This window comes from Chryseobacterium taklimakanense (assembly GCF_900187185.1).
In the GTDB taxonomy this organism is placed as follows: domain Bacteria; phylum Bacteroidota; class Bacteroidia; order Flavobacteriales; family Weeksellaceae; genus Planobacterium; species Planobacterium taklimakanense.
This window is the reverse complement of record NZ_LT906465.1, coordinates 57,672-173,014: the sequence shown is the minus strand read 5'-3', so window position 1 is coordinate 173,014 and position 115,343 is coordinate 57,672. Positions and strand designations below refer to the sequence as shown.

The 115,343-nt window shown below is 37.7% G+C and carries 104 protein-coding genes and 1 pseudogene (2 of these 105 cut by a window edge); 23 read left to right on the top strand and 82 right to left on the bottom strand.

Going from position 1 to position 115,343, the window contains the following annotated elements:
• From CKV81_RS00805 to pdhA, 13 genes are all read right to left on the bottom strand, one after another.
• A protein-coding gene (locus CKV81_RS00805) for a nucleoside-diphosphate kinase (RefSeq protein WP_095069467.1) crosses the window boundary here: on the bottom strand, positions 1–204 show its start. The gene continues 213 nt to the left of window position 1, outside the view; the window shows 204 of its 417 coding nt (coding positions 1–204); it begins with the start codon at positions 202–204; its stop codon lies beyond the left edge, outside the window.
• 261 nt (positions 205–465) lie between these two features.
• Positions 466–1,410: a ribosome small subunit-dependent GTPase A gene (rsgA, locus tag CKV81_RS00800; RefSeq protein ID WP_095069465.1), complete on the bottom strand. Its 945-nt coding sequence runs from the start codon at positions 1,408–1,410 to the stop codon at positions 466–468.
• 85 nt (positions 1,411–1,495) lie between these two features.
• A complete protein-coding gene (locus CKV81_RS00795) occupies positions 1,496–2,575 on the bottom strand; it encodes a chorismate mutase (RefSeq protein ID WP_095069463.1) in 1,080 nt (359 codons plus the stop codon).
• Between the two features lie 80 nt (positions 2,576–2,655).
• A complete protein-coding gene (locus CKV81_RS00790) occupies positions 2,656–3,147 on the bottom strand; it encodes a hypothetical protein (protein WP_095069462.1) in 492 nt (163 codons plus the stop codon).
• 113 nt (positions 3,148–3,260) lie between these two features.
• Positions 3,261–4,346 (bottom strand): DNA polymerase III subunit gamma/tau, encoded by a 1,086-nt coding sequence (gene dnaX / locus CKV81_RS00785; RefSeq protein WP_095069461.1) that lies wholly within the window; start codon positions 4,344–4,346, stop codon positions 3,261–3,263.
• A gap of 95 nt (positions 4,347–4,441) precedes the next feature.
• A complete protein-coding gene (locus tag CKV81_RS00780) occupies positions 4,442–7,195 on the bottom strand; it encodes a sodium-translocating pyrophosphatase (RefSeq protein ID WP_095069459.1) in 2,754 nt (917 codons plus the stop codon).
• 154 nt (positions 7,196–7,349) lie between these two features.
• Positions 7,350–7,964, bottom strand: a complete 615-nt coding sequence (locus CKV81_RS00775; RefSeq protein WP_095069457.1) for an inorganic pyrophosphatase — start codon at positions 7,962–7,964, stop codon at positions 7,350–7,352.
• A gap of 15 nt (positions 7,965–7,979) precedes the next feature.
• Positions 7,980–8,492, bottom strand: a complete 513-nt coding sequence (locus CKV81_RS00770; RefSeq protein WP_095069455.1) for a DUF7935 family protein — start codon at positions 8,490–8,492, stop codon at positions 7,980–7,982.
• Positions 8,493–8,608: 116 nt separating this feature from the next.
• Complete coding sequence (locus CKV81_RS00765) at positions 8,609–9,523, bottom strand: hypothetical protein (RefSeq protein WP_095069453.1); 915 nt, start codon at positions 9,521–9,523, stop codon at positions 8,609–8,611.
• A complete protein-coding gene (gene radC / locus CKV81_RS00760) occupies positions 9,520–10,197 on the bottom strand; it encodes a RadC family protein (RefSeq protein ID WP_095069451.1) in 678 nt (225 codons plus the stop codon). The genes CKV81_RS00765 and radC overlap by 4 nt, the downstream gene beginning before the upstream one ends.
• Positions 10,198–10,218: 21 nt before the next feature.
• Positions 10,219–10,893, bottom strand: coding sequence for an ABC transporter ATP-binding protein (locus CKV81_RS00755; RefSeq protein ID WP_095069450.1), 675 nt, complete (start codon positions 10,891–10,893; stop codon positions 10,219–10,221).
• 113 nt (positions 10,894–11,006) lie between these two features.
• Positions 11,007–12,683: a pyruvate dehydrogenase complex dihydrolipoamide acetyltransferase gene (locus CKV81_RS00750; RefSeq protein ID WP_095069447.1), complete on the bottom strand. Its 1,677-nt coding sequence runs from the start codon at positions 12,681–12,683 to the stop codon at positions 11,007–11,009.
• Positions 12,684–12,763: 80 nt separating this feature from the next.
• Positions 12,764–13,765 carry a pyruvate dehydrogenase (acetyl-transferring) E1 component subunit alpha gene (gene pdhA, locus CKV81_RS00745; protein ID WP_095069445.1) on the bottom strand — a complete coding sequence of 334 codons (1,002 nt, stop codon included), beginning with the start codon at positions 13,763–13,765 and terminating at the stop codon, positions 12,764–12,766.
• A 119-nt stretch (positions 13,766–13,884) separates the two neighbouring features.
• On the opposite strand from pdhA, the gene CKV81_RS00740 reads away from it, so the two are divergent.
• From CKV81_RS00740 to infC, 5 genes are all read left to right on the top strand, one after another.
• Complete coding sequence (locus tag CKV81_RS00740) at positions 13,885–14,490, top strand: phosphatase PAP2 family protein (protein ID WP_095069443.1); 606 nt, start codon at positions 13,885–13,887, stop codon at positions 14,488–14,490.
• Positions 14,491–14,493: 3 nt separating this feature from the next.
• Positions 14,494–14,976 carry a BlaI/MecI/CopY family transcriptional regulator gene (locus CKV81_RS00735; RefSeq protein ID WP_095069441.1) on the top strand — a complete coding sequence of 161 codons (483 nt, stop codon included), beginning with the start codon at positions 14,494–14,496 and terminating at the stop codon, positions 14,974–14,976.
• Positions 14,977–15,009: 33 nt separating this feature from the next.
• Positions 15,010–16,770 (top strand): DUF4153 domain-containing protein, encoded by a 1,761-nt coding sequence (locus CKV81_RS00730; RefSeq protein WP_095069439.1) that lies wholly within the window; start codon positions 15,010–15,012, stop codon positions 16,768–16,770.
• Between the two features lie 70 nt (positions 16,771–16,840).
• On the top strand, positions 16,841–18,778 hold the full coding sequence (thrS, locus tag CKV81_RS00725; protein ID WP_095069437.1) for a threonine--tRNA ligase: 1,938 nt from the start codon (positions 16,841–16,843) through the stop codon (positions 18,776–18,778).
• Between the two features lie 175 nt (positions 18,779–18,953).
• Positions 18,954–19,475 (top strand): translation initiation factor IF-3, encoded by a 522-nt coding sequence (gene infC / locus CKV81_RS00720; protein WP_095069435.1) that lies wholly within the window; start codon positions 18,954–18,956, stop codon positions 19,473–19,475.
• 212 nt (positions 19,476–19,687) lie between these two features.
• Here infC and CKV81_RS00715 read toward each other — a convergent pair whose 3' ends face one another.
• Positions 19,688–20,221, bottom strand: a complete 534-nt coding sequence (locus tag CKV81_RS00715) for a hypothetical protein (RefSeq protein WP_095069433.1) — start codon at positions 20,219–20,221, stop codon at positions 19,688–19,690.
• Positions 20,222–20,258: 37 nt separating this feature from the next.
• A complete protein-coding gene (locus CKV81_RS00710) occupies positions 20,259–21,392 on the bottom strand; it encodes a zinc-dependent alcohol dehydrogenase (protein WP_258454415.1) in 1,134 nt (377 codons plus the stop codon).
• 409 nt (positions 21,393–21,801) lie between these two features.
• Between CKV81_RS00710 and rpmI the strand changes: the two genes are divergently transcribed.
• Both rpmI and rplT read left to right on the top strand, forming a co-directional pair.
• Positions 21,802–21,999, top strand: a complete 198-nt coding sequence (gene rpmI, locus CKV81_RS00705; RefSeq protein ID WP_031503941.1) for a 50S ribosomal protein L35 — start codon at positions 21,802–21,804, stop codon at positions 21,997–21,999.
• A gap of 122 nt (positions 22,000–22,121) precedes the next feature.
• Positions 22,122–22,466: a 50S ribosomal protein L20 gene (rplT, locus tag CKV81_RS00700; RefSeq protein WP_095069431.1), complete on the top strand. Its 345-nt coding sequence runs from the start codon at positions 22,122–22,124 to the stop codon at positions 22,464–22,466.
• Between the two features lie 53 nt (positions 22,467–22,519).
• Here the strand turns inward: rplT and CKV81_RS00695 are convergent, their stop codons facing one another.
• From CKV81_RS00695 to CKV81_RS00680, 4 genes are all read right to left on the bottom strand, one after another.
• Positions 22,520–23,614: a glycosyltransferase family 4 protein gene (locus tag CKV81_RS00695; protein ID WP_095069429.1), complete on the bottom strand. Its 1,095-nt coding sequence runs from the start codon at positions 23,612–23,614 to the stop codon at positions 22,520–22,522.
• Positions 23,611–24,576, bottom strand: coding sequence for a glycosyltransferase family 9 protein (locus tag CKV81_RS00690; protein WP_157727329.1), 966 nt, complete (start codon positions 24,574–24,576; stop codon positions 23,611–23,613). The genes CKV81_RS00695 and CKV81_RS00690 overlap by 4 nt, the downstream gene beginning before the upstream one ends.
• A gap of 37 nt (positions 24,577–24,613) precedes the next feature.
• Positions 24,614–25,426 carry a 2,3,4,5-tetrahydropyridine-2,6-dicarboxylate N-succinyltransferase gene (locus CKV81_RS00685; RefSeq protein ID WP_095069425.1) on the bottom strand — a complete coding sequence of 271 codons (813 nt, stop codon included), beginning with the start codon at positions 25,424–25,426 and terminating at the stop codon, positions 24,614–24,616.
• 230 nt (positions 25,427–25,656) lie between these two features.
• Positions 25,657–26,223 carry a C40 family peptidase gene (locus tag CKV81_RS00680; protein WP_095069423.1) on the bottom strand — a complete coding sequence of 189 codons (567 nt, stop codon included), beginning with the start codon at positions 26,221–26,223 and terminating at the stop codon, positions 25,657–25,659.
• A gap of 179 nt (positions 26,224–26,402) precedes the next feature.
• Here CKV81_RS00680 and CKV81_RS00675 point away from each other — a divergent pair, with 179 nt between their 5' ends.
• Entirely contained in the window at positions 26,403–27,050 is a 648-nt protein-coding gene (locus CKV81_RS00675) for a hypothetical protein (protein ID WP_095069421.1), read from the top strand.
• Positions 27,051–27,074: 24 nt separating this feature from the next.
• On the opposite strand, the gene CKV81_RS00670 is transcribed toward CKV81_RS00675, so the two are convergent.
• The 30 genes from CKV81_RS00670 to CKV81_RS00530 all read right to left on the bottom strand — a co-directional run bounded on the left by CKV81_RS00670 (position 27,075) and on the right by CKV81_RS00530 (position 54,987).
• On the bottom strand, positions 27,075–27,509 hold the full coding sequence (locus CKV81_RS00670; protein ID WP_095069419.1) for a cold shock domain-containing protein: 435 nt from the start codon (positions 27,507–27,509) through the stop codon (positions 27,075–27,077).
• A 550-nt stretch (positions 27,510–28,059) separates the two neighbouring features.
• Positions 28,060–28,578, bottom strand: coding sequence for a DUF4304 domain-containing protein (locus tag CKV81_RS00665; RefSeq protein WP_095069417.1), 519 nt, complete (start codon positions 28,576–28,578; stop codon positions 28,060–28,062).
• A gap of 210 nt (positions 28,579–28,788) precedes the next feature.
• Positions 28,789–29,649, bottom strand: a complete 861-nt coding sequence (locus tag CKV81_RS00660; RefSeq protein WP_095069415.1) for a hypothetical protein — start codon at positions 29,647–29,649, stop codon at positions 28,789–28,791.
• Positions 29,650–29,700: 51 nt separating this feature from the next.
• Complete coding sequence (locus CKV81_RS13520) at positions 29,701–30,219, bottom strand: transposase (RefSeq protein ID WP_258454413.1); 519 nt, start codon at positions 30,217–30,219, stop codon at positions 29,701–29,703.
• 11 nt (positions 30,220–30,230) lie between these two features.
• Positions 30,231–31,058: an IS110 family transposase gene (locus CKV81_RS13515; protein ID WP_239284508.1), complete on the bottom strand. Its 828-nt coding sequence runs from the start codon at positions 31,056–31,058 to the stop codon at positions 30,231–30,233.
• A gap of 519 nt (positions 31,059–31,577) precedes the next feature.
• Positions 31,578–32,096, bottom strand: a complete 519-nt coding sequence (locus CKV81_RS00650; RefSeq protein WP_095069413.1) for a DUF6705 family protein — start codon at positions 32,094–32,096, stop codon at positions 31,578–31,580.
• Positions 32,097–32,111: 15 nt separating this feature from the next.
• Positions 32,112–32,429, bottom strand: coding sequence for a hypothetical protein (locus CKV81_RS00645; RefSeq protein WP_095069411.1), 318 nt, complete (start codon positions 32,427–32,429; stop codon positions 32,112–32,114).
• 122 nt (positions 32,430–32,551) lie between these two features.
• Positions 32,552–32,962 carry a hypothetical protein gene (locus CKV81_RS00640; protein WP_095069409.1) on the bottom strand — a complete coding sequence of 137 codons (411 nt, stop codon included), beginning with the start codon at positions 32,960–32,962 and terminating at the stop codon, positions 32,552–32,554.
• A gap of 223 nt (positions 32,963–33,185) precedes the next feature.
• The gene (locus tag CKV81_RS00635) at positions 33,186–33,911 is read right to left on the bottom strand and encodes a hypothetical protein (RefSeq protein ID WP_095069407.1); all 726 of its coding nucleotides are present in this window, start codon (positions 33,909–33,911) and stop codon (positions 33,186–33,188) included.
• A gap of 224 nt (positions 33,912–34,135) precedes the next feature.
• Positions 34,136–34,585, bottom strand: coding sequence for a GyrI-like domain-containing protein (locus CKV81_RS00630; protein ID WP_095074107.1), 450 nt, complete (start codon positions 34,583–34,585; stop codon positions 34,136–34,138).
• Positions 34,586–34,766: 181 nt separating this feature from the next.
• Positions 34,767–35,780: an OmpA family protein gene (locus CKV81_RS00625; RefSeq protein WP_095069405.1), complete on the bottom strand. Its 1,014-nt coding sequence runs from the start codon at positions 35,778–35,780 to the stop codon at positions 34,767–34,769.
• Between the two features lie 249 nt (positions 35,781–36,029).
• Positions 36,030–36,668, bottom strand: a complete 639-nt coding sequence (locus CKV81_RS00620) for a hypothetical protein (protein WP_220096589.1) — start codon at positions 36,666–36,668, stop codon at positions 36,030–36,032.
• A gap of 706 nt (positions 36,669–37,374) precedes the next feature.
• Positions 37,375–38,220, bottom strand: coding sequence for a hypothetical protein (locus tag CKV81_RS00615; RefSeq protein WP_095069401.1), 846 nt, complete (start codon positions 38,218–38,220; stop codon positions 37,375–37,377).
• Between the two features lies 1 nt (position 38,221).
• Complete coding sequence (locus CKV81_RS00610) at positions 38,222–40,432, bottom strand: N-acetylmuramoyl-L-alanine amidase (protein WP_095069399.1); 2,211 nt, start codon at positions 40,430–40,432, stop codon at positions 38,222–38,224.
• Between the two features lie 12 nt (positions 40,433–40,444).
• Positions 40,445–40,651: a DUF4280 domain-containing protein gene (locus CKV81_RS00605; RefSeq protein ID WP_258454410.1), complete on the bottom strand. Its 207-nt coding sequence runs from the start codon at positions 40,649–40,651 to the stop codon at positions 40,445–40,447.
• 133 nt (positions 40,652–40,784) lie between these two features.
• A complete protein-coding gene (locus CKV81_RS00600) occupies positions 40,785–42,029 on the bottom strand; it encodes an SH3 domain-containing protein (protein WP_095069397.1) in 1,245 nt (414 codons plus the stop codon).
• Positions 42,022–43,833 carry a DUF5675 family protein gene (locus tag CKV81_RS13245; protein WP_157727328.1) on the bottom strand — a complete coding sequence of 604 codons (1,812 nt, stop codon included), beginning with the start codon at positions 43,831–43,833 and terminating at the stop codon, positions 42,022–42,024. The genes CKV81_RS00600 and CKV81_RS13245 overlap by 8 nt, the downstream gene beginning before the upstream one ends.
• Positions 43,834–43,932: 99 nt before the next feature.
• Entirely contained in the window at positions 43,933–44,457 is a 525-nt protein-coding gene (locus CKV81_RS00590) for a transposase (protein WP_198409825.1), read from the bottom strand.
• A gap of 275 nt (positions 44,458–44,732) precedes the next feature.
• The gene (locus tag CKV81_RS00585) at positions 44,733–45,332 is read right to left on the bottom strand and encodes a hypothetical protein (protein WP_095069395.1); all 600 of its coding nucleotides are present in this window, start codon (positions 45,330–45,332) and stop codon (positions 44,733–44,735) included.
• Between the two features lie 29 nt (positions 45,333–45,361).
• On the bottom strand, positions 45,362–46,006 hold the full coding sequence (locus CKV81_RS00580) for a hypothetical protein (protein WP_095069393.1): 645 nt from the start codon (positions 46,004–46,006) through the stop codon (positions 45,362–45,364).
• On the bottom strand, positions 46,003–48,369 hold the full coding sequence (locus CKV81_RS13430; protein ID WP_185116903.1) for a lysozyme family protein: 2,367 nt from the start codon (positions 48,367–48,369) through the stop codon (positions 46,003–46,005). The genes CKV81_RS00580 and CKV81_RS13430 overlap by 4 nt, the downstream gene beginning before the upstream one ends.
• A gap of 12 nt (positions 48,370–48,381) precedes the next feature.
• A complete protein-coding gene (locus CKV81_RS00570) occupies positions 48,382–48,864 on the bottom strand; it encodes a DUF4280 domain-containing protein (RefSeq protein WP_095069391.1) in 483 nt (160 codons plus the stop codon).
• Between the two features lie 480 nt (positions 48,865–49,344).
• Entirely contained in the window at positions 49,345–49,641 is a 297-nt protein-coding gene (locus tag CKV81_RS00565; protein ID WP_095069387.1) for a putative quinol monooxygenase, read from the bottom strand.
• A gap of 270 nt (positions 49,642–49,911) precedes the next feature.
• Positions 49,912–50,439: a hypothetical protein gene (locus CKV81_RS00560; protein WP_095069389.1), complete on the bottom strand. Its 528-nt coding sequence runs from the start codon at positions 50,437–50,439 to the stop codon at positions 49,912–49,914.
• A gap of 258 nt (positions 50,440–50,697) precedes the next feature.
• Positions 50,698–50,994 (bottom strand): putative quinol monooxygenase, encoded by a 297-nt coding sequence (locus CKV81_RS00555; RefSeq protein WP_095069387.1) that lies wholly within the window; start codon positions 50,992–50,994, stop codon positions 50,698–50,700.
• A 269-nt stretch (positions 50,995–51,263) separates the two neighbouring features.
• Positions 51,264–51,923, bottom strand: a complete 660-nt coding sequence (locus CKV81_RS00550) for a DUF6624 domain-containing protein (protein ID WP_095069385.1) — start codon at positions 51,921–51,923, stop codon at positions 51,264–51,266.
• 326 nt (positions 51,924–52,249) lie between these two features.
• Complete coding sequence (locus CKV81_RS00545; RefSeq protein WP_258454408.1) at positions 52,250–52,792, bottom strand: SRPBCC family protein; 543 nt, start codon at positions 52,790–52,792, stop codon at positions 52,250–52,252.
• Between the two features lie 10 nt (positions 52,793–52,802).
• Complete coding sequence (locus tag CKV81_RS00540; protein WP_258454407.1) at positions 52,803–53,222, bottom strand: YciI family protein; 420 nt, start codon at positions 53,220–53,222, stop codon at positions 52,803–52,805.
• Positions 53,223–53,232: 10 nt separating this feature from the next.
• Positions 53,233–53,817, bottom strand: coding sequence for a Crp/Fnr family transcriptional regulator (locus CKV81_RS00535; RefSeq protein WP_095069383.1), 585 nt, complete (start codon positions 53,815–53,817; stop codon positions 53,233–53,235).
• A gap of 168 nt (positions 53,818–53,985) precedes the next feature.
• Positions 53,986–54,987 carry an IS30 family transposase gene (locus CKV81_RS00530; protein WP_095069381.1) on the bottom strand — a complete coding sequence of 334 codons (1,002 nt, stop codon included), beginning with the start codon at positions 54,985–54,987 and terminating at the stop codon, positions 53,986–53,988.
• A 303-nt stretch (positions 54,988–55,290) separates the two neighbouring features.
• On the opposite strand from CKV81_RS00530, the gene CKV81_RS00525 reads away from it, so the two are divergent.
• On the top strand, positions 55,291–55,479 hold the full coding sequence (locus tag CKV81_RS00525) for a hypothetical protein (protein ID WP_095069378.1): 189 nt from the start codon (positions 55,291–55,293) through the stop codon (positions 55,477–55,479).
• Here CKV81_RS00525 and CKV81_RS00520 read toward each other — a convergent pair.
• Both CKV81_RS00520 and CKV81_RS00515 read right to left on the bottom strand, forming a co-directional pair.
• Positions 55,468–55,965 (bottom strand): hypothetical protein, encoded by a 498-nt coding sequence (locus tag CKV81_RS00520; protein ID WP_095069376.1) that lies wholly within the window; start codon positions 55,963–55,965, stop codon positions 55,468–55,470. The genes CKV81_RS00525 and CKV81_RS00520 overlap by 12 nt on opposite strands.
• Positions 55,966–56,083: 118 nt before the next feature.
• Positions 56,084–56,641 (bottom strand): thermonuclease family protein, encoded by a 558-nt coding sequence (locus CKV81_RS00515; protein ID WP_095069374.1) that lies wholly within the window; start codon positions 56,639–56,641, stop codon positions 56,084–56,086.
• Positions 56,642–56,749: 108 nt separating this feature from the next.
• Between CKV81_RS00515 and CKV81_RS00510 the strand changes: the two genes are divergently transcribed.
• The 4 genes from CKV81_RS00510 to CKV81_RS00495 all read left to right on the top strand — a co-directional run bounded on the left by CKV81_RS00510 (position 56,750) and on the right by CKV81_RS00495 (position 58,641).
• Complete coding sequence (locus CKV81_RS00510; protein ID WP_095069371.1) at positions 56,750–57,553, top strand: hypothetical protein; 804 nt, start codon at positions 56,750–56,752, stop codon at positions 57,551–57,553.
• Between the two features lie 79 nt (positions 57,554–57,632).
• The gene (locus tag CKV81_RS00505) at positions 57,633–58,085 is read left to right on the top strand and encodes a DUF5675 family protein (protein ID WP_095069368.1); all 453 of its coding nucleotides are present in this window, start codon (positions 57,633–57,635) and stop codon (positions 58,083–58,085) included.
• Positions 58,086–58,097: 12 nt separating this feature from the next.
• Positions 58,098–58,370 (top strand): hypothetical protein, encoded by a 273-nt coding sequence (locus CKV81_RS00500; RefSeq protein ID WP_095069366.1) that lies wholly within the window; start codon positions 58,098–58,100, stop codon positions 58,368–58,370.
• Positions 58,351–58,641, top strand: coding sequence for a hypothetical protein (locus tag CKV81_RS00495; protein WP_095069364.1), 291 nt, complete (start codon positions 58,351–58,353; stop codon positions 58,639–58,641). Before CKV81_RS00500 ends, CKV81_RS00495 begins: the two co-directional genes overlap by 20 nt.
• Before the next feature lie 374 nt (positions 58,642–59,015).
• On the opposite strand, the gene CKV81_RS00490 is transcribed toward CKV81_RS00495, so the two are convergent.
• Complete coding sequence (locus CKV81_RS00490) at positions 59,016–59,441, bottom strand: DUF6943 family protein (RefSeq protein WP_095069362.1); 426 nt, start codon at positions 59,439–59,441, stop codon at positions 59,016–59,018.
• Positions 59,442–59,980: 539 nt separating this feature from the next.
• Between CKV81_RS00490 and CKV81_RS00485 the strand changes: the two genes are divergently transcribed.
• Together CKV81_RS00485 and CKV81_RS00480 are read left to right on the top strand one after the other, a co-directional pair.
• Positions 59,981–60,241: a hypothetical protein gene (locus CKV81_RS00485; RefSeq protein ID WP_095069361.1), complete on the top strand. Its 261-nt coding sequence runs from the start codon at positions 59,981–59,983 to the stop codon at positions 60,239–60,241.
• 64 nt (positions 60,242–60,305) lie between these two features.
• Positions 60,306–61,367: pseudogene (locus CKV81_RS00480) on the top strand (IS3 family transposase); the annotation flags it as partial.
• Between the two features lie 593 nt (positions 61,368–61,960).
• On the opposite strand, the gene CKV81_RS00470 reads toward CKV81_RS00480, so the two are convergent.
• The 19 genes from CKV81_RS00470 to CKV81_RS00380 all read right to left on the bottom strand — a co-directional run bounded on the left by CKV81_RS00470 (position 61,961) and on the right by CKV81_RS00380 (position 92,561).
• Positions 61,961–62,236, bottom strand: coding sequence for a YopX family protein (locus tag CKV81_RS00470; protein WP_095069358.1), 276 nt, complete (start codon positions 62,234–62,236; stop codon positions 61,961–61,963).
• 407 nt (positions 62,237–62,643) lie between these two features.
• Positions 62,644–64,842: a DUF262 domain-containing protein gene (locus CKV81_RS00465; RefSeq protein WP_095069356.1), complete on the bottom strand. Its 2,199-nt coding sequence runs from the start codon at positions 64,840–64,842 to the stop codon at positions 62,644–62,646.
• A gap of 6 nt (positions 64,843–64,848) precedes the next feature.
• Positions 64,849–66,663: a DUF262 domain-containing protein gene (locus tag CKV81_RS00460; RefSeq protein ID WP_095069355.1), complete on the bottom strand. Its 1,815-nt coding sequence runs from the start codon at positions 66,661–66,663 to the stop codon at positions 64,849–64,851.
• Positions 66,664–66,764: 101 nt separating this feature from the next.
• Positions 66,765–67,697 carry a hypothetical protein gene (locus tag CKV81_RS00455; protein WP_095069351.1) on the bottom strand — a complete coding sequence of 311 codons (933 nt, stop codon included), beginning with the start codon at positions 67,695–67,697 and terminating at the stop codon, positions 66,765–66,767.
• A gap of 47 nt (positions 67,698–67,744) precedes the next feature.
• The gene (locus CKV81_RS00450) at positions 67,745–68,065 is read right to left on the bottom strand and encodes a hypothetical protein (RefSeq protein WP_095069347.1); all 321 of its coding nucleotides are present in this window, start codon (positions 68,063–68,065) and stop codon (positions 67,745–67,747) included.
• Between the two features lie 258 nt (positions 68,066–68,323).
• Positions 68,324–69,271: a hypothetical protein gene (locus CKV81_RS00445; RefSeq protein WP_095069343.1), complete on the bottom strand. Its 948-nt coding sequence runs from the start codon at positions 69,269–69,271 to the stop codon at positions 68,324–68,326.
• A gap of 2 nt (positions 69,272–69,273) precedes the next feature.
• Positions 69,274–70,992, bottom strand: coding sequence for a DUF3696 domain-containing protein (locus CKV81_RS00440; RefSeq protein WP_095069339.1), 1,719 nt, complete (start codon positions 70,990–70,992; stop codon positions 69,274–69,276).
• Positions 70,993–71,007: 15 nt separating this feature from the next.
• Complete coding sequence (locus tag CKV81_RS00435) at positions 71,008–73,206, bottom strand: nuclease-related domain-containing DEAD/DEAH box helicase (RefSeq protein WP_095069337.1); 2,199 nt, start codon at positions 73,204–73,206, stop codon at positions 71,008–71,010.
• A gap of 4 nt (positions 73,207–73,210) precedes the next feature.
• Positions 73,211–74,479, bottom strand: coding sequence for an exodeoxyribonuclease VII large subunit (locus tag CKV81_RS00430; RefSeq protein ID WP_095069335.1), 1,269 nt, complete (start codon positions 74,477–74,479; stop codon positions 73,211–73,213).
• A complete protein-coding gene (locus CKV81_RS00425) occupies positions 74,470–77,157 on the bottom strand; it encodes a DEAD/DEAH box helicase family protein (protein ID WP_095069333.1) in 2,688 nt (895 codons plus the stop codon). The genes CKV81_RS00430 and CKV81_RS00425 overlap by 10 nt, the downstream gene beginning before the upstream one ends.
• 23 nt (positions 77,158–77,180) lie before the next feature.
• Positions 77,181–79,877 carry a DEAD/DEAH box helicase gene (locus CKV81_RS00420; RefSeq protein ID WP_095069331.1) on the bottom strand — a complete coding sequence of 899 codons (2,697 nt, stop codon included), beginning with the start codon at positions 79,875–79,877 and terminating at the stop codon, positions 77,181–77,183.
• A gap of 125 nt (positions 79,878–80,002) precedes the next feature.
• On the bottom strand, positions 80,003–81,631 hold the full coding sequence (locus CKV81_RS00415) for a site-specific DNA-methyltransferase (RefSeq protein WP_095069329.1): 1,629 nt from the start codon (positions 81,629–81,631) through the stop codon (positions 80,003–80,005).
• A gap of 80 nt (positions 81,632–81,711) precedes the next feature.
• Entirely contained in the window at positions 81,712–82,461 is a 750-nt protein-coding gene (locus CKV81_RS00410) for a hypothetical protein (RefSeq protein ID WP_095069327.1), read from the bottom strand.
• Positions 82,462–82,638: 177 nt separating this feature from the next.
• Positions 82,639–84,264, bottom strand: a complete 1,626-nt coding sequence (locus tag CKV81_RS00405; protein ID WP_169842751.1) for an RNA-binding domain-containing protein — start codon at positions 84,262–84,264, stop codon at positions 82,639–82,641.
• 26 nt (positions 84,265–84,290) lie between these two features.
• Positions 84,291–87,188, bottom strand: a complete 2,898-nt coding sequence (locus CKV81_RS00400; protein WP_095069323.1) for an SNF2-related protein — start codon at positions 87,186–87,188, stop codon at positions 84,291–84,293.
• Between the two features lie 307 nt (positions 87,189–87,495).
• A complete protein-coding gene (locus CKV81_RS00395) occupies positions 87,496–89,643 on the bottom strand; it encodes a VapE domain-containing protein (protein WP_095069321.1) in 2,148 nt (715 codons plus the stop codon).
• Between the two features lie 94 nt (positions 89,644–89,737).
• Positions 89,738–90,019, bottom strand: coding sequence for a helix-turn-helix domain-containing protein (locus CKV81_RS00390; RefSeq protein ID WP_095069320.1), 282 nt, complete (start codon positions 90,017–90,019; stop codon positions 89,738–89,740).
• A 145-nt stretch (positions 90,020–90,164) separates the two neighbouring features.
• On the bottom strand, positions 90,165–91,058 hold the full coding sequence (locus CKV81_RS00385) for a hypothetical protein (RefSeq protein WP_095069317.1): 894 nt from the start codon (positions 91,056–91,058) through the stop codon (positions 90,165–90,167).
• A gap of 285 nt (positions 91,059–91,343) precedes the next feature.
• Positions 91,344–92,561 (bottom strand): site-specific integrase, encoded by a 1,218-nt coding sequence (locus CKV81_RS00380; protein ID WP_095069315.1) that lies wholly within the window; start codon positions 92,559–92,561, stop codon positions 91,344–91,346.
• Positions 92,562–92,995: 434 nt separating this feature from the next.
• On the opposite strand from CKV81_RS00380, the gene CKV81_RS00375 reads away from it, so the two are divergent.
• On the top strand, positions 92,996–94,066 hold the full coding sequence (locus CKV81_RS00375; RefSeq protein WP_095069313.1) for a tyrosine-type recombinase/integrase: 1,071 nt from the start codon (positions 92,996–92,998) through the stop codon (positions 94,064–94,066).
• A 30-nt stretch (positions 94,067–94,096) separates the two neighbouring features.
• Here the strand turns inward: CKV81_RS00375 and CKV81_RS00370 are convergent, their stop codons facing one another.
• The 4 genes from CKV81_RS00370 to CKV81_RS00350 all read right to left on the bottom strand — a co-directional run bounded on the left by CKV81_RS00370 (position 94,097) and on the right by CKV81_RS00350 (position 98,352).
• Complete coding sequence (locus CKV81_RS00370; RefSeq protein ID WP_095074099.1) at positions 94,097–94,567, bottom strand: GNAT family N-acetyltransferase; 471 nt, start codon at positions 94,565–94,567, stop codon at positions 94,097–94,099.
• Between the two features lie 684 nt (positions 94,568–95,251).
• A complete protein-coding gene (locus CKV81_RS00360; protein ID WP_095069311.1) occupies positions 95,252–95,494 on the bottom strand; it encodes a hypothetical protein in 243 nt (80 codons plus the stop codon).
• 108 nt (positions 95,495–95,602) lie between these two features.
• Positions 95,603–96,622, bottom strand: coding sequence for a WD40/YVTN/BNR-like repeat-containing protein (locus CKV81_RS00355; RefSeq protein WP_095069309.1), 1,020 nt, complete (start codon positions 96,620–96,622; stop codon positions 95,603–95,605).
• A gap of 71 nt (positions 96,623–96,693) precedes the next feature.
• Positions 96,694–98,352, bottom strand: coding sequence for an amino acid permease (locus CKV81_RS00350; RefSeq protein WP_095069308.1), 1,659 nt, complete (start codon positions 98,350–98,352; stop codon positions 96,694–96,696).
• 264 nt (positions 98,353–98,616) lie between these two features.
• On the opposite strand from CKV81_RS00350, the gene pnuC reads away from it, so the two are divergent.
• Positions 98,617–99,279, top strand: a complete 663-nt coding sequence (pnuC, locus tag CKV81_RS00345) for a nicotinamide riboside transporter PnuC (protein ID WP_095069306.1) — start codon at positions 98,617–98,619, stop codon at positions 99,277–99,279.
• Positions 99,280–99,353: 74 nt separating this feature from the next.
• Here pnuC and CKV81_RS00340 read toward each other — a convergent pair whose 3' ends face one another.
• Positions 99,354–99,827 carry a hypothetical protein gene (locus CKV81_RS00340; protein WP_095069304.1) on the bottom strand — a complete coding sequence of 158 codons (474 nt, stop codon included), beginning with the start codon at positions 99,825–99,827 and terminating at the stop codon, positions 99,354–99,356.
• A 210-nt stretch (positions 99,828–100,037) separates the two neighbouring features.
• Here CKV81_RS00340 and dapF point away from each other — a divergent pair, with 210 nt between their 5' ends.
• From dapF to CKV81_RS00325, 3 genes are all read left to right on the top strand, one after another.
• A complete protein-coding gene (gene dapF / locus CKV81_RS00335; RefSeq protein WP_169842750.1) occupies positions 100,038–100,850 on the top strand; it encodes a diaminopimelate epimerase in 813 nt (270 codons plus the stop codon).
• Positions 100,851–100,862: 12 nt separating this feature from the next.
• Positions 100,863–101,891, top strand: a complete 1,029-nt coding sequence (gene mltG, locus CKV81_RS00330; protein WP_095069302.1) for an endolytic transglycosylase MltG — start codon at positions 100,863–100,865, stop codon at positions 101,889–101,891.
• 167 nt (positions 101,892–102,058) lie between these two features.
• Entirely contained in the window at positions 102,059–104,623 is a 2,565-nt protein-coding gene (locus CKV81_RS00325; RefSeq protein ID WP_095069300.1) for a TonB-dependent receptor domain-containing protein, read from the top strand.
• A gap of 52 nt (positions 104,624–104,675) precedes the next feature.
• Here CKV81_RS00325 and galE read toward each other — a convergent pair whose 3' ends face one another.
• The 3 genes from galE to CKV81_RS00310 form a co-directional block, all read right to left on the bottom strand.
• Complete coding sequence (galE, locus tag CKV81_RS00320; RefSeq protein WP_095069298.1) at positions 104,676–105,692, bottom strand: UDP-glucose 4-epimerase GalE; 1,017 nt, start codon at positions 105,690–105,692, stop codon at positions 104,676–104,678.
• Between the two features lie 56 nt (positions 105,693–105,748).
• Positions 105,749–106,873, bottom strand: coding sequence for a DegT/DnrJ/EryC1/StrS family aminotransferase (locus tag CKV81_RS00315; RefSeq protein WP_095069296.1), 1,125 nt, complete (start codon positions 106,871–106,873; stop codon positions 105,749–105,751).
• Positions 106,874–106,942: 69 nt separating this feature from the next.
• Positions 106,943–109,486: a phosphoenolpyruvate carboxylase gene (locus tag CKV81_RS00310; RefSeq protein ID WP_095069294.1), complete on the bottom strand. Its 2,544-nt coding sequence runs from the start codon at positions 109,484–109,486 to the stop codon at positions 106,943–106,945.
• A gap of 114 nt (positions 109,487–109,600) precedes the next feature.
• Between CKV81_RS00310 and CKV81_RS00305 the strand changes: the two genes are divergently transcribed.
• Together CKV81_RS00305 and CKV81_RS00300 are read left to right on the top strand one after the other, a co-directional pair.
• Positions 109,601–110,764, top strand: a complete 1,164-nt coding sequence (locus CKV81_RS00305) for an iron-containing alcohol dehydrogenase (RefSeq protein ID WP_095069292.1) — start codon at positions 109,601–109,603, stop codon at positions 110,762–110,764.
• A gap of 73 nt (positions 110,765–110,837) precedes the next feature.
• Complete coding sequence (locus tag CKV81_RS00300) at positions 110,838–111,494, top strand: GDSL-type esterase/lipase family protein (protein WP_095069290.1); 657 nt, start codon at positions 110,838–110,840, stop codon at positions 111,492–111,494.
• Positions 111,495–111,550: 56 nt separating this feature from the next.
• Here CKV81_RS00300 and CKV81_RS00295 read toward each other — a convergent pair whose 3' ends face one another.
• The 3 genes from CKV81_RS00295 to CKV81_RS00285 form a co-directional block, all read right to left on the bottom strand.
• Positions 111,551–112,906, bottom strand: a complete 1,356-nt coding sequence (locus CKV81_RS00295; protein WP_095069287.1) for a DEAD/DEAH box helicase — start codon at positions 112,904–112,906, stop codon at positions 111,551–111,553.
• Between the two features lie 39 nt (positions 112,907–112,945).
• Positions 112,946–113,698 carry a polysaccharide deacetylase family protein gene (locus CKV81_RS00290; protein ID WP_095069283.1) on the bottom strand — a complete coding sequence of 251 codons (753 nt, stop codon included), beginning with the start codon at positions 113,696–113,698 and terminating at the stop codon, positions 112,946–112,948.
• A 75-nt stretch (positions 113,699–113,773) separates the two neighbouring features.
• Positions 113,774–114,736 (bottom strand): NAD-dependent epimerase/dehydratase family protein, encoded by a 963-nt coding sequence (locus CKV81_RS00285; RefSeq protein WP_095074095.1) that lies wholly within the window; start codon positions 114,734–114,736, stop codon positions 113,774–113,776.
• A 155-nt stretch (positions 114,737–114,891) separates the two neighbouring features.
• Here CKV81_RS00285 and ggt point away from each other — a divergent pair, with 155 nt between their 5' ends.
• On the top strand, positions 114,892–115,343 hold the start of the coding sequence (ggt, locus tag CKV81_RS00280) for a gamma-glutamyltransferase (protein ID WP_095069280.1). 1,240 nt of this gene lie beyond the right edge of the window; 452 of the gene's 1,692 nt are visible here — the first part of the coding sequence; its start codon is at positions 114,892–114,894; its stop codon lies off the right edge, out of view.

The following is a 115,343-nucleotide window of genomic DNA, read 5'->3' as shown; positions in this document are numbered from 1 at the left end:
GGAAGACATAAACTCAACCAGTTCCCCGTAAAATGGTCTTTCTGAGTGTACAGCGTAAAATTTCTGAGCATCAGCAACTGTAAGTTGGGTAAGTTTCATTGCTTTAATTCTGAAACCTGCCTCAGCAATTTTACCTAGAATTGCCCCAATATGACCATCTGCTACCGCATCCGGCTTAATCATCGTAAAAGTGATATTCGACATAAATATTTAATTTTGCGCCAAATTTACGAAATAGTTATTACATTTGCGGTGCAAAATTCATCTAACAAAATTTGCAGATATTTTTGGCACGAAGATTGTTTCAAATTGTGCAGATTCTCATGTTTAATTTGAGTTTTCATGGTTATTAGTTTTTACCCAGCTTCGGCTGGGTTTTTTGGTGTAATGAGATAAAAGGAACTGACTGGTTTTCAGAAACTACAGACAATAATGCGTTGTGAAATTTATTAAATTACAAAGAAATCAGGCAAAACGTGAATCAGAAGCCTGCGCTTCCGCCTCCTCCATGAGCTTCAGATAAGTAACATAGCGGGATTCTTCAATAGTCCCGGCCTCAAGCCCATCCAGAACAGCGCATTTTGGTTCGTTGATATGCATACAGTTGTGAAATCTGCAGTCTCTACCTGTCGCGAAAATTTCAGGGAAATAGTGCTGGATTTCTTCTTTCTCCACATCAATCATCGCAAACTCACGTACGCCCGGTGTATCGATCACTGCGCCACCGAAATCCCAGAAATACATCTGCGCAAATGTCGTGGTATGTTTTCCTTTGCGGTGCGTCTCTGAAATTTCTCCGGTTTTAAGGTTCAGATCCGGCTGCAGGGCATTGACCAATGTAGATTTTCCACTTCCGGAATGCCCGAAGAAAACCGACGTTTTATTTTGAATCCTTTCCTGAAGCACCGGAAGGTTAAATTTTGAATAGGAGGAAATTTCGAGAGTCTGGTAACCAATATTCTCATAAACAGACACTATGTCCTTTACAATATCAGTTTCTTCATCATCCAGCATATCCATTTTGTTGAAAAGAAGCAGCGGTGTGATATTATAAGCTTCGCAACACGCGAGAAAACGGTCGAGAAAACCCAGTGAGGTTTCAGGATGTTTTAAAGTAAAAATAAAACAGGCCAAATCAATATTGGATGCAATGATATGCGCTTCTTTGGAGAGATTTACCGATTTGCGGATCAGGTAATTTTTTCGTGGTTCAATCTTGGTAATCCACGCAATATCATCCTGTTCGAGCTGAAATTCTACCAGGTCGCCTACCGCAAGCGGGTTGGTGAGCCTACTTTTAACAAGCTTGAACTTTCCACGGATCCGGGCTTCAAATACGGTTTTGGTTTCAGTATCCATAACCTGGTACCAACTGCCGGTAGATTTGATGATGAGCCCCTTATATGCCATAAAAAATAAAAGGCTAAATTAATGAATTAATCTAACCTTTTGGATATTTAAAAATATCTTTTCCCGAACAGAAGGGAAAAAATACCTATTTATTGATCATTACGCTGTTCTGCACCTCAATCGATTCCTCGTGAATGGCTTTGAATACTTTTTCTATAAAATCTTTTGACATTCCCGTCTCATCAGCTTTCATTGCGGCATATTCCGTGATTACTTTCCAACGGTCCGGCTGAAAGATCGCGATATTGTTTTCCTTTTTAACTGTTCCGATTTTCTCAGAGATTTTCATACGGTCTGCCAAAAGCTGGATCAGCTGGAAATCGATATCAGAAATCAGCGTTCTGTGCTGGCCTAATTTGTCTTCGTATTCAGCATCATCGGCATTTCTGGTTTGAAGGTTGGCGATGAGTTCTGCCAGAATCTCGGGCGTTATCTGCTGTGCGGCATCACTCCAGGCCTCGTCCGGCGTGCAGTGCGTTTCGATCATCGCACCATGGTAACCCACGTTCAGCGCTTCCTGAGCAACGCTGGCGAGCCCGGTCCTGTTTCCGCAGATATGCGACGGATCCACAATCATCGGAATATTCGGAAACTGGTTTTTGAAATCAATGGCTATCTGCCAGTTGGGGATATTTCTGTATTTGGTTTTCTGATAACTCGAAAAGCCGCGGTGAATTGCTCCAATATTGGTAATTCCCTGTCCCAAAAGCCTTTCCATAGCGCCAATCCACAGCGCAAGATCCGGATTTACGGGATTTTTAACCAAGACCGTTTTTTCGGTTCCGCGAAGCGCCACTGCAATTTCCTGTACGGTAAACGGGTTTACCGTAGAACGCGCACCAATCCAGAGAATATCAACATCTGCTTCCAAAGCAGCGAAAACGTGGTTGGCGTTGGCAACTTCGGTAGCCGTCTTAAATCCGTATTCTTCTTTAACTTTTTTAAGCCAGTTGAGTCCAATCACACCAACCCCTTCAAAACCATTGGGTTTGGTTCTTGGTTTCCAGATTCCGGCACGGAATACAGGAACATCAGCGCCGGATTCTTTTATCCTGCGTGCTGTTTCCAACATTTGAGTTTCGCTTTCAGCACTGCAGGGGCCGGCAATTATAAGTGGTTTTGGATAATTATTAATCCAGTCGTTTTTTAAATCTTGTAGTTCCATCTTGGTTCATCTGCAAATTCCTTTCGGCATTCCGCAATTAAAAGGTTGTAATGAAAAATTTATACAAATAAAGAAAATAATTAGGAAAAATCAAACTTAAAAAGATCGTCCAAATCCCGAAGAACAGGATTTTTTTCCGCCATCTTTTCAAAAAGGCCACGTTTGGTAATGATTTCAACTTTAAGCGCCGTGTCCATTTTATATTCGACTTTTATCCTGTGGTGATTGGCTTTTCTTTTAAAGTGATTAAAGAAGTCGGCCTGAACCTTGTCGAATTCTGCTTTTGCCGTATCCGACGGATAATTCACACGGATCGTATCTTCATCAATCTTAGACATCCTGAAGCCGTTGATGGCACTGTAAACCAGAATATCATTTTTACGGATTTCCTCTAAAAACAAAGCCCATTCATTGCGCAGATCGGTTTCAGTGAAATGATTGGTCGGCAAATCTTCCTCCTTAGTTTCAGCGCTAACGGTCTCTTCGGCTTCTTCTTTTTTGTTTAAAGCCTCAGCAATGCTGAATTTTGAAGGTTTCCTGCCTTTGGCAATGGGCGCTGATGCCTTCTGCACCGGCGGCGGTTCTGGCTCTTCCTTTGCAGCAGGTTTTTCAGGTGATGGTTTTGGCTGATTTTTTTTGTTCTCAATTAAATCTTCCGCCGCCTGTTTAAGAAACGGTGCGAGAATCAGGAACTTTTTTTTTTAGAATCCAAACCCTTTACAGATAGGGATGAAAGCTGCATCAGGGCGATTTCGACCGTCAGCTTTGGATTTTTTGAATTTTTATAATTGATGTCGGCATGGTTGCAGATCTCGATCGCATCGATAAGTTCCTGTGGAGACCAGTTTTTGCTTTGTAGAGCAAATTTCTCCTTGGTTTTCTCACCCACCTCAATGAGGTTTAAAGTAGAAGGATTCTGCGCCATCATCAGGTCACGGAAATGGTTTCCCAAACCGGCTATGAAAATGTGGGGATCGAAACCTTTTTTTACAATCTCATTAAATGCAGAAAGCACACCCGGGATGTCATTCGCTTTCGCTAGATCTGCAATGTTGAGATACTGGTCGTAGTCCAGAATATTTAGAACTTCCGCTGCTTTGGCAAGGGTAATATTCTTTTGGGTAAAAGTCGTCAGCCTGTCGAAGATGGAAAGGGCATCCCGCAGGGCACCGTCGGCTTTTTGAGCAATCAGATAAAGCGCATCGTCTTCGTATTTAACGTCTTCCTTTTCAGCGATTTTCCTTAAATGATCCTGAATGTCTTCAATCGTGATTCTTTTAAAATCATAGATCTGGCAACGGGACAGAATGGTTGGGATGATCTTATGCTTCTCAGTTGTCGCAAGGATGAAAATGGCATGTGCCGGAGGTTCTTCCAAAGTTTTGAGAAACGCATTAAATGCGTTGGAAGAAAGCATATGCACCTCATCGATGATATAAACCTTGTACTGCCCGACCTGCGGTGCAAAACGCACCTGGTCGATCAGTTCACGGATGTCATCCACCGAGTTGTTGGATGCGGCATCCAGTTCGTAGATATTGTAGGCAAAACCGTCCTCGGAAACGGAACCGTCTTTCTCGTTAATTTTTCTGGCTAATATCCTTGCACAGGTTGTTTTTCCAACACCGCGGGGGCCGCAGAACAGTAAGGCCTGCGCCAGCTGGTTGTTTTCGATGGCATGTTCCAGGGTATCGGTTACGTGGGACTGGCCTACAACAGTATCAAACTCTTGCGGGCGGTATTTACGGGCAGATACGATGAAATTTTCCATTGCTCAAAAATAGAGAAATTCTTTCCAAAAAAAAAACTTTGCAGAAGTTTTAGAACTCCGGCAAAGCAAATTATTTCCATTGGAAAATGCAAAGATCACATTTCCAAAACTCTTACATCAATCCTTCTGTTGAGTGCTTTACACTCATCGGTATCATTTGTTTCACAAACCGGATAGCGCGAACCGTAGCCTTCTGCTTCAACCCTTTCCGGGGAAATCCCCATTTCAAGAAGTTTTATCTTAGCAGTTTTAGCCCTAAGTTCAGACAGTTTTTGGTTGGTGGCTTCGTTACCGGTATTATCGGTATAACCGCCCACTTTTACTTTCATATCAGGATAAGCCTTCATGATTTCCGCAAGATTCTGAAGATTGGCCTCCGATCCCGGTACGATATCTGCACTGCCGCTCGCAAAGAAAAGGTTTTCTACGGTGTACCAATCGCTTTCGTTCAGTACGGATTTATCCTGAATTTTGATTTTATTATAAAGGTCATTCATCTGGCTGTTGGTTCCCAAACCAATCACTTTTTTATTGCTCAGTTGGATTTCCTGAATGTCACCGGTATCATAAACAAATTCCCCATCCTCATTGATGCCTCCCCTCACTTCAGAAACTTTCATATTTCCTGCCAATGAATCTTTTTTTACACCCGGCAAAACCGTTGTTGCCGTATGATTTCCACCAGTGCGTGCGGTGGGCTTCTCAATTTGTTCCGCCCTGCCCTTTTCGATTTTGTCCTTATGCATTAAAGCTAAAGTTGGCGCAATCACCAGTGAAACAATACTCATCAGTTTGATAAGGATATTCATTGACGGCCCGGAAGTGTCTTTGAATGGGTCACCAACGGTATCTCCCGTTACAGATGCCTTATGCATTTCGGAACCTTTATAGTGGGTTTGTCCGTTTACTTCAACTCCTTTTTCGAATGATTTTTTAGCATTATCCCATGCACCACCGGCATTATTCTGGAACATTCCCATCAATACACCTGAAACGGTTGCGCCCGCAAGGAAACCGCCCAACACTTCGGGACCCCAGATAAAGCCCACCAAAATGGGTGTTACGATAGCAATAGACCCTGGTAAAAGCATTTTCTTAATGGAAGCATCTGTAGAGATCTCAACACATTTTTCATATTCAGGCTCTGCTTTTCCTTCAAGAATTCCCGGAATTTCTCGGAACTGCCTTCTGACTTCCTCCACCATTGCCATCGCAGCTTTACCTACCGCTGTGATTGCCAAAGATGAAAAGATAAACGGGATCATCGCACCTACAAAAAGCCCGGCAAGAACGTCTGCTTTATAAACATCAATCCCGTCGATACCCGCTATTCCTACATAAGCTGCAAACAAGGCCAAAGCCGTAAGCGCCGCAGAAGCAATTGCAAAACCCTTTCCGGTTGCTGCAGTAGTGTTTCCTACAGCATCCAGAATATCTGTTCTTTCACGAACATCTTTGGGCAGTTCACTCATTTCTGCAATACCGCCGGCATTATCTGCTATCGGTCCGAAAGCATCAATTGCAAGCTGCATTGCGGTGGTTGCCATCATGCCCGCTGCGGCTATTGCCACACCGTAAAGACCTGCGCACAGGTAGGAACCCCAGATGCCACCCGCTAAAACGATCGTCGGCAGAAGTGTAGATTCCATCCCGATGGATAAACCGCCAATAATGTTTGTAGCATGACCGGTACTGGACTGTTTTACAATACTTTTAACAGGCCTTTTGCCCATGGCTGTATAATATTCAGTAATGATACTCATCAGAGTACCAACAATCAATCCTACCATTATAGCCCCGAAAACACCTATTTTGGTGAAAACAAATCCTCGCAGTTCCATGGTGTCCGGAAGAAGGTAATTGGTAAGGAAGTAGGATGAAATAGCCACGAGGAGTATACTTCCCCAGTTTCCAAAATTCAGGGCGTTCTGTACTTTGTGTGTATCATTTTCAGCGTCATCGCCGATTCTTACGAAGAAAGTTCCGATGATGGAGAAGATGATTCCTAAACCGGCAATCAGCATCGGTAAAAGGATGGGCGCATAACCACCGAAAGCGTCATTTGACAATGTTTCACGGCCTAAAACCATAGTCGCCAAGACGGTAGCAACGTATGAACCAAAAAGATCCGCTCCCATACCGGCAACATCACCTACGTTATCACCCACGTTATCAGCAATCGTTGCTGGATTTCGCGGATCATCTTCCGGAATCCCTGCTTCTACTTTTCCTACAAGGTCGGCACCAACGTCGGCTGCTTTGGTATAAATACCCCCGCCCACTCTGGCGAACAGCGCAATGGATTCAGCACCGAGGGAAAATCCTGTAAGGATTTCAATCGCGCGCTCCATCTCTTCAGAATTTGTCTCCGCTCCCGGCGCAATAAGTTGTTTGATGATTAAATAAAGCGCACCAAGCCCCAAAACTGCCAGCCCGGCAACGCCCATTCCCATTACGGAACCACCGGTGAATGAAACTTTTAATGCTTTTGAAAGTGAGGTTTTTGCAGCCTCCGCCGTTCTCACGTTCGCTTTTGTGGCGATTTTCATTCCGATATAACCGGCTGTCGCGCTGAAAATAGCGCCGGCTATAAAAGCCAGACCGATACTCCAGTGTGATTTCTCATTACTGAAGCCCATCAAGGCCAGCAAAATCGCTACTATAACCACAAAATAAGCAAGAATCTTGTACTCGGCATGAAGAAAAGCCATCGCTCCGTCAGCAATATGGCCGCTGATCGAGCGCATTTTCTCATTTCCTGCATCCTGCTTACTAACCCAGGAGCTTTGAACGAACGTATAGACTAAGGCGATAAGTCCAAAGATTGGGATGAAGAAGAATAAATCCATAAATGTTGTTTTTTTAATTAATAGTTAAATATAATAAAAAACCATAATTACGAATAACAAACTCTTAAAAATTCATAATTCTGAATAAAAATTTAATTAAAAAAAAAGACGGGTAACGCATTACCTGTCTTTTAAATAATTTATTAAAACCTTTTTAGTATCCGCCAAATTTATTAGCGTAGTCTTTTTGCGAAGCTTCTATGACTTGTTTCGCGTGCTCTGCGCCGTATACTTCGTCGATCCTGCATTTGGCCGGTTCATCCGGAAGGTTCTTATAGGTAAGGAAGTAATGTTTGAGTCGTTTTACTTCAGCTTCAGGAAGTTCAGTAATATCACGAACGTGGCCGAACGCGTGGTCGCCCACCATTACTGCAACAATCTTGTCATCAGCTTCACCTTTATCAATCATTTTAAAACCACCGATTGGAATAGCTTCCATCAAAAGCCCTCCGGCGTGGATGTTGTGCGAACTTAAAACACAGATATCCAAAGGGTCGAGGTCACCCATTTTCACATCTTCAGAACCGCTTTCTATAGCGAGTTTCTTTACTTCGTCGTGGCAGTAGGTTCTTGGAATAAAACCATACAGAGCAGGAATGATGTTCGAGAACTGTTGCGGACGGTCTACTTTAAGATAGCCGCTAAGCTTGTCAATTTCATATTTAATGGTGTCGGAAGGCACGATTTCGATAAATACATTTACCACTTCCGGTGCATTCTTCCCTGCTGGTATCCCATGCCATGGATGGGCTTGAAAATTTGGTATCATTTGATTCGTTTATTTTTATTTACTAAGGATTAAATATTCGCGGCGAAGATTTTCGAGAGCCTGCGAAACATAGTCATCGCCATTCACATAATTCATCAGGAAAACGGTTTTGAACTCTTCAAGGTTACTGTCTGAACTCAGGTTTTCGTAAGTCTTATGCGCAAGCTGAATGATATTATTTTTGGCTGCGGTGATGTTCTGCCACGAGAGTTTCGAAATATAAAGTTGCTGCGAAGAATTATAATCATACTCTTCGGAAATGGATTTCTCAGTAAGGAAAATGAATTCGTGGGGTTTCAGGTTTTTATCAAATTTGTTGACCAAATTTGCAGGTTTCATCCTTTCCAGGAAAAGCGTCATGCGTTCATAGGCCTGCAAACGGTTTTCGCCACCTGATTTTACCGATAAAAGCTGTAATTCCTTTTCTTTCAAAGCAATATAACTGTACACAAACTGCCTGCATAAAACCAAAAAAGGAATGGCAATGATGAAGGCGGCTGCATAGGGCAAATACTGTGAAAAATCCATATTAAAATTCAGACTGCAAAATTAAATAAATAATTATGTTTTATGCGCTTTTAACCCAAGTTTATTTTTCAAGATGAAAAGGTGTTAACTATCAATATTTATTATTTTGGAGAAGATCAAAAAATACTTTTTCCTTTAAGAAGTAAATTAAAGGCGTTTTTTATAACATCTTTTTTTGAGTTCCTGATGCATTGATAGGTACGCTCGACCGGTCTGAACCCCTGAAAAAATTCTTTAATATTGGGTAAGTCACTGCCTTCGAAATCAAAAATTTTATGTTCGATACAGTTTTCAATGGCTTTATCGATTAAAACAGACGATCCGGCAAGTTTGACTGTTTCCGGTTTATTAAATGTTCCAAGCAGGACCGTTGCAGACGAATCTTCATACAGCGCTAACAGATTAATGATTTCATTTCTTAAAATAAAAGCTGAAAATCTCAGCAGACCGGCATCATAAAACCTTTTGAAGGTGTCAAGAAAAACTTTAAGATCTTTATTGTTCTGATGCCCAATCATATTTTTTTGGATGAAACCTGAAACTTCATCAAAATTTATATTTTTTAACTCAGAATCTGCCTTTACAGATTCATCCAACCGCAGTTTACGCTTCCTTTTTGGCGAATACTTCTGCCTTACATTCTCATAGCTGTCAGGATAAATAATAAAATTGGTTCGTTTTTCTAAGACTGATGAGAACTTATTTCTTTCATTAAAAGCATAATACCACACGAGAAAATTAGTCCGTAAAAAGTGTAGAAATTCATCATTGAGCTTACTATCATCCTTAAGAGAAAAAACACCCAACTGTTGGCAAAGCTTCGGATGGTGAACGACTTTTAAGCCATATTTTTTGGAATATGGCACCGGCATTACAGCATCGTAATCGCCGTAAACTAACAGGTCCCACTTTTTGGCAGCAGCAAGCTCCAGGAAAGTTTTTGAAGCCGAATATTTGAACTGTTCAGAAGTATCTAGGCAGCGTGTGTACTTCACAAAATCAATTTCGTGATATCGCAGATGTTTTATCATAACAGGCCTTCGTCAGCAAAACTGAAATACGATGTTTGGTTCAGAATCAAATGGTCGATGAGGATAATGTTCAAAATTTTACCCGCTTCCGAGACCTGTTTCGTAATACGCCGGTCATCCTCGCTGGGTTTTAGATTTCCTGAAGGATGGTTGTGTGCCAGAAAAATGCCCGTGGCAAAATGCTCCAGAGCGGTTTTGAAGAGCGTGCGCACATCGACCATTGAAGCGGTAATTCCGCCGGAAGTCATTTTTGAAAGATGCAGCACTTTATTACTCTGATTTACAAAAACCGCCCACACTTCCTCGGTCTGCAAATCTGAAAGATGGGGTTTGAAAATTTGAAAGGCCTCGGCTGAACTGCCAATCCGTTTTCTGTCGGGAACTTCCTGTGCGGCGCGCCGACGTCCGATTTCCAAAGCCGCGGCTATCGAGATGGCTTTTGCCTCACCAATCCCGCTGAACCTCATTAGATCCTTGATTGTGAGCTGGCTCAGATTATGCCAGTTGTGATCTACAGATTTTAAAATTCTGCGGCACAGATCTACTGCGCTTTCATCCCTGTTTCCACTGCCTATGATAATTGCCAAAAGCTCGGCATCAGAAAGTGAATTCCTGCCTTTCAGCAGAAATTTTTCTCTCGGGCGGTCGTCTTCAGCTAGGAATTTTATGGACATACGTGCGGGTGAGGTTTAAATTTAATACTTTGAAACAATCAGCCCGTCTTTCATCACGAGCTTGCGGTCTGTGATTTCCGCGAGGTTGGGGTTGTGCGTCACGATGACGAAAGTCTGGTTGTACTTGTCCCTGAGATCAAAAAATAACTTATGCAGGTCATCCGCATTCTTTGAATCCAGGTTTCCGGTAGGTTCATCCGCAAAAATAATCTTGGGTGAATTAATCAGAGCACGTGCTACGGCCGCCCTTTGCGCTTCCCCACCCGACATCTCGTTGGGCTTGTGGTGCAATCTTTCGGCAATATTGAGGTCTTCAAAAAGGCTGTAGGCTTTTTCAAGATATTCTTTTTCATTTTTACCTGCTATTTTGGTAGGCAAAAGAACATTTTCCAGCGCTGTAAATTCAGGCAAAAGCTGGTGATATTGAAATACAAAACCGATATTCTCGTTTCTGAACCGGGAAAGCTGCCGGTCATTCATATTAAGAAAAGATTGTCCGTCGATAGTGATCTCAGTACCGTATTTTGAAGGATTGGAAGGCACATCCAAAGTCCCGAGAATCTGGAGCATTGTTGATTTTCCCGCACCAGATTCCCCGACAATTGAGACCACTTCACCAATCTTGATATGCAGGTCCACACCTTTCAAAACTTCTAAATCGCCGTAGGATTTATGAATATTTTTAGCTCTAATCATAGCATCAAAAATACTTATATTTTTTTGATTAAATAAAAAACCCTTCCAGGGATTCCTGAAAGGGCGGTATTAATTTGCCGTTTTGCCAAGATATGGCAATTTCTGAAACTTATTTAAAGTAATAAAGTTAAAGGCTGCTCGAGATAAGTCCGTAATGTTTGAAGGAATTCAGCTCCTGTAGCGCCGTCAACCACTCTGTGATCACTTGCAAGTGATAGTTTCATTGTATTTCCAACGACGATTTGTCCGTCTTTTACAACCGGTTTTTCAATGATCGCACCTACTGAAAGAATTGCAGAATTCGGTTGGTTGATGATTGACGTAAAAGTCTCGATACCAAACATTCCAAGGTTTGAAACCGAAAAAGTGGAACCTTCCATTTCATTAGCCTTCAGGCCTTTAGATTTTGCCCTGGATGCCATATCTTTCACCGCCGCGGAGATTTGCATATAGTTCATCTGGTCCGTATGCTTTAACACAGGCACTACCAGTCCGTCAGGAATTGCCACCGCGACACCGACATTGATGTCACCGTGGTGAATGATTTTGTCGCCGCCCCAGGATGAGTTCACCTGTGGATGTTTTCTTAAAGCCATCGCTACAGCCTTAATAATCATATCGTTGAAAGAAATTTTGGTGTCCGGCAGCGAATTTATTTCTTTTCTCGCTTCAATCGCCTTATCCATATTGATTTCAACCATCAGGTAATAATGCGGTGCCGAGAATTTACTTTCCGAAAGCCTTTTCGCGATAATGTTTCTAACCTGTGAATTTGGCGTTTCAGTAGTTTCTCCCGAAACAAAATTCCTGGCTGCCTGCGCCGCTGCCGGAGCTGCAACAGAAGACGCTGCTGCCTGTGCCGGTTGTGCTGCACTTGCCTTATAATTTTCAATATCTTTTTTTACGATTCTTCCGTTTTCGCCGGAACCCTGTAGTGATGCTACATCAATTCCTTTTTCTTCTGCCATTTTTCTGGCTAACGGTGAAATTGCTACCCTGTCGCCAGTTGTTGAAGATTCTACAGTTTTTGCAGGCTCTGCAGTTTTATTCTCTTGAGGAGCAGCTTCCGCTTGGGTGGGTGCTGCCGGTTTTTTGCTACCGCCCGATAATATTCCGGAAACATCGGTTCCTGCAGGACCGATAATTGCCAGAACCGTATCTACCGCCGAAGCACCGCCTTCTGCAACGCCCTGATGTAGAAGCGTTCCATTAACTTCCGCTTCAAAATCCTGTACTGCTTTATCGGTTTCTATTTCCGCAAGGATGTCACCTTCTTTCACATTATCGCCTACGTTTTTGTGCCACTTTGCAACTTTACCTTCCGTCATGGTATCAGAAAGCCTTGGCATTGTGATCACTTCAACACCCGCAGGAATTTCAGCTTTACCGGCTGCCGTATCGGCGCCTCCCTCCTTTTCCACAGGCTGTGATGTTTCAGTTGGTGTATTTTGATTTTCAGTTTTAAATTCCTCAGGCACACCGGGGTTTGATGCGATGGCACTTTCAGCCTGCGGAGCAGAACTTCCACCTTTAAGGGCAGAGATGTCTTCACCCTCATTTCCTATAATTGCCAGTACAGAATCTACCGGCGCGGCATTGCCTTCTTCTACACCAATATAAAGAAGCGTTCCCTTAATTTCAGATTCAAAATCCTGAACCGCTTTATCCGTTTCTATTTCTGCTAAAACATCGCCCTCATTCACTGACTCCCCCACTTTTTTGTGCCATTTTGCAACTTTCCCCTCGGTCATGGTATCCGAAAGACGCGGCATTGTAATTACTTCAGCCATAATAATTTATTGATTTGAGATTCGAGATTCGAGATTTGAAATTCAGGAAATTTCAAACATCAAATTCCAAATTAATTATTTTAGTTTTCTAATTTGTCAAGAAATGGGTAATCCTCCTGTGCGTACACGTAATCGTAGATTTTTTCCGGATCAGGATACGGTGAATTTTCCATAAACTCTACGCATTCTTCAACGAAATTTCTGGAATTGTTATCAATTTCCTCAAGCTCCTGTTCTGTAGCCCAGTTGTTTTTTAAAATTCTGTCTTTCAGCAAATGGATTGGGTCATCCTGCTTGTGCATTTCAACCTCTTCTTTTGTTCTGTAGGGTTCAGCATCGGACATAGAGTGCCCTCTGTAACGGTAAGTTCTTGCTTCGATGAACGTAGGTCCGTCGCCTCTTCTTGCCCGTTCTATTGCTTCATAAGCTGCCTCAGCAACTTTCTCAGGATCCATGGCATCTACAGGCATACACGGCATTTCGTAACCTAAGCCAAGTTTGTAAATATCTTCGTGATTTGCAGTTCTTTTTACAGAGGTTCCCATCGCGTACTGGTTATTTTCAACCACGAATACTACAGGAAGTTTCCAGTTCATCGCCATATTGAAGGTTTCATGAAGCGAGCCCTGTCTTGCGGCACCGTCACCGAAGAAACAGATGTTCACGGCTTTTCGGTCAAAATATTTATCCGCAAAAGCAATCCCGGCTCCCAAAGGAATTTGCCCGCCTACGATACCGTGTCCGCCATAAAAACGGTGCTCCTTGCTGAAGATGTGCATAGAACCGCCCATACCTCCGGAAGTTCCCGTGGCCTTACCACAAAGTTCAGCCATAATTCTCTTCGGATCCACGCCCATCGCCATCGGATGTATGTGGCAACGGTAAGCGGTGATCATACTGTCTTTCGACAGATCCATCGCGTGAGTAAAACCGGCAGGAATAGCTTCCTGACCGTTGTATAAATGTAAAAATCCTCTGATTTTCTGTTTTAGGTAAAGAGAACGGCATTTGTCTTCAAACCTTCTCCACATCGTCATATCAGCGTACCACTTCAGGTAGACCTCTTTAGAAAATTCCTTCATTACAGTTGAAATTATTAGGCAAAAATAAGAAAAATTCTTGGTACTGCCTGCTGCATATCAAACGAAATTTAAAATTTAGATTGCTCAAAAAAACTTAATTTTGATGTAAGAATCTGTTTATGCAAAATAATGTAACTGCTCACCCCATCGTAATTTTTCTTTCAAAATTCATTTCAAATTTTTTCAATCCGCTCACCTCGCTTTTTCTCTATTTCGCGTATTACAGCAGCAAGCATTATGATCTGAAAAAGTCCCTGTATGAATTCCTGCCAATCCTGCTGATTCTTATTCTGCCAATCAGCGCGTGGATTTACTGGAATGTGCGGAAAGGCAACTACACAAACATGGACGTGTCTAACCGGAAACAGCGCAACAGCCTGTATATTTTCATCGCTGTGGCGATGCTGGTTTACCTCTTAATTAATTTTATGATCGACGGACAGATTGATTATACAATGCTGTTTCTTTTCATCCTTTTAATATTGATGCAGATCAGCAATTACTTTATTAAAAGTTCGATGCACACCGCCATCAATATATTTGCCGCTGCACTGTTCTTTGCCCAGAATCAGATTTTGGGCTTGGCATGGCTTTTCATCGCTGTTATGGTTGGAATTACCAGAATTATCCTGAAACGGCACACACCGAAAGAAGTTCTCATGGGAGCCGCGATAGCCTCTATGGTTTCTTTTTTCTATCTTTATATTTACATTCAAAATCAGTAATCTATGAAAATAAATGCCCTGACGCCGGCGGAAGAAAACCTCATGCTGCTCATCTGGAAACTCGGCTCCCCGTTTATGAAAGATATTATGGAGGCTTTACCGGAGCCGAAACCGCATCACAACACCGTTTCCACATACCTGAAAATACTGGTTGAAAAAGAATATTTAAGCACTGAAAAAATTGGGCGAATTTTCAAATACAGCACAACGGTTCCGTTTGAGGAATACCGCAAGTTCATATTAGCACCTTTTCTGGAAAATTTTTTCAATAATTCCGCTTCAGAACTGTTGAAAATGCTGATTTCGGAAAACCTTTTAAAGCCTTCTGACCTGAATGATTATTTTGAAATAAAAACGGCCGTAGTTCCCATTTTGCAACCCAAGGAAGAAACGAAAGGAAGCGATATTTCAAGTTTTATTACCGAGCTGACTTCTGATAAACCAAAAAAAGTGAAGGACAAAAAGAAGAAGAGAAAGAAAAAATAGTCTGATTTTAAAGATCTAACCAAAAAACTCACGATGAAAGAAAAATTCAAACAGATCTGGGGAAAAGCGGACGACATCATCCTTCGCTACCCCATGGTTTTGACCATGGCACTGATTGCCGCGATTTCTTCGGTTGTCGCGATTGAGCTGGACACTCAGCAAAATCAGTTTGTGGTAACAAAATTGGTAATGACCGCCTGCCTGGGGATTTCGCTGATGTTTGCCGTAAAAATGCTTTCGCAGCGCATCGGTAAAGAATTCTTGATGCAAATTCTTGCTTTGGGAATTTTGGCGGTCTTCTTTTATGTACTGCCCAATTCTCAACGGGATTTCACTGAAGCATACGCTTTCGTACTGATTCCGAGTTATATACTGTCGCATCTGTTGGTTTCTTTCATTCCATTTTTTGGTGAGAAACGTGAACTGAAATTCTGGCAATACAACAAGAACTTATTCATCAATATTTTCCTGACTGCGGTATTTACAGGTGTCTTGGTTGGCGGCGTGATGCTCGCAATTTTAGCTGTTGACAATCTTTTTGATCTAAATTTCAATGAAGATTTATACCCGAAAACATTTCTGTTTCTGGCCATTTTAGGAAGCTGTTTTATTTTTCTGTTGTTTAATGACAAAGGCCTGTCACAGCTTGAAAGCGACAGCAGTTATCCGCAAATCCTGAAATTTTTCACTCAATTTGTACTCATTCCGCTGCTGCTGATTTATGTGGTGATTTTGTATTTCTATTTCGGTAAAATTTTAATCCATTGGGAATTACCGCGCGGCTGGGTTTCGTACCTTATACTGGCCTATTCAGTTGTCGGGATTTTAGCATTATTGCTCGTTCATCCGTTGAAAGAAGATTCTACGAAATCTTGGGTAAAAGTATTCAGCAAAGTATTTTATTACTCGCTGGTACCGCTTTTGGTGATGCTTTTCACGGCGATTTTTACCAGAATTTTAGAATACGGTTACACCGAAGCTAGGTATTACGTGCTTTTGCTTGCGGCTTGGCTCACGGCAGTGGTTTTATATTTTATTTTCATTAAAAAACCAACCATTAAATTCGTTCCGGTTTCGCTTTTTGCATTCGGATTGTTCGCGCTCATTTTTCCTTATTTCAATGCATTTTCCGTTGCAAAGAGAAGCCAGAAAAACGAACTTGAAAAAGTTTTAGTTACGAATAATTTACTCGCAAACGGAAAAATTGATTTCAACAAAAAAATTAAAAATACCGTCGCTGATGAAGTTGCCAACAAAATGGATTATCTCTACAAAAGGTTCGAAGAGGACTATATTTATTCGCTTCTCGGCAATGAGCAGGTCAGCAGGTTAAAAAAAACAGAAAAAACCGGCTACCGCGATATTCATTACAGCATTCTGGGATTTTTCAAATATAAAACCGCTGAACCTTCCGCAGTAAAACGTGTTGAAATTTATACATTAAATTCTTTAGTGAAAATCGATGGTTACAGGTATATGGCAAGAGTACAGGACTATGAGCAAAAAGGAATAAATATCGGCAGAGACAAAATTACGGTACGGAATAACCTCCGAAACAGCAAACCGCAGCTTTTGGTTAAATTAAATGAAGATCAGTCCGTTGATCTTCTGCCTTTCATCCAAAGGAAACTTTCAGAATATCAGCCACAAATAGAGCGAATCCTGGTTGATGATATTTCCACAGAGTTCACCTTAGGAAAATATCGGGTAAAAATTCTTTTTGGAAGCCTTACAAAAGAAAAACTCAAAAATGATCAGTATTTCTTCAGTGATGCTGTTCTTTTAATTAAATAGACCGACCTGCCATATTCGCGAAACAAAAAATTCCTTATTTTTGCACCTAATAAATTTTTGAAGAAGACCTATGTTAAAAATCACTCTTCCAGACGGAAGCATCAGAGAATTTGAAGGTGCAGTGACTCCAATGGATGTGGCCAAATCCATCAGCGACGGACTGGCAAGAAACACCATTTCTGCAATCGTAAACGGAAAACAGGTAGAAATTACCACGCCGGTTACAGAAGATTCTACAGTGCAGCTTCTCACCTGGAATGATGATATGGGTAAAAAAGCATTTTGGCACTCCTCAGCCCACCTTTTGGCGCAGGCAATTCTTGATTTTTATCCGAATGCAAAACTGACGATCGGTCCTGCCATCGAAAACGGATTTTATTACGATGTTGATTTTGGTGATGAAGTTCTGGGCGAAAAAGATTTTGAAAAAATCGAGAAGAAAATGCTCGAAAACGCCAAAAAAGATTCCACTTTCAATCTGTACGCCGTTTCCAAAGCCGACGCTTTGAAAGAATACGCAGACAATCCTTATAAAACAGAACTGATTTCTAATCTTGAAGACGGCGAAATTACATTCTGCAGCCACGATAATTTTACAGATTTGTGTCGCGGCGGTCACATTCCTTCAACAGGAATTGTAAAAGCCGTAAAAGTGTTGAACGCCGCCGGCGCATACTGGCGAGGCGATGAAAAAAATCCACAGTTGACCAGGGTTTACGGAATTTCTTTCCCCAAACAGAAAGATCTAACCGAATATCTTGAAAGGCTTGAAGAAGCCAAACGCCGCGACCACAGAAAACTCGGAAAGGAACTCGGGATTTTTGCTTTTTCTGAAAAAGTAGGCGCAGGTTTGCCGCTTTGGTTGCCAAAAGGAACGGCACTGAGAAAAAAACTGGAAAATTTCCTTTCTGAAGCCCAGAAAAAAGCAGGTTACGAGTTCGTCATGTCGCCACACATTGGCGGAAAGGAACTTTACGTAACTTCCGGACACTGGGATAAATATGGTGCCGACAGTTTCCAGCCGATAAAAACGCCAAACGAGGGCGAAGAATTCATGCTGAAGCCGATGAACTGCCCGCACCACTGCGAGATTTACAAAGTTGGACAATGGTCGTACCGCGATTTGCCGAAGCGTTTTGCAGAATTCGGTACGGTTTACAGATACGAGCAGTCAGGCGAATTGCACGGGCTTACCAGAGTTCGCGGGTTTACGCAGGACGACGCGCACCTCTTCTGTACACCGGATCAGTTGATGAAAGAATTTGAAGGTGTGATCGATTTGGTGATGTATGTTTTCAAGAATTTAGGATTTGAGGATTTCGTGGCGCAAGTTTCCCTACGTGATAAAGAAAACCGCGAAAAATACATCGGTTCCGAAGAGAATTGGGAAAAAGCCGAAAACGCGATCATACAGGCTGCTGCCAACAAGGGTTTGAAAACCGTTGTGGAATATGGTGAAGCCGCTTTTTACGGCCCCAAACTGGATTTTATGGTGAAGGATGCTTTGGGCAGAAAATGGCAGTTGGGTACTATTCAGGTGGATTATAATCTACCGGAAAGATTCGACCTTACGTATATAGGCAGCGACGGCGAAAAGCACAGACCGGTGATGATTCACAGAGCGCCATTTGGTTCCATGGAGCGGTTCATCGCGATATTATTGGAGAATACTGCCGGCGATTTTCCGCTTTGGCTGGCTCCGGATCAGTTTATCATCCTCCCGATTTCAGAAAAATATGCCGATTACGCAAAAAAAGTTTCACAATTGTTGGAAAATCACGATATTAGCGGCCTGATTGACTACCGGAACGAAAAAACCGGCAAGAAAATCAGAGATGCGGAAATTAAAAAGTATCCTTTTATGCTGATCGTGGGTGAAAATGAAGAAAACGCAGGAACAGTTTCCGTAAGAAGGCGTGGTGAAGGTGATTTAGGAACGATGAGCATTGAAGATTTCATTGCCTACTTCAAGAAAGCGGCAGAATTTAATGCAGCTTTCGGAGAATAAGTTTGAACCACAAAAGTCACATAAGATTGAAGTTTCATTAAATGCTACTTTAGAAGTGCAAAAAATGAAAATTAAAAGATTTTCATCAGCTTGAAACTAGAAACGATAAAAGAATATAACTTAAAATTTTAATACAATAGCACAGAGATTTAACAGCCGAGGCCCAAGACGTCCCATCCAGAAGGAGGACGCACATCAGATTAATGAGAAAATTCGGGCAAAAGAAGTCCGTTTAGTGGGCGATAATGTAGAACCGGGAGTATATCCGCTTGCGAAAGCTCAGGAAATTGCAAAAGCTCAGGAGCTTGACCTTGTTGTAATTTCAGACAAGGCCGAACCTTATATTGCACGGGTACTGGATTACAAAAAATTCCTTTACGAGCAGAAGAAAAAGCAAAAGGAACTAAAAGCCAAGCAGGTAAAAGTGGTGGTAAAGGAAATTCGTTTCGGGCCGCAAACCGATGACCACGATTACGAATTCAAAAAGAAGCACGCTGAAAAGTTCCTGGAAGAAGGTTCCAAACTGAAAACGTACGTATTTTTCAAAGGGCGTTCCATCATCTTCAAAGACCAGGGAGAGATTCTTTTGCTAAAACTCGCGCAGGACTTGGAACATGTTGGTAAAGTAGACCAACTGCCAAAGCTTGAAGGGAAAAGAATGATCATGATGATGAGCCCGAAAAAGCCGGCGAAATAGTATTAAATGAAACAATGTAGCAATGTAGCAATGTAGCAATTTAGCGATTGTTTGTTGTAAGAATACCACCAAAAGAGATTTCGAAAGGAGTCTCTTTTTTATATTTGAATTCTTGACGCACAAAGCCTTGTCAAGGTTTGAAACTATGACTAGGCATAAAAAAAAGAGACTTTCCACAGTCTCTTTTAGTTTTAAAAAAATTATGAAGAACTTTAATCTTCATCTTCAGTCTTCTTTTTCGAAGTGAGTAAAGAAACGGCTACAGCGGTACCTGCACCGATCAAAGCCATTTTTAACAGGAAACCTTTTTTGTTGTGCTTCCATTCTGCGGGCCAACCCAGTTCGGCAAAAACGTTCGGAACATGTCCTTTCTTTAGGTCATCCACGATTCCTTCCACCACACCAATACGGTCAGCAAGCATTAGCGGCAGCCATCGGCCGTAACTTGATTCGCTGTATTTAAAGGCTAGCTCACGAATTTTTCCGTTGATCCCCTCGGGTGGTGATGCGGTTCCAAAAACCGCCGTGAGATTAGGACGTTCCACAGATTTTAAAATCTCTACAGTTTCAGGCTGCTGCGCAGGTCTCTCCCAGGAATAACCTTCATGTTCTGCATTGGTACGTTTTTTTATTGGATATGTCGGATCATTTTCCGGATCAGCGTCTATTCCCCAGCCTTTAATATGGCTATAATCTGAATTTTCACTTTTTTTAAAATCAGAGGGTTTTGTTTCGTCTGTAAGCATGTGTTAATATTTTTAAGTTAAAAAACTATGAAGCTATTTAAGGAATGAGGACCGTTTTTATACAACCATCGAGCTTCTTGGAAAAGATATGATATGCATCCGCGACTTCTTCCAACGGAACCTTGTGAGTAATAATCTGTTTCGGATCAATGACACCATTTTTCACGTGTTCAATCAATTTCGGGATGTGACGTTTCGGTGCAGCTTGGTTCGCCCGGATCGTAATCCCCTTGTTTACCACATTCCCGATCGGTACAAGTGCATCGATTGGACCGTACACACCGACAACTGAAACAATTCCGCCTTTCTTCACTGAATTAATCGCCCAGTGAAGGGCTGTTGTAGATCCACCCTGCATCATCAATTTTATACCTAGAAGTGTATTCATCCGGTTTCCTCTGGCCTCACACCCCACTGCATCGATGCAGACATCGGCTCCCAGAGAATCGGTTTGCGTTTTTATAAATACGACTGGATCTCCAATACTTTTGAAATTATAAGCTTCGCACTGCGCATATTTGGCTACAAAATCAAGTCTGTATTCTAAATGATCGATCACGATTACACGTCCGGCACCGAACAACCAGGCAGATTTCGCGGCCATGATCCCGATGGGTCCGGCACCGAAAACAACAACGGTATCGCCTTTCTGGATCCCCGCCATTTCTGCGGCTTGATAACCCGTGGGAACTACGTCGGTAAGAAGCACCGCGTCATCAGGATCCATCCAATCAGGAATTACCGTTGGGCCAACATCTGCGTAGGGAACGCGTGCGTATTCTGCCTGTCCGCCCTGGAAACCGCCGGCGGTATGAGAATATCCGAAAATACCTCCTACGGCCGTCGCCATTGCGTTAGATTCGTGGCAGTTACCATACAGTTCCTGCTTACAGAAGGCACATTTACCACACGATATATTGAACGATACCATGACCTTATCGCCTACTTTTAGTTTCTGTACGCCAGAACCTATCTCGACAACTTCGCCGATAAATTCATGACCAAATGTAGTTCCTACACGTGTATCGGGCACAAGGCCGTGATACAGATGCAGATCGGAGCCGCAGATGCAGGACCTCAGCACCTTTACAATAGCGTCTTCTGGATGTTCAATTTGAGGTTCCGGCATATTGCGGTCTGGGCGGACGCGAAAGGGTCCGCGGAAATTCATTGCTAACATTTTGTTTATTTTTTTGGTGATTGAACAAAGATGTATCAAAAAAAACACCATCCTAGGCAAATATGTATAATTTATGATTTTTTTATGAGTTTGGTGGTGAGGTGCAAGCGAGTAATCTTACAGTGAAAGGAGTCAGGATAAAAAGATGAAAATAGAAACTGAGGGAGTGGAAAAGTTAGTTTTAATTAATTTAAAATTTCATTTTAAACCAAACTCCGCAGGAAAGGCGTGCCGAAGGGATGACCGACAACCACAACTTTCTCGAATGTCTGCTCACAACAACACTTGTAGTAAACAAAAAATTATTGTACTTTTGCACTCTGAATTGTTGCATGGAACATCACGTGCCGCAACAATGTAGAAAACTTAGATTGATAACAAGTATTATAAATTAAGCAAAATGCCAAAATTAAAAACGAAATCAGGTGCTAAGAAGCGTTTTAAGCTTACCGGAACCGGGAAGATTAAAAGAAAAAATGCTTACAAAAGCCACATCCTGACGAAGAAAGAAACTAAGCAGAAGAGAAATCTTACGCAAACTTCTTACGTTGCTACTGTGGATGAGAAAAGCGTTCTTCGCCAATTAGCAATTAAGTAGTTTTTATAAATCCATAATCCGGTTTATAAGAATTAAAAACAAATTCAGAATTTTCAACCCTGAACTGGTGCCCATAAGATTCGCCGCGGCGAACGCCCAATTCAAAAAAAACAATTTAAATTATGCCAAGATCAGTAAATGCCGTAGCTTCAAGAGCTCGCAGAAAAAAAGTAATGAAGCTGGCTAAAGGTTATTTCGGAAGAAGAAAGAACGTTTGGACAGTGGCCAAAAACGCCGTAGAAAAAGCAATGCAATATGCTTACCGCGGCAGAAAAGAGAAGAAAAGAAATTTTAGAGCACTTTGGATCACGCGTATCAACGCAGGTACAAGAGAGCACGGAATGTCTTACTCCCAGTTTATGGGCGCTCTTAAGAAAAACAATATCGAACTGAACAGAAAGGTTTTAGCAGATTTAGCAATGAATCACCCTGAGGCTTTCAAAGCAGTTGTTGATCAAGTAAAATAATGTAGAATTTTTTGTTATCAATATCAAATCCTGAGTTCCGGCTCAGGATTTTTTTATTTTAAGACCTCTTCGTAGACTTTCATCAGCTCTTTTGCGATAACTTCATCGGTAAATTTCTGGGCATATTGAAAACCCAACTCAGACCGGCGTTTTCGTTCGGATTCATTTTCCCAGAGGTATAAAATTTTTGAGCGTAAATCTAGAGGATTTTTCGGGTCAATGTAAAGTGCTGCGTTGCCACCAGCTTCCGGAAGGCTGCTCGTATTCGAAGTAATGACCGGCGTTCCGGAAAACAGACCTTCGATGACAGGAATGCCGAAACCTTCAAAAAAACTTGGATAAACCAGAACGTCGGCAAGCCTGTAAATTGCAGCAAGTTCTTCCATTGAAACATTCTTCAGAAAGAACACTTCGAGTTTTTTTTTGCTGATGAATTTCTCAATTTTATTGAAATATTTCGTTTTTTTTCCTACGACTACCAATGGAATATTGGTGCCTTCCAATGCTTTCACGACATTAAGAAGGTTTTTCCTCTTTTCTATAGTTCCAACATTTAACACAAATCTTTCTGGAAGGTTGAATTTTTCTTTTGTCTGATTTAAAAATTCGGGAAAAATAAATTCTTTAAAAGCCTGATGACAGCCCTGATAAACCACTCTGATTTTATTGCCGGGAACTTTAAGAAAGTGAATGATATCGTTCTTCGTCTGCTCCGATATTGCAATCACCAAATCGGAAGCTTCAGCTGCTTTTTTAAATTTCCAGAAGTGGATTTTCCTGTCGAACCATGAGTAATAATCCGGAAATCTTTTAAAAATTAAGTCATGAATCGTAACGATTTTTTTAATCGGTTTTTCATTCCATTTTAAAGGCAATTCGCCGGAAAGTCCATGAAAAATATCAGCATTAAGATTTTGAGCATCCTTCCCCATTTTAAACTGTCGCGCAAATTTTCCGGACGAAGTTTTAACAAAACTCACATTAGGAAGCTTCTGAACTTCTTTTCCGCGGTCGGATTTGTTTTTATTTAAAAGAAAATATTGATTTACTGTGAAATTTGTGGCCAGAATACGCACCAAATCCCTCGAATAGTTGCCCAATCCGGAAGCATTATGGAAGAAGCGTTTGGCATCGTAAGCAATTTTCATCGTAAATTTTGTGCAATAAAGTTGTGTAATTTGTCCTTAAAAAACTCGGGCTTAAAGTCATCGTAGCTGTCGCTTTCCGTAACATAATCGTGAAGATGCACGGAATCATTTTTTATTCCGTCATCAAACCAGTTCCAGCTTTTCTTTGCGACCTGTGGCGAAAAAATCGTGAAAGTTGGCACTCCCAACGCTTTTGAAATATTGGTAGATCCGCCTTCATTCCCTACTAATGCATCACAATAACTGAGTACGGCGATAAATTCCCTTAAATTTTTCGTGTCAAAATCTTTAGAAATTTTAGACTGTGCATTCACTGAAAGCGTGACAAAAAATTCATCGAACTGAGTTTTCTGATTCGGCAAATAGTTGCAAAATATCACCACATCTTCCTTTGCAATTTCCTCGATCACTTCCGTCATAAAAGCTAATGGATAAGTCTTATCCGGAGAGCTCCCAAATGTGCTGATCATTACTTTTTTACCTGGATTTGGTGAAAATTTTTCAATTATAGCCTCAGCATGCCTTCTTTCTGAATCAGTAAGTAAAATTTCAGGTTTGGCGATTTGAAAAGGAATTCCCAAAGGCTCCAGTAACTGCAACCGATGCTCGATCGTGGTTGTCGTGAGGTCAGAAATCGCTTTTTTCCTTCTGTGAACAGGGTTTGTATAAAAATATCTTGTGTAAGATTTATAATACGAAATCCGTTTTTTCGCACCGGACAAAAATGAAATTAAAGCCGTCTCAATCTTGGAATAAGTATCAATGATGATATCATATTTTTCAGACTTTACAGCTTTAAGCGTATCAGAAAAACTTTTGCCAAAAAATAAAAACTTATCAATATACTGGTGATGTTCCACCACCTGATGATATTTTTCGTCGATCAGGTAATGGAGCTCTGCGTGCGGAAATTCCTTCTTTAAAAATTCAAAGACCACCGAGCAGATGAGTACATCGCCCATCAGTTTTTTTTGGATGACAAGAATCTTCATCGGCAGGCTATACCGCTACATTATTCTCTCTCAATGCATCATTCAGAGAGGTTTTCTTATCTGTAGATTCTTTTCTTTTTCCAATAATCAGTGCACACGGAACCTGATATTCGCCAGCCGGATACTGCTTGGTGTAACTTCCTGGAATTACCACGGAACGCGCAGGAACCCTTCCTTTAATTTCCACAGGAGCATCTCCCGTAACATCGATAATTTTTGTGGAAGCCGTCAATACTACATTGGCTCCCAAAACCGCTTCTTTTTCTACATGAACACCTTCTACCACAATACACCGTGAACCGATAAAACAGTCATCTTCAATAATAACCGGTGCAGCCTGTAAAGGCTCAAGAACGCCACCAATTCCTACCCCACCGCTCAAATGCACATTTTTACCAATCTGCGCGCAGCTTCCAACTGTCGCCCAGGTATCAACCATCGTTCCGGAATCTACATAAGCACCAATGTTGACATAGGAAGGCATCATAATTACCCCTGGTGCAACATAAGAACCTTGTCTGGCAATCGCGTGCGGCACCACTCTTACGCCTTTTTCGGCATAATTTTTCTTCAACGGAATTTTATCATGGAATTCAAAAGGCCCCACCTCAATGGTTTCCATCCTTTGGATCGGGAAATACATTACCACCGCTTTTTTCACCCATTCGTTTACCTTCCAACCGTTGTCTGTTGGCTCTGCGACCCGGAGTTCGCCCAGATCAAGTTTTGAAATTACCTCTCTGATTGCAGATTTGCTGTCTTCATTCTGCAAAAGATCCCTGTTTTCCCAAATATTCTCAATGGTTTGCTGTAAGCTCATTTCTAAATTTTATTAATGGTTACAAAAATAAGGATTTGCAGCCGGAATAATGAAAATTTGCCGAGATAATAAAGAAGCCGTTCCACAATCAGTGAAAACGGCTTTTTTTATGTTTCTCCTCCGGCCTCTAGAGGGAGCGAAGATTTCGTTATGACGTTTATCAGACTTCATCATCTGGTATTGAGACATTTCCGCCTGTTAAAACCTAAAACTTATTTTGATGTATTTTTCTATAAAACTCTTTGTGCGTGCAGATAGGCTTTGTTCCAGTATTTTTCATTCAGTGACGAAATAATGACGCCTTTGGAAGTTGATGAATGGATGAATTTCACCTCGCCATCTCGGCCAATATCGTGTACAATTCCCACATGCGATACCCTTGTCCCACCGCCCGTCGCAAAAAACAGCAGGTCGCCCGGTTTCACATTGCTAATATCAATCTCATTCCCTGTAACCGCCTGATCTGATGACCGTCGGGGCAAACTGAAAGAATTTTCCTGAAAAACGGTCAGCGTAAAACCCGAACAGTCAAATCCTTCTGATGAGGCGCCGCCATATTTGTATGGCGCACCAAGATATTTCTGGGCATCCTTCAGCAATTCCTGGATTTCACCGGAAACCTTTCCTGAAAACCTGGAATCCAGAGACCTGAGCCCTTCTGCTTTAGCAACGGTTTTCGTCGGTACTTCCCGCTTTACCGGTTCCGTTCTTTTTGTTTTACTCACGCTGTGTGAGCTCCCGCAGGACACCAGTAAAACTGCAGCGCTGGATGTAATTAAAAGCTTTTTAACATTCATAAGTATTGAGTTAACGGTTTTTCAGCAAAGTTATTTTGAGTTTTTAAGAAAAATCTTTCTCCGCAAATATATACCATAATATTTAATACTACAAATATAATTCAATTATATTATAACTATACTACAACTATTGGTAATTTATTAATTTAATGTATCTTTGGCCATCCCAAAAAGTTGGTATGGCACGATACGAGAGCATTATGAAAATAAGCGGCACCATTGATAACCTGGTTTTCTACCAGCTTAACGGTGTGAGTGTCGTGCGCAGGAAAAGTGGGTTCAATTCAGCGGACTACAAGAAAAAAGCGTCTTATAAAAAAGTAAGGGAGAACAGCTGCGAATTCGGGCACTGCAGTAAAAGCGGAAAAATGTTGCGGAATGCCCTGCACAACTATATTGCTGAAAACGGCGATAAATATCTTTACCAGAAAGTTGCAAAACTGATGACCGAAATTAAGGATCTGGATGATACTTCCGAACGTGGAAAAAGATCGGTGGAAAAAGGTTTGGCCAAAAGTGAAGCCAATGGACTGCTTAAGAATTTCACTTTTGGGAATTTTGAAAATGTAAAGAATGACATCATGAGAAGCGACAGCCTTTTCAGCGTAACGATTCAAAATATTGCAAAAAATGCCTCGGATGAAATTGAACTCGTAACTCTGAAGCCGGATTTCGTAAGCTATAAAACTGAAAAAAAATCACAGATCATTCCGGTAAACAGAAGTGGGATCTACGAATTTGATAAACATTTTGAGAATGAAGCGGCCCTACTCTATTTTGCAGTTCTGAAAAAAGATGGAAATATCTTAAAACTCGGCTTTGTATGAAAAAAGCTCCCGGAGGAGCTTCATTTATTTTACGATCTGTATGTTGACGGCGGAGAAACCTTTCTGCGATTTCTCTTTTTCAAACTTGACTTTATGGCCTTTTTTGATCTCGCCACTTACGTTATTGATGTGAAAGAAGATATTGTCTTTCGTATTGTTCTCTGTGATGAATCCGTAGCCTTTTTCGCTCAGGAAAGTTACGATTCCTGTCTTTTGCGGATCTTCTTCGATAATGGGCGCGGCGCCGAGCTGTATATCCTCTGTATTGATTTCAATTTTCTCCTGCTGATCCGGCGGCGTCGTAGTTAGCTGGCCGTTTGCATCTACGTAAAGCAACATCTCATCCAACGATTTACCTTTATTGTTGCTGGTTTTACGCTCTTCTCTTTTAAGCGCTTTTTCTTTTTGTTTCTGTTGTTTTTTCTTTAAATTTTCTTTTTTTGAGAAAGAATCTGACATAAATTATATTAAATATTAGTGAATAAATGAGGTGCCGCAATATCTGTACCGGCAAATTGAAAGATTAAAAAATGGTGCTGGGAAGCGAAAAACTGAATTTGAATTATCTATACAGCAAGTGCGACGGCAGTAACCCGTTCTTAAAAATTACATCGCAAAGATACGGCAATTAAATGACTTATAAAACATTAATTATCAATACAGCAAGAATTCTGCAATTTGAGTGATTTATTTTCTCAGTCGATACTATAAGTCGGGACTTTTGGGCTTTTTCCTGTGATTTTTTTTTAATTCAAACCGTGATCAATTTAGTTGTTAAAAGAAGGTTTATATAGCCCGAAAGTGAAGTATAACACGATAAAACCAAGAAAAACCACAATTATTAGTCACAAAAAAAGAGACTCTTCCCGGAGTCTCCTATCAATCTTTAAAATTCTTCGCCGATAAACCTATAATGCTGAAAAAGCTCCCGGAGCTTGCGTTCAACGGGGTTTCATCTTCTGTCCTGCGGACAAGACGAAAGCTTAGTTATTATAGGCAGGCATTCTTGTCAATTCGTTTTCAGTCCGCAATCTTCAATTTGTCTTTTTAGGTTGTCACCCCAGAAACCGAACTTTTGGTAAAAGGTGATACAATCATGTAATGTCTCAAAACTGTTGAGGATTTTTAGAATGTTATCCTCCAAGTCAATCTTAAAGTCCGTTATAAATTCTGACAAATTAGTCTTGTCAGTGATTTTATAGCCAAGCCAACCTCCTTGAGACTTTTTTATTTGTTGGCGTTCCTCGGTCAAATATGCGTCTTCTCGAACTTGTGTCGCCAAGTCGACGTATGTAGCTTTTTTCTTCTCCTTGTCAGCAAGTTTTTCTGTCAATGCTACTCCAATGTTCAAACAAAAACTCAGCTCCTCTTTACTATTCCATTGAGAATTTTGCAGATTAATTACGAGAAAGAAGTCTCCCTTGCTTTTCCACCAAGTTTGTCCACTCGTCTTAAAACCGTGTTCTTTTAATGTCGGCTTTAAATATGTTTTGATAAAATCAGTCTGTATGTCTTTCGCTGTTGTCATTTCGTTGTCGGTCTAGGCTTGCCTATAACGAGAGAGTATTTCTGTATGCGGGACTAAGGATGACAAATCTTCATACTGATAATCACCCTGAACAAAAATTTTCTCCGCTGACTAAATTACTAAAAAATTGGAAGCGGGGAAATTTTTTGTGGCTGAATATAACAAATAGTTCTACTGCTATGATTCACCCTCGCATACAGAAATGCTATGTTACCTGAAGTGCCTATTTTTTTTTGATAACTGCTTTCTGATTAACGCCTTATGTTTCAAACTTGGAAGACCAATACTTTTCCTGTTTTTATTAACCTGTGCTGAATCCAATATTTTTCCACCATTTACTCCATAAAAAGTATAGTCTTTATTGTCAATTAATTGAAGACCATAGTCTACCAACATTGCATAATCCCTGGGATCACAATCTCCATTCTTAATATATTCTGGAATTTTTACTTTAAAATATTGGTAATGATCGCTTTCAATCATATGTGATAAAAATGTTGGACGCGGAAACCACCCAATTTTGTCCATACTGGGAAAGCCATAGTTGTCTAGTGTCCATTTTAAAAATCTAGCATTTTTATTTACATTTTTTTTCACCAATATTAAATCGCGTGGTCTTCCGTCTTGATCCCTTTTTAAAGCAACTTTGAAGGAATCAATGAGAATAGGATTTAATCCTTTTTTCCAATTTGCAACCTGTTGATAAATTTCATTTTCACTCAAACCATATTTATAAAGAATATTCATAAATTGTTGATCATTCTTTTTATTATTCCAGTTATGAGCATTTAATATAATTAGTTTATATATATTTTTTTTACCACCGAAGTTTTTTCCAAATTGATCAGAAAGAGTTATGAAAGTTTCAAATTCTTTTATATTCTCATTGTTCTTAGGTTCATATTTTCTGAAAATTTTGCGGTATTTTTTAAGCGCAAGTAAAGTATCGGATTTAAATCTAAGAATACTGTCTGCTTCATAAACTTTCTTATAATATGTCACATAGTTTCTTTTACTGCGACAAGAGATTATTAATGATAAAATCAGCAAAAAGAAAATAAGTTTTTTCATAAGGGTTGTTTTTATGGCATTCTGACTAACGTTAAACTTTACTATTGAAAATCAAATTGTTTTGAATTCAATATCCTTGTTAGTCAGTCCAAATTTAGTGATTTGTTTTTGTATTCTTTTGGCTGCTGCTATTTTTCTTTTCTCGTCCAGAAAAAGGTATTGTGAAGGCGGATTGTACCCTTTCCTCTTAACGAGCATATTCCAGATAATGACGGCGAGCTTTCGGGCGAGTGCAGAAACAGCAGTTGCCCTTCCTTTTTTGTAGCTTAATCTTTTGAAGAACTCAGCGAGCCATCCCTCCTTTAGGTTGCCGATGGCATTGGCCGTGTTTCTGAATGCTGTTTTCAGCCGCGAACTTCCCTTCGGAAGGTGGTTGGATAATACTTTGCCACCACTTATTTTGTTGTTGGGGGCGAGCCTGAGCCATGCGGTGAATTGTTTTGCAGTGGGGAATTTTCTAATCCCATCTAATCCGACTTCTGCGATGAGAGCCATAATCAACCCTTCGCTTACCCCCTCAATCGCCATCAAGTCTATCCCTTCAAAATATTGGTAAGCAATTAAATTCATGTCGGTTTGGCTTACTGCGTTTTTATTTTTACGCTTGTGCTTTTTTTTTCAATGGTATGCTGTTTCTTATGGTCGTCCTTTTCGATGAATTCCTTCAGGAGCCGGTCGATCTGCAAATCCGTATCCATGATTTGTTGCTGGAGGTGTTTGTAGGAATCCCACTCTTGCTGCAAGGCAAAGAGATAATCTTTGCGCCCATTGAATTGCAGAGCTTTTGCGATTTCCTCCTCTGATTTTCGGCAATTGTAATGACGGAGTTTTGCCAATTCCTCTCCCCTGTACTCTCCGTTTAGAAAAGCTTCAATAATGCAAGATCCTGTAAGACCGACTATATCCCTTACCACAACCTCAAGCCTCATATTCATCAGTCGCAGATATTTTTGCATTCTCCTGGTGCATGATGCAGATTGCTTGAGCAGGTTTTGACGGTGTCTGGAATAGGTTCGTATGGTGTCCGTGTCCGAATCGGGTAAAAAGCTGGCACTCAAAAGCCCGAGAGAATGAAGTTTTTGAATCCATTGGCAATCTTTAATGTCTGTCTTTTTTCCTTTGATATTTTTGGTTTGTCTGCCATTAACCAAAATCACATCAAAACCTTGTCCCACCAAAGTTGAGAACAGATTTTGCCAATAAGTTCCGGTGGATTCCATGGCGATCGAGGTAACGCCATTCGAGTGTAACCAGTGGCACATTTCCAACTGGTCTTGGCTGTACACGCCAAATTCTTTTACATCCTCTGCATTTTGCCCTACTGCTACCCAATGGCTACGGCTTCCAATGTCTATTCCCGCAGCATTGGAATTTACCACTTCGAGTGAAATCTGCTTCTTAGTTTCCATGTCTCAATTTTTTCAATTAAACCAATAAAAAGCTCCAAGGACTGCACTTTGCTAAATTTGAAATTATTCTGAGCGGGATATCTGCTTATCGCAGACTCGCCATTAAAAACTAACGCCGTCTGAAGTATTACTACCAAAGACTTTTGTGCAATCTTACCTGAATTGCAGACGGGTTTTTAAACACCATTGCTTAAACCGGTCTTTTCAAGGAGCGATTACTAAGATAAGAACAAAGAATTTAAGATAGTAATATGAAGTACAGACTTTATCTCGTTAGCGGCTAAAAACAACTTCGTTTTCGAGTAGGGGAATTGCAGGTAACGGGAAAAGTATTTGCGAAGGGCGGGCTAAAAATCCCTGAAAGTTCTATAAAAACTGCACTAAGCAAAAACTTTTTCTGTTTTTGTAAAATTAATAAAAATTTAAAAACAGAAAAGTTTTTTGCGCCAAAAGTGGCAGAAAAGTTCAATCAACTCTCAACCCCGCATTTTGCCAATACTATGCTGGTTGTGGTGGTTGTTATTGCTTCGTTAATATTATATTTTGAGGATATATTATGGCTGGATCGAATGGTTTAAGTTTCAGTCCGGGTGTGTTTTTTATTGAAATTATTTTTATGTGGGTAGCATCTACATATTGTATTTTTACATCTACATATTTGTTTTTTGAGAGGTTGTAAAAACTCGGTTCAATAGTTTCTTGATTATTATCATCACCAAAATCAAAGATTGACCCTTTTTTGTCGCTATAATTCGTGTTAGAATACATTGTATTATCCTCAATTATATTATCATTTTTAACAAATTTATGAAAGCCAATTATTGCATCTGCTCTAACATCGTTTTCAATAGGGAGTTTTATATTCTCTTTCTTCAAAATGATTGTTAAAGATTGATTAGCATCACTGTACTTCCAGGTTCCTACAAATTTGTTCAAATTATTGTTAAGATAATTATCACCATTGTCAAATTCTTTACCATATTGAGCTGAACAGCTAAAACTAAAAAATAAGATTATTGTAGTTATGATATTTTTCATAATATTAATTAAATTTTAAGGGTATTTTTCTTCTATAATTTCATTTTTATTGTCTCCTTTTTTACTGGCAGAGCATTCTTCCGTATTTTCTGAGCCTTTCATTATTTTAAGACCAGTTTTGTTTAATTCTAGATAGTTTAAGAAATTATATTCATTGACAACAGGAATGTTTTGTTCAGATATTTTTCCTATTCTTTTGTACATATTTTTATATAATTCAAATCCTTTAACTAAAACACTATCCGCAAACGGAACGGAAAGGGGCTTTGCGAGTTGCGGGCTACTGCAACCGAAAGTGGAGAGGAACCGAGAGCTAGTAAAAACTTTTTCCATTTTTTAAAATTACAAAAAAACTAAAAAATGGAAATTTTTTTTTGCGGGTATTTTCTTAAAACTTTCCAAAATTTCCTTCAACCCCGCATCTTGCAAAACCCATGTTATCTGCAGGCGTTTTTTTAAGTGTTTGCTTTTAAAATATTAATCAGTTTATTAATGCTTTCTGGTTCAATGTTTTGTAAGTTGAAAGCATTTATTTGTCCATTAAATTTTGAAATAATTAATTCGTTATTTTGAAGATTGAAGTTACTTATTTCTTCGAATTTATAATTTTTACCCCAAGAATTATTTAGTTTTATCATAATTCCTTTTCTATTCCATTGCACATAATTCTTAAACCAAAACATTTTTGAAAAAATTACCATAAGAATGAAATAAGCAATGGCATTTGAATATTTCTCAATTCGAGGGTCAGAGTTATTAAAAATTTCTAAAAAATTCAGAAATATTAAAATTCCTGCTAAAATCATAAGAAAGAATTGTGCTTTATTACTCTTAAAATTTAATTGGTCGAATCTTATTTTCTTCATTTTATACGGTTTTTTTGGATACGCTTGCAGATAACGGAAAAAGTATTGGCGAAGTGTGGACTAAATGGAACGAAAAGTTCAATTTAGACTGAACGTAGCCGATGCTTTTTTCTTACACTAAATTACCCTTTTTTGTGGAATAAAAAAGCAGCGGCGGATAAATATTACAAAAAGTTCGACTTTCCTATTACCCCGCATTTTGCCAATACTATGTTATCTGCAGTTACATTTCTGTTCCTAAAGGCTTACTTTCCTCAAAATTGTCGATTTTATTTTTTTGTGCATTTATATCTTTAATTTTTTGCGAAAGTTCACTTTTAACTTCACGTTCCTTATTTTCCAAAATACTTTTAGAAAGTCTTGCTTTCCAGAGTCTATATAATATTACAATGTTTTGGTAATAATCATTATCATTTTTTCTTGATACACACAATGGGTAATACAAATTTTCTATAATGTTACAAAATGATTTTCCGACTGACAAATATGCAATTTTTTCATCAGCTATTTTATTAGTAAAGTATGTGCAAAATGTTTCTAAAGAATTTAAAGTGTTTAAATCATATACTACCAAATCATTATAGTTTTTAGAATAATCTTTATCTATTTTATTTGCGTTCGAAATTAATTCATTATAAAGAAAATTCTTAGTCTCAAATTTAACTCTTGCCAAATTTGACTCTTTAAATTTAATGTTAGATATATTTGCATAATTTACAATTGTTTCCATATAATAATTAATCTGTTCTGCAGAAAGTTTTATTGAATCTCTTAGAGAATTAATTACTAATTCATTTTTAGCTTCTTTCAATTGAATTTTAGTCAATTCAATTTGTTTTTTAGCCTGTAAAATTTGATATATTATCAAGAAACCCAAAATGGCTAAAATAGGTCCACTTGCAAAATTCAAATTTTCTAAAACTGATTTTTCATAGTCAAAAAATGTCATATTCTTGGTTTTGTAATTGCAGATAACGAGAGAGTATTTCTGTATGCGGGGCTAGGGATGACAAATCATCATACTGATAACCACCCTGAACAAAAATTTTCTCCGCTGACTAAATTACTAAAAAATTGGAAGCGGAGAAATTTTTTGTGGATTAGGGATAACAAATAGTTCTACTGCTAACATTCAACCCCGCATACAGAAATACAATGTTGGCTGAAGGCGTCTTATTTCACAGCAACATAAATTTCCACTTCAGAGTTTTCTCCATTTTGAGATTTGGCATCATATACTTCAAAATCGTAAGTGTATTTTCTATTAAGTTCTTCATCCTTTTCCCAAATCTCACTCCAAATTTTAATTACAGCATTTGGCATTTCGCCTTTTGCGATGAATTTTTGGAAATTTTCTTTGTCAAATTCACGTCCAAATAAACCATTTGGAATTTCATTTAGCGTTGAAACAGGAACACCAATAATTGTTGTGTAATCTTCGGTATAATTTTTTTTGTAGTCGGTGTAGATTGACAAGACTTCGTTAGAAATTTTGTTTGGTATTTTTTCAATAATATTTTCGGAATAAAATTGTTCCCAAAGTTTTCCTAAATCAGATTGAGATTGGTTGTTTTGATTGGAAGTTCTAACTTCGATTCCAATAATTTTAAATCCATTTGTCAAATCCATAATTTTATCTATTTACGGTTATTCAGATACGCTTGCAGCCAACGGTTGGGGTATTGCCGAAGGCGGGGATTTTTTGCACAAAAGTTCAATCGAAGAACGAATGTTGAGCCTTGCACAAATGTCCAATCGAAGCCATTCAGGCCCCGCTTTTGGCAATACCTTGTTATGTGCTGTGTTATTTATTTTTTATTAATTCAACTCTTCTATTTTGTGATTTTCCTTCTTCTGTATTATTGTCGGCAATAGGGTTATTTTGTCCAAAACCTTCTGATGAGAGTCTGTTTACATCAATACCACTTTTGATCAATTCTTTTTTTACTGTTTCTGCCCTTTGTTTAGAAAGGTCTAGATTGTGTTTTTCATCACCTGTATTATCCGTATATCCATTAATGGAAATTTTTAGCATTTTGTCTGTGTTAAGGGCTTTTGTGATTTCAGCAACTGCTTCTTTACCATCAGCTTTTAGAGTAGCTTTATCGGTATCGAAATTGATGTGCAGAACCGCTTTGCCTTTGTCATTTAAATCTTTTTGTATTTGATCTGCCTTCAACATTGAAATGGTTTGTTTAAATCCTTCCTTCTGCAAAATATTGATTTTTCCGACACCCGATGTAGCCGACAATTGAATGTAGACATCGCCTCCATCTGCTCTGCGAATAACATATGTTTTGATGTTCTCTCCGGCATAGCCAATTGAACCATCTTCTCCTAAATAAGTAGCTTGGGGGTGGTATTTTTCATATTCCTCGTTAGTGATAGTACCATCAAATATTTTCACGCCACCAATAGCTTTTATAGCTTCGTCGTAACTCTTCTCAAAAAAAGCAACCGACCAATCGTTGCTCTGATTCGATTTTGTCCAAACCCCTGTCTTCCAAACTTTTCCTTCAAGAGGTGTCATCACACCATCAATAGCAAAATATAGCTTATCAAATTTTCTTTCTATGGGTTTATTAAGTGCAACTAACCCTTCAGGAAAACTAAAAAAAGGAAAGTCGCCTAAATCTTTATCAGAAACAGGAATTGAATTTATATCGAATTTACCTGTACTATTGGGTTGTTCGTTTGTTGGTGTTTCAGATCTTACGGTGTCCTGATTGTCGGCTTTCTGAGTTTCGCCTCCGTTATTACACGAAAAGGTAATGATAGCTATCCCAATAATTGCAAATTTTTTCGCTGAATTTTTCATATTGTAAATATAGTTTTTTGGTGGTTGGTGTAAAACATAGCACATAACGAGAGAGTATTTCTGTATGCGGGGCTAAGAATGACAAATCTTCATACTGATAACCACATTGAACAAAAATTTTCTCCGCTGACTAAATTACTAAAAAATTGGAAGCGGAGAAATTTTTTGTGGCTGAAAATCACAAATAGTTCAACTGCTAAGATTCAACCCCGCATATAGAAATACAATGTTATACGACGGCAAAATTTACTAAAGTTTTTGTTTCAAAACCCACTTTTTTGTCGGTACAATCCATTCTTTATGCGGTTTATATAGAAATCCGTGTCCTAAGTTTTTGTCAACTTTAATTTGTTCAAATTTTGTAGTAAAGTTTTCTCTACTCTTCCAAAAGTTATAGTTCTTTCCTGCAATATTATCAGAATCATCATAAAAGCATAACACTTGTCCGTGAAATTTCCATTCGTTATGTTGTTCTTGGTAATCGTTATTACCTGCTAACAAAACATAATTAATTGGATTATGATTAATGTGTGAAATGTTGCTGGCGATAATTGCACCTTTAGAAGCACCAACTACAGTTATATTTCTTGCAGCAGTACCTTTTTTAATAAGACTGTCAATTTGTTTGGACACCTTATTTGCATAATTTAGATAATCAACATTTTCTGTGCGGACTTCGGCGATCACTTCAGAATTTGGAACTCTAAGAGCATTCACGATTTCATCAAATTCATATTTCCCGAATTCTTCACTTACAGCATTTTTTCCTTGAATTTCAATTATACGGCCGTGCAAATAATAAATATATTTTTTTGAATTGGTGTCGTTCGTTTTACAACTTAATGCAGTTAGTAAAATCAATAACAAATAGATCGATAATTTTTTCATAAGGTCTGATTTCATTTGCTGTCGTATAAAAGGGTATTTCTGAAGTGCGGAGCTTTTATTGACAAATAGTTCAAACAAATTCTGTAATGAGCAATACCATTTTCCTTTTGATAATGTACAAATTTATAGTAAAAGGAAAATGGTATTGCGTAAATTTTGTGAAATAGTTCTTATCGCAAGAATTTACTTCCGCATTTCATAAATACCATGTTATATGCTGTGCTTTTTGAGTAGTATGCTTGGAAATGTGCAGGAGAGGTGAGGGGAATTTATTCTTTTTTTGGCGGAGGGCAAAAGAGGGCAGGAAAATGCTCTTCCCGTATTTTTGCTATGGAAAGAGCAGGGTGAAATACGGGATGTGCTTTTTCCTTTACGGTGGATTTTCTTATTTGTTTTATCGACCACAATGAAAGAATGTAAAACCACGGCGTAATAATTGAACTCCACAATACTCCAACATAAAATCACATCGCAAGAATATAAGTTTGCATCGTACCAATATAAAAATAGAAAGCAAGAATATAATTTACGGATAGAATAATATTAAATGCGGATGTTAAAATATAACTTTCGTATACGAGAATATTGAATGCTGATGTAAGAATATAAAAGCATCCTACGAAAATACTGGATTAGGATTCCAAAATATTAAATGCGGATGCAAGAATGCAAAAATATCTGCTAAATATTTGGATCAGGATATTGATTAAAGAGTATCAATTATTTGAATGATGTTTAAATTTTCTAAAGTTGTTCTGTCGTCAATTTCTTTATTAAACCATTCTTCATTTCCAGTTTTTGCATTAGTGCCTTTTGTGGCAATAAACAATTTTTCAATGTAAAAATCTTGATTTTTGTAGAATATAGGTATCACAATTTTTCTAAATGCATTGTGATATTGATCTGAGTAAGTTATTTCTATATTGAAAGATTGACCATTTTTTGTTTTAGTATTGATAACTAAATTATCACATTCAAAATCTTTATTTAATACTTCTCGCCCATCTATCTCAGCACTGAAAGTGAAAGTAGAATCATTATTATTAGTTACAATTATTTTATCTACACTATTTTTCTGGTTAAGATTTAATTCATGAATTGATTTGTTTTCTTCAGTGTTTTCGGAAGTTTTTTCTTCCATATCTTCTTTTTCCATTAAGAAGTACTTTTGACACTCACGAGCATCACAACCAAAAATTTTTGTCTCTTTTCCATCAAATGTAGTTAAATAAGAACCTCCATTTATCTGTAAATCATAATTTCTTCCATTATAAGAAAAATTGTTGACATCAATGTTACAAGGCGTTTTCGGATATGTATAATGTAAGTCCTGTTCTGTTATTTCTGATGAAAGTTTTAATATTTGAGAAATGTCGTCATTACTCAATGACCAATTTCTTTCATGCTCATTTACTTTTTGTCCTGTGGAATACTGATTTTCGCATTTTGCAACGTGAATTTCTGATTTGGTTTTCGTAACAACTTTTTCTTCTTTATCCTGACCTTTACAGGTTATAAAAAACATTAAGATGGTTAATAAATAAAGTCTCATATTATAAATAATCTTTAATTGCGTTATAAACTATTTGCCCTTCTCCTTCTTCTTTTGCGGCTAAATGTTCGTGACAGTCAATATTTGTTTTGTCAAGGTCGTAATAATTTAAAAGTGCCTTTACTAAACATGCTACTGATTTTGCTTGTATATCAGTAAGGTTTTCCCAACCTGCTACTGGATTTTGTCCTTTCAAACCTAAAGTAGGTTTTCCATTTTTATCAATTGCATAACCAACAACTTCAATACCAACAGATTTTGAATTCCAACCTTTACAATGCCATGTTTTTTTATTTAAATTTGCTGTTTGTGTAATAATTCCATCTTTGCCTACAATAAAATGTGTGCCGTAGTGATCAATTCCTCCACTTTTGTTTTTTCTTCCACTTTTAAATGCTCTAATACAAGCTTCGGTTGTCCCTCCTGCTGTACGGTGTAAAATAATTTTTTGGACACTTGTTTTTGCATCGGAAAAATTATCATGTTCAATCACACTTACATGATTTTTGATAACTCTCGCATGATTAATAAATCCACTTTCAACAGGGTATGTTTCTGAACAAATACAAGAACTCAGTTCACTTGGACAAGTTGTATTTTCTTTTGGTTTTTCCTTTTTACTAAGACTACAACAATTTTGAGGATATTCAAACTTGTTTTTCAGAGCATTTACTGCATTTACTCTTTGATTATAACCTCTTATAGATGATGAACTTTTTGCATTTGGTTTATTTACCAATCTTGAGGTATCAAAAATACTATCCTTATCAGCAAATGGATTTATATTTCCTTTATCATTGAACTTCCAATACCATCCACTTGACATTGCAGCAATTTCAATATTTGTTGAAACTAATTTAGGATTTGGAACAACATTAAATCCTGAATTTTCTTGAAATTTGATGTAGTTTCCTTTTAATGTTAAGTGAATAAAGCCCCTTCCTCTATAAGGGTCATACCAAAGAGACTCTCTTTCATTACCCTCAACACTACGCATAAAAGCTCCTGTTTCATGATAACACTGAGCCAAAAAATGTATTTTCCTTATACAAGTAGTTATTTCGTAATTTTTAAATGTTTTATTTAAAACCTCTGCAAATTTTTCGTATGTTTTCTCACTAAATTTTTCATGTCCAATAGTAAACAAATTATCCTTGTTCCATTTATAAAAATTTTCTCCTGCATCATCATTAGTCGCTTTTCTCATTGCAACAACCATCTCTTTTAATTCTGTTGCAGAAATATCTCTATCACAGAAACAAGTACATTCTTTTTCTTCTTTTTTTTCTTTTGGCTGCTCCTGCACAACCGCAGGCGACCTACCTTCAGGTTTTTGTTGTGTTGGAAGTTGTTCTTTTTTAATTGTTCCCGGCGTTTCCCACCAATCCCAAAGTTCGTCCCATTTTTCTTCGATTTTATCCAAGATTCCTTTTTCCTCTTTTTTGGATTTGGGTTTGCTTTCCGCAGGAGAACCTTTTGCTTTTGGTGGTTGTTTTGGTTCTGTTTTCTTCGGTGGATTAATGGGTACTTTAGGATTGGGATTATCTACATCCACATTTTTCGTTGCATGTTTCTTGTTTTTGTAATATTCCACCGTTACATAAAACTCTAATTGTTTTACATCCACTTCTCCCTCCATTGCTTTTTTCATATAGGCTTCGGAAAGTGGGAACTCCACAACTGCAACTCCGTTTTTATCCACTCTTGCCTTTAAAGTTCGGATGGGTTTATTATTTGTGTTGTGTCCGCCTCCTTTTGCATCATCCTCCCAAAGTGTGAAGGTTAACTCTTTTAAAAACATATTTACGCAATAAGCTCTTGCTCTCAGTTTTTCCATAAAACTGAAAACACTTCCTTTTTTATCATCCACATAAAAAAGTTCTACTTTGTTTATTCTCGGGATTTTTGCAGTTTTCGGGGCAACAATTAATCCAGGTGGAGATTTTACTTCGGGATTATATACAAAAGCTTCTATTAAAAGTTTTTTTCCTAACCATTTTTCAGGAAAAGAAAAGGGTACTTTTTTTCCTGTTTTTTGAGGTCCTCTTAATTCCCTCCAATTTCCTGAGCTTTGTTGGGTATATAGTTTCCATTTTATTTCTTTTTCATTTTTTATCACAGTCCCCTGATAAAATGAAGAAACTTCATAGAAATTCTTTTCACCAACTTCTGGTGATGCATTTCCTGTTATCGATTTTACTCCTTTAGCCATCGTTTTGTGTTTTTATTCGTATTCATCATCATCGTTAAAACTGTCTTGAAACTCTTCAAAATTCACAATCGGATTGTTAACATGCATTTCTCTCGGGTCTGCATTTTTTATGTTTTGCTTGGATAACTCAGAAGTTTGTCCGTGTTGTATTACGGTTATTTTTCCTCCTGTTGCACACATCAATTGAGAAATTTCTGTGAGACAACTTTTGCCCATCACTTTTACTTTGTCATAGGTTTTTGTCCATTTTCCTGCGGGTGCAAATGCACAGGGATTTCCGTTTTTATCTAACGATTTATTTCAAAGAACGACTACTTTTGATAAAAGAAAAAGCACATAAAGTGCTTTTTTATTATTCTGTTTTTATTCTGCTTTTATGAACATAACCTTCTTTTCCTTCTTTGGTTTTAATTAGAAACCAATCGCCTGTATTATCTAAAACCTCAATATGTTCTCCTGATTTTATTTTTTGTAAAATTTCAGAAGTTGAGGTTTTATCTTTTCTGAGATTAGTATAACCATCAGAGTCTTGAATGAAATATTGTTTATTTTCATTTGAATTGTTTTCAATTCTGCACTTTTTATTTCTTTCGTTCTCTTCGGGAATTTCATTTATTTTATCACTCCAATTTGACTTCGTAATATCAATATTCTGTTTAACATCACAGATGTATTTTACTGCATTTTCAGAAACGTCAGACATTGTTTTGTAAATAATATTTCTGAGTATCCAATTATTATTTTGTGGAATAATATAATATTCTTTCTCATAATAACCCCTATCAGGAAAATAAGTTTTTACCATAAACCCTTTTTCATTTGTTATCGGATATATGCTTTCAATAATATTGCCTCCATCTTCAGAAAAATTGATGGTTTCTAAAACTAATTGATAATCGTTTTCTTTGTTTCCATAAAAGACAAACAAATCAGTGTTTTCTTGATAAGGTTTATTGCTAACGATTTTATCTAAAACCCCATCCTTATTTACATCAAAAGTTTTTATAAAAAAATTGTTATTATTTTCATATGTAGAAAAAGTACCTCTTTTTTTGTCTTCTGAAATGTTGTTTGAAAGCATTTTTTTTACAATAATTTTTTTTTCATTATCTAAATTTTTAAAAAATATAGCATCGAATATAGGACTTGGAGAACCATAAAAAAAATTAAGTACAGACTTAGCATCTTCATTATTTAAAGAGTTTATTAAATCATATTTATTCTCTTTTTTTATATAATTTACAGCACTTTTTCTAAAGTATTCAATTGCATCTGCATCCCATTTACCTTCTTTAGAAATACTGATAATTTGTGATTCATACTTTTTATATTTTGATTTTTGCAATAATGAAAACCAGTAATCAATATATTTATTAGCATCATTATATAATGGTTCTTGGGAATTTTTAACTTCATCCCAACCAAAAGTATCATTAAAAACTACAAATGTTTTAGGAAAGTTATTGAGAAATTCCGCTTCATTTTTACTTAAAAATGAAGCTTTTAGATCTTCTATTTTATTTGCTTTATTTTCTTCTTGCGAGTTTCCCTTACAAGATAATAGTACAAAAAAAAGTACCAACAAAAATTTATTCATATGCTTGAGTTATTATTATTTTAGATCCTTCAATTCCAATTTCTTCAACATAGTCAAATATCTCTTTCAATTTGGCTCTACTACCTCCAACAAAATCTTTTGATTTAGAAGATCCTGCTATTAAACAACCTTCAGTGTCATTAGCAGTATTTCCTGAATGAATTAATATTGCTCGTGATTTTGATACAACATCATTATATAATTTCAATCCTTTCTTTATTTTACTCCCAGAATGCCATTCTAAATTATATGTTCCAATTGGCACACGTTGTTCAATTCCTGACACTGTTGTATCTGGTCCTTTTTCTTCCAAAAAATAACCTTTAATGTCAGTATTATCAATAGTGAATTCTCCAATAGTAGAATTGCTAGTCTCCCATTTTCTTACAAGTCTTATTGTCACCTTATCATTAGGTGTTGAGCTGGTTTCATTTTTGGACGTTTTTTTATTAACACATTCTTGTGGATATTTGAAAATTGATTTCAAGGTAAATACATAATTCCGTCTTTCCTGAAGACCATTTGCACCTCCATTAACTAAATAACTTATTAAATCAACTTTATCATCATCTGCAATCAACCCCAAATTAACAGTACCATATTTCTTGATTTTATCATCCCCATCATTCCAAGTAATGGTCGTTTTCGGATAATCTGGATTTTGCGCCTTAACGTATGTTGGTGCATCAGATGGACCTCTCCAACGTCTTCCGACACTTAATACCTTTCCTTGTTTCCAATACCATCCAGCTGAATCACAAACAAGATCAAAATTGCTTGCTATCTGTCCATAATTAGAAATACAATCAACACCACTATAATGCTTATAAATTTTGTAATTAGATTCCCAAGTCAATTGCATTAGACCTCTACCAAAATATGGTTTATAGCTTTTTTTAGTAGCATACTCTAAAGTCGTTCTAAATCGATCTGTTTCATGATAAACTTGAGCAAGAAAATGTATTTTTCTTATGCATGTATTAATATCATATTCTCTAAAAAGATTGTTAATCTTATTTCTTAATTTTTCAATTGTCCTGTCACTTATAGGCAAAGGACAATTGTAAGCAGCAAATAAATTATATCCACTATCTCTTTTAACTCCAGTCTCACTATCTCGCAAATCATGTATTATTTTTGTGAACTCTTCTGGAGTAAAATCTCTGTTACAAAAACAATCTCCTTTTTTTGATTCTTCTATTTTTTGTAATGGTGGTTCTTTGACAACAGCAGGCGACCTACCCTTCGGTTTTTGAACAGTTGGAGGTTGTTCTTTTTTAATTGTTCCTGGAATTTCCCACCAATCCCAAAGCTCGTCCCATTTTTCTTCTATTTTATCCAAAATTCCCTTTTCCTCTTTTTTGGATTTGGGTTTGTTTTCTGCAGGCGAACCTTTTGCTTTTGGCGGTTGTTTTGGTTCTGTTTTCTTCGGTGGATTAATGGGTACTTTAGGATTGGGATTATCTACATCCACATTTTTCGTTGCATGTTTCTTGTTTTTGTAATATTCCACCGTTACATAAAACTCTAATTGTTTTACATCCACTTCTCCTTCCATTGCTTTTTTCATCATCGCTTTGGATAGCGGAAATTCCACAACTGCAACTCCGTTTTTATCTACTCTGGCTTTTAGAGTGTCTATAGGTTTATTGTTCGTGTTGTGTCCGCCTCCTTTCACATCATCCTCCCAAAGTGTAAAAGTTAATTCTTTTAAAAACATATTTACGCAATAAGCTCTTGCTCTTAGTTTTTCCATGAAACTAAAAACACTTCCTTTTTTATCATCGACATAAAAAAGTTCCACTTTGTTTATTTTCGGGATTTTTGCAGATTTTGGAATCACTATTAATCCAGGCGGAGATTTAATTTCAGGATTATAAACAAAAGCTTCTATTAAAAGTTTTTACCCAACCATTTCTCGGGAAAAGAAAAGGGAACTTTTTTTTTTGCAGAGCTTCGCATCGGTGGGAAAAGTGGTGTTGTTCTCCTGAACGGTGGTGTCGGACAGCACGAAGTTCGATGTACTGGTCTTTGCATCGTGCATCCTTACGCTGTAGGAGAAGATTTTCTCAATCCCCTTTTCTCCAATTCTTTTCCTGAAGTGGACGAAGTTACTCGGGTCGCAGGGAAACTGGTGCTCAAAGAAAACCCTCCCACAAAAATACTGCATGTAGGGGTTCATGATCCAGGCGGAAGCAAGGGTCTCATCTCCCAAATTATAAAGGTGTTTCAGAAGCAGACAGCCCACCATAAAGCGAATCGGATGGCTCGGATTGCCCGTCTTGGAATATAGCGGGGAAAATTCTTTCTCAAAATAATCCCAATCTATCTTCTCGGAAAGTAGAACAAGTTCGTGTTTGTCATCAATAAAATCCACCAACATCGGGCGGAATAATTCTGGCTGCTTTTTTGGATTTTTCCCCAACATATTTGCAAGGTTTTAATGCTCCAAGATACGAAATCCTGCAAAGAAAAACAAGAAAAATTACAATTAATTTACTGATTGTCAGTCTGTTTGATGCTATTTTAAGGAGCGACTAATTAAATCTTGGAAGTTCGCTACATTTTTAGCGTGTCCTACTTCTGATGTTGATGACATAAATTTGTGTTTTTGGTTAATAATTGAAACAAATATAAGATTTATTTGTTTTCATTATCAAAAACCAAATAAAAAAAAGATATAGCATATTATTTTAATTAAACTTAATAATAAAGATTATACTTCTCCATTTCAACATCCAAAGATTCATCTAAATAATGCAACGAATCGGATTTAATTCTACCATCAAACGTTATATTATTTTCTGAGTAAGAAATTATGCATGGAGAATCATCTCTTAAAGGATTTGAAGGAAAATATTGTATCTGCCAAATTTTATTAGTTTTCTTATCAAAATAAGATAAACAGTTATATTTTCCGAAACCTTCTCCCGAAATGTTTCTGTAAAATTGAACAGAATCTATTTTGTCTTTTCCTTTATAAGTATATAAATTTATTTTTATATTTTTTTTATTTGGTAATCCTTCTTTTATCAATTTGATTGTAATATCTTTAGATAAAGAATAGGAATAATCTTTAAAATTAGAATAAACTTTCTGATATTTTTCATTTTGTTTTTTTAGTAAAAAAACTTCATTTCCAGCAACCAAAGTTTTGAAATAATCCTTTTTTGCCAATTCTGAATCGCCAAAGAAGATATTTGAAATTTGGTTTCCATGAGACAAAGTGTTTTTACTTTGTTTAGAACAAATACCAAAAAATATTACTAAAATTGCGAAAAATGTAAAAATGGTGTTTTTCATGATAAAATAATCATAATTTGTTTTTGTCTTTATTTCTTTACAAACTTTCCTTCGTTATCTATTACATATAAGTAATTTTCTTTATTTATATCTGGAGTATCTTTTTCTCCAACAATGTCTCCAGTCTCATTATACTCCAAACTGTTTATAGAGTATTTAACTAATTCTATGGTCTTATCTTTGTTTATGGAAAAAGTTCTATAATATTGGTTTTCAAATGCAAATCTGCAATCCAACAATAATTGATCTACTAATATTCCTTCCTTATAACTATTTAACTGAACGTTCAATATTTTAGAATCATTCTCTCCATAAGTATTATATATTATCAATTTACAAGAAATATTATTCTGAAAATTGAAGGTTTCTATTGAAAAATATTTGTCAGTTATTTTTGGTTTTATTTCAAAGTCATTTTCTTTTATCGGAAATAAAATCTCTTCTGAATTAAAATTAACCAGTTTTTTTTCGGGCACAGCAACGATGTAATTAGTAGAATCTGAATTAGTTTTATAATATTTTTTTACATCTTCATATGTATATGGTAGTTTATTTTCCACAGTCTTTAAATTTTCAGTTTTGTTATCTTTTTCGGAACTAGAATTATTTCTTTTTTGAGTATTTTCCTTGCACGAAATGAGCGTAAGAAGTATACCGATAATTATATTTTTCATTTTTTTATTTCTTTAAAGCTTGGTTTATATCCTTGTACATGTAGATGGTGGTGATGGTTTTTTGTGTTTTTAGGCAGATGATTAAGATAATTCACTTTCCCGTTTCTTTTATATGTCCATCCTAACATACTTTTCCATCCGAATTTATATAGTGCATCATTCCATTTATTTTGTCTAACATCATCAAGCATATCAGGATTAGCACTTATATCTAAACTTGTTCCATCCCCAAACATTAATTTTTTATCTTTTCTTAAATATTTAAAATCACCATTATTACCATTTATATGACTGACGCTTGGTTTTGAAGAACCGTCAGGATGACTAAACCCGTTACAACTAATATCATTGTAGTTAACTTCTAACATTGCTCCAAAAATACTTGCTAATGTCTTTTCATTTACATATTTTCTTGGAGAATCTACATTAAAAGTATACTGATAATTTTCTTTTTTATAACTTTTTTTAACTTTATCTAAATTGATTAGATTAACCTTGGTTCCTTTTACTCCCCCATATACTTGAGTAGGAATAATATCATACGTTCCTAATTCATGTAAACTACCTGATTTATCATGATAGATGTATGCATATTTTTTCTCATATCCTGATTTAATTGATTTTGGAATATGTTTTTCAATTTCGCCATTCGCATAGATATGATAGGTAACAATATCTTTAGCATCAGCTGGCTTATGATTATCACCGTGAAATCTGTCATACATGAAAAAGAAATTTTTCAATGTATTGTAATTGCTTTGTCTTATGGCCCAACCATTTGGCATTCCGGTTTCGGAATTTCGACCATTTAATAATACAGAAATCAATTCCAAATATTTATCTACATAAACAGCAAGCTCATTTAAAGATTTACCTAATGTCTCCTTTCCCCATTTTATAATTGCCGCTGATTTAGGATTATTCGTCATTTTTTTATTGACACTCCAAATCCAAGCACCACTATCGATACAGTAATGTACATTATTGGCTACTATTTCAGGTGTTTTAACAATACGTTGGTCACCTTTATAATCAGCGTAATCTTTATATGGACCTGGACTATCATAAGAATCTTCTCCTTCTTTCTTAACTCCAGTTAATTGCAATAACCCTCTACCTTTATAAACGCTTGTGCTGGAAGCGTATTTACTTTTTGTTTCTTCTGATAAAGCAAAAGTTCCTGTTTCTTCACAAACTTGCGCTAAAAAATGCATTTTCTGAGCACAAGTATTTATTTTGTATTTCTTAATTGCATTATTCAATTCTTTTGTTAATGTCCCAAAACTTTTATCACTAATATTACACTCTGCTCTTTTTCCTCCTTTTAGAGCTTGTCCTTCCCAAATTGTTTCAGTTCCTTTTAATAATTTTACAAGTTTTCTAACATCTTTTTCTTCAAAATCTCGATTGCAGAAACATTTTTCTTTCTCCTCTTTCTTTTCAGGTGGTTCTTGTACAATACTTACACTTCTACCTTCTGGTTTTTGTACAGTAGGTTGTTGTTCTTTTTTTATGGTTCCTGGGGTTTCCCACCAGTCCCAAAGTTCGTCCCATTTTTCCTCAATCTTATCCAAGATTCCTTTTTCTTCTTTCTTGGATTTAGGCTTGCTTTCAGCAGGTGAGCCTTTGGCTATCGGAGGTTGTTTTGGTTCTGTTTTCTTCGGTGGATTAATGGGTACTTTAGGATTGGGATTATCTACATCCACATTTTTCGTTGCATGTTTCTTGTTTTTGTAATATTCAACAGTTACATAAAACTCTAACTGTTTTACATCCACTTCTCCCTCCATCGCTTTTTTTATTATCGCTTTTGATAGTGGAAATTCCACAACTGCAACTCCGTTTTTATCTACTCTGGCTTTTAGAGTGTCTATAGGTTTATTGCTCGTATTGTGTCCTCCTCCTTTCACATCATCCTCCCAAAGAGTAAAAGTTAATTCTTTTAAAAACATATTTACGCAATAAGCTCTTGCTCTCAGTTTTTCCATAAAACTGAAAACACTTCCTTTTTTATCGTCCACATAAAAAAGTTCTACTTTGTTTATTCTCGGGATTTTTGCAGTTTTCGGTGTAACTATTAATCCAGGCGGAGATTTAATTTCAGGATTATAAACAAAAGCTTCTATTAAAAGTTTTTTACCCAACCATTTCTCGGGAAAAGAAAAGGGAACTTTTTTTCCTGTTTTTTGAGGTCCTCTTAATTCCCTCCAATTTCCTGAGCTTTGTTGGGTATATAATTTCCATTTTATTTCGTTTTCATTTTTTATCACTGTTCCCTGATAAAATGAAGAAACTTCATAGAAATTCTTTTCACCAACTTCTGGTGATGCATTTCCTGTTATTGATTTTACTCCTTTAGCCATCGTTTTGTGTTTTTATTCGTATTCATCATCATCGTTAAAACTGTCTTGAAACTCCTCAAAATTCACAATCGGATTATAGACATGCATTTCTCTCGGGTCTGCATTTTTTATGTTTTGCTTGGATAACTCAGAAGTTTGTCCGTGTTGCATTACGGTTATTTTTCCTCCTGTTGCACACATTAACTCAGAAATTTCTGTGAGACAACTTTTTCCCATTACTTTTACTTTATCATAAGTTTTTGTCCATTTTCCAGAAGGAGCAAATGCACAAGGGTTTCCATTTTTTACAGAACAATTTCCAAAAGGAACAGCAGGAGGATTAAACAGGATGTCATCTTCTGTAACAGCCAAATAATCAGCTTGTCCTTCTTCATCATTCCAATAATGTTTTTGGTGACTGCTTACTTTGAAATTAGGAAACTTAGTTCCTTTATCACACATTGCTTTTCCTTTTTGGATGATGAAGTGTTTGCTATCATGTTCTGAACTGGACATCTTTTATGTTTTTTATGAGTTCTAAATTACAAATTAGTTTTAGAAAACAATATATTTTTTGAAAAATGTCGTAAAACTACGATTGTGATGGGGTGGTGGAAAAATTAGCTCTTCCCGCACTGTAGTTGCAGGATTGGTGTTGGCAAATGCGGGATGTGCTAATACGCATTGGCAAAAAGCGGCTGGAAAAAAGAATAAATTTTGCGTTGGGAATGTAAAAATTTTCTGAAAATCTCCGCTATTTGTTTTGATTACAGATTTTTCATAGCATAGCATATAACGGAAAAAGTATTTGCGAAGGACGGGCTACTTTGCAGACAATTTCAAAGGAAAACCGAACCTGAGCAAAATGCTTTTTCAGATTTCTAAATTACGTAAAAAAGAAATATGAAAAGCATTTTTGCGACTATTGCTAACTGCATGCTCAAAGACAATATTCACCCCGTCTTTTGCCAATACACTGTTATGTGCAGGTAGAGTTTACATTTCGTTTAACACTTCAATTTCTTTACCCTTTTCAGGTTGTCCATCCAAAATTGGCATAGCCTTCATTATTAATTCTCTTACACCTGGATAGTTTAATGAATTATCGTGGTCTTCTTTTGTATTCCATAATTCAGTTACATAAACATCATTCTTATCTTCCTCACATTTTCCCACAATATAAAATTTTGAGCCCTCAGCGTTTGAAATTAATTTAGACGCATCTTTTAGAATTTCGGCAAGTTCGTCACGCTTTCCATCTTTAGCGGTTAGTTTTCCTTGAAGTAAGTACATATTTAATATTTTTAATTCGTGTTTCTTTTTTTACAATTTAATTTTTGTGCAGTTTTTTGAACTACTTGCACATAACGGAAAAAGTATTTGCGAAGGGCGGGCTAAATTTAACTGAAAGTTCAATTTCGACCGAACGAAGCAAATTGCTTTTTCAGATTACCAAATTACAAAAAAAAGTAATATGAAAAGCAAGTTGCGACTAAATGCATCGGGTTTTCTATTAACGATTCAATCCCGCCTTTTGCAAATACTATGTTGTGCGACGTTTTTTTAGCGCAATTCAGTGTCTTTAGCAACGTATGCGTCAAAAACTGTTCCTGCTTCAAATTTTGCACCTTTTCCTGGAATTAAAAGTCCAAGCGGTGTCAAAACAACTGCACTAGCAACAGCAACTGCTGCAGAACTTTTTAGATTTTTAGCGCTTTGTCCTGTTAATTTCACAACTTGTCCATTATCCAAATAAAGATATTCGATGTCAAATGCTAATTTTCCTTTTCTTCCTAAAACTCCACTTGCTCTTGCTTCAGTTACCGAGCCTAAAATTTTCGCACCTTGAGGAACAACAACTTGGTCAGCAATTACTAAAGGTTGATTCAAAATAAACTCAATTTGGTTTCCAACTTGCATTTTTCCACCACGAATTTCATTTTTTAGAGCTGCTTTAACAAGAGTTCCTTCCGGAAGAATTGTTTTTGAAGTAGTTGTTTGCTCAATATTTTGTGTCTGTGATTCAGTTTGAGTTTGAGCAAAAGTCAAGGTTGCAAATAAAATTGCAAAAGGGATAAAGATTTTTTTCATAGTTCTATAAAATATTATTTGATATTCAATTTGTTACGCGATTTTGGTAAAATGTCGCACAACGGAAAAAGTATTTGCGAAGGGCGGGCTAAATTTAACTGAAAGTTCAATTTCGACCGAACGAAGCAAATTGCTTTTTCAGATTACCAAATTACAAAAAAAGTAATATGAAAAGCAAGTTGCGACTAAATGCAAAAAGTCTTTCTATTGGCGATTCAACCCGCCTTTCGCAAATACAATGTTATGTGCAGGTAGAGTTTACATTTCGTTTAATACTTCAATTTCTTTACCCTTTTCAGGTTGTCCATCCAAAATTGGCATAGCCTTCATTATTAATTCTCTTACACCTGGATAGTTTAATGAATTATCGTGGTCTTCTTTTGTATTCCATAATTCAGTTACATAAACATCATTCTTATCTTCCTCACATTTTCCCACAATATAAAATTTTGAGCCCTCAGCGTTTGAAATTAATTTAGACGCATCTTTTAAAATTTCGGCAAGTTCGTCACGCTTTCCATCTTTAGCGGTTAGTTTTCCTTGAAGTAAGTACATATTTAATATTTTTAATTCGTGTTTCTTTTTTTACAATTTAATTTTTGTGCAGTTTTTTGAACTACTTGCACATAACGGAAAAAGTATTTGCGAAGGGCGGGCTAAATTTAACTGCAAGTTCAATTTCGACCGAACGAAGCAAATTGCTTTTTCAGATTGTTAAATTACAAAAAAATACAATATGAAAAGCAAGTTGCGACTAAATTCATCGGGTTTTTCTATTAACTATTCAACCCCGCCTTTTGCAAATACTATGTTATACGACGCTGTTATTTTTCAAGTTCTCTTTTTGTGTATTTTATTCCGAAATTGTTAGCATATTCTTCAATAGATTCTTCAAAACCAATTTGCTTTCGTCTTTTATTTACATTTTCGGAATCTTCAATTGGCCAAACAAAATATTCCCAACTTTCTTTTTGAGTCTCTGAATCAATAATTTTCTTTCCAGAAACTTGAGTTCCATAAATTTGTTTTTTACCCTGATACATTAACATTCTATCTTCCATCATTGCAACACTTGTCATTGAAAGTTCCCCCTTTTTTCCTGCTTCTTTTATAATTGGAAAATATTTTTCAATAATTGGTAATTCTGAATGCTGAACAACCAAAAAAACTGTTGAATTTAAAGGTGTCCCAACTAGAGATTTTCCTGGATATCCATACTCTTTAATAATTCCTTCAATTTTTATTAAGTTTAGACTGTCATTTTTAGAAATCTTATTCCATAATTGTTTCTCTGCTGTGTTCTCAAGTCCGTACTTTTTCTTTATTTCGCTCTTTTTATCTTTTGTGGTATTCCCATCTATTAATTGTCTAAGTTCTTGGTCAGAATTGTATATTTCGGCCAGGTCAGATTTGAGTTTATTTAAATTTGTTTTTGAAATTGAGCAAGATATAAATAATAGAAAAGAAAAAACTAAATATTTCATATGTGAATTTTGGTTACAGTGTCGTATAACGGAAAAAGTATTTGCGAAGGGCGGGCTAAATTTAACTGAAAGTTCAATTTCGACCGAACGGAGCGAATGCTTTTTCCACGGAACTAAATTACTAAAAAAATGTGGAGTGGAAAAGCAGGCGCAGCTGAATGTAACGGCTCTTCTATTATATATTCAACCCCGCCTTTTGCAAATACTATGTTGGCGGTAGTACTTATTTAACAACTTTATTTCTGGATTGAAAAGATAAACTCCTTTACTTTTTGTGTCATTTCTAACACTCAAAGTAAAAGAGTTAAACTTGAAAATGTTTTTTCTTATTTTTTTTCTACTGCAATTTTTAATAAGTCTAAACCTTGCTGATTGCTCTTTTCCATTTCTGCTTTTGCACCAAACAGCCACATAAAAAATGCGTCAACCAAACCTGATTCCAATTTAAAATCTTGTTTAACTTCTATACCGTTTGATGTTTCAGTAAAGTAATAGTCAAATGTAGGTTTTGCAACGAATGGCTTTTGAATATCACACTTCATTCTTATAAAATTTGGCTCTTCAATTTTTACGATTTCTTGATACCCCAAGTCTTTACCTTTATTACCCTCCCAATGGTATTGAGCACCAATCGCCCCGTCTGTTCCTCTAACTTCATACTTCTGCGTCGGGTCTTGTGCCAAAAATGGCGACCATTTCGGAAAGTTGCTCAAGTATTTTACCATATCAAAAGTTTCCTGTTTCGTTGAATTAATTTTAACTGTTTTGACAATTTGAATTGATTTCAAAACACTGGCTTTATATAAACCGAATCCGATGAACGCTGCAAGAGCGATTCCAATTATTGCGAATATCATTTTCTTGTTCATTTTAAAAAGTTTATAATTGATTCATTGGTAATATGTCTCTTACTTCCACTGTGCCACCCATAAAAAGTATTGGGCATTTTTTTGCAAGTTCTGCCGCAGATTCCATTGATTCGGCTTTTAAAACCATATTACCACCTATGGTTTGTCCATCGGCTATATGAACCCCGTCCTCTGTGTTTTGATTGGCATAAATCTTTTTTCCTTCAAAACCTAATTGGTGAGTGTTTACTAATTTTCCTTGCATAGCAATCCCACCAATAAATTCTCCCCAGTGTTTGTGCATTTCTTGTAGTTGCCCTTGGGTTGGCTCTTCGTTGCTCGGCTCATATCTGAACAGCAACATAAATTCTTTTAACTCGGTCATACTTTTAAGTTTTAAATTTAATGTTGGTGTAAATTTCAGCCAATCAATAAAAATAAATCTTGTCATATGACAAGATTTAGGGATTGTTTGCAATTTCTTTTCTAATCCTACTCAATGAAGTGTCCGTAATGCCCAAAAAAGTAGCAATATGCTTTAATGACACATTCTGCACGATGTGTGGTTTTTCTTTTAGAAGTTTTAAATAGCGGTTCTTTGCCTGGTCGGCTATTAAAGAGATACTATGTTCCTTTAGTGCAAAATAACTTCCCACCAAAAGACCACGTTGTTGCTCCCTAAAGTTCAAGATAGTATTGAACAATTCTTGAAAGTTATTAAAAGTAATCTCCCAACAAACTAAGTCTGTAAGAGCCTGAATGTTTTCTCTTGTCGGTGCAAAGAAAAACATAGATGGGTAATCGATTACGACATCTCCCGAGCCGTAGAGATTGAAAGTGATATCGTTTCCTTCAGTGTCTATAATATAAGAACGAATAAAACCACTTTCTATAAACCAATAGAATTTCTCTACCTGCCCTTCTTTTAGTAAGTAGTCGCCTTTTTGGAAAGTCACTTGTTTGTAGCGAGGTATTATTTCTTTCAATTCGTCTTTCGTTATGCCGCTGGATGCGAAAACTTTATTTAAGAAATGTTCTTCTGTCATTTTAGTAAAACATATTTTATAGGTGGATTCAAACATCTAACGCAACGGTTAGATTGGGTAAAATTATGATAAAGTTTTGATATCTTAAATAAAATATGGATAACTTTTTCAGCCTTTTTGGGCAAAAAGTTCCCCACATTTTATTTTCTTCGACAACAGCGTTGTTTTTCATTTTAATTGATTTAGGATGAACTGGTTAAAGACATCTTTTGGGGTTTGGTAGTCCAAAACTTTTCTGGGTCTCTCATTGAGTTCGTTTTGGACCTGTTTAATTTTTTTGTTGGTTATTTTATTGAAGTCCGTTCCTTTGGGGAAGTAGTCCCGCACTAAGCCGTTTGAGTTTTCATTGGTAGGTCTTTCCCAGGGCGAGTAGGGATGGGTAAAATAGACCTGTATCTTGGTGTTTTTGGTGAAGAGTTTATGTTCGCTCATTTCTGTCCCATTGTCGTAGGTAAGTGTTTTACGCATGGTTTTGGGAATTTTCAGGAGTTCCTTTTCGAAAGCTTTTCTCACCGTGGCTGCGTTCTTGTTTTTTAGGGGAACGATAATGATGGTTCTCGTGGATCTTTCGACGAGTGTCCCGATGCATGACTTGTGGTCTTTCCCGATGATAAGGTCGCCTTCCCAATGTCCGGGGATTTCCCTTCCAAGGACTTCTTCGGGTCTTTCGTCGATGGAGACACGGTCCTTAATTTTGGGTTCCAGGACGGCCCTTGTTTTAAAGTTTCCTCTGGATTTTCTTTCCTGCCGGAGCTGGGCAATAAGTTCCTTTTTAAGTTCACTTTTACAGTGTACATAGATGTAGAGATAAATGGCTTCGTGGGAGATATTCATGGCTTTGTCATTGGGGTAAAGTCTTTTCAAAGTAACGGATATTTGGTCTGGCGACCAGCGCAGGGCGAGCTTTTGGTGGATGAATTCCTTAAGTTTTGGATTGGAGGATATTTTTGTTTTTCCGTCCTTTCTGTACATCGACCTGCAGAATGCTTTTCTGTTGGCGTGGTCTGCCTTGTAGGAACAGTGTGCATAGCGGTTGGTTTTGAGTTCTCTTGCGATGGTGGATTTGGCTCTGTTTAATTTTTTGGCAATTTGCGAGACGGAGTATTTAAGATTCCTGAATTCTTCAATTTTCACCCTCTCGGCAAAGGTTAATCTTCTGTAATTTTTCATAGCGACAAACGTAAAATAAATAAGTTAATTTCTTTAACATTTGTTGCGTTAGATTATTGAACCGGCGATAGTATTACCGCCAACGGAAAAAGTATTTGCGAAGGGCGGGCTAAATTTAACTGCAAGTTCAATTTCGACCGAACGAAGCAAATTGCTTTTTCAGATTACCAAATTACAAAAAAAAGTAATATGAAAAGCAAGTTGCGACTAAATGCATCGGGTAGTGGTTTTATAGATTCAACCCCGCCTTTTGCAAATACTATGTTAGCGGAAGTTTTTTAACTTTACATTTTAATATTCGAAATGAACACTATACAAAAACTTTTCAAAATCTTGGATATTAGGTCAGAAAAGGAAATGCAAGAAGTCATTACACTTATAAAAATAATTATAAGAAAAGATAGACAAAAATTGTTAAAAAAGTTATCTAATGAAACATCTTACGAATATGATGATATTTTCAATAAAGTTGATATTGATTTAGCAGATTAATGGAATTCCCACTATAAAAGGTGCCATTCCGTTTGGATAATAATTTATAGAGTTTTCCAAATTTTTCAAAACTATTTGATCATTATTGTGTTCCTCCCACCATTTTTCATAACCACTAACTACATCATTAACGAAATTTTCCAAACTTAAATTTAAAGAATTATTGATCTTGTTATTATGTAAAATAATATTATTTTCATTTGGAATTTGAAATAATATTTTTTCAAAATTAGGATAATCGTGATTTAATTTTCCCTGATGTAATAACGCACATCTAATTTTGTAAATGTCTTCACCACTCACGAAACCATTATATTTTTGTGCACAATATCTGTCAAACCACTCCTTATACTTTGTTCCATTTGTTTGACCATTTTCAGATGTTAATGCAGAGCATATGTCTGGAATAATTAATGAGTTGTTTAATGCTGAATAGAAAAGTCTGTGTTTTAAAGCCAGTTTTAGTTCGTCAATTAGTATTTGCATATGTTTGTTTTTAAAATTTCCGCTAACACTCAAATATCTGTAATTTATATGTCTTTGCCCTTAAATAAAGGGGTTCATAACTTACTCTCTCTAATTGGTTCAACATAAGTTTAACATTTCAGAAAATACTGATATATTGGTAGATACCTTGTTTATTAATTTGTGCTAATCTACTAATTTCCTGAAAATAAGGCAAACGAGTGCAGTAATAGTTATGACTTGCCTTTGCCCAACCATTCTGCAGAAGCAGTTCATTCAGGCAGTCGCCGTTCGGCAGGATCACATAAGCCAACTCACGCATCCAAAAATCTAACTGATTGTTTTTTTCTGTGAGCAGCGTTACCCTTGTTCCCGGTGGTGCTACCTGCAGCACAAAATCCAAACTCATCATTCCATATTGAAGCAGTAAAGAGGCAGGAATACCGCTTTTCGCTTCATCCTCGCGCATCTTTCTTGATAAATGAACTTCCGGTGCATCCAATCCGTAAAGTCTTATTTCCTTGCTTTCTTTTGTGAATTCCTGTTTCACTTTTAAACTGTCACCGTCCAAAACTTCTTCCACAATCCAAAATGGTTGGACATGGATGTTTTTAATCTGAAAATATTTTGCGGACGGATTTCCTGTTGTGCTGCCTTCCATTTCGTTAAGGCTTGCACTGGTTGCATTGTATTTCATTGATTTACAGTTTTTTGTATATTGTTTTTATAAAGATAATCATTCATATTTGTATCTGTCTAGACAACAGTGTTTTTCTCTCTTTTTTAATTTCTAAAACTTAAAACAATGGCAAGACAAAAAGGCCTTATGAAATACGTCGGAACAATCGGTGACGTTAGGCATTTTAAAATCAAAGGTCAGGAAGGATTTTTCGCCGGTATGGTCGGCGGTCCAACTGCGCAGCAGGTGCACTCTGCACCGGAGTTCGAAAGAACACGCGAAAATATGAACGAATTTGGCGGTTGCGCCAAGGTAGGTAAATCGTTAAGAACGGCTCTCTCCGCTCTTATGGGAAAATTTACGGATCCACAGGTAACCGGTCGTTTAACTTCTATCATGAAAAAAATCAATCTGGAGGACGGAACCGAGGCCAGAGGTTACCGAAAAGTTGAAGTGTCCACTCAGAGGAATTATCTGCTTGGATTCGAATTCAACAAAAACCTTTCTATCTCCGGTATTTTTAATGCTCCTTACGACATCGAGCCGGATGCAGGAAGAACTTCTTCAGATTTTATCGTTGCAGCTTTTAATCCTGCTGATCTGATTACTGCTCCTTCAGGTGCAACTCATTTCAGACTGATTAACGCGATTTCGGTTCTTTCTGATTTTTCTTACAATCCGACCACAGGAACATACGAACCTGATGACATGGTGAACAATGAGCTGACCAACATCGCTTATTCGCCGTACATTCCGTTGAATGTTCCTTATGCAGGTGATACCATTACAGCAACACTTCCGGGTGCTCCTGTTTTGGACAATAAAGTTTCGGTGGTTCAGTGTATCGGAATTGAGTTTTTCCAGGAAGTCAACGGAAACCACTATCCGTTCGCGAGTGGAAACTGTCTCAAAATCGAGGAAGTTTTTTAGGAAAAATTCTTCAAAGGGCTTCCCAAATAGGGAAGCCTTTTTTGTTTCACTTTACTATTTCACAAAAACTTATTGCGTTATGAAAACAAAAATCATAAGAGTTGCAGAAGGCAAAAATTCTACACTCTCGCATTTATACATTGACGGTATTTTCCAGTGCTTTCTCCTGGAAGATAAAATCCGGGAAAAGAAAATCATGAAGCAGACCGCCATTCCGGAAGGAATTTTTAAACTTCGTTTGAATACCTGGGGTGGAATGAACAAAACGTATTTCCCAAAATACGGACCGATCCACAAAGGAATGATAGAGATTGCAGATCTTCCAACATTCAGCTCGGTTTACATTCATGTTGGAAATACTATTGAACATACGGCAGGATGTCCGCTTGTCGGACTGTCCTACATCAAAAAAGACGGTGATTTTCAGGTCCTACAGTCCGTGGATGCTTACAAACAGGTTTACAAAAAACTGTATGAAGCCGCTACCGGAAGGGATAATCAGATTGAAATTAAGAATATTTTCCAATTTTAAAATCCAATGACAATGCAAACAGAAATCACACTCAATGTTTTGTTTGGCTCGGTTTCTTCCGTTCTTCTGGCGATTGTCGCCTATTTTATCCGACAGTTGCACAGCGATTTTAAAAGCATGGAAAAAGATATTACGGAAGTCAAGACAATGGCTTTGCTTATCAAAACAGAATTCAAAAACAGTTACGATCTTCTGAATCAGAAAGTCGATTATCTGGAACACCGTGTATCAAAATTAGAGTTAAACCAATTTAAAAATCAGGATCATGAAACAGAGAAATCTTAACCTTATCAGCAGAATCCAGGAACCAACGCCAAAATGGTTCAGAATCGTCCGCAATATCGGACTGGCTTTGTCGGCTGTCGGTGGTGTTATTGCTACCGCTCCGGTTTCGCTTCCTGCGGGAATAGTCACTCTTGGAGGGTATTTGCTTTTGGGCGGTTCTATCATTGGCGCGGTGAGCCAGACGGCAGTAAGCGCGGAAGAATACGGCGACAGATCCCGAAAATCCGGTGGGAATACCGCCGAAAATTCCGCTGGAAGCACAGAAAAATAGCGCTTATCTTCAACGAAAATTATTCAGGCCTGTTCAAAAGACAGGCTTTTTCATTTGCTTACATTGTTCTGCATCGCTTCGTTTAAAAGGGCGAAATATGTATGCTTTATCCTGCTTACGAGGGTGAAATGAATGTGAATCCAGGTGCATACAAAAAATCAGGATTCAATACGGGGCGGAATGCTTAGGTCCAGTCAGGGAAAGAGCCCGTTATGCAGTCAGATTCAGCACTCCACACAGGGCGGAATGCTCGGATTCAGTCGGGGAAAGAGCCCGTTATGCGGTTAGTTTGGGTTGGCATCCGGCGGCTGGTCAGCGGGATTTTTTTCTGTAAGTCAGGCAATAAAAAAACTTCCCGAAGGAAGTTTTAAAATTTACATTGTTAAATAATAACGGCGGACTAATGAGTTCCGGAGTTCCTGGACTGCTGCCGCCTGCTGTTGGATTTTCTTCTCCAGTTCCCATGTGGCTTTGATTTTTAGCGTCATTTCTGGGTTTTGGATGGATTTTTCCATGGCAGGCTGGATGAAATTCCGCATCAGGATTTTGAGGTCACAGAGGCGAAGCATCTCGATGACGCTTCCGCAAAGGTGCGGATGAAAAAATCCGTGTTTCCAGAGGGCGTAAAAGGTCCAGTAGACCGTTTCCATCTGTTCGGGACTGCTGCAATAGATGATAAAGCAGTTCGGGCAAGGCTCCTGCAGTGGTTTTCCTGCATTTCTGCCGCGGTTCAGGATGAAAATTGCCATTTCAGGCGCAGACTGTTGCACATCGTAGGTGCGTACTTTGAAATTTTGCATAACTCGGGTTTTAAAAGTTATGCTCCGCTGAAAAATTTCTAAAAGAAAAAAAAGAAAAAAAGAAAGTGCTCCAACTGTGTGGAAGGAAAATGCGATGCAATATTTTTTTGCAAAAAGTATTGCCGTATTTTATTTCACGGAGATAGTTTTTGCAAAAAACCGCTTGCGGCTTGATATTGTCAGCGCATTTTCCTGACCATACAACTTTACTTTCTTTTTTTTTATTTTTTCTTGTGGCTGAATCTCCGATTGAGGCACCAAAAAAATTTTCTATTCAAAACTGATTTTCTATTTGCTTTCACTTTCAAGGCGATGGGAAGCAATGGAAAAAACAGTGATATGACGGTGCGAGGGCTCGCAGCAACGGCATATGACTGTGCGCGGTGACGGAGGTGTATAGACGCCTGGAATGAATGGGTTCAAAAATTCCCAGAAGGGAAAGGCGGCTATATACCGGAGGAACTTGGACGAGTGGTGGCAAACCGGGGAAACAGACTCGCAGAAAAATGGTGTTTGCCGAAACAGTCAATTAGCGATAAATGTCAAACAAAGGACTGCCTGAAAAAGCGGCTGGAAAGACAGCGGTATGGAGGGCAGAAAGAAAATGCTTTTCGGTGGCGTTTTCAGCACGCGCCACAAACACACTACAACTCTTAGCCTATGAAACTAAAGTGTTTGTGGTGTGTGCTGAAAATATGGGAATGGAAAAAGCAATTTTGCGAATGGGCTGGTTTATTTTTGCTTTGGAATTCGCGAAATGCGTAAAGCATTTTCTTCTGCCTGGAATACTGCTGTTGTAAGCTCCCCCGAAAACAGTACGGTTTAAAAGTATAAAATAATTAACTTTAAATCGTTATTAAGACAATGAAAAAGAGCACATTCAGTCCTGCAAAGATTGCAGGTGTTTTAAAGGAGTTTGCCGGCGGCCGCAGTGCCGAGGAATTGGCAAGGGAAAATGGCATCAGTACAGCAACTTTATATAAGTGGCGCCAGAAGTACAATGGCATGGAAGCCAGTGAACTCAAACGGGTGAAAGAGCTGGAAGAAGAAAATGCCCGGCTCAAGCGGATGTACGCAAACCTCGCGATGGAACTTGACGTTGCAAAATACATTATCGAAAAAAAGCTCTAAAGCCTTGTCGGAAACGGGAGATTGTCATGGAGATCCATGAGCTCCGTCCGAAGGATTCCGGCAAGGCTTTACGTGTACTTAAATTAAGCAGAAGCAGTTTTCATTACCGCTCACTGAAAGATGATTCTACGGTGATGATGGAGCTTGAACAACTTACACAGAGCCATCCGAGAGAAGGTTTCTGGAAGTACTATTACCGGCTGCGCAACCGTGGCAAAAAAAATCAATCATAAGCGGCTACACAGGATTTATAAGGAAATGAAACTTCCTTTGCGGCGCAAGGTAAAGAAACGGCTCCCTGCCAGAGTAAAATCGCCCCTGGAGGTTCCGGAGACATTTACTCACACGTGGAGTATAGATTTTATGAGTGACGTACTTGCCAGTGGCAGAAAGTTCCGCAGTTTTAATGTGATTGATGATTACAACAGGGAAATTCTTCACATTGAGGCTGATTACAGTTTGAAAAGTTCGCGGGTAATCTGGATACTGAACCATCTGGTGAACCGCTACGGCAAGCCCGAGAAAATACGCATGGATAATGGACCGGAGTTTATAGCAAATATTGCTGAAGTTTGGAGCAGGGTAAATGAGATCAACTTTGCTTATATCCAACCGGGGAAACCTACACAGAATGCCTACATTGAACGCTTCAACAAAACCTACAGGAATCAGATCCTGGATGCATATATTTTTGAAAGTTTGGATGAAGTAAGAAGTGTTACCCAGGAATGGGTAAGAGATTACAATTACGAACGCCCCCATGACTCATTGGGTGGTCTATCGCCGGTGATGTGGAAAAATGGACAGCAATCCCAGGCTAAGGCAAGCACTTTTCCTGCCCACTTTTCTACATCCGACAACAACAGCAGTAAAAAATCAAGAAAAAATTCTACTTTTGAAGTGTACTGAAAATGGGGAGCTTACACTGTGCGCGGTGACGAAACTGAAAACACGGCTTGACCGTGTTTTGAGTGAAGGAACTTGGCAAATCCCGAAACTCTCTGCACCATTTTTCTGCATCCTATTTTGGGGTGGAGGGGATATGAAGGTTTTCAATCGGAGGACTGACCGTGTAAATTATGACTGCACTGGCGGCTGGAAGGCGTTGGAGCAAAAGGGCTGTGCCCGTTGCACGGAAAGCATTTTACATAATCTCAAATTATAGGCGCCTTTGGCTTTCTGACGGAATTTTGGCGGTGTATAGCATTTGGCTTTTCAGCGGTTTGGCACACCGACATTATGGAGGAAGTCCCCGTTTGCGGCTGCCGCGCGTATAATTTCGATTATGTAACTTGCTGTGGTAGAGCGGAGATTTTAGTACTGACAGTTTGTATTTAATTCTAAAATTACGAGACGGTGTCGCGTATTTCTAAAAGCAAAAGAGGTAATTAATCTCCCCAAAAGGAAATTCTTCTCCCGTTATTAAAAAGTTCGGGGTTATCGTGAATGTTACCAATTACTTCTAAAGAATAATGGGGTGAATCAAAAGAGGAAGTTCCGTCCTGGTGATCAAGATAGAATTTTCCATTTTCATAAATCACTTTTTCATTTTCTGAAAAATTGTTTGGTGCATCGCCGTAAGTAACCTTTACGATATCATCAACAAAAATCATTCTTTCATTTATATCCTGTATTCCTGTTGGTATTCGTTCTAACTTATTCATATTTTATAAAACTAATATTATTGGGTGGGGTTGGCAAAATATACAGCAAAGGAATGAGCAATCCCAAGCGTTGTGAAGCAACGAGCAGGGTTGAGAAATGACGACCTGGATATTTTTTAGGTCAGAAAAATTTTGATTTTACGTTCCCATTATGCAATAATTATTACAGTATACCTTCAAATAAAATCTTCTCAATATCTATCTGGGTCTATATTCTTTCATCATGGAATACCCAATTATTTTTATATTGGTACTTTTTTTTGATAATCTCTATGACCTCTTTAATGATGAGGAAATGAAGACTGATTTAGCGAATAAAATTGGAAAAATAGTTGAGATTTCAACATCTGTTAAACTAAAATAAAATAAAAGCAGGACTCATTAAATTTTGACTCCTGCTTTCAATTTTATGCAATTCCTTCAAAAAATGTTTTGATGAATTTTTCCCCTTCAATAATCCGGTCATCCAAATCTTCATTTTCAGAAAATTTATTAATTTTTAAGCAATAGTTTTCATCTAATATTTTGTGAGCAATCAGGGAATCTAAATATTCTGCTGTTTTTGCGCTAAAATTTTCTTCTATATAGTATCCGTCATTATTTGCTCTTAATCGAACCGAAATATTCTTCTTCGTTAGGATTAAAGGCTCACCATAAATCCCAAGTGTTACTTTCGTATTGAAACGCTGCTGAAGTACATATAAATACGGACTCCAATGAGAGCCACCTAAAGATGTTTTTCTCATTACATCATATTTCAAATGAAAGTGATCTTCGGACCAATATAAAAACCCTTCCAAATTGATATCAAACATATCATAAACAATGTAATAATATATCCAATCCTTAGGTTTTGATATTTCATTTTCATACTGCATTTTATAATTAACTACTATATCTGCTATATCCGTAGCCGGATTCGCTGACAAACGGTCAATCAAAAGGTGAACTGAATTTTTGATTTTATCAAAATGCTGTCTTCTGTTGCTTGGTGTGAGTAGTTCCCTCCAACTTGATTCGTTACGCGTTCCAACTCTCCATCTCCAACTGTAAAGTTGCGAATAATCGGCAGTTATGAGTAATGCGTGACTCAAAGTTTTATAATCAACTCCATCTGAAAATAATTTTCTGAAATTATCTGCATAAAATTCAAATCTATCATCAAAGTCAAAAACAGAAAGTGCGCCTCGCAGAAGTCTATGATCTTCTGTTTTGTGCATTACTTCCTTTAAATGCGGTTTTTGAATTAAGACTTCGCTTTTCAGATTTTCTTCGGCAATCTGACGGGTATTAAATTTAGAATCCGGATTTATTATTCCTGTTTTTATTAGCAAATCTGCATCTGAAACTAAATACCCTAAATTATCAATACGGACTGTATCTTCAGAATTCGCAATTAGATTTCGCAGTATTCTCAATCTCTTATTAAAATCTTCTGTACCATAAACTATGTGCTGTAAGTATGCGTACAGCATCAACTGTTCCCCTAAAGAGAAAGGGTTTGTATGTTCCTGTGGGTTATAAACCGCGGCACATTTTCGAAGTAAGTCAATCTCCGGTTTATCGAAAAACAACCTTACTTTTTCCTGACTGAAATCCGCTTCCTGTAGATAAAACAAATCAGAAAAATAAATATCAGGATTGCAGAGAGCATCTAATGCATCAAATAAGAATCTAACATTTTCGGGATTTTTATAAAGGTTATCATTTAGCAACTGATCCTTAATATCGGTCCGTTCAATATTGTTTTTAAGAAGTAAAATATCAGAAATGTAATTATAAAACCTTAAAAATGCCCGGTCTGCAAGTTTTGCAAGGTCAGGTTCCTGTAAATCTTTATGCATATCCCAAAAAAGATCGGACCATTTTTGATCTACATCATTTTTAAATTTACTTACAAATTCTGGCGGAATTACTTCAGTGAACTGAGACTTAAAATATTCAAACTCGGTAAGTTCTTTTCCTCTTGAATTCATCTTGATATAAAGATCATCCGGTAGTCCTAATTTCTCCATAGGTAAAAGGTGAAACACAATTTTAGGATTTTCGCTAATCAAAAAATCTAATGATAAATGCGTATCGTAAAACTTCTCTTCTAATGCCTGAAGAACCGTAAGCATCGATGATATAGTGGGATCATTATGCCACGCTGTAAAAAACCAAGGCTGATCTACAATGAGTTTCTTGATGTCTGAAAAACCTTTACCCGGATTAAAATCAACTAATTTTTTACAGAAAACATTTGAACTGTGGCGTGTTTCATAACTGAATTTTTGCAGAACCGGTCTTAATTCTTCTAAGCGTTCTTCTCTGGATGCAAGAAACCAATGCAACAAAAAAAGTGTTGTAAGACGCTGCTGTCCATCTAAAGGAATAAAATGCTTTGTCAATACCTTTTCTTCATTTTCATAAATCTTGGTATATCCGTAAATAAAATCAAGTTCCATTTTATCATTATCGGAAAGCAAAGTCTTTTTGATTGAATCAATAAATCTGTTTCTAATGGCAGGAACTTTTCCTGTTTCCCTTCCCTGTGCATAATCACGCTGGATGATAGGAATAACTATTTTGAATTCTTTTATTAAATTATAAAAACTGATGGTCATAAAATATTAGTTTAAAACAGATTGATTTTTTATGTAAGGAGCAAGAACTTTTTTTATTTCTTCAACATAAGATTCACGATCGCTGTGCCCCCAAAAATAGTATTGTTGTGAAGAATTTGTGTCATTATAATATTTTAGAAAAACTCTTTTAGTACATACTGGAATATATGCACCTTCTTTATCCATTGAGATAATTGCTCTTCTTTTTACTTCAAAAACAGAATTGTTGAGTGCGGCATTTTCATTATGGCCTAACAGTGCAAGATTAGCAATATTGTGGGGATCATTAATCTGCTGTTCATTCTTTTCAGAAAACTTTTCTATAATCTTCTTTGCTAGTCCTTCAAATACTTCATAAGTCAGTTTATCGTCGTTAAAGAGTTTCACTTCATCAAGTAACTTTTGCATTTCTATTTGTTCTGCTGCATCTGAAGTTTCTGTAATAACGTCTTCCATCAATTTTGTGTGATAACTTAGCCATTTTTGCCACTGCTCTTTCTTATTTCGGTCTAAAGATTCAGAATTTTGCGCGTGGATGTGTTCTAAACTCCAATGTTGATTTTTGTGAAACCTAAATGGATAAAATTCTGTTATTTTTTCATTAGTCCGAATTGACTCTATATTAAAAAGCATCAACACTTTCTCAATCTTTTTATAATCTCCTGCTGTACTGTATGAGAGTTTTTCAAAATCGCTATCTATACTTGCAGAAATTCTTCTGTTGATTTCTTCCTCAAATGTTGATTTCGGTGAGTTTACAGAAAGGTCAATTAAAGTCTTCAAATCATATCCATTGGTTATTAAAAACCCTGTTTTATGGTATAAATTTTTACTCTTGTACCACTCGAACAAAGTGTAATAATACCTTTCTACTGATAACCACAAGTCCCAAAGACTGCTGTTTTCTTTTTTCGACTCATTTACAAAATAAATGAAGGTATAAAGAGGATCAATTTCGTTTGTTCTCTTTTTAGAAATAATGTCAAAAAGCAATTCAATTTTTGTTGCATATTTTTCCATTTTAGAATTGGTAACAAATGACCAAAAATTTTCATCATTCAGTTGTTGCTCGATGATATCCCAAAACTGAGAAATGACAATTTTCTTTCTGTTTGCTTCGTCCGGAAGGTCTTCTTTGAAACTTGAAGATGAAAGAAATATCGCTTTTATCAATTCTGCATTTGTTAATGGAATTTTTCCCATATTCAGTCGGTTGAATAAATCGACGCTATCAACGCTCTCTTCTACACTATACCAAATGACCTGTACTGACTTTTTATCTTCTTTTCTCCCCAAGAGTGTCTTTAGAAAATCATCTTTATCCGAGCGGTTTAACTGTCTGTTTTCATCTCTGAACCAATTTTGAACAGTTTTATATGCTTCAGCAATATGGAAAAAATCGATATTTGATTTATCATCTTTAATATCTTTCAGGAATTCCTGACTTTTAGGGCGTGTTTCATAACGAAGTGAATAAATTTCTTTAGCGTAGTCTTCTTTAAGCGAATCCACTTTGAGAAAATCTTTCATCAAATAGTGTAAAATGATATAAATTGTTGTAAGTCGTTGCTGACCATCAATTACTTCGTAGCCAACAATACTTTCCTGATTTTCAGTCCAAGTTTTTGGCTTCACAACAACTGGCTGCAAGCAGTAAAAATCTTTATCATTAATATTTGATGATTTGCTGAATGCATAAATGTCTTCCAAGAGATCAGTAACGTGGTGCTCTGTCCAACGGTAACCACGCTGATAATACGGTATGTAAAAGTGACGGTCTAAAAGATCGTTGATACTTAATAGTTCTATTTCGTTGTTCATTAATAATAGTTTTATTCAGGTTTAAAATAATAGTTAAATAGTTTTTTGTTACAGAACGGCCATTACATTTTCAATATCGAGATTTATTTTGAGACAGTATTTTAGAAGGGCAATGTTTCATCATCTTCATATTCAAAATCTTCATTTGTTGAGTCTTCTTCAGGCAAAATTAAATCCCAATAGTTATTCATCAGATGATGCACTGAATGGGTGTAATACAGTTCACTTAGTTTGAATTTCAAATTTCTGTTTACAAAATAGCCCTGTAAAAAATTGCATTCATAATCAAATTCATAGAAGCCGTAGGGAAAGATTTCTTTGCATTCATGTAGCCACGGAATTATTTTATCAGCGGTTACAACATTAAATGCAGAAAAGTTCAGAAATAATTCTTTTGCAACTTTTTCCTTTTCAAAAAAATCACGTACGTATTTTACGGCTGAAACAAACTTTCTTACTTCTTCATAATATTTGTAATATTTATCTGTAAAAATATTTTCAATGGTGTCAAATTTTTCATATTTGCGTAGCCAAAGCTGGTAAAAAGATGCAGACAGAATACCTTCATTTGCTATTTCCTCTTTAATTTCTTTAACTCCTTTATCGCATTCAGACATTTCCTGATAGTTCTTGTATGTGGGTTTCCAATCATATTTTTCATCGGTATAAAAATACGGTGCAATCCAGGTATTCACTACTTCTATGCCTTCCGTTTTGAATGAGGAGCAGGAGCAAATATCACTGTAATCATCTTCATTTTCTTCAAAAATCAAACTCAGGCAGCACTCGCCATCAGGATTGACAAATGAAACACCTTTTCTGCCTTTGTAACAGTTAGTGCATTCACCGGGGTAAACTTTGAAGCCCAGTTCGGTTTCAGGATATTCTTTTATATTTTCAAAAAACTCTTTATATCTTTCAATAAACAATTCTTTTGAAACATCGCTGTAATTTTGGCCATCATTCAGCAGCACCTCCAGCATATCTGCGTTAAGTGTTCTGAATGATTCTATTATTAACTGTTTTTTGTTCAAAGTGCAATACCTTATTTAATTAAATGTAATTTGATTATGATTAACTGTTAATCAAAACAGCCAACAGCAAGAAACTCTAAACTGTTGTTCTTACAAGCAGGACAAAAGTTATTTTCTGGCTGTAATTTCAAATTAAAATGGTCAATAGTTCTTTTAGTGCCCCTCTTCTCCGATAATTCACTATCCGTATAAAAAATATGGTGGGGAAATTTGCTTCTCTGCTTTATGTTAATCATTTCGATCTGGGAACTTCCATTTTTAATTGCCGGTACCATTGCTACTTTCATAAAGTCCATCATTCCTGCGCCGTAAAACAGGTCTTTGGATTGGTAACCACATTTGCATTTTGCTTTCATAATAGTGCCCATTTATTTAAAATATTTAGTATATGGTTTTGATTTTTAGTATTTTAATATTTTGACCACCAAAAATTAGATGGTTTTTGGCCGTCATACTTTCTGTAATACTGCTCTTTTTCTTCATTGGAAGGCTCATAACTTTCACATTTATATATCAAACACATCAATTCAAAAAAATATTTAACATCCTCTAATCCGCAGGACACTTTGCAATAAGTAAACCTTTATAGTTTTGTATTAACTCATCTGCAACACGATTGATTTCACTTATCGGCTATAAATTTGAGGCCTCATAGTCTGCAGGTATTTTGAAACCATCCTTTTCCTATGCCGGATTAAATCATGTCCCCATTTATCGAAAATTGAATAACATTCCACTTCCGAATTTGTATAGTCATTATATTTTTCGGTAAAACCTATTCCAACTTTAAGAATAAATAAATTGGAAAAAATATTTCGGTCGTGAAAATCAAATTTACTGCTACGATTTACTTTACCGTTATCTATTACTTTAAATGATGATTCAGCAGGTAGAATTTCATCAAGAAAATCAATAATTGCACGAATATCTCTAGCATAAGATATATTGGATCGGCGATTGTTGTCAAATTCCTCTGTAATTGTAAAAACTTCAAGATTTCGTAGTGATTCTTCCTCTGCAATTTTATTGATTATAAAAAGAAATGGTCTTTCAAGATTTTCCACTTTTCCTGATTTATAGTAATCCGCAAATATGTATGGATCTAAAACTGTTAGTTTTTCCAAATGGTTTTTTACTAATGAGGAATTAGCAATTTTTAGTTTATCCCAATCTTTTTGGCTATTCAAAATAAATCCAAAAGACAAATCTCTTTTAAACTGAATGATTTTTTCTTCATAATCAGAAATAGTAAAAACAATAATATTAGCCATTTTAAGTAGCGATTTATCAATTGTTTCTGCAGTAAAAAATAATGATAGTTGGTTTTCAGGAGTACATGCTAAATCTTTTTCTATATTTTCAGAAAGAATAAATTTACGGGAATCCCCACTTATTCCGTAGCGTAAACGCAATTCAGATTTGGAAAATTCTTCTGTTGTATTTGTGCCTTCCTGAATAATTTCTATTTCGCTATAACTATTTAGCAGCGAATCTAAAAACTGATCTGCAACTGAAATATATGAAGGCTTAGATAAGAAAGCGCTTAGAAATTCTTTACTAAAAAATACTTTCATGATCAATTCATCTGTTCACGGTTAATATTTGATAAATTGAACTGTAGCCTTACCGCTTCATCATAAAAGCCGGGTCCGAAATCTTCAGTAAGACTACCATTATGGTTGATTTCAATCTCAATAACCTTTGGATTTTCCGGAGCAACACTTTTATCATCATTAAAGTAGTAAATCATGGATTTGTCCGTAGATATTTTTCCTTGCGCAGTAAGTAACTGAAGTTTACGGATTAGGTATTCGCTATGCGTTTCCAAAACAATTTCTTGATCCGGGAACATTTCAGTAGCGAGTACAAAAATATCTGCGAGCAGTGACTGATAATTTGGGTGGAGATTTGCTTCAGGTTCCTCGATGAAAATTGGTGAACCGCCCAACTCAATTCGCATTAAAATAGGCAACAACATGGAAAAACCGTAGCCCAATTCTAATAAACTCTGCTGCTTTTCTTTATTTTTTATTAGTAAATCAGCTATACCTATTCCATTTAGTAACTGCACCTGCTGAATGATAACTTCTGAAGGAAAGCCTAAAATTTTCATAGCTTTTTCAATGAAAGTACCACTTTTGAATTGCGGCTTAGTCTCGAAAATTTTAGGAGTCTTCTTGTCTAGATTACTATAATCAATTAAGATCTGATAATTTGGATTATCAATTGATTTAAATTGAAGACCGCGATCTATTGTAATAAATTCTACTTGTTTTAATTTGTTATCAAATTTTCTGAGCACAGCAAGTAATTCATTACAAAATGTGTTGCCATTTTCTTCAAAGTCCTGCATCCAATTTATGTATTTCTCCGAAAATATTAGTTTGTAGGAACGAGATGGAATTATCTCTATATTCATTTCTGGAAACTCTTCTTTGAAATACTTTTCAATTTTCCAACGAATGTTTTCAAGTGCGGACAAGAGATTTTCTTTTTCTGTTTTGAAGGGATCGTTAACATTAATTTCTTCACCTTGTAAACTAAGAATCTTATCGTAATATTTGGCGGTAAATTTTTCCATATCAAGATAAACATCAAATAAAGCGTATGGGGTTTCTTCCAAAATCAATCTTTCAATCTCATTACATAAAGCATTGGCTGACAAAAGGTTTTCCTGAGATTTCACCTCTCGATATGAAGTTTTTTTGTTTTCAAAATCAATGTTTAAAACTGTTTTTTTAATAAGCTCGGGATAAGTTACATTTTCAATTTCTTTATAATTATCAAAAGTTATTTCAGGATATTTTGAGAAATCAAATGGAAATTGATTTAAAGGAGTATAAGTCACATTAGTTTTATCTGACAAACCTATTGGTATTAGAGATATTCCTTTGAGAAAAATATCGACGATGTTTTGATAGTAAATTTTTTTATCATACACTTGATTATCAACTAACAATAATGGACGATCTTGATACAAGATTTTATATTGAAATATTTTGTTATCAGCATAACCAATGCGCAACTCTGTATTTACAAAAAAGGGAATTTTAAATTCCGTGCCAACCACAAAATATTTGTCGTTAGAATCGTAATTAACGGCATTTTCAAACGAGTTAATCCTATGATCGCCTTTTGAAAAATCCAAATTGTTAACATTATTTTTCAACAGCATGAATAATTTTGCCAATGCACTTTTTCCTGCGTTATTTGGTCCTGTAAGAACTGTAATCGGGCGAATGTTAAAGTTTGTTGTTTCTTTGAATATGCGGAAATTTTTGAGAGATATTTTCATTGTACTTGCTGTATTTTAATTTGAGTTGTTGACTTGATCTATTAAGGGTGTTATTTTATTATGAAAGCTTTCATTACCATAATTAAGGATGATCAGGTTCTGTTTTGCTCTTGTTATTCCTGTATATATCAATTCATTAAAAGTACTTTCCATGTGTTCAGGAACATTTTCAATAATCAGGTAGACAAGATCCGCTTCCCAACCTTTAAAACTGTGAATTGTTGAAATCTTGATTGTACCACTGTTCATCCAAAAATGAATTTTTTTATTATCACGAATTAACTTCATGAGAGAGGGTGCTGCATTCTTTACATACTTTGCAATGAAGGAAGATAATGCTGTTTGATTTTGAGCATAGTAGTTGTCAAAAATTTCTGAAGTAATTTTACTATTTCTGCACAGGTGCTGATATCTCGCATTAAAAAATTCAGGAGATTCATCTGCAAGATTTTTACAAATCAGCAGCGAAGCCAATTCCCGAAAACCACGAGTGAGATTGTATTCATTATATAGTTTTATCAATTCAAGCCCCTTGCGAATACAGTGTGTTCGCATTGTTTTTATCGGTACTTGCTCAGAATTCATTCCGGATGTTAAAAGCATTTCGGATGTTTCAAACATTGTATTCGTTTTTTCGCCTGAACGGTAACGATAGTGAGCATCGAAATCTTTTAAAAGCCTTATTTGAGTTCCTAAAACCGTAATATCATTTGGATGAATACCTTTGTTAATACTGTTTTCATGAATAATTGTATATAAACTCGGAATACTGTTTGCCGACGGCAAAAACATGTAACTTAATGTTCCTGACAGATCATCTTTTTCTGAAAATAAGCCACCATCACTGTTGCTCGCTTTAAAAGATACGTGTTCATCTGTTTCATATTTTTCTGCAAGGAATTCGCGCTGAAAATTTAAAGCCAACTCTTTAATTTTTGTTCTTGACCGATAAGATGTTTTCAGTTCTGAGGGACGACCAATAATGTTGACCGACATACTCTTGTTCACCACTTCATTGCCATAGATATTTTGCTTCTCGTCACCAAAAACCATATAGTAGCCGTTTGCAGATAAAAAATAATCTTTAATAATATTCATCCACGTTGATTTATAGTCCTGAATTTCATCAATTAAGATTGCGTCGAACTTTCTAAATTGGTCTTTATATTGCTCAAATAATGCGATATTTGAGTAGTAATTCTGCTCAAAATAATTCTCAATTTGTTCTGCTGAATAAGAGTCAAAATTTTCAGGAACTGCTACATCCACACCTACGCCATTCAATACATCATTAATGAAAACATGATAATTCAAAATTGTAAACGCTCCCCACGGAAATTCCTCACGAACCTCACTAATTTTGTCTTTCAAATAATTCTTTAGCGTAACGTTGAAGGAAAGGATAAGCACATCTCCATTTGTTCTTTTATGTAATTCTACAGCGCGTCCTGCCAAAACTGTGGTTTTTCCTGAACCTACAACCCCTTTTACCCTAATTTCTTTTCTATCCTGGTCATAAATCAACCTTTGCTGTTCCTGATTATACATTGGGACAATTCCATCAGTCTTCTGATGTAATGGTGGATTTAGGAATCTTTTAATTCTCTCATAAAGTTCATCTGGAAAGTAAGAAGTCATTTGACCTTTTCCTAAATGACGGCGACGCAATGCACTATTAAAATTATCTTTTGTCAGCCCATCTCTGCCGAATAGCAAAATATTGAAAGTAAGGAATTTACTATAATTTTTATCCGAAGAAAATTGATTTACAATAAAATCTTCAAGATCGGACTGTGTGGCATTGTGAAAATATAAAGCACAAGAAATCATGTTTGCATTTCTAATATCGGATATCTTTTGTTCTAACAGATTCTCTATATGCAGATCAAATAAGTTATTCTTATACTTTAGAACCTGAGTAATAGGTGATTTGATTACTGCGTTCCCTGTTGAACTTTTTACTTTCCAGTTCTTAGTTTTGTGGTCAATATCATAATGTTTTAGAACATAATCCTTAACTTCGATTATTAACATACCCTGACCTTTTTTCATCACAACAACATCCGGTCTGTCTCCGTTCATATAAGGATTAAAGAAGACATCATACGAATCATCCAAATTATCACGAAGAAAATAAAGCAAATGAAGTTCACCCGGCTCAGGTTTTACTTTGCCTTGCAAAATTTTTTCTATTTCAGGATAAAAAATTGCCATTCCTTTATAATTTACTTAATAAAATCCCCACAACCAGACCCAAAATTATCAAAATCAGATAAAGCCAGATATTTGTTTTTTTTCTTGAGCGAATATCTTCTTTCAAAGAAGAGTTTTCAAGAGAAATTATATCTAATTTTGCTGATAAAGAGGCGGTTTCAGATCTGACTGCTTCTTTAATATTTTTTTCATGCAAGGACGCTATTTCTGATTTATATTTTTCCATTTCTTCAGCCTGCATTTTCATTTGTTTATGAACAGTTTCAGTCTGTTTTGAAATTTGTTTTGCCGAATCTTCCTGGAGTTTTTCGAATTCTTTGTTTTTATTCCCAAGCTGTTCTGACAGTGTTTTTACCTGTTCTTCAAATTGTTTGGTGACATCTTTTTTGACTTCTTCGATGAGAAGAGCACGGGAGTTTGATTTTTCTTCTACGAGTTTATTTACTATGACATGCAGACTTGCTCCGTAATCGTGTGGTAAGTGAAAACGGCGGTCTGAAAGTTTGTCTAACAGGGTTTCATCTACCGTGTGTCCCAGAGCGGTAACCGTGAGTGCGGGCAAATCAATAAATTTTTCTGCCAGTGCCAAATCGTTGAACACTTCGAAACTTTGGCGGTCGCCACCACCACGGACTAAAGCAATAATATCAAAATCACCTGAGGAAACATTGTTCAATTGGCTAATGATGGAGGTTGTGGAAGTAATGTTGCAGGTGAAATCTGTGATTTCAAATTCAGTAGAAGATACATCCAAGCCTTCTGAAAAATCTCTCTGCACAATAGCATTATGGCCATAAATATTGGCAATCCTGATCTTTTGACCGGAAAGTATTTTTTCGCGGATTAAGGTTTGGAGGTCCACAGAATCTTTTTCTAACTTTTTCTGAATGAGGTCATATCTTTTCAGATCGTCTTCAGAGATGGTTTTTTCCTCCTGGGCAATGATTTCGTCTACGACAAAAACAAGGTCAATGCTTGAGTTGCGTAATCTTTTTTCTATATATCCGCGCAAGGTGTAAATTTCATTATTTACAATCTGAGAACGGAGCAAGCCAGGCATTTTCACACCGATAGATACATTGTCACTTTCGGAAAATAAAAAGTCGTAATAGTAGTTTACATACGCCTTGCCACCGCCGTAGGAATATCTGCCTTTCAGGTAAATTAAATTTACCGTGGCAGGAAGTTTCAGGGCATTGTTGAAAATGCCTATTACTGAGGTTGGGGAGTAAACCTGATATTTATCCGATATGTTCGGTTGTGTTATTTCCAATTTTGCTCAGTTTTAAAATAGTCCTGAATTGCTGATACTTTCTCAGGTAGGTTATCATTAAGTGTCATCGCTAAATAAAATGAAGCTCTTGAGAGGCCAACATACATAAATTTGAGAAACATTTCATCCGAAACATCGGATCTTAAAATATTATCCACATTGTGAAAAAATGCGGCTTCGAACTCCAACCCCTTGATTTTATCAATGGAAAAAACCCTCACAGTATCTTTATTTCCTAATACCTCACCATCTTTACAGGCTTTCACATTAATACCAACATCAGAAAGCTCATCAAAATCTCCCAGTTTTTTAGCGCATCGCTCCACATCTTGTTCTAAAGGGACAAAAATCGCAATAGATGGTATGAAACTATAGGCTGCGCGTATTTCTAAAATACGATTTACAATCCACTGCAATTTTTCGTCCTCATCATCTGAAATCAACAAAAGCGGTACAGGTTCCATATCTGACGGTGAAATGAATGATTTATATACTGCTTCCTGCTTATTTACCCCTTTATAAATTATCTGTGCCAACGCAAGTAAAGTTTGACTTTGGCGATAGGAAATTTCAAGGTCATAAATTTCTGTGTCCTTAAAAAATTTTCTGTAGTCGTCCCATGATTTCAGACCATCTTTTGTCAATTTTTGCATCATATCACCAGAGAGCGTGACAGAATTAAAATCAGGATTGTTGAATGACGACATACAAAGTAAATCTATCAGGCGAAAATCGGTTGCCTCATCTATACCTATCACCGCCTTACAATATTGACGAAAAGTTTCAACAAAAGGATGATTAGTATTGTTGTATAATAATCTATGGTTTTTTGCCAACAAATTATTCAATTTATTAATGAACATGATTATAAATGCCTGTTCATCAACATGGAGCCTGATATTGTTTTCTTTAACAAGTTTTTCGAGCAGCGAAAAATTCCACAAAACAGATTGTGATGCGATTTCCGATCTTCTAAATTTTTTGTAGGCGGAAGGAATTTCCTGATAGATATTTACCATTATCCCTTTGGTTAGCCTCTCAAAATATTTTCTGAAAAATGCAATCTCACCAATTTTGTCTCCATTTACCACTTCCTGGGATTCCGGTATTTTTTCGAGATATTTTTTATCTCTTCCAGTTAACTTAGTGATATTGTCAAATTTCTTAAGTGCATTCTTTCGCACCAAAGATTTAATGACGGCAATTAACTTCAAATCGGTATCTGCAGGATTTTCTTCAACGGTTTCCTCAAAATTTTCTCTATCAATATCCTCGTCTTCGTCCTGTTCATTATCGGTTTCAGTAAGATTTTCACTAGCAATCATTTTTACCAATTCCTGATAACGAGCAGTATCTTTCTTCACCTCAGTCAGTACTATTGCAGCTGCTCTCTGTATCATCTTATTGAAATCATCTGCAACAGATTTTGATAAATCCTGATACTTTTCCTGCAGGTTAAGAAATAACAGCATAAACCCTGGTATATCTATATCTGCATTGCCGACAGAATCTCTTTTTATAGTGTTGCCAACATCTTTCCAAGAAAACAGAGAAATATCAAGATTTTTAATCTTATCAAGTTTTTGTTTCTGCAGACTTATGAAGTATTTTTCAAATTTTGATATTAACTCCTGAAGTTTTGCTGCGTCCTCTGGCAGCATCGTGATATCTTGGTCCCTTTTATAAAATAAAAAAGGCTTTTTCTTTACGGAATCTGACAATTTAAATTCTAAAAACAGGTATGGTTTATAATCCTGCCAAACCCTTACAGTATCATCATTTGCAAGCAACTCCTCCTTAACCATACTGTTGTTAAGAAAAAGCTTAAGAAGCTCATTTGGTGTAAAGAAAATCCAGCTTTTTTTCTGATCAAAAAGCACCTGTCTTTGTGCAGAGCTAATATTTGTAAACTCCTCTATAGTCTGCGACGTTAAGAATTTTATCCGCTGAATAAGGGAAGTTGTTTTTCCTGTACCGGGACCGCCGTTTATGATGAGATTACCATTAAAAATTTTGGAACTTTTCACTTTGTCCTGCACGGGATCCAGAATTGGTTGGTATCTTAATTCGGCATGAGTACGAATAAAGTTCTTGGCTGAAGCCAATTTTTCATCAAATTGTTTTCTTTTTAAGTCCAGTTCTAAAATTAATTTATCTACCGCTTCCTGATTTTCCTTATTTTTTGCCTCCTCTATCGCTTTTTCATCTTTTTCTAAAGATTTTTTCAGCTCAAGAATTTCCGAAATCAGCTGATAGGCATATTTTCTTGAATCAGACGCAATATTGATCTTTATATTTTCAGCTACCGCACTAGGACTAGGATCATAAGTAGCACGATTGAAAATTTCAATAATTTTTTCACCATTTGGAGACCGGTAAGCGTGGGATCCTTCATTGTTCTGTATTAGGATACTAGCCAGATACGAATGTTTCGGGACGGTAAAGCCATCTTTAGAGTACGGTTTTGCATCAACAAAAGCGGTGTTCGCTATAGGATTTCCAAACCAATCTTTACTGGTTTTCACATTGCCTTCACTGTTGATTAGCCAAAACTGCTGCTCAGTACCATCATAAAGCACCTTGCATCTTCCCACGGCATTATTGAGGGTTTCTGAGGCGAATTCTAACTGGCGGTGCCTGTCAATTGCCTTTGCAATATCGAAAATAGATTCTTTCATTATAGCGTAATTTTTTTATCTGTTTAATCCGCATACTGCGCCATTAAATATTCAAAACCGGTGGTGGTTGTAATTGCATTGTGCGGAATCAGTGCGTATTTCCAAGGTTTGCCACCATTTTCGGCGTTGTATTTTGAGGCGTATTTACAAAATTCCAAGGCGGCCTCTTTTTTCGCCAAAACATCAGGATCGGTCATTTTGCCTGATTCTTTTGGTTCTACCATATAGATTGCATCATCGGTTTCTACAATGAAATCCGGTTCATAGCGTTTGCCCGTATTGCTCCAATAGATTCTGAACTGACTTGGTGCAGGTCGAAGCCATTTAACAACTTTGGAATCACTTTCCAGAATGAAGGCAAAGTCTTTTTCTGTGCCCGAATCAAATTTATATTCAAAATGACAGGCTTTTTCAAAACCGCGGTAAACATATCTCGGAACTAATGAAACCGGCGAAATGGTATCTCTGTAATCTCTGTAGCCCGATTCTGTAAGGGCAGTATAGTTATGCGGTTCAATCTTGGTGAACGGCAATACATCCGGCTCTACAAACTCGGGCGTGGTAACCGTAAAATTGGCGCGCATCTGATGGTATATTTTTTCAGCAATGGCCGGTTTGAACTGCCTTACGGTAAGACTCAGTTTGCTTTTGTCATCCAGGTTGTTTTCCAAAGCGTCCACTGCCTGCTGTGCCAATTTATAAAGCAGGTCAGCATTTGAATCATAATCTATTTCCGGATAATTGAGGAGTTCGCTGATGATGAGTTTTACCGGATTGGATTTAATACCGCTGTCCTCAACCCCAATTTCTTCCACTTTTCTGTCCTGTAAATTCATTCTGATAATCTGCTGATCAAGTGCGCGGTAATTGAAATCATCGGTTACTAAATCGAAGTCTGAAAAGTATGCCTCTACTTCGCCGCGAGCCAATACCATTCTTGGAATTTCAATGATATTTTCTTTATAAGAATTAATAATGCTTTCATATTGTGCTCTTGCTTCTGCCACAATCTGTTCTGAAAACATATTTAACTGTCCTTTATTCAGGTTTTCTTCAATTTTCTGAATGACTTCTTTTTTTACTTCTTCTTTTGTAAGGTCATCCACTTTCTTTACGAGGGAAGATTTATTGAATGATGGCAACACGGTGAGAATGGCTTTCTTGGCATCTACCACCGTCTGCGCTTTTTGTTTTTCTACCGGATTGGTAATGGCTTCTACTTTTTTTTGTTCTTCCTGAACGGTTTTATCTACGGTAGAAACCGAAGTAATGACTTCTGTTTTTGGCTGCAACTGTCCTTCATCCAGTTCAATGAAAGTGAATTTATTCAGGATAGATTTCGGATCGTTGGCTTCTTCAATAACGGCATCAAAATTATCGTGAGCAATAACGGTGAGTTTGTCCACAGATTCCACTCCGGTTCTTTTACCGTCATAAGGCAAGCGCAAACCCCGACCAATGGTTTGCTCAATTAATATTTTAGCATTTGCCGCCCTTAAAGGAACGATCGTATAGAGATTAGAAACATCCCAACCTTCTTTCAACATATTGACGTGGATGACAATTTCAACCTGATTTTCAGGATTTTCGAGTGATACAAAAAGACTTTCAATTTCTTCATCCTTGCGTGTTACGCTGTGTATGGCGATTACTTTGCCAATGTATTCGCCTTCGTAAAACTCTGATGAATTGATATAATCATAGGTTTCTTCGGCGTGCTCTATATTTTTACAAACTACAAGAATAAACGGTTTAACCTGTTTTACTTCGTTGTTGCGGGAATATAAGTCGAGTTCGTTTTTGGTTTGGCGATGCACAGAAACGGCATCTTCCAGTTTAATGCGGTCCACATCTGCATCGGAAAGACTGCCTTTTACAAAGTTTTTCCTTTTTGCTATGGCAGGATTTTTCACAAACTCGCCATCTGCCAATGCCTGCGCGAGATTGTATTCGTAAACGATATTCTGAAAAACATTTCCTTTTTCGTCTGTTGGTGTGGCGGTAAGTTCCAAGCCAAGAACGGGTTTCAGTTCGTTAATGGCATTTTTGGAAGCATCAGCGTGGTAGCGGTGCGCTTCGTCCATTAAAATCACCAAGTCGTTAATACCGGTAAGATAATCCCAATACGATTGTCCCAAATATTCTGAAAGCCGTTTGATTTTCGGTGCTAAAGCGACGCCGCCTTTTTTTGTTCCCTTATTATCTGAATTGAATTTTGAGATATTGAAAATATTGATGCGGATTTCGTTTTCATCAAACAGATTTCCCTGCTGATTGTAGTTGTCGCCGGTAATGATGACCGGACGGTTGTGCACAAACTCCGAAATGCCATTGAACACATATTTTGCATAACCCGGATCACCGAAATCTTTAATGAGTTTTTCGTAAATGGTAAGGTTGGGCGCTAATACAAAGAAATTCTTAATGCCTTTGTTTATAGCGAGATAAGCAATACAGGCACCCATTAATCTTGTTTTGCCAACACCCGTAGCAATGGAAAATGCCAGTGAAGGAAAATCGCGCTGAAAGTTTTTGACAAACGGATAATGCTCCTGCACTTTTGCGAGTTCCTCCTTTAGGAAAGCGGTGGCTTCTTCCGGGTTTTCGGGTTGTTTTTTCAGGGTGAGTTTATCGGCTAACTGTGCGACTACATCCAGGGAATCCTGTAAAGGTTTGCGCAGGGAAAGGCGCTGTTTGATGTAATTGGCTGTATTGTCCATTGGTTGGTGGTTATTGGTTGATGGTTGATGGTTTATTTTTTACACCCCGCCCTTCGGGCACCCCTCTGAAAGAGGGGAATAAATTCCTAAATTTTAGAAAATTTTTGCTTCCAAGGGAATTTTGATTAATCAAATAAGGTGGTTTGCGTATCGGTGTTGGATTGGTCGTTGAGTTCCTGAATGGTTATTTCAGGCTCTTCGGTTTCTTCAGCGGTTTCTTCGGTGGGAAGATTTACGATATTGAAACTGTAATCGTCTTTGCCAAACTCGCATCGGTTCAGCAACATCTGCGGTATTTTTTTTACAGAAATGTTTGGGAAGCGATTTTTACATTCTTTCTGAAATGCCTTGCAGCAGATCAGCAACGATTCTCCGGGCAGCATATCATCGTGAATGCTTTCCAGGGATTCTGCGGTGAGGAACTGCGTAGTGGTATAGATGAAATCCTGCTCGGAAGAGCGGCCCTGTTTCCAGAATTTGGTATCATCGGGCTGATATTTGAAGCCCTCCTGTTTTGCCATTGCTGCAGCGAGCATATCGGCATTGTAGTTTTCAGAAATAACCCAGTTATCAAATTTATCTTTTTGCAGCAGACTTGGCGCAAGGGTGTAGAATTTGAAACCGCCGCCACCTTGCCAGTTTACGGCTTTGGAAATGCCGCCCTGTTCGCCATCTACTACGGCTTTAAGACGCGGATAACAATGAGTTTTGGCGTGTTCGCCCAATTCTACGCCAATATATTTTCTGCCCATTTTGTGAGCGACTGCGGCAGTTGTGCCAGAACCGAGGAAGGAATCTAGGACGATGTCACCTTCAACTGTGGTCAACTCTAGAATTTTACTAATTAGACCTTCTGGTTTTGGATAATCAAAAGATTTTGCATTTCCAAAAATTGATTTTATTTCATCTCCTGCTGTTTTATTAGTGCCAACATCTGTCAATATTGATCTTAAAACCTGTCCCGAAGGCATATAAACCTTATGATGCAAAGACCAACCGTTTCTTCCTTGCGATAATCTTACAGTTCCATTTTCTAATCCTGTTAGTATAGTGTCTTTAGATTTTTGAGAATTCATTCTCAGAATTGTTCCATCAGGACAGTCAATTTCAATAGGTATAGGATTTTGTAGCCCATCTCTCGCTAAAGTATCCCAATAAAATCTGCCATTTTCATCCTTTTCTTTATATCTTTTCAAATATTCTTCTGATTGAGAAACTTTCCATTTACTATGAATCTCTTTGCTCTTAAACTTAGCATAAACTAAAACATAATCGTGGTCAATTGCAAAAAATCTTGAATCATTACCACCTCCTTTTCTTTTTTGCCAAATTAGATCACCTATATAATTTTCCCTTCCAAAAATTTCATCGCAAATTAATTTGCAATAAGCCTGTTCATTTTCATCAAGATTAATAAAAATAACTCCATCTTTTTTTAAAAGTTTATATAATATCTTTAATCTTAAATACATAAGGTTTAGCCAAATTGAATGCTCTATACCATCATCATAATATTCAAATGCTTGTCCCGTGTTATACGGCGGATCGATGTAGATGCACTTTATTTTTCCTGCGTAGTCCTGCTCCAGAGCTTTCAGCGCGAGCAGGTTGTCGCCGTGTATGAGCATATTTCCGGTATCGGGATCGCCATAGGAATATTCGGGGTTTTCTATGAGTATGCGTGGTTCCAGTTTTGGTTCTTCACCTTTGCCAATCCAGGTGAGTTCGAGTTTCTGAAGGTTTTTGTTGGCCATATTTTTTTATTGTAAAAATGTACAATGTAAAAAGTACAATGTACTTGGTTGGTGGTTAATGGTTATTGGTTGTTTGCGTTTTATAAAATATCTTTTGTATCAATTATAAATTGTTTGGTGTTTTTAATTTTGCGCTGAACGTCTTCGTGGTCAATACCTTTATTATCCAATGCAAAAACGTAATCTACCATATTTAAGGTATTTTTTAAAGATTCCTCATTTAGTGATCCTTGCTTTAATTTAAATACTTTGGAAGGACGTGGTTCGTTCTTTTTTAACGGCACCTCATAATCTAGCATATACTTTTGAATAAGCGATTTACCTTCTTCAAATTTTTCCAGATCACCAAGCACAGATTCATCAATTATGGTTCCTGCCCAATCCTGACTTTCTGCAATGTCGTGTGCATACACCAACCCTTTTCCATAAAGACACTGGACTGTATAAGAACCTCCTTCCGGATTATCATTTCTACCTGAAACAAATCTCACATTACCTTTTACAACTGCTCCACGAAGCGGAAAATTATAGCCAATCTCTTTCCAATTGAATTCATAAGCCACTTCAATGAGTTCAGCCAACGATTCTTCCGATAAATCATTTGTCCAGAATAAAATGGTATCTGAAATATTGAGTGTATTCAATTTTGATTTGGAAGTATCTGCATAGATAACCCCTCCACGAGGCGGATGATAATTTCCTCTTGCAATACAAATTTCAATATCTCTAAAAATATGGCCCATTCTTCTCATCAATATTTCATCTTCATTATTGAGTATAAACTGTTTGAAGCCCATAAAATCAAAATATGCGAGGTAAACTTCTTTCATAGTGGTTTTTTAATAATTTCAATTTAGGCAGTTTGAAGTATTTTTTTGTTGGTTTATGATCTCTCAAGCGACTAAAAGATGTCTAAAGATGTCTAATTTTTTTGAATAAAAAGACCGATAAAACAGGCTTTTTTGTGAAACGGATGTCTAAAAAGACGTCTAACGTGTCTAAATTTTTCACGGTTTTAGACGCCAGGTTTTGCCATCAAGATAAATTTCATCGTTTCTCTTCATTGCCTGCAATAGATTTTTTACTTTATCTTTCTTTTGTTTTTCATTAAGCACATCAGGTAATTTATCTTTAAGCAAATTTTCAAAGTCTGATCTTTCACCCCCGTTAAACTTCAACATATAATCTTTCATTATCTTTCTGCAATATTCATCTTCAATGCCCTTTGCCTGCAAATATTCCTTTTCTTTTCCAGTAACCGATGCTACAGAAGAAGAAATATGATAGTTTGGTTTTCTTCCTTCAATAAGCCCCTTGTTCCGTAACAATTTAGCAGCAGGATCTGTAATTTCCTGTTTTTTCTGCACCTTATCAAGCAATACCACTTCGGTTAAATGCAGGTCATCTTTGTTTTCAATCAGCAGTTTTGAATAATTTTCATCCAATGAATGACCATAAATTTCTAATATAACTTCATCTGAAGTTGATTTGGAATAATCAGGCAGTGGAAAATATCTTTCTTTCTGGCTTTTAAGCATTTTAAAAATACCATATCCCATAGAATCAATCATATTAAGGTTTACCATAGCATCCTTAAGCCAAGTATTTCTATACTTTTTAGGTGTTTTTTCACCAGTAAAGTAATCTTCAGCATTGCCTTCAAAAAAGCCGCCTGCACTCTCAAAAATCAGTTTGTTTATTTTTTCGGTTACAACAATTCTGGAATTGCGGAAATAATCCTGATGCGCAATACAGTTGTTAAGGGCTTCCAGAATCACTTCATTATCATACTTCACCACTTCAACCGATATTAACTGATTGTCTGGAAAAAATTTATACTGCACATTTCTGATTTTCGCCAAAATATTATTGACTTCAAGAAACAAAGGCATCCCGAAATGTTCGTACGCTCTTTCTTCAGTATCGAGTTTCCAGGTAATTTGTGCAATATGTGGTGAAAGAAAATGCGCGGATTCGTATTTGCCTAATAAAATTAGCGCTGTATTGGTAATTTTTCCCTGCGCGGTAACTTTAACTCTGTCTAAAAAAGTTGCATCCGACCAACCATCTATATCTTTATAAAAAGATTTATTTTTATTTTTTTCTTTATACAGTTCTTTGGCTTTGGCTATTGCATCAGCATCCAGGTCATTTATTGTTGCTTTCTCAACAATTTCAGCGGACCAGTCTCGGTCGCTATTTAGGATTCTTTTAAGATGTTCAGGAAACTTTTTAAGTTCTGTAAGGTGGGAATCTATCCTGATATAAGCCACATTCTCAAACTCTGTTGGGACAGAAGAGCAAGCAGGAATTTTGAAAATAATTAATTTATCTCCGTTGTAATCACACGGGAACACTTCAAAATATATAGACGGTGTAAGTCCTTTACGAATGTAAAAATCTAAATCACTTCCTTTTTCTTTTCTCTTTAAGTAATTATAAGTGGTTCCCACAACATCCCAAGTATCATCTTCGACGCCAAAAACCAAATAGCCAAAAGGTTCATTGGATAATCTGGCTGCATTGGACAAGCCGGAAATATATCTTCCCAACCGTTGATTATCGGTAGCATCATTGCGTTTAAACTCAATCCAAGTAGTTTCTTTGGAATAAGAACGCAGTTCATCTACCATTTTTTTTAGTTCCTCATTACTCATCATTATATCAACTTCCAATTAATGGTAAACAATTCTTTTTCTTCAATTTTTTGATTTAAGCGGGATTCAATGTCATTCAATAAATTATCCTTACGCTCGTCTATTTCATCTTGGGCTGAAAACAGGACTTGTCTTTTTTCATTTCTTTTCTTTTCTAAATCCTTTATTTCGCGTTGTGCTGCAACTTTGTTTTCTAGGTTAAGAATTTTTTTGGCTTCAGATTTTTTCAGTCGGATTTCGGCATCCAGATCTTTAATTTCTTTCTCCAGACTGATTTTCATATCATCTGCCCACTGATCCAGTTTATCCATTTCTGTATCAAAGAAATCCCTGTTGCGTTCTGCATTTTCACTGATGATTTTTTGTTTTTCAGCAAAAATGATTTCAGAAAGCGTCTTCTTATATTCCTCATCTATTGCAACAAAATTTCCTTCAGAACCCTGAAGTGAGAATAAGCGTGCTGCCATTTCAGAATCCAACACTTCGCCCTCCTCGGTATAACAGGCAACCAACAGATAATCCTCCTGATCGAATGAATGAATCGAAAGACTGCTGACCTGCATCACACCGGTTTGCCCAATAAACTTTTCTAAGTATGCAATTTTGTTTTGTGATGCAGTATAATCGAAAATTATTTCTTTTTCTTCTGTTGTGTTCTGTTTGCAGGTGTCCAGAATCCGCTGTGCTAATTTGTGCCCAACACGATAGATATTTGTATCATCCGGAACCTCAATTGAAGACTTCTTTTTGCCCTCGGAACTTTTCAAAATCATATACGGTCCGGAATGAATTTCTTCTCCAGGAAACGGATTGCGGTTTAAACTAAAACTGTAATCTGAATTGAAATTTGCAAAATCTTTGAGGAAAAACTGTGTCACCTTCCAGAGATTGTCTTCAAATCGGGACAGGAACCGAAGCGTTTCGTCCTGATTGGTTCTTAATTTTTCGCGCACTTCATCATCAAAATTTTCCAATAATGTTGATTTCACGGACTTCATCCGTTCATCAATTTCAGGTTTCAATTCATCCCGTAAAGAATCAAAAGCGGACTGTATTTCCTCGGGTGATCTGCAGTCCTGATAAATCTGTGCAATTCTCTTTTCAAAATCAACACCGTTGCCAATTGCACCCAACACTTCATCACTTGCCCCAAAAACACCGTTAAACAGTTGGAATTTTTCGTCAAGTAATTCGTAAACCCTTACATCCGCTGCATTTTTTTTGTTAAGGAAGTTGATAACAACTACATCGTGCTTCTGGCCATATCTGTGGCAGCGTCCAATTCTCTGTTCAATTCTCTGCGGGTTCCAAGGCAGATCATAATTCACAATCAAAGAGCAAAACTGCAGGTTAATACCTTCGGCTGCGGCTTCAGTAGCAATCATAATTGTTGCTTCATTTTTGAAATAATCTACCAATGCTGCTCTTTTATCTGCGGTTACCGAGCCCGTAATTTTATCAGTTCCTTTATTTTCTTTAAGCCAGTTTTTGTAAATTTCTTTGGATTTACGGTCGTTATTCATCCCGTTAAAAAGCATCACTTTATCTTTATATCCGCGTGCTTCCAAGGTATTATATAAATATTCCTGCGTTCTTCGACTTTCCGTAAAGATTAATGCCTTTTTATTGGCTCCTAATCTTGCAAGTTCTGCAAAACCTTTTTCCAAAGCCACAAAAAGATGTTCGGCTTTTGAGTTTTTCCTTATGGTATATGCTAAAGACCTGAACTTCTTGAGGTCTTCAATTTCTGCCTTAATATTTTCTAAATCTTCTTCAGAGTAAAACAATTCATCTTCCTCTGATTCATCTTCTTCAAACCATTCGTCTGCCACTTCATCTGCGGTTTCATAATCTTCATCAAGTTCATCAAGCAAGTCGGTTCCTTCCTGTTTTTTTAAAATGGCTTCCAGTTTCTTAACTAATGTATCTAAAGTGCCATAAATAGCATAAGAGGATGAAGCGAGCAATTTTCGCAGAATCAAAGTCATTAACTGTCTTTGGCTGTTCGGCAAGGCATACAGTTTATCTCTCTGCAGGTAAAGAGAAACACCAACATACAACTCGGTTTCTTCGTCAGTAGGGATAAATTCTTCTACAATGGCGATTCTGTCTGTATAGTTGATATACTCCAAAACCTGTCTGCGAAGTGTTCTGTGAATAACAGGCTGAATTCTGTTCCTTAATTCCAGATAATCTTCTTCTTCAAGGTTTCTGCTGTATTGTGATTTAAAACTTTTAATATCTCCGAAAACATAGTCGTCGATTATGCTAACCAGTCCATATAATTCAAGAATAGAATTTTGTAAAGGCGTAGCGGTGAGTAAAACTTTCTTATAATTACGGGTTGCATCTTTAATTGCGTTACTTATCTTGTTGGAAGGTTTATAGACATTCCGTAAACGGTGTGCTTCATCGATTATAATTAAGTCCCATTTGGTTTGTTCAATGTATGGTGCTTTAGTTTTGGCGAAAGGATATGAACAAATAACGATTTCATCGTGGCGGCTGAAAGGATTAAGATTTCCTTTCCTGATTTCGTAATTAAAAGATTTGGATTCTAAAATTATTGACGGTAAAAAAAACTTATCCGCAAGTTCCTGGTTCCATTGCTTACGCAAATTGGCAGGTGTAATAATGAGTAATCTTCTTTTTCTTTCCGCCCATTGTTGTGACAAAATAATACCCGCTTCAATTGTTTTTCCGAGTCCTACTTCATCTGCCAAGATTGCCCCCTGCGATAATGGCGACTGAAAAGCAAACAGTGCAGCATCAACCTGATGTGGGTTTAAATCTACCTGTGCGTCCTGTAAGGATGCGGTAAACTTCCCTAAACTATTAGCCGGAAGTTGTCTTGTTAATTCGTAAGATAAAAATTTAGCGTGGTAAGGCGTAAAGTTCATTAAATGAAAGCGATTATTAATTTTTAGTTAATTGTGCAAATTAGAGAATTTTTGTGAATTGTGGAAGTGGGTAGGTAGGGTAAGTAAGATTTTAATAAAGAAAAAATAAAAATTTTGTTTTGAAAAAAAACTATTTTATACGATGATTAGAATGAAAAAGAGTGAACCGCTTCGTCTGGTTTGCTTAGAAATTCTTTAGAGTGAGTAGAAAATTTTTAAAGAAAAAATAAAAAAAGTCTTTTGTAAAAAAACGCTTACCTTACCCACCCCCTAAAACAAAAGAAAAAGAGTGCTTTTCGCACCCTTTTTAATTTTGAAACCTGAACTGACTTTGAACTGGATTTTCTTTTGGTAAGGAATCATCTGAGACCAAACCGTTTTCTGCTTCCACTTCATCAAATGTTTTTTCATAAAGGGCGTAAACATAAACGCCCTGTCTTTTTAATCTTAAGAAACTGTGTTTTTTAAGTGCTTTGCCGAGTTTGTTTATTGCAGCATCTGAAATATTCAGTTTGGTTTTTTCAGCCAGTTTTACTGCAATCTGCGTGGTGGAAAGATAAGCATTGGCTGTTTCTCTGTCGGCAACTTTAAACCAGGATAACAACAGTTCTTCTTCCGGGCTTTTGATTTGATATTGTTCATTATTGATGTTTATATCTTTGATTTCTTCCTGATTGAACCAATGGCGGAAACCTTCCTTGTGGAGTTTTAATGCCTGTGAATAGACTTTATTGATGTCAATTTCGTGGGTGTATTCTATGTGTTCCACTTCAAAACATAGGAAACGGCGTGAGCCGGTTGTGTCGTTCAGGAATTGCGCAGTGTTTACACTGCCTGCAAAAGACGCGCGGCGCGGCATATTTTCATTATTATGTCCGTAGGCTTTTCTCATTCTGATGTGGGTTTTTGTTATGATTTCTTTCAGCGAGCCAATTTCAGTTCTGTTCAGGTTTTCCAATTCGTCCAGGTTGATTAACATACATTCTGCTAAATGAATTAGGGTGTCTTTGTTGTTGGGGTTGATGGTCCCGGAAAAGATATACTGCTTCAGTTCTGTGGGCATTAGTTTTTCAATCCAGGTTGTTTTTCCTAAGCCCTGTTTGCCGGAAAATACTATTACGGTCTGATTGATTTGTTTTTCATTCAGGACGCAGGCAACCATTGCCACGAACCATTTTTTGAAACATACTTTCCAAAGGTCGGGTTTTGTAGTGGTAATGGTTAAGGCAAGTTCTTCAATATAGTCTTTGCTTTCGTCGTATTCTGTAAGGTTATCAAAGTAATCTTTGAATGGATCATACATTTCGCAGAAGTCTGAATGCAGGAGATTCCGTAAGGAATTGATGCTGCATTTTACTTTTGCCTTTTGGATTTCGCGGAGGATTGAGTTTTCTTTGAAATCAGTTATTGGTTTCCAGGCTTTGCCGTTTATTCTTTTGTATTCCAGTTTTCCCAATACTTCGTTGTGGCGGAATTTGTAGCGGTTGTTCAGGAAGTTTTCTAAGCGGTCGATTAATGGGGGTAATTCCTCTTCGTTTTCGTCTGGTTCAGAAGATTTTTTTACGGTCGTGGATTTCTCGGATTTGTTTGATTTTTGTTTTGGTTGGAAGGTGTCTGTATTGAAGTCGCCGGTGTTGGAATACGCGCTTTTGACAGCGTTCATCACTTCGGACTGGTCGTAATTGAAATCAGCCAGAATGTAGCCCAATGCAAAGGATTCAGGAACGCCTTTTCTGTTGAGATTGTTGGCGAGTTGAAACACAAAATTATTGCGGTTACCTTCGGTAAACTGGATTTTCTTTTCGGTGAAACGGACTGCGTCTTCGTACAAAACATTATAATCCACTTGCGGATTATTTGAATGTTTTGAGATTCCTTCGCTCTGCTCGGAATGACAGACTTCTCGGCTTTCAATCACGAAAAATACTTCGGAAATTTCGTTCACGTATAATTCAGGATCGAAGGAACAAAAGCAAAGTCTTGATACATCTTTACCGGATTTGTCAATTTCTACCTGCAGCAATTCTTCAAAATATTTTTGAAGGACCAGAAAAGCGTCTTTGTGTTCATCTTTGCCGGAATCTACTTGTACAAAAATTTTCAGACCGTTTCCTGAAGGACTGACGAAGTAAGCAAAAACATATTCATTGGAATTCAGTATTGATTTGCATTCAGCGAGTTTTTCAGGAGTAATCTTATCAATGTCTAATACTACCAATGCGTTGTAATTGGTGAGAAATTCCATTTTTCTTCCGCCTTTGAATGTTGCAGAAGGTGTGAATGCCGGAAGGGATTTTTTGGCTCTTTCTGCGGCTTCTTTTTTGTCCTCGGCAAGGGATTTTCTGAGGTAGGTAATTTGGTTTCTGTAAGTACCGTTTTTGATTTCTTCCAGGATTTTGAGGATGTCTTTGTTTTCTGTGACTTCGTTGAAGTTTTTAAATAGTGAAGATTTCATAGAATTTGAAATTTAAAGTTTGAGATTTGAGATTTTAAAAAAGCCCAAAGCGTAAGCATGGGCTTTTTTGAATTTGTCAGAGGGCGTCTTTTGCTTAACGCTTGGCAAATGCGGAATTTCGGTAGTCCTGCATGAATTTCTCTACATCAGAAAGTTTGTAGTAGATTTTGTTACCGACCTGTGAAAAGGTAATTCTTCCTTCGTCTCTCCAGGTTTGTGCGGTGCGCAGAGAAACATCCATCATTTCCATGAACTGTTTGTTGTTCAGATAGGTTTCTGTTTTGCGCGGGTTGGTACTCTGGAGTCTTTCGTTGATGTCGTCGATTTTAGCGATTAACTGTTCGAACTGGTCTTTGGATAAAATGATTGCTTCCATAAAAATTTTTGTTTTAAGATTATGGAGCAAAGGTTTAAAAAAGAAAAAAGTCCGATTAGTTCGATTTAGTCCGATCGGACTAAATTCTTTGTAACTAACTGGACTTTAAGTATTTGAAAAATTAAACTATTGTTTAAAAATCGGACTAAAAGTTGATTTGCATGTCGGAATTCGGATCCTTGTCATTTCTTCCTGGTGAAAGATAGGTTTGCAAGGTTTCTTTTGACAGCGGATTTCCGTTTTCATCAGCAAAATTCTCTGAAATGAATTCAGCAATATCCTTAATTCGTTTTTGGATATAAGGTTTACCGTTTGGTTTTACAGAGGTCATCATCTGTTTGAAAGCATTGGTAATAATATTAATCGGACCATGCAAATTGATTTTTTCTTTTGCAGAAGTTTCGGGAGTGGATGGCGAAAACATTTTTCCCATTTCTTCCTGCAGTTTTCTCATGGCGTAAATCTGCTGTATTTCCTTTTCGCACTGTTCATCATAAGCAAGGGTATTGATGTTTATCGTTTCGATGCAGGACTGCTGGTATTCAAATTTTTCTTTGGTGAGTAGCATAATTCTTTCGGCATCTGTACTGAGTTTTGCCAATTCTGTTTTGAGTTCATGGAATGAGAAATAACGTTCTTCGCTTTCGGCGTTGATGTATTTTTTTGCAGGTTTTTTCTTTTCCGTTTTTTCTGCTTCTTCCAGAATTTTGTTTCTTTTGGTTTCGATGCAGGCATAAAATTTCATCAGCCGGCTTTGCTTTCTTGTACCGGAAAAAAGTTCATCATTCACCGTCAACAGTTTCTCAAATTTGTTAAGCCATAGTAAAGGTTCTTTCACCAGGTTACAGTGGTGGCAAATAAAGGCAGGAATTTCGGAATGTGGAATTGAAAATGAAAGTTTCAGCAGTTGCTGGCAGTAATCTTCTAAAGACTGTTTGGGTATTTTTTCAATATCGAATAACGGGTTAAAGTCATCCGTAACTTTTACGGACGAGAATTGCACGAAAGGTGCAGTTTCCTTCAGAAGATGGGTGTCCATAATTTGAAAAAATAGTTATGAAGTTATATTTTAAAAATAAATTACAATTATTACTCATTGTGTAGATTTTTAGCAAAAATCAATCAGCATTTTTTCGAATTTTACGCATTTTTTTTGCTTTTTCATCCTACTACGAAAATAATGAAGCAGAACGCAAATATCAAGAGTGAGTTATCCGCAATGACAGTTTTTTAATGCAAAATTTTGAAAGTCAGTGTAATATTTTTTAAGGAAAATTTGAGGTAAATAAAAAAATCCCTTTTCAGGGGATTTTGGTACTATATTTTAAATTACAAAGGTGTCAACCGCTTTGTCCAATTCTTCATCAATAATCTTTGCATAGATCTGGGTAGTACTAATTTTGGCATGATCCATTAGTTTAGAAACATGTTCAATACGCATTCCCTTATTAAGCGCCATAGTCGCAAAAGTGTGTCGGCTTAAGTGATAGGTGAGTTTGAAAGGCAGTTTTATTTCTTTTCCAATATTATCCAAATGAGTGCTGCATAATCTGTTTGCGCTGGTAATGATTCTGTCTTTTTCAATATCTGAAAGGGAATGGAAATTTGTCTGTTTAATTGCAGGGAAAATTAGGTCTTCCGGTTCCGGATTTTCAGTTTTATACTTCTTGATAATCTTAATGGCCGTTTCACCAATTTTCATTCTGTGGATCCGCTTAGTTTTTGTGATTTGTTTGTTTATGGTATTTTCTTCCTCATTGTAATCTTTCCAACGCAATGTAATTACATCAGAAAAACGAAGTCCACCTGCAGATACAGAGAACACAAATAAATCCCTATAAAGTTCCTTTTTACCAATGCCGTTTATTTTTAGTTTGCGTACCATTTCAAACTGATCCTCGGTAAGGAATTGTCTTTTGCTTGGAGCAACTTCCAATTTCAAATTCTTGAACGGATAATGACTATCTTCAACTAATCCTTCTGCCTGAGCGTACTTGAACATTATAGAAAGAACAATCATAGCCAATTTCTGGGTAGTTTTATTGTTTTTCAAAGTATTGGCCATATAATTCATATAATCCTGAAGTAGAACTATATCAATGTCATGAAAGCATAAATCACCATCATTCACAAAATTTTCAAACTTCTGTAACTGGGCAAGGTAATTATCATAGGTACTCACAGTGTAAGTTTTCTGAAGTTTTTTTAGTTTGTCTTTTGAGTACTTAAAAAATTCAACATTGTCTTTTCCCTTAATTGCTTCCTTGAGTTTTTTTGCGGTAATATTTTTAGACCTTCTTTCTGAATCTGCAATTAGCGCAGAAGCATCAGCAATTTTCTGATCTAAAAAAGCATTGTACCGAGCACTGTTTTTCATGCTCTTTTTTATTCTCTGCTTTGCTTCATCCCAATCTTTAGGTAGAAGTTTCAGACCTGTTGTTATCAACTTGGATTTTCGGTCTTTAATAACCCGAATATAAAGAGGGCAGGCGCCTGTTGCATCTGCCTGTTGCAGTCTAAGAATTAATTTTACTGAAGCCATACCGATAAATACTAGGTTAATACTAGTTTTTTGTGCAACTTTGTGTAATGGAATGAAACCTGATGAACAGGGTGATTACTAAAGTAGTGCAACCTAATACAAAGGTAAAACATTTAGTCCAACAAATAGCATATTTCTATGCTTTTTTATGCTTTATTTTAATATGTTAAATTCAGTAAATTGCCATTTAATAGGCATTTTAGAGCATTTTGAATAATTGATTTGAATAAATCGTATAACACTCAAATATATGAATATTTTTGAATCAAACATCAAAAAATGTTAATTTTTTTTTGAATCCTCATTAACTATTTGTATATTAATATTTTATAGCTATATTTGGATTGCGTATTTTAAATTATTGGCGTAAGGACGACGTGCAACGCCATCTGATTTTAGCTTTTTTTAATATATACAAAATACGCAGTGGTTGTATGGATTTTTCAGACAAAAGATTTCAGTTTTCCTCCGGAACTCACAACGGCTCCAACGTCATTTGGGTGCAGTTTGAAAAAGACCGGCAGCTCATTTCCTTTCTGCGCGAACACACAAAAGCACGGTGGTCCGCGTCACAAAAAAAATGGTACGTTACTGATAGCAGGCACTACCGCAAACTTTTTGGGCTGCCCGAGAAAATAATTGGCAAGGCAGTACTCTCCAAAATTCACCTTGTCAATTTGCCGGAGTTCCAGCGTTTCCGGGAACATCTCCTGCTGAAACGGTACAGCCAAAATACCATACGCACTTACAGCATAGAATTTGCACAGTTGCTCTACATCCTAAAAAGTTATCCCGTGCAGGAGCTTTCTCCCGAACGTTTGCGATCTTATTTCCTCTACTGCCACGAAAAACTGAAACTCTCGGAAAGCGAAATCCACAGCCGCATGAATGCCGTAAAGTTTTATTTTGAGCAAGTGCTCCACCGCGAAAAAATGTTTTTCGACATTCCGCGCCCAAAGAAAAAACTGCTGCTTCCCAAAATGCTCAGCAAAGCTGAAATCAAGAAAATAATAGCTGCCACAGAAAATCCCAAACATTCACTTATTCTGAAAGTGTGTTACGGCATGGGGCTCCGTGTGAGTGAAGTGGTAGCGTTAAAACTTTCCGATATCGACAGTGCGGAAATGCTGGTGCGCATCGAACAGGGAAAAGGTAAAAAAGACCGCATCGCCGTACTTCCACAAACTTTACTGCCAGAATTGCGGGAATATTACCTGACCTACCGCCCAAAGGTTTACCTTTTCGAGGGTAAAGAAGGCGAGGCATATTCTGTACGGTCTGCGCAGGCGGTATTTAGGAAGGCGATGGAAAAGGTAGGCATTCGCAAGAAAGTTGGTATTCACGGATTGCGCCACAGTTTTGCCACTCACTTAATGGAAACAGGAACCGATATCCGCTTTATTCAGGAGCTCCTTGGGCATAATTCCATTAAAACCACCCAAATCTACACGCATGTGACAGACCTTTCAAAGTCCAGGATAAAAAGTCCGCTGGATTCTTTATAATTTTTTTCTAAAACGGATGTTCTTTCCTGTTTAAAAGTGTTTCTCCATTTTGATATTTGCTCTTTCGTAAACTCCACTTTCCAGTTCAACTTCCTCAAACCCGTATTTTCTAAATAAATGAATAGCCGATTGCAACGTTGTGTTTGAGTATAAAATAAGTGTCGTTATTTGTTTTTGTTTGGCAATATTTAAGCAATGTTCAATCAATATTGTCCCAATACCGTGTCCCTGTGCTTTGTCGCTGACAGCCAATTTACCTAATTCGTAAGCCGTTTCACTTTTCTTTAACAGTGAGGCTGTACCAACAATTTCACCATCGAGTTTAGCATAATAAATATGGCCGCCTTTGTCTATGATATGCTTTTGGGGATCTGAAAGAGATGTAACATCACCTTCTTCTATACGAAAATATTTTTCAAGCCACTCGTAATTCAGTGTCTTAATTGGTTCAGATAACTCTTCTGAAAATTCTATGATTTCAACCACGTTTTTTTTACTCATTTGCCGGACTATTACTTTATAGATTTTTTTAAACGACTGTTCTTCCCTGCTTACAGCACTTCTTCCACAGTATACATTCAATTTAAAACCAAAAATATATTGGAGAAATAACAGATTTATTATAGATTTTTGTATTTTTTTAAAGAAATTAATAACTTAAAGATCCGCTGAACTACAGCTTCGGCAGCTTTAACAACCACCTAACTGTAACTTTGTAAAATTAAGCTAAAAACGGGTGAACCGCCCAAAAAAGAGGTTCTTCCAGAAATCCCCTGTAAATCTCTAAAATCCTTCGCCGATAAACCCATAATGCTGAAAAAACTCCCGAAGTTTCCGCTCAACAGGTTTTTCACTGTTGGCGCTTCGCACGAAACGAGAACTTAGCTGTTATCTGTAGTTTTTTTATATTTTTTCGCCTTCCGGATCTTTGCGGTTCGAGAAAAAAGAAAGTATTTGTATATGATTTCCGGTAATTCTATAATACATTGTATTAAATTTTAATATCACAGCCTTTCTAATTTTCTTTCTACTTGAAATTGGAAATATTTGTGGATTTACAGAAATTATCGCAAGAATTCGCTCGATTTCATCTCCTAAATTGTCAACTTCCTTTTCGGTAAATTTTCTTCAAGATATTCAAAAGTTTCAGCAAGTTCTTCTAACGCAAGATCCGTCCAAATGATTTCATATTCTTTTTCCATAAATTTTTCTTGCTTTAGAATGTGGATTCAATTTTCCTGCATCCGCTTGTGCAATTCCCTTTTCAATTGATCTTTTTTCAGCCTCAGAAATGTCGTCCCACCAATCTTTTTTTCGCTCGCAAGAAATCATATCCGAAATTTTATCAAGAATATGCAAGTCTTCAATAGTTGATAACCATTGAATTAATTCAAGTTTTTTATTTTGTATTTGTAAATCTGTATTCATTTTAAATCTTTTTATCAAAATTAAATTTAATTTTCTATTTAAAACGAAATTTTGTCAAATTGCGCACAACGGCTTACAGCTTGGCAGTTTTAACTAATTTTTGATAGATCAAAATACAAAATTTGCCATTACTATGCGGTCTTTCCCGGCGAGTACGACCGTTTTTCTGTTTAACCACTCCGCAACATAGAATCCCTTTTCCTCTGAAATCACTTTCCATGTTTTCCCGAAATCATTTGAGTAAGATATATGCCGGTCGCCCACGGCAATAATTTCTTTTCCTTTTGAGCCGGGGCGGATTTTTACGCAGGTGGTGTATCCGGCATTCTTACCGCTCGCCTGAATTTGCCATGTTTGTCCGGCGTTATCTGTAGTGGCAATGTTGTTGAAATTAGCTTCCTGTTGGGTATAATCGCCTCCTGCTGCAATTCCGAATTTATCCTTATGAAAATCAATGGAATATATCCCCTGTGAAACCGTTCCGTGAATAAAAGGGGTTTCAAAAATTTCAAAATTTCTGTTCTTGCGGTCAAGGCGCAGTATGCGGGAACTTTTTCCTCCTGTGGCAATCCAAAGATAGCGGTTACTGGCGGCAATATTGGTATTGCTGGCGGCAAATGCGGCCTCACCTTCTTTTAACTGCGGTTCCGTATAAAATTTTGACACAAAATTTTCATTCCAGTAGTTGAATTCTGCAAATTTCAGTTTGAGGTCCGGATTGGGATCACTGAAGGTGTAAAACATCCCGTTACTGTAGATCAGCGCATCGTAAAATGCATTTTTCTCTGTATCTGTGTAAATGATTCTGTTTTCCAGAGATTTTTTGTCAATTCTGAAAAATTGCGCAGGGCTCTCGATGCTGATGGTATAGAAGGTATTCCTGTCCTGTGCAAGTGTCCTGAACTGCAGTTTATCTCCGGACAGCCGGATTTGCTTTCTGTCCGCAGAATCTTTTAGTGAAACGTAACCGAATTTGGATTCGGTACCTGTATAATATACTCTGTTATTCCATATTTCGATGGCGCGGATGCTTATTTTATCCTGGAACAGGGTTTCCATCTTCAGTTTCTGTGCAAACAAAGAAGAAGTCGCAGATAAAAATATCAGTAAAGAAATTAGGTGTTTCATGTTTCTAATTGAAATTCAAAAATAAAAAAAAGCCCGACATAAAGCCGGGCAGTCACAGATTATTTTACTTTCTATTTTTTTCCTTTCAGCAGATAGTATCCATAATAGAATGTATGGAAAACAATCATGAACAGAGAGAAATACAGCAGACCTTCATCATTCACATCTACATTGCTGTGGTGCAGATAGGTTAAGACCACCAGTAAGAGGGTAAGTCCGAAACCGGAAATAGCGGTAATTCTGTAGTTTTTCGGGTCATCTGTGGTACCGTTCTGCTTTCCAAGGAATGAATTTTTAATTCCCCGGAACAGGTAAATATCAAGACCGAGCATCATCCAGGCCACAAGACGGATCCATGTATCAAACGGAAGGAAAGCCATCATACCGAAACATACCAAAATACCCAGTACAGGGATTAAAGGAACCAGTGGCGTTTTGAAAGCTCTGGGAGCATCAGGCTGAGTTTTTCTCATCACCAAAACTCCTACGCAAACCAGGATGAAAGCAAACAGCGTTCCGATGGAAGTCATTTCTCCAACTACTCTTCCCGGAATAAACGCTGCAAATGCACTTACCAGAATCATGAAGAAAATGTTGGACTTAAATGGTGTACGGAAACGCTGATGAACTTCGGAAAAGACTTTTGGAAGAAGGCCGTCCTTACTCATGGAGTAAAAAACACGGCTCTGCCCCATCAGCATCACCAGAATTACAGAAGCATAACCCAGAAGAATTGCAATAATAATGGTGGTATTGAGCCATGGATATGCCGGAATCACTTTTCCGTTCACAATATCGCCCATATTTTCTATGGCAATGGCAACAGGCGCCAGGTGGTCGCCCGCACTTCCTGATGTAAACTTGGAATAATGCACCACCCCTACCATGACATACGCAAAAACAATATATAGGACAGTACAGATCAGGAGTGAGCCCATGATCCCGATTGGCATTGCCTTTTTCGGATTTTTTGTCTCCTGTGCAGCCGTAGAAACCGCATCAAACCCAATATAGGCAAAGAATACAATGGCGGCCGCCCGAATGATACCGCTCCAGCCGAATTCACCGAACTTGCCGGTATTTTCCGGAACCAGTGGGGTTAAATTTTCAGGCCTTATGTATTTTAAACCCACAAAAATGAAAATGAGCACAATGGCGACTTTCATTACCACAATAGCATTATTTACCCAAGCAGATTCACTGGTTCCTTTGATGAGTACCAGAGACATGATGCTTACAATGAAAACAGCAGGTAAATTAATCAGTCCCCCATCAAAAGGAGTGGTCATAAGATTTTCGGGAAGAGCCATGCCAAAATTGGCTAAAAGTTTCCCCAGATAACCGCTCCAACTGGAAGCTACTGTAGCGGCACCCACAGCATATTCCAAAACAAGGTCCCAGCCAATAATCCACGCGATAAATTCGCCCATCGTGGCATAAGAATAGGTATAGGCACTTCCCGCAACCGGTATCATAGAGGCAAATTCAGCATAGCATAGCCCGGCAAAAGCACAGCCGATGGCTGCAATAACAAAAGAAATCATGATCCCCGGTCCGGCGTGGTTGGCTGCCGCCATCCCGGTAATTGAAAATAAGCCGGCTCCGATAATGGCCCCGATTCCCAACGCCACCAATGCTCCTGCCGAAAGTGTTTTTTTCAGCCCCTTTTCCGACTCGTCCGCCTCTGCTAAAAGTTGGCCGAGCGGTTTTGTTCTCCATAAATTTGACATAGTATATTTTTTAATTTTCACGAAAATATAACTTTTTTGGAAATGTTAATATTTTTTAAAAGATAATTTTTGAAAAATCCTAACATTATTCAGGCTCTCACCTCAAAATGTATTTTTCGAACAATTTAGTTCTATAAGAATTTTAGGCTGGACTATTTAGAAGAATTGCAGTTAGCGGTTCAGGCAGAAAGAGCGTTCCAAGTCTGAAATGAATTTAGTGAACAGCACTTAACCACTCATCCGCTCTTTTACTATCTTTGGCAAATGAATCTCTACGACCTTTTTCTTAAGCCTTATGAAAGCTACGAAATGTGGCAGATCATTCTTGAAGCTTTGGGCACCATCTTCGGGCTTCTGAGTGTTTACTTCTCGATCAAAAAAAATATCTGGGTCTACCCGACCGGCATCGTCTCTACGGTCATTTATGTTTATATCCTCTTTGTATTCGGGCTTTTGGGCGATATGATGATAAATTTTTACTATACCGTAATGAGCATTTACGGATGGATTCTTTGGTCTAAAAGTTCGCAAGACCACATCCACGTAGAGGTTTCCTGGGCTACAAAAAAACAATGGATTTTTGCTGCGATACTGTTCATTCTAAGTTTAGGCCTGGTAACGCTGATTTATTATTACAAACCTTTTATTGACAATAAATTCTCGATGAAAGGTGTGGATATGGGACTTTATCATTTGGACTGGGCCAACTGGCTTGATGTTTTTACGACAGCGGTTTTCCTGGTTGGTATGTGGCTGATGGCGAAACGCAAAATCGAAAACTGGCTGTTCTGGATCGTTGGCGATTTGATCTGTGTGCCAATGATGATTTATAAAGGCCTGGGAATTACCTCGATTCAGTATTTGGTTTTCACGGTTATGGCGGTCATCGGATTTCTGCAATGGCGGAAGAGCCTAAAAGCTGCATAAAATAAAAAAGCGGTAATCAAAAATTTGAAAACCGCTTTTCTTTTGGGGAAAACTCCAAAAATCGAAATGTTTTATCAGTTCGATCCTTGGTTTCCGTTGTTGTCGTTCCCACCGTTGCCATTACCACCGTTTCCTCCACTCCAGCCGCCATCGTTGCTGCTTCGGTTTTCATCGGTATAGTCTCCGCTGTCCGTGCCGCGGTTGGTTTGTGGCTGGCTTTCATTCATCCGGTCATTCTCGGTTTCGTTCGAGGGATTTCCGCGTCTGCTGTTTTCGTTGGAATCAGAGCCCGAGCGGTCACCTCTGTTTGGGCTTTCTGCGCCGGAGCTTTCATAATGGCTGCCTGAATTATCATTTTGCTGCTTCTGCTGGTTTTGGTGGTTGTTTTCGCCGTCGGTTCCAGAGCCGCTTCTGTCGTTGTTCTGCTGGCCGCCGCCGTCTTTTTGTGGTTCGCCGCCGTTATTCTGCTTGCCTTGGTTGTTTGCAAAGGTTTGACCGTTGTCGCTTTGGGAATTGTTCCCACCGTTTTGGTTGCGATTATCTTCCATAATAATAATATTTTGTGATTAAGTGATTTTATACTGATACAATGTTAAGTACTTTACCGTAGCAATAAGATACATCATTTAAGGAATATTTTATATAATGAATATCAGATCAATAACCAACAAATAAAATTCAGACAAGTTACTATCAAAGAACAGTCTTCGGCATTTTCTTATCTTTGTTCGCCGGTTATAAGAGTTACCGGAATTTGCATGCGAAATATTCTAGATTTTTATAAATACGAGGGTACCGGAAACGATTTTGTGATGATCGATAACCGCGACCTGAACTTCCGCAAAGATGCTGAACTGATCAAAAGTCTTTGCGACAGGCGGTTCGGAATTGGCGGCGACGGCCTGATACTGCTTGAGAATGATTCTGAAGATTCATCACTTCTACAGGGAGAGCGTTCTAAATCCGCAGATTTCAAAATGGTTTATTACAATTCTGACGGTAACGAAAGCACTATGTGTGGTAACGGCGGCAGGTGTATCGTAGCTTTTGCACATTTTTTGGATGTTTTTGAGGAAAAATGCACCTTCAACGCTATTGACGGTTTGCACGAAGCGGAAGTCAGCAACGGGATTGTAAAGCTGAAAATGATTGATGTAAAAAACATAACCAAAGACGGGGACGCTTCAGTAATGAACACCGGTTCACCCCACTACGTGAAATATGTTGAGGATTTGGAAGATTTTGAAGTTTACCAAAGAGGCTCCGAAATCAGGAATTCTGAAACTTACAGACGGGAGGGAATCAACGTGAATTTTGTTGAAAAAATGAATGACGGGGAACTTTTCGTACGCACCTACGAACGTGGCGTAGAAGATGAGACCTACAGCTGCGGAACCGGCGTTACTGCTGCGGCCTTAACTTATCTTCAAAATCAGGATTCGGATTCGGTGAACATCAAAGTTTTAGGCGGCAACCTGAAAGTTTATGCAGAAAAAGACGGTGAAAATTTTAAGAACATCTGGCTCGAAGGCCCGGCAAGACAGGTTTTCAAAGGGAAAATTAATATCTAAGAAACATATTTTATGAAAAAAATAACAGCAGTCGGAGCAATTGTTTTGTTTTTAATCGGAGCCTTTTTCGGTTTCAGTTATTATAAAAAATACAAAGCCAACAATGTCGCGAAGGAAGGTTATTTCTTTGTGCCGACCGGCGCAGGATATGAGCAAATCCTCGACAGCATCCGTCCGTATGTGAAGAATTTTGAGGCCTTCAAAGATGTGGCGGCAAACCGCAATATGGACCGCTTCAACCATCCGGGACGGTACAAGGTTGTTTCCGGGAAAAGCAATACGGAACTTGTTGACATGATCAAAAACGGTAACCAGACCGACCTCACGTTCAGGATTGGAGATTTTGGCGATGTTTACCAAATGATGGGCAGAGTGGCCAGGAAAACCGAGCTGGATTCCCTTTCATTCATTAAAGAATTTGATAAAATCGCTCAGCAAAAAGGACTTAACAATGCGGAAGACCTTAAAAAATACTTCTTCATCGATACCTATAACTTTTTCTGGACGGTAAAGCCAAACGAATTCTTCAAAAAATTTGAAGACCAGTACAACGGTTTCTGGACTGCGGAGCGCAAACAGAAACTTCAGCAATCGGGCCTTACCGAAAACCAGGTTTACGCTTTGGCCTCAATCGTTTACAAAGAATCGGGCGGCAAGCCGGACGAGCAGAAAACCATCGCCGGGCTTTACCTGAACCGGTTTCACAAGGGTATGAAGCTGCAGAGCGATCCTACGGTAATTTATGCGATCAATAAAGACACAGGCTTTACTCAGGATATCCGCCGGGTTTTATACAAGCATCTTACTCACCCATCCCCTTACAACACTTATGCAAATGCAGGAATTCCTCCGGGGCCAATATGCATTGTTGACAAAAATTCCGTGGATGCGGTACTGAATCCTGAAAAAAACAATTACATTTTCATGGCGGCTGATCCTGACAAATTCGGCTTTCACAGGTTCACAGCCAGCGACGCAGAACACGCCAAAAATGCCAAAGATTACCAGGCCTGGCTGAACTCGAAAAACATCACAAAGTAAACTTTAACACTTTTTAAGACACTTATTTTTAACAAAACAGATTTTGCTGCGTCTAATTATTTAAAAGGATTTTGAAATCCTGATCGTATTCCCGAAATATTCTAAATAATTAAACCATGTGAAACCCGCAGGATTGCTATGGAGTTCTGCGAATAAATTTTTTATCGATGACGACCCGAACGGAAATTATTAACATTCTTACCAAAAAAACTCTGGGATTAACCTTCGTACTTTCGGCCGCAGCATTTGCGTATGCACAGCAGAAAGTGAATGTAACCGGTAACATCGTAGACAAACAGAACAATCCGGTGCCTTATGCGTCGGTAACTTTCAGCAGCAAAACCAACAAGATTTTCAGCGATGCGGTGCTTGCCGATGAAAAGGGAAATTACACACTGCAGCTTGTTCCCGGAAATTATGATGTAACGGTGGAAGCTATCGGCTTCAGGAAAATCACTTCTACAAAAATGATCGGTGGCGGCAGCGTTGGAAGCATTTCTATCGAAGCGGAAAATCCAGGCACAGTTACTCCGACCAAAAATATTGAAGGTGTAACGATTACGGCTGCAGCTCCAAAACCGTACAGAGTAGAACTTGATAAAAAAACCTACGACCCATCCACAGACCTCATCAGTAAAGGCGGAAGCTTGCAGGATGTGCTTGCCAACGTTCCGTCTGTTTCTGTAGATACGGACGGCACAGTATCGATGAGGGGTAGCTCTAACGTGAGATTTTTAATTAATGGAAAACCTTCAGCTTTGCTTGGCATTGATGACGGTGCGAATGCTTTACAGTCCATTCCAGCGGACCAGATTGAAAAGATCGAGGTGATTTCCAACCCTTCATCAAAATTTGAAGCTTCAGGAACCGCCGGAATTTTAAATATCATATTAAAGAAAAATAAAAGGGTAGGTTTCAACGGAAGCGTAACCGGATCTTTGGGTTATCTGCCTACCACAAGTTTGAATACCAACCTTAGCTGGAGACGGAACAACCTGACCTGGTTCCTGAACGGCGGCGGCGGATACCGCGAAAGCAAAGGTGAAAACAACAGTGATACCTGGTATAATTTCCCGAATGCTGATGTACCGAAAGAAAGCCACCAGGAAAGTACCAGCGAAAACAACGGCAAAAACTACAACGCAACTACAGGTTTTGTTTACGATTTCAGCGACAGAACTTCGGTGAATGCATCGGGAACCATCAGAGGCTTTAATTCAGAAAGCAACGGAAACACCTTCAGAGAAGAATTTTTCCTCAGCAGAAATGAATTTTCAGAAAGGCTTGATGACGGATATGGCAGAAACCTGGCCCTGCAGGGTGATTTTGGTCTGGATCATAAATTTGATGACAAAGGCCAGAACATTGCACTTTCCTTAAGCCTTCAAAGAAACAAATCGAACAGCAATTCGGTTGCAAGAGAATACATCAGCGGAGTACGCGATTTTGTTTATGAAGATGAAAATGCGCTGGTAAATGATTTGTCTTTCAAAGATTTGCTTGCTCAGAATTCGCTGAACAGAAGTATCGTGGGTAAAGCAGATTATGAATTGCCCATCGGCGAAAAATCAAAGCTTGAAGCGGGCTACAGGCTCGATATCAACCGTAACAATTACGAAAACGATGTCAACAGACAGGATCAGGACAATATGACCCTGACGCAGCTGCCGCTTTTCACAAATACCACGGATTACAAGGAGACTTTCAACGCGGCTTACGCACAGTTCAAGAGTAAAATCGGAAACTTCGGTTACCAGCTTGGACTGAGGAATGAATATTCCGTGATCAACATTGATTATGCGAACCTGCAAGGTGATAAAATCCTAAAGGACAAGAAATACAACAACATCTTCCCGAGCGTTTATTTAAGCTATGATTTAGGTAAAGACAATCAGTTGCTTTTAAATTTTTCAAAAAGAATTGACAGGCCAAGATCTTTCTTCATGGTCCCATACGCGAGATACAGCAATCCGAGAAGTGTTTTTGAAGGAAACATCGACCTGGATCCTTCATATGTAGATTCTTACGAAGTGGGTTACAGCATCCAGAAAAGAAAACTGACCATCAACCCGACGCTTTATTACCGTCACAGTACCGACGATACCAAAATGTTGAGTTACAGAAAAGATGAAAGAGAAAATGTGGTTTACACAAAACCTATCAACCTGGGAACTGAAGACCGCTACGGTTTGGATTTCAATTTCAGTTATGATCCGGTTTCGTGGTTGAAACTGATGGGTGGACTTGACCTTTACGGCTATAAATCTGAAGGTACAGCGCAATACGATGCTTTAGACAGGGACGGAAATACAGTTGTACGCACCAGAGATTTCGCCGGCGACGGTTTCTCCACCAGAGCAAGGCTGAACACGACTTTCAGAATTGACAAGACTTTCAGCGTCCAGTTACAGGGACAGTACAGAGGCGGTGAAAAAACTGCGACCACAGAGCAAAAACCGATGTACGGTATGAACCTTGGCGCATCCAAAACCATCTGGAACGGTAACGGGACATTCACATTCAACATTCAGGATGTGTTCAACACGAGAAACCGTACTGTAAAAACATTCAATGAGGATCTAACCAGCGAAAGTTATATGAAATGGATGCCAAGACAGTTTGCACTGTCATTCACCTACAGGTTCAGGCAGGGTGAAAAAGTGGAAGCACCGAGACGTAAAAAAGACATCAACAGTAACGCAGGCGGCGACGATGATATGCCACCAATGTAATGAACAAGAATCCCGAACTTCGCTTCGGGATTTTTTTATGAATTTTTAAGAATTAATTTCTGCTTTCCAGATATTTCTGCCAGTTCCAGGTCGTTCTCAAAGCTTCTTCAAGAGATGTGTCTGCTTTCCAGCCCAGTTCCCTTTCAGCTTTATCTGCATTCGCGTACGCGACAGTGATGTCTCCCGCCCTGCGGTCGCAGATCTGATAAGGCACTTTCACATTATTGGCAGCTTCAAAAGCATTCACCACTTCCAAAACTGAGGAACCTTTCCCGGTACCCAAATTATAAATATCGATTACAGTGTCAGAAGTCTCAGACATCAGTTTTTTAAGGGCTGCCACGTGAGCCTTTGCCAAATCAACAACATAAATATAATCACGGATCGCCGTACCGTCCGGCGTAGGATAATCATCACCCCAAACCGAAAGTTTCTCACGGATGCCGGCAGCAGTTTGCGTTACGTAAGGAATCAGGTTGTTCGGAATTCCGATTGGCAGTTCGCCCAGTTTCGCTGAAGGGTGCGCTCCGATTGGGTTAAAATATCTTAAAAGCGATATCTTTTTGTGATGTGCCTTTGCAAAATCCATCAGAATTTCCTCGCCCATCTGCTTGGTTTTACCGTAAGATGATTCCGGGGTTTTCAGCGGTGTATTTTCATCGATCGGCATTTCATCGGCCTGCCCGTAAACGGTGCAGGAGGAGCTGAATATGAAATTTGAGATGTTTCTTTCCTTAAATTCCTGCAAAAGATTGATCAGCGAAAAAAGGTTGTTTTCGTAATAATCTACAGGCTTCTCCTGGCTTTCTCCCACCGCTTTGAATGCGGCGAAATTAATACATCCATCGATCTGGTGGGCATCCAAAAGCTGCTTCAGCAAATCTCTTCTTTTTAAATCGAAAGGATAAAAGACAGGCTTCCTGCCTGCCACTTCCTCGATATTGTTTAAAATAAATTTTTCAGAATTTGACAGATCGTCCACGATTACTACATCAAATCCTTCATTAAGAAGTTCTACCACAGTATGCGAGCCGATATATCCCAGGCCGCCGGTTACAAGTATGGTCATATGGTTTTGTTTCAGGTTTAGGGTTTCAGAAAGCTGTGACTGAGAAAAGACGCTCCTTATTTCATAAATTCCAGCACGGCATCGGTGATGTATTTCAGCTGCTCGTCATCCAGTTCGGTGTGCATGGGCAGAGAAATGACCTGGTCTAATAGTTTGTCCGTATTTAAAAAATCTGCATCATTACTTTCCTGATAATAGGCTTTTTGCTTGCGCAGCGCCACCGGATAATAAATCATCGCCGGAATTTCCTTTTCAGCTAAAAACTGCTGAAGCTCATTCCTTTTTCCGTTTAAAATCCTCAGGGTGTACTGATGGAATACGTGTCCTGAATTTTCAGCACGTGCCGGAGTCAGGATATCGGGATGCCCTGCAAATGCCTCGTCGTAGTAATCAGCAGCTTTCCTTCTGGCTTCGTTGTAAGAATCCAAAAGCGGAAGTTTCTTTCTTAAAACCGTCGCCTGGATGCTGTCTAAACGGGAATTCACTCCAACCTCGTCGTGGTAGTACCTTTCATACATACCGTGGTTTACGATTCCGCGAAGTTTATGTGCCAGTGCATCATCATTTGTGAAAATCGCACCACCGTCGCCATAACAGCCTAAATTTTTAGAAGGAAAAAAAGAAGTCGTTCCCATGGTTCCCATCGTTCCGGATTTTTTTACATTTCCGTCAGAAAAAGTGAAATCTGCGCCGATGGCCTGTGCATTGTCTTCAATCACAAAAAGATTGTGAGCCTTAGCAATTTTCATCACCTCTTCCATATTGGCGCACTGTCCGAAAAGGTGTACCGGAATAATTGCCTTGGTTTTATCCGTTATTGCCGCTTTTAGTTTATCTATATCGATCGTGAAAGTGTCGTAATCCACATCCACCAAAACGGCTTTTAGCTTCAGTAAATGTATCACTTCAACCGTTGCAGCAAAAGTAAAATCAGCCGTAATCACTTCATCGCCCTCTTTCAAATCGAGCGCCATCAGTGCAATCTGAAGTGCATCGGTTCCGTTGGCACAAGGAATCACGTGTTTTACATCCAAATAATCCTCAAGTTCTTTCTGAAAAAGTTTTACCTCCGGTCCGTTGATGAAAGCGGCGGAATCCATCACATTCAGAACTGCATTATCCACCTCCGGTTTTATTTTGTAGTATTGACTCTGAAGGTCAACCATCTGAATTTTTCGCATAAAAAATCTTTTCGTAAAAATACTGATTTTTTTGTTGGTTCTGAAATTAAAACCTGCTTTTATCCCATTTTAAGCAGAATTGCGGCTGGCATTAATATTTCCAAACAGCGAGCGCGTCACCAGTTTTTCGTAGGCTTCTGTGTTGCCCTCTCCTTTTTGAATTTTCATCAGGGCATACTGCTGAATACTTAATAACGGCAGCACGATTTTTTCCCTGATTTTTACAGATTTCCTAGATAAAGGTTCTTCCTGTTGCAGCATTTCAAAACCGGTAAGTTCCAGCATCATTTTCTTTGAAAGTTCATATTCATCATTCAGAATATTCCAGAAACCGCCAAACTTCCTGTTGTTTTTCATGTAAGATGTCAGCGGGAAATACGATTTATTCATACTCATCATCGAATTCAAAACCAAAGTCCGGAAGAAGTCGGAACCTTTGTAAAGGGCTTTCACTTCGTCAAACCTTCCTGATTTTTTCATTTCATTCAAAGCAAAGCCAAAACCAAAAAATCCCGGAACATTCTGTTTAAGCTGCGCCCACGAGCCTACGAAAGGTATGGCCCGCAAATCCTCAAATTTCAGCTCATTTCCGCTGCCACGTTTGGTTGGCCGACTTCCGATATTGGTTCTGCCGTAATACTGCAGGGTGCTCATTTCCTGAAGGTATGGCACAAACATCGGATGACTTTTCAGATCAGAATATTTTTTAAAACTGATTTCTGCGAGTTCCTGCAAAAGCCGGCGTTCATTTTCGGCCAGGTCTTTCGCTGAATTTTTAAATACATCATTTTCAAGTCCGGCCGTCAGGAGCTGCTCAAAATTATATTTCGCCTGGTCTTTGTTTCCGAAAACGCTGGTAATCGTCTGCCCCTGAATTGTGATTTCAATCTTATGATTGGCAATGGTTTTCCCCTGCGATGCGTAAAAATCGTGAGTTTTGCCGCCGCCTCTTGCCGGTGGCCCGCCCCTGCCGTCAAAGAAAATCACTTTAATGCCATATTCCTCAGAGATTTTGGTGAGGTGTTCCTTGGTTTCGTAGATTTCCCAGTTTGCTTTCAGGTAGCCGCCATCTTTGGTTCCGTCGGAAAAGCCGAGCATGATCGTCTGATAATTTCCGCGTTTTTCGATATGTTTTTTATAAAGTGGAAGTTCATAAAGCTGCCGCATCACGTCCTGAGCATTCCCGAGTCCTTCGATGGTTTCAAAAAGCGGAACAATGTCTATATTGATATCTTCGACTTTGTAGCCGCAAAGTTTGAAGAAGGCGTAAACATACAGCACATCCTTGATCTCATCCGAGTTTGAAATGATGTACCTGTGCATGCCGCGCTCCCCATTTTTTTTCTGGATTTCTTTTACATTGATAACGCTTTGCAGTGTTTCTTTGGTAATGCTCTCAAATTCTGCAGGATCAAGAACAATATCGGTTTCCAGAAGCCATTTCAGTTTGTCTTCAGAACTTAAATTTTCAACATTTAAATCTGATTTTTTTGAAATGATGCTGTCAACAACCTGCTGGTGAACCCGGCTGTCCTGGCGAATATCCAAAGTGGCGAAATGCGTCCCGAAAATTTTCACCCGGTCGCGGAAATCATCCAGAAGTTCCCTGAACAGACCATTGTGATACTCATCAAGAATTTTTTCAGCCGCATTGATTTTCGAAAGAATTTCCTCCGCAGAAATCAGTTCTTCTGAATGAAAAATACTGTGGTAAAGCTGCTGGCTCAGCTCTTCCAAAATTTCTGTAATGCCCCGGAAACTCAATCTTCTCCGCAGGTTCTTGAGATGTCCGTAATAACATTTAAGAATATTTCCCCGAAGCTCTTCTGCAACTTTCAGCGTAATATCAGCCGTCACAAAAGGATTTCCGTCGCGGTCGCCACCGGGCCAGAAGCCAAGCTGCACAATATTGGGATTTGGAACATAATCTTTGGTCCCGAAGCGGTTTTTGAGTTTCTTATAAAGTTCGCCGATGGTATCGTAATAAACATAGCGCAAATAATAAATGATGCTCCTGGCTTCGTCCAATGGCGTTGGCTTTTCCTTGTTTACGAAAGGCGTTTTGCCTAACTGCTGCAGAAGCGTATCGATTTCAGTGACGGAATCTTCCATAATTGCGCCGCGCAGATCGTGCAGAATCCCCTGAACAGCATTAGGATAAAACTGAGTCGGGTGCGCAGTGAAAACCACTCTTACCGCAAAATCCTTCATCTTTGCACGAATTTCGTCCAGCTTGTTTTCCTGAACACTGCGTTCGTGGAGCTGCATCACCGTCCCGGCATCGCTTTCGGAATGCAGCTTTGAGAAAGCGGCATCCTCGATACTGTCAAAAAGCACAACCTGTCTCTCGATGTACTGGATGATCTTAAACAAAAGTTCAAGTTTCTGCTCCTCGGTCCGCAGTTCGGTATGTTTGGTAAAGAATTCTTCCACAATCTGCAGCGGATCTTTCCCGGCTTCGTAACCGGCTTTGCTTTCTTCGTATAAAAATGGGAGCAGCATCCCGATATTGGTCATTTTATCGTATGGCAGGCTCATGAAAAGGGAGTTATAAATCTGGAATTTATTCTCTACTACCTGCCGGAATTTTTCTTTTAACTGTTCGTTTAGCATCTAACAAATTTATGCGATTTTAAACATTTATCTAAGTTAATTTTAGGAAATATTTATAATCCCAAACCGTTTAAACGCTTTAATATTCCTTAAATTTGGATAAAAATTAAAGTTATGCTCAATTTTGAATTGAAAAATCCTACCAAAATCCTTTTCGGTAAAGGTGAAATTGCAAAACTTGCAAAAGAAATTCCACAGGATGCCAATATCCTGATGCTATACGGCGGCGGAAGTATTATGAAAAACGGTGTTTACGATCAGGTAAAAGATGCCCTGAAAGGCCATAAAATCGAAGAATTCGGCGGTATCCCTGCCAATCCGGAATATGAAGTTCTGATGGAGGCTTTAAAAATAATTAAAGAAAAGAATATCAATTATTTACTTGCAGTAGGTGGCGGTTCGGTAATCGACGGGACCAAATTTTTGTCAGCCGCAGCCAACTACGATGGCGAACCGTGGGATATCCTGAGAAAACCTGTAAGAACTTTCGAAGGCCAGGGAATGCCTTTTGCAACCGTACTTACTTTGCCGGCAACCGGCTCTGAAATGAATTCGGGCTACGTCATCTCAAGACGAGGAACCGGCGAAAAACTTTCCAGCGGCGGACCCGGGCTTTTTCCGGTGGTTTCAGTTTTAGATCCGGAAGTGGTGCGCTCCATCCCGAAAAACCAGATTGCAAACGGGATTGCGGACGCCTACACCCATGTGCTGGAACAGTATATGACTTATAAAACTGCAGCGACTTTACAGGACAGATTTTCTGAAAGCATTTTACAAACCTTGCAGGAAGTCGCTCCAAAAGTTATGAATGAAGAATTTGATTATGATGCTGCTGCCAACTTTATGTGGTGCTGCACAATGGCACTTAACGGACTGATTGCCAAAGGCGTTCCGACCGATTGGGCTGTTCATGGAATGGGACACGAACTAACGGCACAGTACGGAATTGACCACGCAAGGACGCTGGCTATCATCGCGCCGTCCCACTACCGTTATAATTTTAATTCCAAAAAAGAAAAACTGGCGCAATATGCTGAACGCGTGTGGAATATCACTGAAGGCACTCTGGAAGAAAAAGCCGAAAAAGGCATCCAGAAAATGGAAGAATTCTTCCAAAGTTTAGGCATTAAAACCAAACTTTCGGAATATACCGACGATTATAAAGATACCGCGAAAAAAGTTGAGCAGGCATTTACCGACAGAAACTGGCTTGGGCAAGGCGAATACCGAAAGCTCACGCCACAGGATGCCTACAAAATCGTGGAAATGAGTTATTAAAAGTGTGTAAATAAAAATCCATTTCGCGAGCTGGAACGGATTTTATTTTTAATTCAAAATTTGATCTTTAACTGTGAAAAAATTACTGTTCTTCTTTTCAATATTGATATTCTCGGGCCTGTTTGCTCAGCAGAAACCGGATTTCTGGAATGACATCCAGGAATTTAAAAAACAGGACAGCCTGAACCCACCTCCGAAAGATGCTATTTTGCTGATCGGAAGTTCATCTTTCACGAATTGGCGCGATGTATACAGTTATTTTCCTGATAGGCCCATTATCAACCGTGGTTTTGGCGGATCGCGGATTGCTGATCTTAATTTTTATGCAGAAGATCTATTAAACCCGTACCACCCGAAACAGATCATCATCTACTGTGGTGAAAACGACATGGCTTACGACAAAGAGAAAACCACCGCATCAGCGGCTTTTAAAAGGTTTAAACAATTCTACCGAACCATACGGAGTAAATATCCGAACATTGAAGTTGATTATATTTCGATGAAGCGCTCACCAAGCCGTGAACACCTTTGGCCGGAAATAGAAAAAGCCAATGCTAAAATTGAGCGTTTTATGAACCGGAAAGCCAATTCGGAATATATAGACATCGTGAAACCCATGGAAGATGGAACCGGCAGCGTGCGGAAAGACCTCTTCCTCGGCGATATGCTGCACATGCTCCCGGCAGGGTATGAAATTTGGGCACGAACGATGAGACCTTATATGAAATGAAAAGACAGCTTAAGAGTTAATGAAAAAATCCCAACAGGTTTCGGGAGTTTGCCTGTTTATTTTTTTCGTTTTGCCTTAGATTTTGATTTTGCCTGAGCCCGGTTACCGCCGGGTTTTGATTTTGGTTTGTAGCGCGCTTTCGGTCCGCCGAGGTTTACTTTTTTATTCTTATCCTTTTTCTCGTGGAATGCGCCGCCGCCTTCTTCCAGTTTCACGGTATGGGCGTTTTTCATCTTCACGTCTTCCTGCTCGGAAGCAATTTTCTTTGGATCGATTTTTACTTCCGAAGGGAAATCAATGAAAGTTAATTCCTTATCCATAAGAACCTCAATCTCAAGCAGTAAAGGTTCTTCTTTTTTCGTCACAAAAGTAATTGCCTTACCATCTTTATCTGCACGTCCGGTTCGGCCGATTCTGTGAATATACTGTTCCGGCACTTCAGGCACCTCAAAATTGATGACGTGCGTGATATCAGAAATATCAAGGCCCCTCGCCATCACATCCGTTGTAATCAGTCCGCGAATTAACTCATTTTCAAAGGATTTCATCGCTTTCAGACGGTAGTTCTGGGATTTATTGGAATGGATCACATCGAACTGCCCCGGGAAAAGCTCATCAATTTTATTAAAAAGCAAATCTGCGTGACGCTTGTTATTATTGAAAATCAATACTTTGGAAAGGTCGTTTTCAGTCTCAAGAAGATGCTTTAAAAGATTTATTTTTGTGTTGAAATTTTCAACTTTGTACCCGGTCTGTTCAATTTTTTCGAGAGGCGTTCCGGACTTTGCGAGGGAAATTTCTATGGGGCTGGCGAAATAGTCCTCCAGCATATCATCCACCGCTTCGGTCATGGTTGCGGAAAAGAGAATGTTCTGGCGTTTTTCACGCATCATCTCAAAAATGTGCGTCAGCTGGGGACGGAAGCCCAAATTCAGCATTTCATCAAACTCATCGATGATTAGTTTCTGAACTTCTTTCAGGGAAATTGCATTGTCAATCGCCAGATCCATCACGCGGCCAGGCGTGCCAACCAAAATATCGCAGCCGTCGTTAAAAAGCAGTTTCTGCGTATTGATATTTTTACCGCCATAAACGCCGATCACTCTTGCCGTTATGTTTTCGGTAAGTTTTTCAAGGATTTCGGTGACCTGCACCACAAGCTCGCGCGTGGGAACCAACACCAAAACCGTAGGATTCCCGTTTTTGTTATACTTCCACTGCTTCAAAACAGGAAGAAGGTAAGCCAACGTTTTTCCGGTGCCCGTCTGTGCAATTCCCATGATATCTCGTCCCGATAAAATAGGTTTAAAGCTTTTCTCCTGGATAGGCGTCGGCACAAAAAGCTCTAAATCAGCCAGCACATCAAGGATTTTCTCCGGTAAACCAAATTCAGCAAAAGTATATGGATCCATGCGGCAAAGATAGTGCTTTTCACATTTATCGAATTCCAGCTATAAAATGTAATCTTTCATACGCGCTGTCGCCAGTTCATTTTCATTGGTCCACGCCAAAAAATCTTCAAGCTTATCCTCCATTTTTTTGCCTAAATTATATTTTCTGTAGAAAGGCATTTTAATATTAAAATCCTGACCTTCCGTAAATTGAAAGGTATTTAAATAGATTAAAACGAACTCGTCATTCTTCAGCGTTTCTGTTACCATTCCCTGATAATATTTCATCGGAACTGCCTGAAAGACAAAATCATTATAGGGCAACTGCGAATATGGCGAAATACTTTCCGGAACGATGCTCAACCCCTGATCTTCCAAAATATCAGTGCTGCGCTGCAACCTTTTAAAAGGAAATAGTATGTTTGAATTTTCGATATTAGAGATGTAAGTGAACTCAAGCAGTTTAAGTTCATTTACAGATATTGTGACGTCTTTCTGCCGGATTCCGCGGACTGGTTTCTCCAGAATTGCTTCAACATGTTTTTTCGCATTTTCGATTTCTTTTAACGACGAATTCCTGTTATAGAACGCAACTTCATGGCCTTTGGAAACTATTTTTTTTAATAGTTCTGTGCTTTTTTCAGCGATAGAAATGTCGATGAAAAACGTAGATTTCACATCGTGATTTTCTAAAGTTCTGAGAATTGAAAAAGTATTTCTGTGCGTAATTTCTAAAAGTTCTGTGTCGCTCAATACTCTTCCGTTTCTGGAAATTCCGGAGTTATTCAGGATATTGAACGTTAAAAGAATCATTTAAACCTTTTTTTGATATAAAATTTATAAGTACCTGTTGAACAAAATGCTAAAATTTTTATTTAAAGCTATTGTTCATGGTTTTAATTTCGTTTTAAGATTTTTAATCATATCCCTTGTCATTTCCGTAATGTCAAAATCATAGGTTAATCCCCAATCTTTTTTCGCCACTGAATCATCAATTGATGCCGGCCACGAATCTGCAATCGCCTGACGGAAATCCGGTTTATAATCAATTTTAAATTCCGGAATTTCCTTCCTTATTTCCGCTGCAAGTTCTGCCGGCGTAAATGACATACCGCCCAAGTTGTAAGATGAACGAACCGTGATATTTTCTTTCGGGGCTTCCATTAATTTTAAAGTCGCATTAATGGCATCATCCATATAAAGCATCGGCATTGCTGTATTTTCTGAGATGAAACTGGTGTATTTTCCTTCTTCAATGGCTTCGTAATAAATCTCTACGGCATAGTCTGTTGTGCCGCCGCCCGCCGGCGTTTTCCAGGAAATGAGTCCAGGATACCGAATGCTCCTTACATCTACGCCGTGCTTGTCAAAATAATATTCACACCATTTCTCACCCGCCAGTTTCGAGATTCCGTAAACGGTTGTGGGATTCAAAACCACGTCCTGTCCTACGTTTTCCTTGGGGATTCCTTTCCCGAAAACAGCTATGGAACTAGGCCAGAAAATCTTTTTAATCAAACCTTCGCGGGCCATTTCACAGAAATTGATCAGCGGCTCTACGTTCAGCTTCCACGCGAAAAGCGGCTGTTTTTCCGAAGTTCCTGAAAGCAGTGACGCCAAATGGTACACGGTTGTAATTTCATATTCCTTAATGACCTGGCGTACCAACTGTGTATTCGTCACATCCATCCTTTCGTAATAGCCTGCCGAGGTCAGGTTTTTATCAAACCGGTCGAGCCCGGAAGCGACGACATTCTCCTTTCCATGAATAGCGACTAACCTGTTGGTAAGTTCGGTCCCGATCTGTCCTAAAGCACCGGTAATCAAAATTTTTTCCGTGGAAGATTCCATATGTAGCGATTGATTTTTTTTTGAATTAAGTGTGTGTATAGCAAATTTAAAAAAATTAATAAGTTTCGGAAACATTTATTTAATTTTGAAAGGGACAAAACAAAGCACAAAAGATCCTGTACGCACTTTACAAAAAAATGAACTTAAGTATACTAATGAAAAAATTCCACTTTCTTCTGATATTAATTTCGCAGCTTACCTTTGCTCAGTTTACGAATTTCAATACCGTAAAAGAAGTCAGGGTAAAAAATAAAGGCGTTGTAGTTTCGGCGCATCCGCTGGCGAGTGAAGCCGGTGCTACAATCCTGAAAATGGGCGGAAATGCTTATGACGCCATCGTTGCGACCCAGTATGCACTCACTGTCGTTTATCCACAGGCGGGAAATATCGGTGGCGGCGGATTTTTGGTTGGCGTGAAAAACAACGGAGAAAAATTCACGCTCGATTACCGCGAGACCGCACCGGAAAAGGCGTCCCGCGATATGTACCTCGATAAAAAAGGAAATGCAAACACCGACCTTTCACAAAACGGCAGGCTCGCAGTCGGAATTCCGGGCTCTGTGGCAGGCTTTTATGCCACTTTGAAACACTGTAATCTACCTATGAA

What these genes read in the sequence shown, in the direction of transcription:
- rsgA (WP_095069465.1), bottom strand. Translation starts at nt 1,410, where the DNA reads ATGGCATATAAGGGGCTCATCATCAAATCTACCGGCAGTTGGTACCAG.
- CKV81_RS00795 (WP_095069463.1), bottom strand. Translation starts at nt 2,575, where the DNA reads ATGGAACTACAAGATTTAAAAAACGACTGGATTAATAATTATCCAAAA.
- dnaX (WP_095069461.1), bottom strand. Translation starts at nt 4,346, where the DNA reads ATGGAAAATTTCATCGTATCTGCCCGTAAATACCGCCCGCAAGAGTTT.
- CKV81_RS00780 (WP_095069459.1), bottom strand. Translation starts at nt 7,195, where the DNA reads ATGGATTTATTCTTCTTCATCCCAATCTTTGGACTTATCGCCTTAGTC.
- CKV81_RS00775 (WP_095069457.1), bottom strand. Translation starts at nt 7,964, where the DNA reads ATGATACCAAATTTTCAAGCCCATCCATGGCATGGGATACCAGCAGGG.
- CKV81_RS00770 (WP_095069455.1), bottom strand. Translation starts at nt 8,492, where the DNA reads ATGGATTTTTCACAGTATTTGCCCTATGCAGCCGCCTTCATCATTGCC.
- CKV81_RS00765 (WP_095069453.1), bottom strand. Translation starts at nt 9,523, where the DNA reads ATGATAAAACATCTGCGATATCACGAAATTGATTTTGTGAAGTACACA.
- radC (WP_095069451.1), bottom strand. Translation starts at nt 10,197, where the DNA reads ATGTCCATAAAATTCCTAGCTGAAGACGACCGCCCGAGAGAAAAATTT.
- CKV81_RS00755 (WP_095069450.1), bottom strand. Translation starts at nt 10,893, where the DNA reads ATGATTAGAGCTAAAAATATTCATAAATCCTACGGCGATTTAGAAGTT.
- CKV81_RS00750 (WP_095069447.1), bottom strand. Translation starts at nt 12,683, where the DNA reads ATGGCTGAAGTAATTACAATGCCGCGTCTTTCGGATACCATGACCGAG.
- pdhA (WP_095069445.1), bottom strand. Translation starts at nt 13,765, where the DNA reads ATGAAGGAATTTTCTAAAGAGGTCTACCTGAAGTGGTACGCTGATATG.
- CKV81_RS00740 (WP_095069443.1), top strand. Translation starts at nt 13,885, where the DNA reads ATGCAAAATAATGTAACTGCTCACCCCATCGTAATTTTTCTTTCAAAA.
- CKV81_RS00735 (WP_095069441.1), top strand. Translation starts at nt 14,494, where the DNA reads ATGAAAATAAATGCCCTGACGCCGGCGGAAGAAAACCTCATGCTGCTC.
- CKV81_RS00730 (WP_095069439.1), top strand. Translation starts at nt 15,010, where the DNA reads ATGAAAGAAAAATTCAAACAGATCTGGGGAAAAGCGGACGACATCATC.
- thrS (WP_095069437.1), top strand. Translation starts at nt 16,841, where the DNA reads ATGTTAAAAATCACTCTTCCAGACGGAAGCATCAGAGAATTTGAAGGT.
- CKV81_RS00715 (WP_095069433.1), bottom strand. Translation starts at nt 20,221, where the DNA reads ATGCTTACAGACGAAACAAAACCCTCTGATTTTAAAAAAAGTGAAAAT.
- CKV81_RS00710 (WP_258454415.1), bottom strand. Translation starts at nt 21,392, where the DNA reads ATGAATTTCCGCGGACCCTTTCGCGTCCGCCCAGACCGCAATATGCCG.
- rpmI (WP_031503941.1), top strand. Translation starts at nt 21,802, where the DNA reads ATGCCAAAATTAAAAACGAAATCAGGTGCTAAGAAGCGTTTTAAGCTT.
- rplT (WP_095069431.1), top strand. Translation starts at nt 22,122, where the DNA reads ATGCCAAGATCAGTAAATGCCGTAGCTTCAAGAGCTCGCAGAAAAAAA.
- CKV81_RS00695 (WP_095069429.1), bottom strand. Translation starts at nt 23,614, where the DNA reads ATGAAAATTGCTTACGATGCCAAACGCTTCTTCCATAATGCTTCCGGA.
- CKV81_RS00690 (WP_157727329.1), bottom strand. Translation starts at nt 24,576, where the DNA reads ATGGGCGATGTACTCATCTGCTCGGTGGTCTTTGAATTTTTAAAGAAG.
- CKV81_RS00685 (WP_095069425.1), bottom strand. Translation starts at nt 25,426, where the DNA reads ATGAGCTTACAGCAAACCATTGAGAATATTTGGGAAAACAGGGATCTT.
- CKV81_RS00680 (WP_095069423.1), bottom strand. Translation starts at nt 26,223, where the DNA reads ATGAATGTTAAAAAGCTTTTAATTACATCCAGCGCTGCAGTTTTACTG.
- CKV81_RS00675 (WP_095069421.1), top strand. Translation starts at nt 26,403, where the DNA reads ATGGCACGATACGAGAGCATTATGAAAATAAGCGGCACCATTGATAAC.
- CKV81_RS00670 (WP_095069419.1), bottom strand. Translation starts at nt 27,509, where the DNA reads ATGTCAGATTCTTTCTCAAAAAAAGAAAATTTAAAGAAAAAACAACAG.
- CKV81_RS00665 (WP_095069417.1), bottom strand. Translation starts at nt 28,578, where the DNA reads ATGACAACAGCGAAAGACATACAGACTGATTTTATCAAAACATATTTA.
- CKV81_RS00660 (WP_095069415.1), bottom strand. Translation starts at nt 29,649, where the DNA reads ATGAAAAAACTTATTTTCTTTTTGCTGATTTTATCATTAATAATCTCT.
- CKV81_RS13520 (WP_258454413.1), bottom strand. Translation starts at nt 30,219, where the DNA reads ATGAATTTAATTGCTTACCAATATTTTGAAGGGATAGACTTGATGGCG.
- CKV81_RS13515 (WP_239284508.1), bottom strand. Translation starts at nt 31,058, where the DNA reads ATGGAAACTAAGAAGCAGATTTCACTCGAAGTGGTAAATTCCAATGCT.
- CKV81_RS00650 (WP_095069413.1), bottom strand. Translation starts at nt 32,096, where the DNA reads ATGAAAAATATCATAACTACAATAATCTTATTTTTTAGTTTTAGCTGT.
- CKV81_RS00645 (WP_095069411.1), bottom strand. Translation starts at nt 32,429, where the DNA reads ATGGAAAAAGTTTTTACTAGCTCTCGGTTCCTCTCCACTTTCGGTTGC.
- CKV81_RS00640 (WP_095069409.1), bottom strand. Translation starts at nt 32,962, where the DNA reads ATGAAGAAAATAAGATTCGACCAATTAAATTTTAAGAGTAATAAAGCA.
- CKV81_RS00635 (WP_095069407.1), bottom strand. Translation starts at nt 33,911, where the DNA reads ATGACATTTTTTGACTATGAAAAATCAGTTTTAGAAAATTTGAATTTT.
- CKV81_RS00625 (WP_095069405.1), bottom strand. Translation starts at nt 35,780, where the DNA reads ATGAAAAATTCAGCGAAAAAATTTGCAATTATTGGGATAGCTATCATT.
- CKV81_RS00620 (WP_220096589.1), bottom strand. Translation starts at nt 36,668, where the DNA reads ATGAAAAAATTATCGATCTATTTGTTATTGATTTTACTAACTGCATTA.
- CKV81_RS00615 (WP_095069401.1), bottom strand. Translation starts at nt 38,220, where the DNA reads ATGAGACTTTATTTATTAACCATCTTAATGTTTTTTATAACCTGTAAA.
- CKV81_RS00610 (WP_095069399.1), bottom strand. Translation starts at nt 40,432, where the DNA reads ATGGCTAAAGGAGTAAAATCGATAACAGGAAATGCATCACCAGAAGTT.
- CKV81_RS00600 (WP_095069397.1), bottom strand. Translation starts at nt 42,029, where the DNA reads ATGAATAAATTTTTGTTGGTACTTTTTTTTGTACTATTATCTTGTAAG.
- CKV81_RS00590 (WP_198409825.1), bottom strand. Translation starts at nt 44,457, where the DNA reads ATGTTGGGGAAAAATCCAAAAAAGCAGCCAGAATTATTCCGCCCGATG.
- CKV81_RS00585 (WP_095069395.1), bottom strand. Translation starts at nt 45,332, where the DNA reads ATGAAAAACACCATTTTTACATTTTTCGCAATTTTAGTAATATTTTTT.
- CKV81_RS00580 (WP_095069393.1), bottom strand. Translation starts at nt 46,006, where the DNA reads ATGAAAAATATAATTATCGGTATACTTCTTACGCTCATTTCGTGCAAG.
- CKV81_RS13430 (WP_185116903.1), bottom strand. Translation starts at nt 48,369, where the DNA reads ATGGCTAAAGGAGTAAAATCAATAACAGGAAATGCATCACCAGAAGTT.
- CKV81_RS00570 (WP_095069391.1), bottom strand. Translation starts at nt 48,864, where the DNA reads ATGTCCAGTTCAGAACATGATAGCAAACACTTCATCATCCAAAAAGGA.
- CKV81_RS00565 (WP_095069387.1), bottom strand. Translation starts at nt 49,641, where the DNA reads ATGTACTTACTTCAAGGAAAACTAACCGCTAAAGATGGAAAGCGTGAC.
- CKV81_RS00560 (WP_095069389.1), bottom strand. Translation starts at nt 50,439, where the DNA reads ATGAAAAAAATCTTTATCCCTTTTGCAATTTTATTTGCAACCTTGACT.
- CKV81_RS00555 (WP_095069387.1), bottom strand. Translation starts at nt 50,994, where the DNA reads ATGTACTTACTTCAAGGAAAACTAACCGCTAAAGATGGAAAGCGTGAC.
- CKV81_RS00550 (WP_095069385.1), bottom strand. Translation starts at nt 51,923, where the DNA reads ATGAAATATTTAGTTTTTTCTTTTCTATTATTTATATCTTGCTCAATT.
- CKV81_RS00545 (WP_258454408.1), bottom strand. Translation starts at nt 52,792, where the DNA reads ATGAACAAGAAAATGATATTCGCAATAATTGGAATCGCTCTTGCAGCG.
- CKV81_RS00540 (WP_258454407.1), bottom strand. Translation starts at nt 53,222, where the DNA reads ATGACAAGATTTATTTTTATTGATTGGCTGAAATTTACACCAACATTA.
- CKV81_RS00535 (WP_095069383.1), bottom strand. Translation starts at nt 53,817, where the DNA reads ATGACAGAAGAACATTTCTTAAATAAAGTTTTCGCATCCAGCGGCATA.
- CKV81_RS00530 (WP_095069381.1), bottom strand. Translation starts at nt 54,987, where the DNA reads ATGAAAAATTACAGAAGATTAACCTTTGCCGAGAGGGTGAAAATTGAA.
- CKV81_RS00525 (WP_095069378.1), top strand. Translation starts at nt 55,291, where the DNA reads ATGAACACTATACAAAAACTTTTCAAAATCTTGGATATTAGGTCAGAA.
- CKV81_RS00520 (WP_095069376.1), bottom strand. Translation starts at nt 55,965, where the DNA reads ATGCAAATACTAATTGACGAACTAAAACTGGCTTTAAAACACAGACTT.
- CKV81_RS00515 (WP_095069374.1), bottom strand. Translation starts at nt 56,641, where the DNA reads ATGAAATACAATGCAACCAGTGCAAGCCTTAACGAAATGGAAGGCAGC.
- CKV81_RS00510 (WP_095069371.1), top strand. Translation starts at nt 56,750, where the DNA reads ATGGCAAGACAAAAAGGCCTTATGAAATACGTCGGAACAATCGGTGAC.
- CKV81_RS00505 (WP_095069368.1), top strand. Translation starts at nt 57,633, where the DNA reads ATGAAAACAAAAATCATAAGAGTTGCAGAAGGCAAAAATTCTACACTC.
- CKV81_RS00500 (WP_095069366.1), top strand. Translation starts at nt 58,098, where the DNA reads ATGCAAACAGAAATCACACTCAATGTTTTGTTTGGCTCGGTTTCTTCC.
- CKV81_RS00495 (WP_095069364.1), top strand. Translation starts at nt 58,351, where the DNA reads ATGAAACAGAGAAATCTTAACCTTATCAGCAGAATCCAGGAACCAACG.
- CKV81_RS00490 (WP_095069362.1), bottom strand. Translation starts at nt 59,441, where the DNA reads ATGCAAAATTTCAAAGTACGCACCTACGATGTGCAACAGTCTGCGCCT.
- CKV81_RS00485 (WP_095069361.1), top strand. Translation starts at nt 59,981, where the DNA reads ATGTCAAACAAAGGACTGCCTGAAAAAGCGGCTGGAAAGACAGCGGTA.
- CKV81_RS00470 (WP_095069358.1), bottom strand. Translation starts at nt 62,236, where the DNA reads ATGAATAAGTTAGAACGAATACCAACAGGAATACAGGATATAAATGAA.
- CKV81_RS00465 (WP_095069356.1), bottom strand. Translation starts at nt 64,842, where the DNA reads ATGACCATCAGTTTTTATAATTTAATAAAAGAATTCAAAATAGTTATT.
- CKV81_RS00460 (WP_095069355.1), bottom strand. Translation starts at nt 66,663, where the DNA reads ATGAACAACGAAATAGAACTATTAAGTATCAACGATCTTTTAGACCGT.
- CKV81_RS00450 (WP_095069347.1), bottom strand. Translation starts at nt 68,065, where the DNA reads ATGGGCACTATTATGAAAGCAAAATGCAAATGTGGTTACCAATCCAAA.
- CKV81_RS00445 (WP_095069343.1), bottom strand. Translation starts at nt 69,271, where the DNA reads ATGAAAGTATTTTTTAGTAAAGAATTTCTAAGCGCTTTCTTATCTAAG.
- CKV81_RS00440 (WP_095069339.1), bottom strand. Translation starts at nt 70,992, where the DNA reads ATGAAAATATCTCTCAAAAATTTCCGCATATTCAAAGAAACAACAAAC.
- CKV81_RS00435 (WP_095069337.1), bottom strand. Translation starts at nt 73,206, where the DNA reads ATGGCAATTTTTTATCCTGAAATAGAAAAAATTTTGCAAGGCAAAGTA.
- CKV81_RS00425 (WP_095069333.1), bottom strand. Translation starts at nt 77,157, where the DNA reads ATGAAAGAATCTATTTTCGATATTGCAAAGGCAATTGACAGGCACCGC.
- CKV81_RS00420 (WP_095069331.1), bottom strand. Translation starts at nt 79,877, where the DNA reads ATGGACAATACAGCCAATTACATCAAACAGCGCCTTTCCCTGCGCAAA.
- CKV81_RS00415 (WP_095069329.1), bottom strand. Translation starts at nt 81,631, where the DNA reads ATGGCCAACAAAAACCTTCAGAAACTCGAACTCACCTGGATTGGCAAA.
- CKV81_RS00410 (WP_095069327.1), bottom strand. Translation starts at nt 82,461, where the DNA reads ATGAAAGAAGTTTACCTCGCATATTTTGATTTTATGGGCTTCAAACAG.
- CKV81_RS00405 (WP_169842751.1), bottom strand. Translation starts at nt 84,264, where the DNA reads ATGGTAGATGAACTGCGTTCTTATTCCAAAGAAACTACTTGGATTGAG.
- CKV81_RS00400 (WP_095069323.1), bottom strand. Translation starts at nt 87,188, where the DNA reads ATGAACTTTACGCCTTACCACGCTAAATTTTTATCTTACGAATTAACA.
- CKV81_RS00395 (WP_095069321.1), bottom strand. Translation starts at nt 89,643, where the DNA reads ATGAAATCTTCACTATTTAAAAACTTCAACGAAGTCACAGAAAACAAA.
- CKV81_RS00390 (WP_095069320.1), bottom strand. Translation starts at nt 90,019, where the DNA reads ATGGAAGCAATCATTTTATCCAAAGACCAGTTCGAACAGTTAATCGCT.
- CKV81_RS00385 (WP_095069317.1), bottom strand. Translation starts at nt 91,058, where the DNA reads ATGGACACCCATCTTCTGAAGGAAACTGCACCTTTCGTGCAATTCTCG.
- CKV81_RS00380 (WP_095069315.1), bottom strand. Translation starts at nt 92,561, where the DNA reads ATGGCTTCAGTAAAATTAATTCTTAGACTGCAACAGGCAGATGCAACA.
- CKV81_RS00375 (WP_095069313.1), top strand. Translation starts at nt 92,996, where the DNA reads ATGGATTTTTCAGACAAAAGATTTCAGTTTTCCTCCGGAACTCACAAC.
- CKV81_RS00370 (WP_095074099.1), bottom strand. Translation starts at nt 94,567, where the DNA reads ATGAGTAAAAAAAACGTGGTTGAAATCATAGAATTTTCAGAAGAGTTA.
- CKV81_RS00360 (WP_095069311.1), bottom strand. Translation starts at nt 95,494, where the DNA reads ATGAATACAGATTTACAAATACAAAATAAAAAACTTGAATTAATTCAA.
- CKV81_RS00355 (WP_095069309.1), bottom strand. Translation starts at nt 96,622, where the DNA reads ATGAAACACCTAATTTCTTTACTGATATTTTTATCTGCGACTTCTTCT.
- CKV81_RS00350 (WP_095069308.1), bottom strand. Translation starts at nt 98,352, where the DNA reads ATGTCAAATTTATGGAGAACAAAACCGCTCGGCCAACTTTTAGCAGAG.
- pnuC (WP_095069306.1), top strand. Translation starts at nt 98,617, where the DNA reads ATGAATCTCTACGACCTTTTTCTTAAGCCTTATGAAAGCTACGAAATG.
- CKV81_RS00340 (WP_095069304.1), bottom strand. Translation starts at nt 99,827, where the DNA reads ATGGAAGATAATCGCAACCAAAACGGTGGGAACAATTCCCAAAGCGAC.
- dapF (WP_169842750.1), top strand. Translation starts at nt 100,038, where the DNA reads ATGCGAAATATTCTAGATTTTTATAAATACGAGGGTACCGGAAACGAT.
- mltG (WP_095069302.1), top strand. Translation starts at nt 100,863, where the DNA reads ATGAAAAAAATAACAGCAGTCGGAGCAATTGTTTTGTTTTTAATCGGA.
- CKV81_RS00325 (WP_095069300.1), top strand. Translation starts at nt 102,059, where the DNA reads ATGACGACCCGAACGGAAATTATTAACATTCTTACCAAAAAAACTCTG.
- galE (WP_095069298.1), bottom strand. Translation starts at nt 105,692, where the DNA reads ATGACCATACTTGTAACCGGCGGCCTGGGATATATCGGCTCGCATACT.
- CKV81_RS00315 (WP_095069296.1), bottom strand. Translation starts at nt 106,873, where the DNA reads ATGCGAAAAATTCAGATGGTTGACCTTCAGAGTCAATACTACAAAATA.
- CKV81_RS00310 (WP_095069294.1), bottom strand. Translation starts at nt 109,486, where the DNA reads ATGCTAAACGAACAGTTAAAAGAAAAATTCCGGCAGGTAGTAGAGAAT.
- CKV81_RS00305 (WP_095069292.1), top strand. Translation starts at nt 109,601, where the DNA reads ATGCTCAATTTTGAATTGAAAAATCCTACCAAAATCCTTTTCGGTAAA.
- CKV81_RS00295 (WP_095069287.1), bottom strand. Translation starts at nt 112,906, where the DNA reads ATGGATCCATATACTTTTGCTGAATTTGGTTTACCGGAGAAAATCCTT.
- CKV81_RS00290 (WP_095069283.1), bottom strand. Translation starts at nt 113,698, where the DNA reads ATGATTCTTTTAACGTTCAATATCCTGAATAACTCCGGAATTTCCAGA.
- CKV81_RS00285 (WP_095074095.1), bottom strand. Translation starts at nt 114,736, where the DNA reads ATGGAATCTTCCACGGAAAAAATTTTGATTACCGGTGCTTTAGGACAG.